We start from the raw sequence: 115,343 nt of genomic DNA on the forward strand, positions 1-115,343 counted from the left end.
AGCTCGGTATCTACCTAAAATCACAGCTAAAGACCGGATAGAGACCGGACCGACGACGCCGTCGCGATAGTTACAGAAACTACATCATGCAGGAAGTCAGGCAGGATAAGCCTTAGAGAGAGATTACAGGGTCAGTCTAGTGTGACCGACCCAGCGATCTAGGATTTTAGATTGAGTGGGGCTCTTGAGAGTCACACTCGGATGAATCATTAGATTTTTGGCTGTATTGTGAATACTTCTGGGCAAGCTTATGCTTATTTGCACTTGCATTCCTTGTTTTTGTTATCACAGCGCTAGTTTCTCGAGTTTCCCGTTCATATATAGAGGAAACATTTTCTTGATAGTTACTGTTTTTTTTCGCATTATCCTTTGCTACTCGAGCACTAGAACCAGTGGCGTAAACACCATTATAGTATGCGACGGCAACTTTCTTTTTTTTCTTTTTTTCGTCTTTGCTATCAATCATTCTCCAACTCCTCCATAGATTGAGATAAGCGGACTATTCTCTGTAGCATAGATGACATTGGGTACATCTGCCTCTGTATTTACTTTACCAACAGAGATCCATTCTGAATCATCCTTCATGCGGTAATAGGTTAACGTTGGGTCATTTGAATACTCATCAAATACAAGTCCGAGTGGTACATAACGTTCAGTGCTCAAAAATCGAGAAAAGGCGCGGTTAGCAGAAATTTTGCGATCTACACTAACAAAAACAAAATGGACCTTGTAGCCTGCTTCAATCAACGCATTTCGCAAGTCCCGTATAGAAGAACAATCATAGCCTATTTTAGGTATTACTATATTGGCGCCTTCTGACACCATGAACTCATGTACAGATTTTTCTTCCTCAAATTCAGGGTTGGTACTTCCAGATGTAAGTAAAGATGATTCAGCATGCACTAAGCTTGCGCCTTGAGGGACACGAAACTCAGGAAACTTTCTTTTTGCATAGTCTGAGTCAATGATTGCCGCCCCCTTTAGTTCTGCAATTCGATTTGATATGGTGGATTTTCCCGATGCAGGTAAACCTGTAACAATTATTGCTTCTTGCTCATACTTCAGCCCGCTTTGAGGCAGGATACCTCCGCACCCTAGTTTAATCTGGTCGTCATCATCAAGTCGCGTGTTGCTAATCAGCTCTGCAAATATCCGACTTCTTAAATCTTCTCTGAGTTCATTTGTGAGATAGGATGTATGCCGACTTTCTTCACTTGTTAACGTCGGCTGATTTACTGTTGCAGATAGTAGCTTCTCCGCTGCGACGAGCTTCTGAATATGATCACCGAGTTCAACAGTGTTTTTCAAGCCTAACACCTTAGTTAAGAAGTCTACTGCCAATTTATTTTGGTCTAATGGCCTTGAATAGTATCTCACTTAATGCCTCCTGCCATGAGATTATCTGGTTACGTTTTACACATCAATATAAAACTTATCACACAACAGTTTCAGCAAAACAGATCTAATTTTCAAACTCGCCTTTATTTCGTTTCAAAATATTTGGAATTGCCGAATCATTCTTAAAGTCAGACTCATATTAAATCTATGATACTGATAATCATGGAGTTAATTATGATTAAGCTAACTAATCTTCAACAAATCACAACCCTACCAATCACCACCACCTTACAAGAACTAGTCAAAGCCATACTCACGGCACCATTTCACGATGAAGCAGAAACCCAACAAACATGGGATGATCTGCAATGTGAGCTCTGGTTCCTCACCTCAATTTCGGACCTAACTGCCGTCGTCGTCGACGATATCGAAATGCTAAAACGAGCACTGACCTATACCGAATTCGAAGATGATCTGGACTACGGAGCAACACTGACACTAAGCATTGTCGAGGACAGTGGCAAGGGTATTTATCTACTGATGCCTAAGACACTACTCACCGAATTACGCCAATACTTCTCCATCGAGAATGACTAAGGAGGCAGCGATGCAATCCCGAAAATTCAAATTCAATAAGCGCCAACTCGACTCACTACCACCGACGCCGACGACGAGCAAAAGTAAGGAAACGGAATATACCGACGAGTTATGCTCTGGGCTTAAGATGATCATCAACCGCCAAGGCAGGAAGCGTTTCTTGTTCAGGTACACATTTCACGGAGCCAAGAAATCCATCCAGCTAGGTGAGTATCCAGCACTAGACATCAACACTGCTCGCCAGATTGCCAATGACCATAAACGGGAAATTGCTCTCGGTAATGACCCCAAGGCTATTCGTGATGAGAAGCGCAACGTCCTTACGTTCCAGGAGTTCTCAGAGCTGCACTACTTACCCTACGCAATGATGAATAAGCTCACCGCTAAAAGTGATGCAGGTAGTCTCAAGCTTCATTTCTATCCGAAATGGGGCAAGAAACCTCTCACCGATATCGGTCAGCAGGACATTCAGAAATTGTTGGACGGGTTACTAGAAGGTAGGAAACCTGCAACGGTGAACCGTCTACGTTCCTTAGTCCTTCGCATGTTCAGACTCGCAATGGAATGGGGCTATGTTGATTCTAATCCAGGTCAGTACATACGGAAGTTGAAGGAAAACAATGTAAGACAGCGGTTCCTCTCACGTGCAGAGGTTTCAGCCTTCATCAAGGCATGTAACGAGGAACCGAATCGTACTCAATCTAACGCATTGAAATTCGCTCTGCTTACCGGGATGCGAATCGGGGAAATTACCAGTTCGAAATGGGAATGCCTTACCGTCGACGACGACGGCAATTGGAGCCTATTTCTACCACACACTAAGTCGGGGCTGTCGAGAACGGTCCTACTCAACCACCTAGCTAAGGAGGTCATCCATGATCAACGACGATTTCAACAACCGAAGAACCCCTATATCTTTGCCGGAGATGCACCCGGTAGACCTATCGCTCATCCGAAGAAGGCTTTTGCTCGAATCAAGAAAGCTGCCGGGATTACAGACAACTTCCGAATTCATGATTTGAGGCACAGCTTCGCGTCAATTCTTATCAACTCAGGTAATGCCACGCTTTATGATGTTCAGCATTTGTTGGGGCATCAGTCACCGCAAACCAGCACTCGATATGCGCATTTGGCTTCGAGTAGGTTGAGAGAGGTGAGTGCAAATGTGGCTGAGTTAGTTGGAGATGTGAGTATGTAAGCACAATAAAGACAAAAGCATTGATAGCTCGCAATCATTGCTTTTGTCTAGGAGTATAATAAGTCTTAATAACTTATATTTTGTAAACGATTAGATAACGGGGAAGATTAATGGGAGACTGGGAAGATATTTTTGGCTCGGAAGGAATGGAGCCTGACTTTGCTCCATGGGATGCTCCAGGATGGGCGGATGACCATGACGATATCAGTAATGAAGAAGAGTATGAAATCGATGTAAAAGAGCGTTATAACACTCTTGTAATATTGAGTAATCTACTAGAAAGAGCGAACACTAATAAAAAGGTTTTTACTAAAATGGAAAGAAAAGCAATTAAATTCGCAATTGCAGTTCTTTCGTCGAAAAACTGTTTGAAGAATTTAAGTGAGCCTAATATAGAAGCCACCACTACAGGCTGGGGACAACCTAAATCTCAAATAGGTTGGGGGCAGCCAAAATCTTCGGATAATGAAACACCGGTAGATACTGACGATGATGACATAGCGTTCTGAGGAACGAGTATTCATTTTTTGCAAGTTCAAGTAGGCTTTTTAATTTTTGGTGAAAAGCCTTTTCCCATTAAGTCTTCTTCAGTTAAGGCTTGGTTTTCAGAAAATCGCCGTGCTAAGTCATAAGTGAATGAATGTAGGTTAATTTTACTCTCGTTGTAGAAGTTCCACGTCATTCTTCCTCCATCAGTTGCTAATTTACCCTTTTCGTCTATGTTGGGGACCCTGATATAGTCATAATATTTAAAACCAATACTTTGTTTTCCAAATAAAATATAGAGAGTATGATCAATATTGCTTAAAATAAAAGCACTTTTCCAAGTTGAAGAACGTGTGATGTGAGCTTCAAAACCCATATTTATTAGTGCGTTGATTAAGTGCTCTCTTGTCATGAATCCATCTGGCTCTAAATCAAATGTAACAGTTTCATTCTTCGATGAAATATCTTCTAGGCCTAAATTCCACTCTTTTTTACTTTGTTCAAACTGTTGGTCGGCTTTTCGTTGTAGTTCAAGCAATCTACTAGAAATCTCTTTCTCTCTAGAGTTTTTGGATAACTGTTCTTGCTCTTGTTTGACAACCCATTCAGAGGTTTTCTTTTCAGCCGCTTCAGAGACCTTTTCTAGGACGACGAGACAGTTAAACAAAAAGCGAAAGATATTTTTGATAATTCTAATCAACAACATAGCATATGGCTCTCGCACATCAGAAATTGCAAAACGAACATATTATATAGTCATTGTACAACCATGCTAAACAAGTTGAATTAAAAGTGACTCACTTTGCCCCCATTCCCCAACTAAAATCCTAGATCGCTGGGTCGGTCACACTAGACTGACCCTGTAATCTCTCTCTAAGGCTTATCCTGCCTGACTTCCTGCATGATGTAGTTTCTGTAACTATCGCGACGGCGTCGTCGGTCCGGTCTCTATCCGGTCTTTAGCTGTGATTTTAGGTAGATACCGAGCTGGACACGAACCCTAATGTAAATTTCCTATTTAGGTTTTCCGTCCAGTTTGCCGACGGCGGCGGCAGTAGATGTATTTCCCCTGTTGTCCTGACAGTTGCGACGGTCATGACAGCCGTGACAGTCCCGAGAGTATCCAGCTAGATTCCCATCCTATTCGACTAACCCTACTCTTCGCCCTAACTCATACCAGATTCGCGCTGTAATCCTGTGTGCCGTTGGTAATTCCGTTCTGAGTATGAATATCAGTCCAGTGATTAGCTGCTGTTTCTGGTGCTGTGGTTGAGTGTCATTGATTGCTGGCCGAAATCACTTAAAAGATAACAGACCGATTACCACTGAGGGTAATCGGTCATCATGATTCAACATTCATCTTGTTCTAATCTTCGGTGCTGAGTCTCCTGCGTAATCTCAGCTAGAACCCCATCCAGGTATCTAAATTATATTTATATTAATAACTGGACCTAATGGAACGGAATGTTGGTTATATTTTTGTTGGTTCCAGCGCGAATTTTTTCTGGGGTTCGGTTCTGGTGTTGAGTGGTATGTATCTGCTCTGATTCGTGCTGTACAGACGAGAGAGAGTTCTGATGGTGGATATCACTCTGGTAGGGGAAGTGTGACTCTGTGGTGACTACGTGGAGTCTTTCGGCGGACCTAATGGACCAGAGCTTACCGGAAGTAATTGCGGACCAGATATAGACCGGACCAGAAAAGACAAAGGCCCGTAGATTTCTCTACGAGCCTTATCGGAATTTGGTGGCCCCTCCCAGACTTGAACTGGGGACCAATCGATTATGAGTCGACTGCTCTAACCACTGAGCTAAGGGGCCAAATTGGAGCAAAGATTATAGGAGAACTCGCGCGGGGTGTCTAGACGTTGCTACGGCTAATTGCGCTTAGTTTTTATTCACTTAGCGAGATAAACAACAAAAAAGGTGAGCTAGAGCTCACCTTTTTGCTTGAGAAGAGTATGCGTTACTCGTCAAGGAAGCTGCGCAGAGTTTCTGATCGGCTTGGATGACGCAGTTTACGCAATGCTTTTGCTTCGATTTGACGAATACGCTCACGTGTTACGTCGAACTGTTTGCCCACTTCTTCTAGAGTGTGGTCGGTGTTCATATCGATACCAAAACGCATGCGCAGTACTTTTGCTTCACGAGGTGTTAGGCCTGCAAGAACATCTTTTGTCGCTGCTTTTAGGCTGGTGGCCGTGGCAGAATCAAGAGGTAGTTCTAGCGTGGTATCCTCGATGAAATCACCCAGATGCGAATCTTCGTCGTCACCGATTGGTGTCTCCATTGAGATTGGCTCTTTAGCAATTTTCAGTACTTTACGGATCTTGTCTTCTGGCATTTGCATGCGCTCTGCCAGCTCTTCCGGTAATGGTTCACGGCCCATCTCTTGTAGCATTTGACGAGAGATACGGTTTAGCTTGTTGATCGTTTCGATCATGTGAACCGGAATACGAATCGTGCGTGCTTGGTCTGCGATTGAACGTGTGATTGCCTGACGGATCCACCACGTTGCATAAGTCGAGAACTTGTAACCACGACGGTATTCGAATTTATCAACCGCTTTCATCAGACCGATGTTACCTTCTTGGATCAGATCCAAGAATTGTAGACCACGGTTGGTGTATTTCTTCGCGATAGAGATTACAAGACGCAAGTTCGCTTCAACCATCTCTTTCTTCGCTCGGCGAGCTTTCGCTTCACCGATAGACATACGGCGGCTGATGTCTTTGATGCTGTTCACAGTCAGCGACGTTTCTTCTTCAATGGCTCTTAGCTTAGAGATTGAACGACGAATGTCTTCTTCGTGCAGTTTGATCTTTTCTGCGTACGGCTTATCAGATGCTAGGATTTTATCTAACCATTCTTCGCTTGACTCGTTGCCAGTGAAGAGAGCAATGAAAGATTTCTTTGGCATCTTGGCGATTTCTACCGCAGATTTCATGATCAAACGTTCTTGTGTACGAACGCGATCCATGGCGGTGCGAAGTTCGTTAACCAAATGGTCAAACTGTTTCGGTGTTAGACGAAACTCTTTAAACACATCGAGCATCAGTTCATGTGCTTGAGCTGCGTGAGCACTCTCTCGGCCATGTTCATTTGCTGCTAGCTGCAGGTTTTGATAGCTGTTGCGAAGCTGAGTGAATTTTTCTAGCGCTACTTCAGGATCGATGCCAGCATCGTCATCGGAGTCGCTGCTTGAATCGCCGTCGCCATCTTCGTCTTCATCTTCGTCGTCGTCGATGTCAGTGCTATCTTCATCTTCCAAATCAGATTCAGCAAGCTCAGAGCCGATATGCGTTGCAGTTGGAGCAATCGTTTCATCTGCGTTTGGATCAACGAAGCCGCTAATCAGATCGGTTAGACGAAGCTCTTCTGCTTGAACCTTATCAAACTGTTCCAGAATATAAGGAATGGTTCCAGGGTATTCAGCAACAGACGACTGTACTTGGTTGATACCATCTTCAATTCGTTTAGCGATGTCGATTTCGCCTTCACGAGTTAGAAGTTCAACGGTACCCATTTCACGCATGTACATGCGTACTGGGTCTGTAGTGCGACCAATTTCGCTTTCTACGCTTGAAAGCGCAGCAGCGGCTGCTTCGGCAGCATCTTCGTCGGTAATGTTTGTTTCATCACTCAGTGCTAGGTCATCGGCATCAGGAGCAGTTTCTACTACTTTGATACCCATGTCGTTAATCATCTGAATGATATCTTCCACCTGTTCTGAATCTACGATTTCAGCAGGTAGGTGGTCATTTACTTCGGCGTAGGTCAGATAGCCTTGCTCTTTGCCACGGATGACAAGTAGTTTTAGCTGTGACTGCGGATTATGATCCATAGACGGTATCCAACTTCGTAATCTGGTGAAGGAATTAGTATGCGAAATGCAAACCACTAACTATAGCAAATAAAATTGTTGCTGACTAATTAAACAGGGTTACGCTTTTAAATCTAGCATGAGTGCCATAAGCTCCCTTCTTTCATCGGCTGATAAGCCGATGCTTCTATCTTTTGCCTGCAGGTTCTCAATTTGCTTTTCAACACACTGAGCAAGAATCTTGTCCAGCGAGTCTAAAAATATGTCTTCTTCATTGTCATCGTCGAGGGGGATTTCCCAACCTGCTAAACGAGACAGAAGTTGTTCATTCTGGCTGCCACGCCAGCTTTCTAGCAATTGGCCTGTGGTTATATTGGGGCGTGCTTGGCATCTTTCAAGCACTTCTATCAATAAACTCAAGCCGGGTATGGTTAAATGTTTGACCGGGGTTAAATCCGGCACCAGTTGCGAGAAACTTGGGCGCTGAATGAGTAGGGCGACCACTTCACGCATGGGTGTTCTTTTTAGCTCACGGTGAGGCTGTGGCTTTTTGTCCGTTTGGCCTTGGCGATTGATCAGTTGTTGCAGCTGTCGTTCATCTACTAAGCCTAAACGGCGGCCAAGTAATTCCCTCAAGTATAGACGCAAAGTGCCGCCAGGCACTTTATCGATCAGAGGAACTGCTAAGGTTGTGAGCTTCGCCATACCTTCTTTGCTGCTCATGTCAACTTGTTGAGCAAGTGAGCTGAACATGAACTCTGTCAGGGGCATGGCATTGGCCACTTGTTGCTCAAACTGCGCTTTACCAAATTGACGAATGTACGAATCGGGATCTTCGCCATCAGGTAAAAACATGAACTTCAATTGTCGGCCATCATTTAAGTAAGGCAATGCGTTTTCCATGGCACGCCAAGCCGCTTCTCTTCCTGCTCGGTCACCATCGTAACAACAGACGACGGTGCTGGTTTGACGGAACAGCACTTGTAGATGATCACCCGTGGTGGACGTTCCCAGCGAGGCGACGGAATAATCTACGCCATATTGGGCTAGCGCGACAACGTCCATATAGCCTTCGACCACTAAAATTTGAGGTGGCTCTCGATATGCCTGTAGGACTTCGTACAAGCCGTAAAGCTCTTTGCCTTTGTGGAAGATTGGGGTCTCGGGTGAGTTAAGATATTTTGGGGTGCCATCCCCAAGCACTCGCCCGCCAAATCCGATAACACGCCCACGGCGATCGCGAATGGGGAACATCACGCGGCCACGGAAGCGATCGTAGCGATTGCCCTTTTCGTTCTCGATCAACATACCACCGGCGACCAGCATCTCTTGTGCTTCAGGATGTTGACCAAAGTTTTTACGCACCAAATCCCATTCATCGGCAATATAACCAATGCCAAATTTCTGTACGATCTCGCCTGAAAGGCCACGATTTTTTAGATAATCGATGGCGATTTTGCCTGAGGAAAGCTTCAGTTGATTGCGATAAAACTGGCTAATGCTGGCCATTAAATCGTAGAGGCTGCGCTTTTGGCTACTGCTGGCTTGAGGAGCTTGGCTGAATTTAGTGTTGGTTGAGTGTTGTTCGCGCGGAACATCAAGACCAAGATAAGAGGCAAGTTCCTCAATGGCTTCCACAAACTCCAATCGTTCAAATTCCATCATAAAATCGATGGCATTGCCGTGTGCACCGCAACCAAAGCAATGGTAGAACTGTTTTTCTTGGCTAACGCTGAAAGAAGGCGTTTTTTCGTTGTGGAATGGGCAGCAAGCCCCGTAGTTCTTGCCTTTTTTCTTAAGTTTCACCCGTGCGTCGATGATGTCGACGATATCAAGTCGAGCAAGGAGGTCATCAATAAAACTGCGTGGGATGTGTCCTGCCATAAAACCTAATAAAAAAGAGAAGGGTAGATACAAACAAGCCGTGCGTTCCAGAGGATAGCACGGCTTGCTGCAAACAGGTGCGGGAATTAAGCCAGTTTAGCGCGAACTAAACCACTTACTTTACCCATATCTGCACGGCCTTGAATTTGCGGTTTCAGTACAGCCATTACTTTACCCATGTCTTGCATGCCTGCTGCTTCAGACTCAGCAATCGCACTGTCGATCAGCGCGGCTACTTCGTCTTCATTCAGCGGTTGAGGCATGAATTCTTCAAGTACTGTAATTTCTGTTTTTTCCGCATCAGCTAAGTCTTGACGACCTGCTGCTTCAAATTGCGTAACAGAGTCGCGACGTTGTTTAACCATTTTTGTCAGCACAGCAAGAATGTCATCATCGTTCAGAGTGATCTGTTCGTCGACTTCACGTTGCTTGATAGCTGACAGGGCTAAACGAATAGTGCCAAGGCGCTGTTTGTCCTTGGCTTTCATCGCTAGTTTTTGCTCTTCTTTGAGTTGTTCAATAAGAGCCATAACTAAATTCCTTAACCAGGAGCTCAGTTATTAGTACAGGCGAACGCGACGAGCGTTTTCGCGAGCTAGCTTCTTAGCGTGACGCTTTTGAGCTGCTGCTTTAGCGCGTTTGCGAACTGTAGTTGGTTTTTCGTAGTGCTCACGACGACGCACTTCAGAAAGGATACCTGCTTTTTCGCAAGAGCGCTTGAAACGACGTAGAGCAACGTCGAACGGTTCGTTTTCACGTACTTTAACTACTGGCATATGCCTTTCACCTCAGGGGTTATTCGTTAGCGCTGGTAAAAAATAGACAAATCACTAGCGATTGGTCTCTAACCAGCTTGATCAAAAATGGTGCGGAATTTTAATCCGATCCCTGCGCCTTTGTAAAGCCTTTTGTCGATTATTGTCTGTACAAAATTTGTTTGTCTGGGCTGCGCGAGGTAATATGTCGGCAAATTTTCTATTAGCACTGAGCATACAGAGAAAACTATGCGCATTCTCGGCATTGAAACCTCCTGTGATGAAACAGGAATCGCCATTTATGACGATGAAAAAGGCCTACTGGCCCATAAATTATATAGCCAAATTAAACTGCATGCCGATTACGGCGGTGTCGTGCCTGAGCTCGCTTCTCGTGACCACGTGAAGAAAACCATTCCTCTTATTAAAGAGGCGTTGAAAGAAGCCAATTTAACAGCAAAAGATATTGATGGTGTTGCTTACACGGCAGGGCCAGGGTTGGTTGGTGCACTTTTGGTGGGAGCAACGATTGGTCGAAGCCTCGCTTACGCTTGGGGAGTGCCAGCTGTTCCGGTTCATCATATGGAAGGTCACTTGCTCGCACCTATGCTTGAAGACAACCCACCGCCGTTTCCATTTGTGGCGGTATTGGTCTCGGGTGGTCACTCAATGATGGTGGAAGTGAAAGGCATTGGTGAGTACAAAATCCTAGGCGAATCCATTGATGATGCGGCGGGTGAAGCATTCGATAAGACGGCGAAGCTCATGGGCCTAGATTATCCAGGTGGTCCATTGCTGTCTAAATTGGCCGAAAAAGGGACGCCGGGTCGCTTTAAGTTTCCGCGTCCGATGACCAATGTCCCCGGTTTGGACATGAGCTTTTCTGGTTTGAAAACCTTTACCGCGAATACCATTGCGGCGAATGGTGATGATGAACAAACACGTGCCGATATTGCGTACGCATTTGAAGAGGCCGTCTGTGCCACATTGGCGATCAAATGTAAGCGCGCGCTAGAGCAAACGGGCATGAAACGTATTGTGATTGCGGGTGGGGTGAGTGCCAACCGTCGTCTTCGTGCTGAGCTAGAAAAACTGGCGCATAAAGTGGGCGGGGATGTCTATTATCCACGTACCGAGTTTTGTACGGATAATGGTGCAATGATCGCGTATGCGGGTATGCAGCGTTTGAAGAACAATGAAGTGTCAGATCTTTCGGTAGAGGCCCGACCTCGCTGGCCAATTGATCAATTGACGCCAGTGATGAAATAAACTCAGTATAATTACGGTCGCTTAGGCGGCCGTTTTTTTTAATTTGCTGCTTTGTATTCAACATGGAACTGGATGGCATCTTGTGTTGCCTGCGTAGGTTCTGCTGATTTTTGGAAAAATAATGAAAACATTCATCATCGATGGCAAAAGCATGGCTTATCAAGATGTGGGTCAAGGTCCGGTCTTGTTATTTGGTCATAGCTATTTGTGGGATAGCCAGATGTGGGCGCCACAAATTGAATTTTTAAGTCAGTCTTATCGTTGTATTGTGCCGGATTTATGGGCGCATGGGGAATCTGAGTCTGCACCAACTCGCTGCAACTCATTGGTGGATTACGCTCAACACCTGCTCGCGTTGATGGATCATCTACACATTGAAACGTTTTCTATTGTCGGTTTATCCGTTGGTGGGATGTGGGGAGCAGAACTGGTTTCACAAGCACCAGCACGAGTGACTTCTTTAGTCATGATGGACACCTTCATTGGTCTAGAGCCGGAAGTGACCCATCAGAAATACTTCGCCATGTTGGATGCCATCGCGCAAAGCCAAATGGTGCCAGCACCGATTGTGGAAGCGGTGGTGCCGCTGTTTTTTGCCAACGATGCGACAGAGCAAAACCCGCAATTGGTTTCGGATTTCGAACAACGCTTAGCGTCACTTTCCGGTGAACGTGCGGTGGAAGTGGCAAGAATTGGACGTATGGTGTTTGGTCGTCGCGATGTGATTGAGGATGCGGAAACATTTGCTTTGCCAACCTTGATCGCCGTTGGTCAGCAGGACAAGCCTCGCCCAGTGTTTGAATCTTACTTGATGCACGATGTGATCACCGGCAGTCAATTGGTGGAAATTCCTAACGCTGGCCACATCAGTAACTTAGAGCAGGTTGAGTTCGTTAACCAAATGCTTGAGACGTTTCTCGCGGTAGTTTACGCCAAGTAAGCGAACGATAATGGCCTCATGAGAGGCCATTTTCTATTCCTTTGACGTTTATCGTCGTCTCGTATTTCGCTTGTCGTCTCTTATTTTGCTTACTGTGACTTGGGCATTTGCAGTTTTTTCTCACCGATCTTGGGTTCTTCACCAGTAAATAAACGGCGGATATTTTGGTGATGTCTTAACACAATCAAGCAGCAGAGCATGCCTACGGGCAAGGTGTACTGGGGCTTGATCATCCAAGTGTACATCGGGGCAAGTAAAACGGTGACCAAAGCGGCCAATGAAGAGTAGCGGAAGAGTATCGCGACCAACAGCCATGTCACCATGATCATCCCTGTCAAATCCAAACCGATAGGGGCTATGGCTCCCAGCGCTGTTGCCACCCCTTTACCCCCTTGGAAATGAAAGAACAGTGGGTACATATGACCAAGGCAGGCTGCAATGGCGATCACGCCAAGCAGTACGGGTTCAATGCCGAGGTAGTAACCACTCCAAACCGGAATGGTCCCTTTGAGCATATCGCACAGCAGTACTGCCGCGGCGGCACCTTTGCCACCGATGCGCAACACGTTGGTGGCACCAGGGTTATTTGAACCCACACCTCGAGGATCGGGCAATCTCAGCACACGACAAATCAGCACCGCACTGGAAATTGATCCCAGCAGGTAGGCGATGATGGTCATTGTCACTGCCATTGCGTCCATGTGAGTCCCTAAATGATTGGAAAGTAATGCTCATTTTTCGCGTAGTTGCTATCATAGCGCGATTGCAAAAATAATACGATGAATTTACCCCATTCGGGTATCCGACCTCTATAAGGACAAATTATGGCGCTGGATAAAGTGTTTATTGAACAGTTGGAAGTGATTACCACCATTGGTGTCTACGACTGGGAACAGCAAATTAAGCAAAAATTGGTGTTGGATATCGAAATGGCGCACGACAATCGTCCTGCAGGCAAAAGTGATGATGTGGCCGATGCGTTGGATTATGCGCAAGTGAGCGAGGCGGTATTGAATCACATTGAAAGCGGTCGTTTCTTGCTGGTGGAACGCGTCGCGGAAGAAGTGGCTGAGCTCATCATGACTCAATTTTCAGTGCCTTGGATTCGCATTCGCTTGGCTAAGCCGGGAGCAGTTCCACAAGCTCGCGCTGTGGGTGTGGTGATTGAGCGAGGCCAAGCATGAACACCGTCTATATCGGCGTAGGCAGTAATATTGAGCGAGAAAAGCACGTACGAGCCGCTTGGCAAGAGCTCACTTTGCTTGGCGAAGCCTTACAAGCCTCACCGATATATGAATGTGCCGCTGTTGGTTTCGACAGCCATGCCTTTTTCAATTTTGTCATTCGTCTCAATACGTCTATGACGTTAGAGGAATTGGCTTCTCAGCTCCGCCAAATCGAACTGCGATGGGGCCGAGAAGAAAATGCAGCGAAGTATCAGGATCGAACACTGGATCTTGATATTGTGCTGTTCGGCGAATGCATTTCGCGCCAAAAGCCTGAACTGCCTCGCAGTGATATCTTTAAATATCCCTTTGTCATACAACCGCTTTATGATTTGCAGCCGGATCTGGTGATTCCAGGAGATGGCCGTACCGTGGAAGAGATTTGGCAAACTGCACGCGATCTCGACACATTGAAAACGGTTGATTTTTCATTATAAAAAACTGAGTAAACCATGAGTTATTTTGAAGCGTTTGTGTTGGCTTTGATTCAAGGCCTGACCGAGTTTTTGCCGATTTCCAGTTCGGCGCATTTGATCCTGCCTTCCGCCATTCTTGGTTGGGAAGATCAAGGGTTAGCTTTTGATGTGGCGGTGCATGTCGGTACCTTAGCCGCCGTGGTGATCTATTTCCGTAAAGAAGTGATTACGCTCTTCGCTGCTTTGTTCGCGTCGATTTTTAAAGGCGAACGAAGTAAAGAAGCCAAGTTGGCGTGGATGATTGTGATTGCGACGATCCCAGCCTGTATCTTTGGCTTGGTGATGAAAGATGTCATCGAAGTTTATCTGCGTAGTGCCTATGTGATTGCCACAACGACCATTATTTTTGGTCTGTTGCTTTGGTGGGTCGATAAGAATGCCTCTTTGCTGGATGATGAATACCAAGCGGGTTGGAAGAAAGCCTTGTTTATTGGTATTGCGCAAGCATTGGCGATGATTCCCGGCACTTCTCGCTCTGGGGCGACCATTACCGCTGCGCTTTACTTGGGCTTTACTCGTGAAGCGGCTGCGCGCTTTTCTTTCCTGATGTCGATTCCCATCATTACGCTGGCGGGATCTTATCTTGGCTTGAAATTAGTGACCAGTGGCGAGCCCGTTCATGTCGGCTTTTTGCTAACCGGTATTGTCACTTCCTTTATTAGTGCCTATCTGTGTATTCACCTGTTCTTGAAGATGATTTCACGTATGGGCATGACGCCGTTTGTGATCTATCGATTGATCTTAGGTGTCGGCTTATTTGCTTACCTGTTAATGGCTTAATCTCGAGCTGCTTGATCGCACAATCACTATAGCGCCCACAGGAAACTGTGGGCGTTATGTTTTTTAAGCGTTGAGCAGCGCCGTTTTTACCGCTTCAGTGCGCCTTCTTTCCTGTTCATCACGAATGGCTGGCCCTTTGAACCCATCTTGAATGATCGATTGCACCTCGACAGAGAGCGCGGCTTGATACGCTAACTGGATCCGTTCTGCTTGAGGGTAAGGGTGATCTTGCAGACCTTGGCGACCCGCATGATCGGCTTGGCAACAAAGGAGGATATCGTTTAACCGCTCCGCTTTGCGCCACACATCCAGTTTGTTGAAGATTTTGACCATGGTTTGCGGCTTGAGCTCGGCTGCGCGATGGATGTTGGAGTGCTGCTCACACACCATTAAAGCCAGATCGCGAAACTCATTCGGTACGCGCACGCGTTCACACAACTGTTTAATCAACTTAAGACCGGTGTGGCAATGCATTTTGTGGCTTGGCCATTCGCTTGGCGGTGTCACGCCTTTGCCTAAGTCGTGCACTTGGGCTGCAAAGCGCACCACTGCAGACGAGCTCAGCTTCGCCGCTTGTTCTGCGACCAACAAGGTGTGTATGCCTGTGTCGATCTCTGGGTGCCATTTTTCAGGCTGAGGGACACCAAACAAAGCATCGATTTCGGGAAGTACCACGGCCAAAGCACCACACTGACGCAAGACAGCAAGAAACTGCTGTGGCGCAGGCGTGAGTAGCGATTTGTGCCATTCTTGCCAAACTCGCTCGGCGGTCAGTGCAGACAGCTCGCCAGAAGCGACAATGGATTGCATCAACTGCAAGGTTTCATCGGCCACGCGAAACCCGAGTGGTGCCAGTTTGGCCGCAAAGCGAGCCACTCGCAACACGCGCAGAGGATCTTCGACAAAGGCTTCTGACACATGGCGCAAAATACGATCCTGCAGATCTTGCTGTCCACCATACGGGTCATAAAGCGCGCCCTGGCTATCCATGGCAATGGCGTTGATGGTCAGGTCGCGTCTGAGGAGATCCTCTTCTAAAGTCACATCTGGGGAGAAAAAGCACTCAAAGCCTTTGTAGCCTTGGCCTGTTTTTCGCTCGGTGCGAGCCAGCGCGTACTCTTGTTTGGTTTTGGGGTGCAAGAAAACTGGAAAATCTTTCCCGACAGGAGAGTACCCAGCATTGAGCATTTGTTCCGCGGTTGCACCGACGACAACCCAATCTTGATCGTAGACGGGAATGCCCAATAACTTGTCTCTTACCGCTCCACCCACTAAGTAAACTTCCACGCGTGTGACCTCGAATATTTGCTTATCTGACTGGACATTGTAGCAAGCAATGGTACTTTGCTCTCTATTCAATTGACGTATTTGCATTTGGTCTGTGTATGTATAAGGATTTTTTTGGTTTCTCTGAGCTGCCTTTCTCGATAGTGCCCAATTCCCGCTATCTCTATTTAAGTCAGCGCCATCGTGAAGCCATCACACATTTACAGGCTGGCCTCGGGGATGGGGGCGGTTTTGCCATGCTGACTGGGGAAGTGGGGACGGGGAAAACCACAGTCGCAAAATCAATGTTGGCCAACCTTGACGGCCAAACCTGTGCCGCTTTGCTGCTCAACCCAACCTTTTCCAGTGTCGAACTGCTTGAAGCCATTTGTGATGAGTTTGGCTTGAGCTACGCGGCCAACGCTTCTCTTAAACAGCTCAACCAACGCATTTATCAGTTTTTGTTGGAAAATCATCAGCAAAATATCCAAACCTTGTTGGTGATTGATGAAGCACAACATTTGGCGGCGGATGTATTGGAGCAGTTGCGTTTATTGACCAATCTGGAAACGGAAACACGCAAGCTGTTAAAAGTGTTGTTGGTGGGGCAACCTGAACTGCAACAATTACTGCAGACCACACAATTGCGGCAACTTGCTCAGCGCATTACAGGCCGTTATCACTTATTGCCACTGAATCCTCAAGAAACCGCTGACTACATTGCGTTTCGTATTCATACCGCTGGGGGAAATCGTACCCTGTTTGATCACGCCAGCGCCAAAGTGATTGCTCAGTACAGTCACGGTATTCCCCGTCTGATTAACTTGATTTGCGATAAAGCGTTGCAATTGAGTTATCACCAAGGCGACAAAAAAATCACGAAAGCGACGGTCGAGCGAGCTTGCCAAAATGTGATGGCATTTCAGGCTGAGATTTATCAGCAAGCCTCAAACCGTTCGTCTTTCCCTTGGGGAAAAGTCTCTGTAGCCGCGGCTTGCGTTGCCGGAGTGTTGGCCATTGCCAGCTATTGGCCTTTGATCACAGCTGGCAATGTCGCTTCCACTGCGCCTCAGATCGAGCTAGACAGGCCTGCAACCGAGTTGCCTATACCGCCTTCAGTGCCAGACATCTTGGTGAATGATGCAGAGTGGCTCGGTGAGCCTGCTGTCGCGCGTATGACCACTCGAGCGCAAGGATTAGAAGCGCTTTACAAACTATGGGGATATCGAGCAACGCGCATCGATACCTTGTGTGAACAGCCATCCACCTCGATTTTCCAGTGCCAAGTCCGACAACTTAACTGGCAAGAGTTGCAGCAAACGCCACACCCTTTGTTGTTGACGCTGCAGCATGAAGGGCAACTGGCTTACGTTGTCTTGCTGGAAGTCAACTCAGAGCGCGTCGTTCTGCTTACGGGCGAGCAACGTCTCACATTCACGGTTCCACAATTGATGTCGTTATGGCGGGGCGAAGTCACCGATCTATGGCCTATGCCTCTGAGAGAGACATTGCGCCTGGGTATGCACGGCGAGGCTATTGCAGTCTTGGACCAATTGCTCGCCAAAGCACTCAATGATGAACCGTTAAAGACGACGCAGTTTAATGCTGAGCTGATGCAGCGAGTGGAATGGTTTCAACGTTGGCAAGCGATGACCGAGGATGGTATCGCCGGTCAGCGTACTTTGGCGCGTTTGCAGCACATGGTCTCATTGTCCGAGCCGTGGCGAGAGTTCTCCAAGGCTGAGAAGCAAGGCGAAGAGCAGGCGATGCGCTATCCTGAGTTTCCCTCGCTCGCACCGCTTCCCAGAACATACCCATTGGCGGAAACTGGCGACGCTATCGACGTGGCCGATCAAACAAGCCCCACTTTGGTCGCGAGCCCATCAATACCGAGTGAAGAAAAGAAAACAGCGGACGAGCGACTGTTTGAAAACCTCGACCTGTCAGGCTTATCGCCAGAACTGGCGCAAAAAGTCGAAAATGCCTTGCTGGTGGAGACACAAACCGATAACTCCCCGCAAGCGGAGTCAACGGTTTCAAGGCTCGAGCTGAGTGGAGAAAAATGGCATGGGCGTTTGCCGCCACTCAATTTGCAGACACACATGTATTCGAGCGATCCGAAACGTCGCTGGTTGAAGATTAATGGTGCGGAGTTCCATCAAGGTGAGTGGATTGATAACCAGATTCAACTGGTGGAGATTTCAGCGCAGTCGGTGATTATCGAGTTCCAAGGAGAGCAAATCGAAATTCCAGCGCTCTATGAATGGAAAGGCTAAAGACAGCAATAAAGGATCATCAGCCTAAGAGTGAGAGAAAACGGGCCGCGAATGTGGCCCGTTTTGATGTTTATGCCCAGCCTGAGTTTGACTTCTTACGGCGTGGGATCATGTAAGGCAGAATTAAGCCGAACAGAAGGCCAATACCAGCCACACCACCACCGTACATGAAGTATTTCAACAGTAGGTCGTCTTTTTGTGTGTCGAGTTTTGCACGCAGTTGGCGATTTTCCGTTTGTACAGAAGCAAGTTGATCACTGATTTCGCTGTATTTCTTCTCTAGATCTGAAATTTGTTGGTTGCGAGTGTCAAGGGAGTCCACCAAGCCGGCCTTTTCGGTATCGGCATTTTGGCGCGCATTCGCCAATTGAGATTTCACCTCTTTCAGTTCTTTCTCAAGTCGAGGAAGGCGCACAGCCATACTTTCTTGGCGTGTGATGAATTTTGCTTGAACCCAGCCCTTGCGGCCTCGCTCATCGACCACTTCGCTATAGCCAGTTTCGCTGTTGGTTTGAAGGAGTTTTACTTTTGTACCCGCGTCAACGCTACCAATAATACGAAACGTGTTATTTGGGCCTGAGTGCATGTAGGTAAACAGTTCATCTGCGATGTAGCGGTCTTGGGCGAAAACGGATGGTACAGCCAGAATAGTCAGTAACACCGTGACGATGAGTTTTTTCACAATAAATCCCTTAACGATTTAATCAGAGTCGGCGATAAAAATTCGGATTAACGAATAGTAAAAACTTTCCCTGACGCATGCAACAAAGAAGGGAGGCAAAGCCTCCCTTAATGTGCGTTTGAGTCAAATATGACAAGGCGCTTACACAATCGCGGCGCGCCTTACATTCTCATGACGAGAAAATCAACCGAAGATCGCTTGCATTGCGTAGTAGAACACCACGGCAAGTAGTGCACCTGCAGGCAGGGTGACAACCCAAGAAGCAACGATATTACGAACCACGCCTAGGTTGAGTGCTGCGATACCGCGTGCAAAACCAACACCCAATACTGCACCCACAAGTGTTTGTGTGGTCGAAATCGGTAGACCAGTACCAGAAGCTAGTACAACGGTTGATGCAGTAGCAAGCTGAGCAGCAAAACCACGACTTGGAGTCAGTTCAGTGATACCTGTACCCACCGTCGCCATTACTTTGTGGCCCATGGTCGCAAGACCCACAACAATACCAAAACCACCAAGAGGAAGAATCCACCAAGCGATGGTGCTTTTCGCGGTCACTTCGCCCATGTGCTCAACGGTAGATACAACGGCAGACAGTGGACCGATCGCGTTTGCTACGTCGTTTGAGCCGTGTGCGAATGCCATTGCACAAGCGGTGATGACCATGAGCACGCTGAAGATGCTTTCCACGCCGGCGAAACCATGATCGTCTTCGCGGTTAGCGAATTTCTTCTGGATGTAGATGTAACCGCCTAGCATGATCAGGCCAGAGACACCGGCAGACCATAGCCAAGCTTCCGTATTACTTAGGTGTAGACCTACGTGCTTTAACCCTTTTTTGATGGTCACCAGTGCGATTACCATGGTGGTAATAAACATATACACAGGGACGAAACGCTTGGCGTTCATCAATGGTTTTTCTGTATCAAAAATCAGTCGTTGTGCGCTGACGAAGATGACGTAAGCGAAGAAACCAGAGATCAGTGGTGTAATGATCCAACTGCCCACGATGCCTTTTACGCTGCCCCAATCTACCGCTTCAGTACCCACAGAAACGCAAGCGAAACCGATGATCGCACCGATGATAGAGTGCGTAGTTGATACCGGCCAACCCATGTAAGAAGCCAATAGTAGCCATGTACCCGCTGCTAGGAGCGCAGACATCATACCGAAGACAAGAACATCAGGCTGGTCAGCGAAGAGCGATGTTTCGATAACACCTTTACGGATAGTGTCAGTTACTTCACCACCTGCAAGATATGCACCCGCAAATTCGAAGATCATCGCAATGATGATCGCTTGTTTTACGGTTAGTGCTTTTGAGCCTACCGATGTGCCCATCGCATTAGCAACGTCATTCGCGCCAATACCAATTGCCATCATAAAACCAAAAGCTGCTGCAACAATAATCAGGACAGTGCCGTAGTTTGCAAGGATATCCATCGTAATACCTAGTTGATTTATAACAAGCGGAGCAATATCGCACAGGCGTTATCCTGTCTTAGCCGGAGAACTGTGTTATTGGCCAAAACAGGATGCGTAGATAATGCTCTTCGTTATTTTTTGTTGACTTAAAAATTTAAGATCGAGATAGCATCACTTCCAGACGCGCACCGACGCGCTGTGCCTGGTCTGCAATGCCGCCTACCCATTCAAGAATCTTGTACAAGAACATGACATCGATAGGGTTCATCTCTGACTCAATGGCCATTAGCTGCTGACGCAGACCGATTTGCATAGTATCGGTATCATCCTCGATCACATCCAATTGATGGATCATTTCTGCGACCAGCGTGACTTCACGCCCTTTGAATCCAGTTTCAAGAAGCTCATCAAGCTCATTGATCACGTTTTGCGCTTGGTTAGCCGCATCAAGACAACGTTGAACATAAGCAATGAAATTTGGTTGGAGTGCAACAGGAATCATCAGCTTACGACCGTAAACACGGCCTGCAATGTCCTTTGCTAAGTTGGCGAGTTTGTCTTGCTGAGTCAGTAGCTCAAGCATGTCAGTGCGATCGACTGGCAGGAACAAACCGCGAGGAAGTTTCAGACGAATTTCACGTTTTAGAACATCCGCTTCTTTCTCAAGATGAGAGATTTGAGCGCGGATTTCTGCTGCTTTTTCCCAATCACCCTCTGAACAAACTTCAAAGAACTTGATTAGGTGTCCGCAACATTCGTTGACACAAACTACGTGACGCTGCAAAGGCTTGATAGGGGACTTTGCAAATAACCCCATAATTGTATTCATTGGCATGGTCATTCAACCTAATAAATATAACCTTAAAAGAACATACACCATTTCATGGTGAAATGTTGAGCGATGGCTATAAAGGCGCGCATGTTAACGCATTAAATCCATCATTAAAACTGTTTTAGATCATCATTAGTGCGATATTTCTTTCTTGCCCCTCGAGAATTTAGGCAATATCCTGTCCCTGTCTGCTTGATAAGGTATAACTATGGAAACCGAGATAGAACTGAAGTTTTTTGTTTCTCCTGAATTTTCAGAAACTTTGCGCGAAAAAATCGCCGAAACCAAAGTACTTCAGCACAGTTGTCGCGATTTAGGAAACACCTATTTTGATACGCCAGACAACTGGCTTCGCCAACACGATACAGGCTTACGGATACGCCGCTTTGATGATGTTTTCGTGCAAACAGTCAAAACGGCAGGACGCGTGGTTGCTGGTTTACATCAACGGCCTGAATATAACGCTGAACATACCTGCAATACACCGAATCTTCATTTACATCCTGGTGATATTTGGCCACAAGGTAAAGATATCGACACCTTGCAATCGGAATTGATGGCGCTGTTTTCCACCAACTTTACACGAGAACAATGGCTGATTGGTATGCCCGATGGTAGCCAAGTCGAAGTGGCGTTCGACCAAGGAATGGTGAGCGCAGAGGATAAGCAAGATCCCATCTGTGAGGTGGAGTTAGAACTGAAATCAGGCCAAACTGATGCTTTATTTACCCTTGCTCGTCATTTATGTGAGTCTGGCGGCATGCGTTTAGGCAATTTAAGTAAAGCTGCGAAAGGTTATCGCTTGGCTTTAGGTTACCAAGGCGACGAAGTGAAACCATTGAGCCTAGTGGATACGGGCAAAATGGATAATGCCGAATATTGTCTTATTAACTCGCTCGAGCATGCCCTTTCCCATTGGCACTATCACGAGCAAATTTATGTGGAACGCGAATCGGTGGAAGCGTTGCACGAAATCAGTCACGCCATCGGTTTTATTCGCCAAACCTTAGCCATTTATGGTGGCGTGGTGCCACGACGTGCCAGTGCCATTCTGCGTCAAGAGCTTAAATGGCTAGAAGAAGAACTTGCGTGGTTGTCAGAGCACGCGCACTTAACGGAGTTGTTAGACGACAAAGGTAACGTGCTGCGTAAGTTGGATGCGCGCAAGTTCTTAGTGGCGGAACTTACGCAACAGTTTGAGCAGTTGCCGAATCGTGAAGAAGTGTTGTCGTTATTTACCGGGGCTCGTTATACCGGATTGCTGCTCGATCTGAGTCGTTGGATCTTAACTCGCGGGTGGCAGCCATTTTTGGACGATAAAGCGCGAGAGAAAATGGCCAGTGCGATTCGAGACTTCTCTGTGCAGCAGTTGGATCGTACATGGGCAGAACTCATGGAATCCTTTCCGTCTGAGCGAAAGATGTCTGCGCAAGAGTACATTGATCAGCGCTACCGTTTGATGCGCAATCTCTATACAGGAGTAGGTTTTGCCAGCTTGTATGATGCGGAAGAGCGCAATAGCTTTCGCATGCCTTGGGCGGATTTGATCCATGGTATTGACGATCTCTTAATGCTGCGTCATTTACTCCCGCTAGTGGATAAGCTCGAAGGTGAAGAAAAAGATCAACTGGAGCGCTGGTTGGTTCGTCAGGAGCGCTCGATGTTGCATGCGATGGATCAAACACGCGCTATTGGCGTGGAAGCCGATCCATACTGGCGTCATTAATGATGAATTGAGATAAGAATAGGGCGATACGCCCTATTTTTTTTGATCCTCTTCGAGCCGTTTCAGCCGCTCTAAAATTTCATGCTGTTGCTCAAGGAGGGTTTCCAACATCTTCTCTTTATTAATGGAGCGATTAGTTTGCTGCTGGCTCGGTGTGGTCAGAATCGAGGTGATCAAACCGGAAATCATACCAAAAAGGCCAACACCGCTCATGATGATCACCACCGCCAGTAACTTCCCCCCCTCTGTCACAGGATAATGATCGCCGTAACCCACGGTCGAAATTGTCACAAATGCCCACCAAAGGGCGTCTGTTCCGGTTTGAATATTTGACGCTGGGTTTTTCCCTTCAATAAACAGCATCATGCCAGAGCCGACGGTCACCAAGACCACAAGTAATAGTAAAATCGTTGCAATGGTGGTCTCTTTTCGGTTTTCCTTGAGCTGATGAAGAACAAAGCGCGAAGAGCGCAAAACCAGAATTACGCGTAAAATATGAAATAAACGAGCAAAACGAAGTGGCTCAATCATAGGTAAACTGGCGAGAATATCGATCCAATGTGTTTTGAGGTATTGACGCTTATCTGCGGTGCGGATCAAATCTACGCTGAGCTGAATGAGAAAAATACTACAGATTATGAAATCAAGACCGATAAGAACTTGTCGGGTTTCTGCGTCTAACGGAAAAAACAGTAAGCCAGAGATCACAAATAGCGCCATAAAAGACAAGATTAGTGATAACAGACTCATCGGTTTGGTGTTCTCTTTGATATCATTACTATTCATACGGGGCTCGAAATAAATGGCTAGGTTGAGCGTTTAAAGCAACAACGCATCATAGCAAGGTGCCCAAAGGCGACATCTTCCTGATACGACTATAAAAGAACTGGTGGAGAAACAACAATGGAAAAGCTGGCTTTTAAGCCCTGGGAAAGGGCGATCTCTGACATTCGCCTCGTTCCTAAAATGATTTTGCTGATGGTGTTTAGTACTGTTTTGATTGTTGGTAAACAACTTTGGGACGCGAGCACCTTCTACCAAGCTTTGTTGGCAGCAACGCAAAACGAGCAACTCGCGCAACAGCATTACGATGAGTACTTGGTGCAAGTGGCATGGCAAACGGGTTTGCTGATCATTGTGTTTGTGGTGCTGCTCATGGCCGCCGCAAGCGTGATGCTACGTCAAACTCGCTATTTAAATGACGCGATCAAATTGATGGCGCAAAGAAATCTTTCGGTGCCTTTTGGTATGGCTTGTAAAGACGAATACGGTGATGTGGCGCGTGAGCTAGAAAAAACGCGCCAGCAGTTACACGATATGATTCAGATGCAGATCAGCGCCTCTGATGAACTGTCGGGCCTAACCGAGGTGATGACGCTGAGCATGTCGGAAACCAAAGAGTCCGCGCAAGAAGAGTTCAATGAGATTGATCAACTGGCGACGGCGATGAGCGAAATGACCTCGACGGTGCAAACTGTGGCCGATCATGCCAACAATGCGTCGAGTTTGACTGAGCAAGCTTCACAGCAAGCGAAAAAAGGTCAACAGCTCTTGCAAGGTACCGTATCAAAAATGAGTCAGCTTTCATCAGACATCTCCTCTTCCGCACAAGCGGTCAACCAAGTGGAAGAACGAGTTGGTGCGATTGGTAGTGTGGTTGGTACCATTCAAGGTATCTCAGAGCAAACCAACTTGCTGGCGCTCAACGCCGCGATTGAAGCCGCGCGTGCCGGTGAGGCGGGCCGTGGTTTTGCGGTGGTTGCGGATGAAGTGCGTAATTTGGCTCAGCGCACCCAGACGGCAACGGTAGAGATTCAAGACATGATCTCTCAATTGCAAACCAGTGCCAGCAGTGCTGTTGACCTCATGGAAAAGAGTGTGGTGCAAGCGGCGGAAGGCGTTGAGCTAGTGTCCAACGCGGGTAACGAGTTAGATGGCATTGTCAGTCAGGTAACCAGCATCAATGAGATGAACTTCCAAATCGCCACCGCGGCTGGCCAGCAGAGCAGTGTTGCCGCGGAAATGGATCAGAATCTCTCTAACGTACGCGAACTGGTTGAAGCTTCCGTGGTAGTGGTCAGTGAGCTGCTGGAAACCTCGGAAATGATGCAAAGCAATGCAGAAGCGTTGGATAAGAAAATCAAATCCTTCAAAGTCTAAGGCTTTAGTCACAATGAAACGCCCACATTACTCATGTGGGCGTTTTTTATTGCAGCAAGTCTGATATAAATAGGAACAACCGCTCAACAAGAACAAGGAAGAAAAATGTCGCTGCCATCCCCTTTGATCCCCGTCGCTGAACTGGCAATGCAAAATGCCCAGCAGTCTGGTTATCTTGAACACTGGCCGCAAGCACGAGTCGAGCAATTTAAACGAATTGCAGGCCTCAGTAGGTTTATCGTTGAGGCGCTACAACGTGATGCGCAATTCGCGGAGCAACTGCCAGAGATGCTAGCGCATCCGAGTCGACAAGAGCACTACCGTACGCAGCTTGCGGAGCGACTTGCCCAATGCACGGATGAACAAGCAGGGCATCGCATTTTACGTCAGTTCCGCAATCGAGAGATGGTTTACATCGCGTGGCAAGATTTCACTCAAGCGTGGAGCCTTGAAGAATCCTTAAGCCATCTTTCTGAGTTGGCAGAAGCGATGATCTTTGAAACCTATCAGTGGCAATATCAGTTGTGCTGCAAGGAATGGGGTACCCCGATGAATGCGCAAGGGGAAGCACAACCGATGTTAATCATTGGGATGGGGAAACTGGGAGGTGGCGAACTTAATTTCTCCTCCGACATCGATTTGATTTTTACCTACCCAGAGAATGGTGAGACACAAGGTGCACGACGCAGCATCGCCAATGCACAATTTTTTACTCGTCTTGGACAGCGTATTATCAAAGCTCTTGATCAACAAACTTTCGATGGTTTCTGTTATCGCGTCGATATGCGCTTACGCCCGTTTGGCGAAAGTGGACCATTAGTGATGAGTTATGCGGCGTTGGAAGATTACTACCAAGAGCAGGGGCGTGATTGGGAGCGCTACGCGATGATCAAAGCGCGGGTGATGGGGCGCGAAATGTACCCCGAATACCAAGAGCTGAGGCAGATGCTCAGACCGTTTGTTTTTCGCCGCTATATCGACTTCAGTGCCATTCAATCTCTGCGTCGGATGAAATCGATGATCAGCAGTGAAGTACGTCGTCGTGGTTTAAGCAACAACATCAAACTGGGGGCGGGGGGCATTCGTGAAATCGAATTCATCGCTCAAGTCTTTCAGTTGATTCGTGGAGGACGTGAACCTTCTTTGCGTAAACGGGGGTTACTGGTCACACTCGAAGCCGTCAGACAATTGCAGCTTCTTGAATCCGAGCAAGTCACCCAACTCGTGGATGCATACAAATACTTAAGGAAACTTGAGAACCTGCTGCAAGCGATGGCAGACAAGCAAACCCAAACCCTACCCGATGCAGAGCTGGAACAGCTCGCTTTAGCGGTAGCGATGGGCTATTCGCAGTGGCAAACCTTGTTGGCGGATGTTCAGCGGCACATGAGCAATGTTCATGCGGTATTTGCCACCTTAATTGGTGATGAAGAAGACGAAGTGAGTCCAGTAGCGCGTCACTTCAATGAGCTTTGGGATATGTCACATAATCCAGAAGTGATTGAGCAGATTCTTCAGAACGATTTAGCATGCGAAAATGTCACGATCATGTCAGCACAGATTATTCAGTTTAAAGCTGATTTGGCGAAGAAAACCTTAGGGCCTCGTGGGCGAGAAGTACTCAATCGACTGATGCCGAAGCTTTTCTCAGCTATCTTTGCTGATGTCGATGCGCAATTTGGCCTACCGCGAGTTTTGCATTTGCTGTACAGCATTGCCACTCGAACCACGTATCTAGAACTGCTTGATGAGCATCCTGCCGCATTAACCCAGCTTGTGCGTTTGTGTACGGCAAGCCCGATGATTTCTGAGCAGCTTGCGCGTTATCCTATTTTGTTGGATGAACTGATTGACCCACAGCAGTTGTACAACCCGATTGCACTTGATGCCTATCGCACCGAATTACGTGATTTTCTGGCGCGGATCCCTGAAGACGACGTTGAGCAGCAGATGGACGCGCTGCGTCAGTTCAAACAGATTTGTAGCTTACGCATTGCCGCGGCAGACATCGCGGGTGTCTTGCCCGTCATGAAAGTGAGTGATCACTTAACCTACTTGGCAGAAGCGATTGTTGAAGCCGTTGTGCATCAATCTTGGCAACAGGTGGCTGAAAAATATGGCGAACCAACGCACCTTAAAGATCGCGAGGGTAAAGGCTTTGCGGTGGTCGGCTATGGCAAAGTGGGCGGTTGGGAGCTGGGATACAATTCCGATTTGGATGTGGTGTTCCTGCATGATTGCCCTGCGAATGTCTATACCGATGGTAAGAAAGAGATCGATGGGCGTCAGTTTTACCTGCGCTTGGCGCAGCGCATTATCCACCTGTTCTCAACGCGAACGGCGTCGGGCATTTTGTATGAAGTCGATACACGCTTACGCCCTTCTGGTGCTTCTGGGTTGTTGGTTTGCCCCGTTGATGCTTTTGAAGAATATCAGCATAACGATGCCTGGACGTGGGAGCATCAAGCGTTAGTGCGGGCTCGCATGATTTATGGCGATGAGCGTCTTGCCAGCGAGTTTCACCGAGTGCGCCACCAAGTACTGGCCAAACCTCGCGAGCAAGCTAGATTGCAAAAAGAGGTGGTAGAGATGCGTGCCAAAATGCGTGAGCACCTTGGCGGGAAAAAATCTGATCGCTTTATGCTTAAGCAAGATAAAGGTGGCATTACGGATATTGAATTTTTGGCTCAGTACTTAGTGTTGAATTACAGTGCAGAAAAGCCCAAGCTGACTAAGTGGAGTGATAACGTCCGTATTTTCGAAACCTTGATCGCTCAAGGGGTAATGGAAGAAGCACAAGCCATGCTTCTGGTACAAGCCTACACTACCATGCGTGATGAAATACATCATCGTAATCTGCTCAATTTGGACGCGGATGTGGCGTTGGATAAGTTTATGCCATTGCGTCAAGCGGTCAGCAAAGCTTGGCAAGAGTGGCTTGAATCCTCAACTATTTAGACCCGATTAAGGCTGTGTTACACTCAGCGCAGAAAAAATATTGGAGACTTAGAATGAAACCAATCCTACCTGATTACAGCAATGCAGGTGTTCTCATCATTGGCGATGTGATGCTCGATCGATACTGGTATGGGCCAACAAGCAGAATCTCACCAGAGGCACCGGTCGCGGTTGTAAAAGTCGAGAACAATGAAGAGCGTCCAGGTGGAGCGGCAAACGTAGCAATGAACATTGCGTCATTGGGTGGCCATGCACATATTGTGGGTTTGACAGGGGCTGACGAACAAGCGAAAGTGCTGGCGGAAACACTGAGTTCGTTGCAGGTGAGTTGTGATTTTGTGGCGCTCCCTGAATACCCAACCATCACTAAGCTGCGTGTGATGAGTCGCGGTCAACAATTGATTCGCTTAGACTTTGAAGACAAATTTGAAGGCACCGATCCTGAGTTAATTTTAACTCGTATGGAGCGCGCTTTACCCAATGTGCAAGCGGTGATTCTGTCGGATTATGCTAAAGGTGCATTGGAGCATGTTGAGCTGCTTATCGAGAAAGCACGTTCGGCTAACGTTCCAGTCTTTATTGATCCTAAAGGCACCAATTTTGAACCTTATCGTGGTGCCACCTTGCTCACACCAAACATGTCTGAGTTTGAGGCGGTAGTTGGTAAAGTGACATCCGACGATGATTTAGTCGAGAAGGCATTAGGCTTGATTGAAAAATACGAACTGGGCGCACTGCTGGTGACGCGCAGTGAGCATGGCATGACATTGGTTCGTCCAGGCCAGAAGCCATTCCACCTGCCAACATTGGCGAAAGAGGTGTATGACGTCACAGGGGCTGGTGATACGGTAATTTCTGTCTTGGCGGCTTCGGTTGCAGCCGGTAAACCGCTTGATGAAGCATGTGCGTTGGCTAATGCGGCGGCGGGCGTCGTAGTCGGTAAGCTAGGTACTTCAACATTATCGACCATCGAGTTAGCAGAAGCCATTCATGGCAGCCGTGATACCGATTTTGGTGTGACGACAGAATCGGCACTGATTGATGCGGTGAAAGCAGCGCAAGCCAAAGGCGAGAAAGTGGTCATGACCAATGGTTGCTTCGACATCCTTCATGCTGGCCATGTTTCTTACTTAAATAACGCAGCGAAGTTGGGTGACCGCCTGATTGTCGCCGTGAACACCGATGAGTCGGTGAAGCGCCTTAAAGGTCCTGGCCGCCCTGTGAATCCAACCGATCGTCGTATGGCCGTGCTCGCGGGCTTAGGCGCTGTGGATTGGGTGGTGCCGTTTAGTGAAGACACGCCACAACGTCTAATTTCAGAAGTGCTTCCGGATCTGTTGGTTAAAGGCGGCGATTACAAGCCAGAAGATATCGCTGGTGGCAAAGAAGTGATTGCCGCGGGTGGTGAAGTCAAAGTACTGAACTTTGAAGATGGCTGTTCCACGACAGAGATCATTGATGCAATTAAAGGTGGACGCGGTTAATCACATCGCTTTTCAATGAGCGGTTCACATCATCAAATGAGACAAAAAAGGGTGACATTGCTGTCACCCTTTTCTTTATGCGTGTGTCTCTTTATGCGTTTGTGGCTTCGATTACTTTTTCGCAATCAAACCGGCATCAACATCGAGTACATCTTGCTCGCTCAGTGTACCCACCGCCTGACGAAGTTGCAGTACACTCAAGATGTAGTTGTAGCGTGCATTCGATAGGTTTTTGTTGGCATCGTAAAGACGACGAGTGGCATCAAGGACATCCACGATAGTACGAGTGCCGACATCAAAGCCCGCTTCGGTTGCTTCTAATGCTGAACGCGCAGAAACGACAGATTGCTCATACGCACGCAGTGCACCAATCGATGCATTGATGTTGTTGTTTTGCGCGCGAACTTCTTTCACGACACTACGGTAAGTGGCTTCAAGATCTTGACTGGCCGCGACGTAGTTAAACTCTGCTTGTTTGGTTTGTGAGCTAGTATTACCACCGGTGTAGAGTGGTACGACTAAGTTTACACCAACATTGAAGTTGTTAGTCGTTCCGTCATTTGTGCTGCTGCTCACGTCTGCGTAGTTGTAGCCACCGTCCAAGGTTAATGACGGTAGGTGGCCAGAGCTAGCCAAGGAAATCGTGTCTTTGGCAATGTCTTTGTTAATACGTGCCGATAGAAGGCTCAAGTTTTTCTCTTGCGCTTCTTCAATCAGTGCTTCAGCGGACGCGTTTGAACGGCTTGCTGAGAAACGTTTGGTGTCTAATACGTTCAGGTTTTTATGCTCTTGACCTGTGATTTCACGCAGAGTCTCGTAACTGTTGGTTAGGCTGTTTTCGGCCAGAACTTCGTCTGCCAATACGCCATCGTATTGCGCTTGGGCGTCATGCACGTCAGTAATGGCCGACAGGCCCACTTCAAAGCGTTGTTTGGTTTGTTCTAGCTGACGAGCAACCGCCGCTTTTTCTGCACGGACAAATTCCAAGTTGTCTTGTGCTTTTAGCACTTCAAAGTACGCTTGCGCGGTTCTTAAGATCAACCCCTGTTGCGTCGCTGCGTATGAAGCATCCGCTTGACGAGCCGTTTTCTCCGCGTTGTCTAGCGTGATCCAAGACGAACGTTGGTACAGTTCCTGAGAAAAGTTAATCCCCGCAGTTAACGCATTTTGGTCGTTATCGATCGTTGCTCCAGCATCAAGATCCGTATCACCGCGTCTTAAGTTGTACCCAGCGGTTAAGTTGATTTGCGGTAGCAAAGTACTACGGCTAGAAGTGACCGCTTCAAATGCGGCGTCACGTTTAGCTTGGACGCTCAATAACTGTGGATCGTTTTGCTTTGCCAGATCGTAGATCTCTGCCAAGGAATCAGCCCACACAGATGAACTCAGGCTACCTAGCGCTGCACCAATAAGTAGTGGAAGCAGTTTTTTCATTTTCCATTCTCGCCATGTATAGTTTGATTAATTCTCAAGAGTTTAACTCAAGTTGCTGGATATTTGCCCTAAATTCTGCACTTTTTATTTTTAGCTGTCCAGTTGTGCAATAAATAAAAAATTAAAGCCAAAAAATATTAGAACAATTATATAAAAAGTTGAGCAATGTCCTTTGAGTCATGTTTAAACAGTGAGTAAACTACAAGATTCACTCAGTGAGGTGCGAAATGCAACAGGATGACAAACAACACGCTGTTTTTACTCCAGAAGATGTAGAGGTTCTCTCAAAAGAGCCACTCTTTCAGGGATTCTTCAAGATGATCAAGTACCGCTTCCGTCATAAGTTATTTGCCGGTGGGTGGAGCAATGTGATCGAACGTGAAATGTTTGAACGTGGTCATGCTGCTGCAATGCTTCCTTATGATCCTATTCGTGATCTAGTGGTGATGATTGAGCAGATTCGAGTTGGGGCACTGGAGCACAAGCAACCGTGGCAGCTTGAAATTGTCGCAGGCATGATCGACCGTGATGAATCGGCTGAAGCGGTTGTGCGTCGAGAATCAATCGAAGAAGCTGGGTTAGACGTTGGCCAGATTGAATCGGTAGTCTCATATTACCCATCGGCTGGTGGTTGCTCTGAAAAGTTGGATGTCTTCGTGGGTGAAGTGGATGCCTCTAAAGCGCATGGCATTCATGGTTTAGACTATGAAGATGAAGATATCCGTGTGCATGTGATGACACGTGAGCAAGCCTACGATTTGGTCAAACAAGGCAAAATCGAGAATGGTGCCTCAATTATCGCCTTACAATGGTTAGAGTTAAATCACTTGCAGTTAAAGTCACAGTGGTTGGAGATTGAGTGATGGGTTTAGCAGCAGCAAAACAACCTTATTATGTTGATTTGGCAGGGTTAATGAGAACCTATGAAACCAATTATGCCAAATTAAACGCTTTGCTGCCGTTCAACGCCGAAGTGGGTGATGTTCGCTGTTATCAAGTTGTAAACATGATCTACCAAATGACAGTGAAAGAGGTCACAAAATACACCACCATAGTGGAGATATGTCAGAGTGATGACATACCGTTATTTCCTTTACCTACGATGTCTGTCAGGCTTTATCACGATGCCAGAGTCGCGGAAGTGCTCTCGAGTGGTGAGCATGTTCGATTCAAAGCGAAATACGACTACCCAAATGAAAAGTTGATGCAGAAAGATGAAAAGCATCAATTGAATGCGTTTCTTGGCGAGTGGCTGACCTTTTGTTTAAAAAGCGGTATTAGCCGAACCCCAATAACATTTAAAGAAGAATAACAGAGTCAGGTTTTCATTTTGCAACATACATCCAGTGATACGCTCAGCGAGAACAGTATTAAGCTGTTACAGATTACGGATACTCATCTCTTTGCATCAGATGAGGGCAGTTTGCTGAGTGTTAAAACACTCCAAAGTTTTCAGGCCGTTGTCGAGCAAGTGATGGCGCGCCATGTTGAGTTTGACTATCTATTAGCAACCGGTGACATTTCTCAAGACCATAGTGCGGCCTCCTACCAGCGTTTTGCTGACGGAATTGCGCCACTAGAGAAAGCCTGTTTTTGGTTGCCAGGTAACCACGACTATAAACCCAATATGTCGAGTGTTTTACCTTCCCCCCAAATTACTACGCCGGAGCAGGTGGCGCTTAATCCTCATTGGCAACTGATTTTGCTGGATTCCCAAGTCGTCGGTGTGCCACATGGTCGCCTCAGTGATCAACAGTTGTCGATGCTGGAGCATTATTTACAGGCGTCGCCAGAGAAAAACACCTTAATTTTACTTCACCACCATCCACTGCTGGTCGGCAGTGCTTGGTTAGATCAGCATACCTTGAAAGATGCAGAGGCGTTTTGGCAAATTGTTGAACGTTTTCCGATGGTGAAAGGTATTGTGTGTGGTCATGTTCATCAGGATATGAATGTGATGCATAAAGGCATCCGTGTGATGGCAACCCCATCGACATGTGTTCAGTTCAAACCGCAATCTGACGATTTTGCGCTCGACACGGTTTCGCCCGGTTGGCGCGAATTAACACTGCATGCCAATGGTGAGATCACCACTCAAGTGCAACGCCTAGCTTCAGGCAGTTTTTTACCTGATTTTACCTCAAGTGGTTACTGATATGAGCCATCCTAAGCCTTCACTGCTGCTGTACATTCATGGTTTTAACAGCTCGCCATTGTCAATGAAAGCCAATCTGATGCGTGAATATTGCGAGCAACACCGACCCGACATCAAGGTTGTGGTGCCACAGTTACCGAGTTTTCCGCAAGCGGCTGCAGAGTGTTTGCTAGAGATCGTTCAACAACATAAAACCACTCATCGTATTGGTTTGGTGGGGAGCTCGCTCGGTGGTTATTTGTCAACTTGGCTCAATGCCGAGTTTGGCTTTCGCGCCGTGGTTGTCAATCCGGCGGTGAAGCCATATGAGCTGCTGGCTGACTATCTAGGGCCACAAACTAACCCATATACGCATGAAAGCTATACACTCGAAGCGCGTCATATTGACGAATTGAAAGCGCTTGAGGTAAAAGAGGTCGCGAATCCAGAATCTTTCTGGCTATTGCAGCAAACCGAAGATGAAGTGCTGGACTTCCGTCAGGCAGTGGAAAAGTACGCAGGTTCTGCACAAACGGTAGAAGAGGGAGGCGATCATAGTTTTGTTGGCTTTGAACGCTATCCAGAGCGAATCATTCACTTTCTTGGTTTATAACGCTACCACTCAGAGACAGGATTAGGAGGGGCTCATAATTTTACCTCTGATATCCAACCGTTTCTTGACATAGTCGCACTGCTTTCCGACTATGTTTCTCCGAATACAGCTACCGTGAAACGCACAGAGTCACGCTCTGTGAGTAACAGGGTAGCTTTTTCGTTGTCGCCAGTTGGTGCAAAAGTGCGACCAACTAGGCTCAGACAACAGGTAAACATTGAGAACGATTCCGTATTATGACTGAACAATATAATGCTGGTGCCATTGAAGTACTGAATGGTTTAGAGCCAGTACGTCGCCGACCAGGGATGTATACGGATACAGCGCGCCCGAACCATTTGGGCCAAGAAGTCATCGATAACAGTGTCGATGAAGCGCTGGCCGGACATGCCTCCAAAGTACAAGTCATCCTACATGCAGACCAATCACTGGAAGTGATCGATGATGGTCGAGGCATGCCCGTAGATATTCACCCAGAAGAGAAAGTCTCGGGCGTTGAGCTGATCTTATGTAAGCTGCACGCCGGTGGTAAATTCTCCAACAAAAATTATCAGTTTTCTGGTGGTTTGCACGGGGTAGGTATTTCGGTGGTGAACGCCCTGTCTAAAAGGGTTGAAGTGACAGTACGTCGAGATGGTCAGGTTTACGAAATCGCTTTTGAACATGGTGACAAAGTGTCGGATCTCACCGTGACGGGAACGTGTGGTCGTCGCAATCGCGGTACCAGCGTGCACTTCTGGCCAGACACCAAATACTTTGATTCGCCAAATTTCTCGGTCACACGTTTAGTGAATAACTTGCGCGCGAAGGCGGTTCTTTGTCCAGGTTTGGAAATTACTTTCAGTGACCGTGTGAATGGTAAAGAGCATCAGTGGCTCTACCAAGATGGCTTGAAAGACTATTTGATTGAAGGGGTGAAGGGCTACACCTTACTACCTGAAGAGCCATTTACAGGCCAATTCTCGGCAGAAACAGAAGCTGCGGACTGGGCGGTGATCTGGCAGCCTGAAGGCGGTGAGATGATCACCGAAAGCTACGTTAACCTGATCCCAACCGCACAAGGCGGTACGCATGTGAACGGTTTGCGCCAAGGCTTGTTGGATGCTATGCGAGAGTTCTGTGAATTCCGCAACTTACTGCCGCGTGGCGTGAAGTTAACGGGCGAAGACGTTTTTGACCGCTGTTCTTATGTGTTGTCGGTGAAGATGCAAGATCCGCAGTTTGCCGGCCAGACCAAAGAGCGCCTTTCTTCTCGTCAAACCGCGGCGTTTGTCTCTGGGGTAGTAAAAGACACTTTTAGCTTGTGGTTAAATGAAAAGCCACAACTTGCTGAGCAACTCGCGGAAGTGTGTATTGCGAACGCCCATCGTCGTATGCGTGCGAGCAAGAAGGTCGTGCGTAAAAAGATTGCATCAGGCCCTGCTTTGCCAGGTAAGTTGACCGATTGTTCCGTGCAAGACTTAGCTCGTACTGAAATCTTCTTCGTGGAAGGGGATTCGGCAGGCGGCAGTGCCAAGCAAGCGCGTGATCGTGAATTCCAAGCAGTGATGCCGCTGCGTGGTAAAATCCTGAATACTTGGGAAGTTTCTGCCGATCAAGTATTGGCGTCTCAAGAAGTACACGATATTTCTGTTGCGCTAGGGATTGATCCAGATAGCGACAATCTTGAAGGGCTGCGTTACGGCAAAATCTGTATCCTCGCCGATGCGGACTCGGATGGTCTGCACATTGCGACACTCTTGTGTGCGCTATTCACACGTCATTTCCGCGCGCTAGTTGAAGCGGGTCATATCTACGTAGCAATGCCACCACTGTATCGTATCGACTGTGGCAAAGAGGTGTTCTATGCGCTGGATGATGCAGAAAAAGATGGCGTATTAGAGCGCCTAAGCCAGAAGCGCGCCAAAATCAACGTGCAACGATTCAAAGGTCTGGGTGAGATGAACCCGCTGCAGTTGCGTGAAACCACGATGGATCCCAACACGCGGCGTCTGGTGCAACTGACCATTGATGACTCCGATGCGACCATGGAAATGATGGACATGCTGCTGGGTAAGAAACGCGCAGATGACCGTCGTAGCTGGTTACAAAACAACGGCGATATGGCAGAGGTTTAATAGATGTCTACAGAAATTACTTATGATGGCGTCGAACAATTGCCAATGCGCAAGTTCACCGAAGATGCTTATCTAAACTATTCGATGTACGTCATTATGGATCGTGCGTTGCCTTATATTGGTGACGGTCTGAAACCGGTTCAACGACGTATTATCTACGCCATGTCGGAGCTTGGGCTTTCGGCGGCGGCAAAATACAAAAAATCAGCGCGTACCGTGGGTGACGTGTTGGGTAAGTACCATCCGCATGGCGACTCTGCTTGTTATGAAGCGATGGTTTTGATGGCACAGCCATTCTCATACCGCTATCCGTTGGTGGACGGTCAAGGTAACTGGGGTGCGCCGGATGATCCGAAATCCTTCGCCGCGATGCGTTATACCGAAGCCAAATTGTCGAAATTTGCCGATGTGCTTCTGGGAGAGCTTGGTCAAGGTACGGTCGAGTGGCAGCCTAACTTTGATGGCACGATGAAAGAGCCAAAAATGCTGCCAGCGCGTTTGCCTCACATTCTACTCAATGGCGTGACAGGCATTGCGGTGGGTATGGCGACGGATATTCCCCCTCATAACGTACGTGAAGTCGCGGATGCCACCATTCATTTGATTGATAATCCAGCTGCACCGCTGATGGATTTAATGCAGTACGTTAAAGGGCCTGATTTCCCAACAGAAGCAGAGATCATTACCCCAAGCAGCGATCTGGAAAAAATGTACCGCAGTGGCCGTGGCAGCGTGAAAATGCGCGCGGTTTGGTGCAAAGAGGGCAGTGACATCGTTATCACAGCGCTCCCGCATCAAGTCTCAGGGGCCAAGCTGCTTGAGCAAATTGCGGCGCAAATGCGCGCGAAAAAATTGCCAATGGTGGAAGACTTGCGTGATGAGTCTGACCATGAAAACCCAACTCGTATTGTGATTGTACCGCGCTCAAATCGCGTTGATTGCGACCAGTTGATGAACCACTTGTTTGCGTCCACTGATTTGGAGAAGAGCTATCGTGTTAACTTAAACATGATTGGTCTCGACAACCGCCCACAAGTGAAAGGCTTGGTGCAGATTTTGACGGAATGGATCACTTTCCGTCGCGAAACGGTACGTTCACGCTTGCAATACCGTCTTGATAAAGTGCTGGCTCGCTTGCACATCTTGGAAGGTTTGTTGATCGCGTATCTCAACATCGATGAGGTGATTGAGATCATTCGTACTGAAGACGATCCTAAAGCGGTATTGATGGCCAGATTTGGCATTACCGATATTCAAGCCGATGCGATTCTGGATACCAAACTTCGTCACTTAGCCAAATTGGAAGAGATGAAGATCCGCGGTGAACAAGATGAGCTGGAAAAAGAACGTAAGAAACTGGAAGAGTTACTGGGTTCTGAGCGTCGTCTGAATACCTTGCTGAAAAAAGAGATCCGTGCCGATGCCGAGAAATTTGGTGATGATCGCCGTTCTCCGCTAGTGGTTCGTGAAGAAGCGAAAGCACTGACTGAACGTGACCTGATGCCGAATGAAGCGATCACGGTTGTCTTGTCAGAGAAAGGTTGGATTCGTCACGCCAAAGGTCATGAAGTGGATTGTCAGGGGCTGAGCTACAAAGCGGGTGACAGCTATCTGGCGCATGCGTGTGGTAAGAGTAACCAGCAAGCGGTACTGCTTGGTTCAGATGGCCGCAGTTACTCATTAGAATCGCACACACTGCCTTCGGCTCGCGGTCAAGGTGAGCCGATTACTGGCCGCCTCAACATCACGCCAGGAAGCAGTATTCGTCAAGTGATCATGGGTGAAGAAGAACAGCTGTGGCTGATTGGCTCTGATGCGGGTTACGGCTTCGTGTGTAAAGGCAGTGATTTGTTGTCGAAAAATCGCAGTGGTAAAGCGCTGGTGTCGTTGCCTGAAAACGCAGAAGTGATGACCCCATCGGCGGTATTGGATCTGGACAATGACGATATTCTTGCCATTACCAACCAAGGCCGTATGTTGATGTTCCCAATTAAAGACTTGCCACAACTGGGTAAGGGTAAAGGGAATAAGATCATCAATATTCCAGCGGCGAAAGCCAAAGCGAAAGAAGAGATCCTGTCGCATTTGATTGCTTTGCCAAAAGGCGCTTCACTGACGCTGTACGCAGGCAAACGTAAGTTGGGCTTGAAGCCCGCCGATTTGGATAACTTCCGTGGAGAGCGAGGCCGTCGAGGTGGTTTATTGCCACGTGGCTTGCAGCGAGTCACTCGTATTGAGCTCGAGCAAAGTGACTCATCGGATGGCTCAGAAACTGCTACTGACGCGTAATAGAAGTAGAAAAAGAACCCCAAGCCTAGGCTTGGGGTTCTTTTTATCACTCGGATTAGATTGTTTGAATTGAGATTAGATTTCTCGGTTATCTTCCGCAATCGTCACTTTGAGAGTCATCTCTTGTCCTTTGCGGATGATACCGACATCGACGGTTGTCCCCGGACGTAGATCGGTCACAATATCCATCACACTCTGACGACCTTGGATCTTCTTGTCATCAATACTTAAGATGATGTCTTGCGCTTCAAATCCTGCGTTTGCTGCCGGGCCGTTGGGATCGACACCCAATACGACGATACCACCAATATGTTCATTGCCGAGCAAACGTGCCGTCACCGCATTAATGTCTTGCCCATCAATACCAATATAACCTCGGATCACTCGGCCATCGGCAATGATCTTTTCCATGATTTTATTTGCCAGAGTGAAGGGGATGGCGAAAGAAATACCGTACGTTTCCAGATCGGTGGCTTGCTGAAAAGAAGCGGTGTTGATACCAACCAGCTCGCCTTTGGTATTGACCAGAGCCCCTCCCGAGTTACCTTCGTTAATGGCGGCATCGGTCTGAATAAAAGCTTGTCTGCCATCGGCGCTGATGGAAGAGCGACCAGTGGCCGAAATAATGCCAAAGGTGGTGGTTTGCCCGAGGTTATAGGGATTACCTATCGCCAACACCACATCACCAACTTTGGCTTTGTAGTTTGAATTTAATGGAATGACAGGTAAGTTGCTGCCTTCGATGCGCAAAATGGCGATGTCAGTGCGACGATCTTTGCCCACCAATTGCGCGGCGGCGACTCGGCCATCTTGCAACGCCACAACGATTTGATCGGCTTGGGCGACCACATGGTAGTTGGTGATGATATAGCCTTTTTCACTGACGATGACGCCAGAACCTAGTCCTTGTGTGGAGAGCTTACTGCGGTCATTTTCAACGTATTTTCGGCTATAAATATTGACCACCGCAGGCGCAGCATTTCTCACCGCTTGATTAAATGAGATCTGCAAAGAGGCGGCATCTTGTGGAGAAGTGTCAAGCGTGGTTGGAATCACGTTACTACGAAGGGAAGGAACGGCAATCAAGACAACCAAGGCTGTCGCTAATCCTAAAGCTACGGAACGCGTAAGAAAGTTGAGCATGCCCTCTCCACTGTGCTACAAAATGGGAACAGAAAGCTGAAGAATAGCATTACCTGATTGAATAATAAAAGGGCAGCCGAACTTGAGGCTGCCCTTTGTATTATCGATCATGTGGTTGCATCAACTTTCGTTAGCGAATGACTAAATAGATGGTGCGTTCGCCACGTTGGATATTGAGCGCGAGCACGCCAGTTTGTTTCTCTACAATGGCACGGAAATCGGCCAGATTCTTCACTCGCTGACGGTTAACACCGATAATGATGTCGTCTTTTTGCAGTTGATATTGTGCTGCTGGCGAGTTATCTGCCACGTTGATCACTTTAACGCCAGCAATGCGATCGTCTGATGTAGTATTGGCCAACTCAGCACCGGCAAGGCCTTCGTGCATCTTATCGGCTTTCGCTTTGGTCTGCTGTGATTCCCCCAAAGTGACATCAAAGCGTTTATCTTTGCCATCACGCACCACGCCAAGCTCAACCTCTTTGCCTGCTCCGAGTGTTGCAATCTTAGCTCTTAGCTCAGAGAAGGTATCGATTTTCTTACCATTGAGAGACACAATGATGTCGCCCGCCTTGATGCCGGCTTTATCTGCTGCGGAGTCAGGAACCACTTGGCTGACAAAAGCGCCTTTGCTCGAGTTATAGCCCAGCGCCTCAGCCAGTTCAGAGGTGATTTCACCACCTTGAACGCCTAACATGCCACGTTTGACTTCACCAAATTCCAAAATTTGGTCAGTTAAGTTCTTCATCATATTCGATGGAATGGCGAAGCCAATACCGACGTTGCCGCCATTAGGGCCGAGAATCGCCGTATTGATGCCGATGAGCTCACCATTGAGGTTGACGAGCGCACCACCGGAGTTGCCGCTGTTAATTGCCGCGTCGGTTTGAATAAAGTTTTCGAAGTTTTCAATGTTTAAACCACTGCGACCTAAGGCTGAAACAATGCCGGACGTCACCGTTTGTCCCAGGCCAAATGGATTGCCGATAGCCACGCTAAAATCACCCACACGCAGTTTGTCTGAATCGGCGAGTTTGATTTCGGTTAAATCTTTAGCGCCATCGACTTTGAGCAGAGCGACATCGGACATCTCATCGCCACCAATTAACTCGGCATCGTATTCACGACCATCGTGAAGCTGAATTCGTATTTCATCAGCGCCTTTGATGACGTGGTAGTTCGTCACGATATAGCCTTTATTGGCATTAATGATGACACCAGAACCTAAACCACGGAATGGACGTTCACGAACTTGTTCTGTTGGGAAATCAGGCCCAAAAAAGAACTGAAATTGATCGGGAATACGCGAGCGTTCTACCTGTTTACCTTCAACCGCGATACTGACGACCGCTGGGGTAACACGTTCGAGCATTGGCGCTAAGCTCGGCAACTCCTGTCCACTGACGCTAAAAGGCAGTGCGGCGGTTGCTGGAAGAGGGGCAAGGGCTGAGCTTAAGCTCAAAGACAATGCAGTCAAAACAAGCAAAGGTTTTTTCATCCAATAACTCCTATAAATACCAGTCTATTGCAAAGGACAGAGACTCAAACAAAATAGGTTTACTTCCTATCAATATTGTCGTCTTAAACAGTTTTCAATAGACAGTGATGTGAGTTAGGACTCAAAAACCTTTGAAAAGTTCATCAATGAGAAAAATTAGGATGCTTTTGCAGTGATGACTTCTGGTGCATCCAGGATGACTTTTTTCTGATCATTGAATAGCCCAGTTGCGCCGTTAGCGTAATCTTTTGGCTGTTCAGTGACTTCATCCGTTACATTTTCTTCAGTGTTATCTTCTTTAGCCAACAGTGCCACTTTATCAAATGGGTTGTCTTGTGTTGGTAGGTTCGGTAGAAGCTCGGCAGAAGTTTTCGCCATATGTTGATATAGCTTGCTGTAATCTTTACCGAGCGTATCGAGTAGCTCAGCGGTTTGTGAGAAGTGATCAATCAGCTCTTGGCGTTGTTGCTCTAGTTCATACTTTGCTACATCAAGCTCTTTTTTGATGTTCTTCTGTTTTTTGTATTCTGGTGTGGTAAGTCGTGACACGACAACACCAACAATTGCTCCGACAAGCAAGCCCACAATGGCATACATCCAAGGCATAACAGCTCCTTATAATGGTTTTAACATGTTATTTACTGCTTAGTTACACGTATTGCGTCACCATGTTACTATGGGAGCAGTAGTCAATAAAGCAAAATAGCAACGACACAATCTCAAGTTTGATAACGGGATTTTATGCCCTGTTTTGGTATGAGAACAATGAGCCCATTAGAAAAATACGAACACGACCTCGCGCATAACGGATTTCAGAAAGACGCTGCTCAGTACAATGCGGTGCGAGCACTAGATAGGCTTTTTCATCAATATCTCGATTATTGCGCCCAGCCTCAACCGCAACAAACGCGTTGGCAAAAATTATTAGGTAAACAGCCGCCAGCTAAATTGCCACCTCAAGGACTCTATTTTTGGGGTGGTGTTGGGCGTGGAAAAACGTATCTGATGGATACTTTTTTTGAGGCTTTGCCAACTCAACGCAAAATGCGAGTCCATTTTCATCGCTTTATGTATCGAGTTCACGACGAGCTGAAACGGTTAGGCGATGTAGAAAATCCACTGGAAAAAGTGGCTGACGTGTTTAAGGAAGAGGCGGATATTGTCTGCTTTGATGAATTTTTTGTTTCGGATATTACCGATGCAATGATTCTCGGCACGCTGATGCAAGCGATGTTTAGGCGTCAAATGATACTGGTGGCGACGTCGAACATTGTACCGCAAGAGCTATATCGCAATGGATTACAGAGAGCCCGCTTTCTGCCAGCTATCGCTTTGATTGAACAACATTGTGAAGTGCTCAATGTGGATAGTGGCATTGACTATCGCCTACGAACGTTAGAACAAGCAGAGATCTATCATTATCCATTGGATGAGCAGGCAAACCTCAATCTAAATCTCTACTATCAGCAGTTAGTTGGAGAGGGCAAAGTCAAATTACACAGTGTTGACATCAATCATCGCCAAATAGCCGTTATAGAGGCCAGTGATGGGGTGCTGCATGCTACGTTCGCCCAGCTGTGCCAAACCGCACGCAGTCAAAATGACTATATTGAGTTGTCCAAAATCTATCACACGGTATTGTTGGCGGATGTACCACAAATGGACAATAAGATCGATGATGCTGCGCGACGATTTATCGCCCTCGTGGATGAATTCTACGAACGACACGTTAAATTGATTATTTCCGCGGAAGTCGCACTAGAGCAGCTCTATCTGCAAGGGCAATTGGGGTTTGAGTTTAAACGCTGTCAATCTCGTTTAGTGGAAATGCAAAGTCATGAGTACTTAGCGAGAGAGCATCTTGCTTAGATTCTTAGTCGATGTGACCTAGCGAGGAGAAAAAATTAGTGATTGAGTGCAAAAAAAGGTGATTTTTTCTTCGCCCTTCTCTATAATCCTGCGACCCACCGTTACTGCAGACCTAATTTATCGAAGTTATTCGAGATATAAGGTCGAGAGTGCCAACCGCTCGAAGGGGTGATGACTGGGCTCTTAGACAGTGTGGGAGCACAGCGGTGTGTTCCTTTAAAGTTTAAATTTGAATTAACGGGTTATTATTAGCATGAAAACTTTCGTTGCTAAACCAGAAACTGTAAAACGCGACTGGTACGTTGTAGACGCTGAAGGTAAAACTCTTGGCCGTCTAGCAAGTGAAATTGCATCTCGCCTACGTGGCAAACACAAAGCTGAGTACACTCCACACGTTGACACTGGTGATTACATCATCGTTATCAACGCGGAGAAAGTTACTGTAACTGGTAACAAAGCTGCAGCAAAAACTTACTACCGTCACACTGAATTCCCTGGTGGTATTAAGTCAATCACTTTTGACAAGCTGATTGTTCGTAAGCCAGAAATGGTCATTGAGCTAGCGGTTAAAGGTATGCTACCACGTGGTCCTCTAGGCCGTGCTATGTACCGTAAGCTAAAAGTTTACGCTGGCGCTGAGCACAACCATGTTGCTCAACAACCAAAAGTACTAGACATCTAATTGGGGATATCGGAAATGGCAGAGAATCAATACTACGGCACTGGCCGTCGCAAAAGCTCAGCTGCTCGTGTTTTCATCAAACCAGGCAGCGGCAACATCGTAATCAACAAGCGTGCGCTTGAAGAGTACTTCGGTCGTCCAACTTCTTGCATGGTTGTTAAACAACCTCTTGAATTGGTAGACATGGTTGAGAAGCTAGACCTATACATCACTGTTAAAGGTGGTGGTATTTCTGGTCAAGCTGGCGCAATCCGTCACGGCATCACTCGTGCTCTTATGGAATACGATGAATCTCTACGTCCTGCTCTACGTGCAGCTGGCTACGTTACTCGCGACGCTCGTTGCGTTGAGCGTAAGAAAGTTGGTCTACGTAAAGCACGTCGTCGTCCACAATTCTCTAAGCGTTAATTTTTCGATTTCGGAAAATTTTCGTTCCAGAATTATTTCTGGGCGTTGTGGTTCAAAGCTCGGCTATATGCCGAGCTTTTTGTTTATTTATAGCTACTTATTTCCTTTCTTTGTTACATCTCACATCAAACATTTAGAATTTTGCCGCTTTTGTGACGCCGTGAGCGATTCGCCTCACAAATGTTACAAAAAGGTAGCTTTATCTTGTCAAAAAGTAGGGTTTTATTTATCATTTCTCGTCAATAAATAGAACTAGATTCATATTTTGTTAGCCATGCTCTATAAGCGGAATAATCACGATCCAAAAGGAGCAAATGGGAGAATGTTTGGATGAGCAACGCGCCTTTAAATAACGGTCGCAGGCGTTTTCTAACCGCCACAACAGCAGTTGTTGGTGGATTAGGGGCAGCTGCCGTCGCCGTTCCTTTTATCAAATCATGGAATCCGAGTGCCAAAGCGAAAGCGGCTGGTGCGCCGGTGGAAGTGGATGTTAGTAAAATTGAAGCCGGACAGATGATTCGTGTGGAATGGCAAGGTAAGCCTGTATGGGTTGTCCGCCGTACCCAAGAAGTTATCGACAACCTCAAAACGATTGGTGATCAGTTACGCGATCCACAATCTGAGATGGAACAACAGCCAACTTATGCTCAAAATGAGTTCCGCTCAATTAAAACTGAGTTTTTTGTTGCGGTCGGTTTCTGTACACACTTAGGTTGTTCGCCAACCTATCTACCTGATTCTTTTGCTGAACAAGTTCAGGGCGTGAAGTCGGGCTTTTTCTGCCCATGTCACGGTTCTAAGTTCGATATGGCCGGTCGCGTATTCCAAGGCGTTCCTGCTCCACTGAACTTAGTGGTACCTAAACATATGTATTTAAGCGATACCAAGATCCTTATCGGTGTTGACGAGGGGGATGCCTAATGCAAGCACTATTAGACTGGGTTGAAAAACGTATCCCTGCGATGAATGCTTACAAAAAGCATTTGTCCGAATACCCAATGCCAAAGAACTTCAACTTTTGGTACCTTTTTGGTTCTTTAGCAATGCTCGTACTGGTTAACCAAATCCTAACGGGTATTTGGTTAACGATGAACTATGTTCCTTCTGGTGAAGGTGCATTTGCTTCTATCGAATACATCATGCGTGATGTGGAATACGGCTGGTTGTTGCGTTACATGCACTCTACAGGCGCTTCTGCATTCTTCGTGGTGGTTTATTTGCATATGTTCCGTGGTTTAATCTACGGTTCGTACCAGAAGCCTCGTGAGCTACTGTGGATCTTCGGTATGTTGATCTTCTTAGTGCTGATGGCGGAAGCGTTCATGGGTTATCTACTACCTTGGGGACAAATGTCTTACTGGGGTGCACAGGTAATCATTTCCTTGTTTGGTGCGATTCCGGTCATCGGTGATGATTTAACCTTGTGGATCCGTGGTGACTACATCATCTCGGGTGCAACGCTGAACCGTTTCTTTGCTCTGCACGTCATTGCTTTACCTATCGTGTTGCTGCTGTTGATTGTGTTGCACATTCTGGCGTTGCATGAAGTGGGTTCTAACAACCCAGACGGTATTGAAACTAAGTTGCCGAAAGGTTCAATGGGATCAGATTACAAGTCGCAGTTTAAGTTCCACGAGTACTACTCAAACAAATACGACATCATTGATTCGATTCCTTTCCACCCTTATGGAACGGTAAAAGATATGGTGGGTGTAGCGGGCTTCCTGTTCTTGTTCTGCTATGTCTTGTTCTTTAACCCAGAGATGGGTGGGTACTTCCTAGAGCCGCCTAACTTTGAAGCTGCAAACCCGCTGAAAACACCTGAGCACATTGCACCAGTTTGGTACTTTACGCCTTTCTATGCGATTTTGCGTGCCGTTCCAGATAAGCTGTTGGGTGTTGTAGCGATGGGACTATCGATTGTGTTCCTATTCTTACTGCCATGGTTTGATCGTTGTAAAGTACGTTCTTACCGTTACCGTAGCAAAATTCATTTGATTAACATTATCCAGTTTACGATCAGCTTTATTGCATTGGGTATTCTTGGTGCGCTTCCAGCAACACCAACTTACACGCTACTAGCTCAGATCTTTAGCTTGGGTTATTTCATGTTCTTTATTCTTCTGTACGTATACAGCAAGAATGAAGCAACGAAGCCACTACCAGAGAGGGTGACATTCAAATGAAGAAATGGATTGTAATTCTATTTGCTATGTTGCCATCACTGGCGATGGCAGCTGGAGCGGGTGTTCCGTTGGACAAAGCAAACGTTGATTTGTCAGACAAAGCCTCGCTACAAAATGGTGCCAAGTTGTTCATGAACTACTGTTTTGCTTGTCACTCGACGCAGTATCAACGTTACGAGCGTGTGGCGGATGATCTTGGTATCCCAGCCGATCTCATGAAAGAAAATCTGATGTTTAACCCAGAGAGCAAAATTGGCGATCTGATGGTGAACGCTATGCCACCAAAACAAGCTGCGGCTTGGTTTGGTGCTCCGCCACCAGATTTGACTCTGGTAGCTCGTGTTCGTGGTGCCGATTGGTTGTACACTTACTTGCGTACTTTCTATGTTGACCCATCACGTCCATTTGGTGTGAACAACTTAGTTTTCCCGAGCGTTGGTATGCCACATGTCTTGGAAGAACTTCAAGGTATTCCTAACCCAGTTTACGGCACGAAAGTGGTCGATGGTAAGGAGCTCCAAGTCGTTGTTGGTGTGGAAAGCGATGGTTCGGGTGAACTGAGCAAAGGTGAATACGACAAAGCGGTTTTAGACTTGGTCAGTTTCCTAGTTTACTCCGGTGATCCAGTCAAACTTGAACGTCACGCATTGGGTTGGTGGGTTATGGCTTTCTTGGTGTTGTTCACTATTGTGGTGGTACTACTTAAGAAAGAGTATTGGCGTGATGTGCATTAATTGTGCTATCATACCGCGCTAATTCCCAATTTTTTTGAATAAACAATGGAGGCTTAGCCTCCATTGTTTTTATTATTGTAAGTGTACTGGAGGGCCCATGGCTTTAGCTGCCAATAAACGTTCTGTAATGACTCTATTCTCAAGTGCATCAGACTTGTACAGCCATCAAGTGCGTATCGTTCTCGCAGAGAAGGGTGTAAGTGTTGAGGTTGAGTTGGTCGATGAAACCAACTTACCAGCAGAGCTGATCGAGCTAAATCCTTATAAATCAGTACCAACACTGGTGGACCGTGAGCTGGCACTCTATGATTCTAAGATCATTATGGAGTACCTTGACGAGCGTTTTCCTCATCCACCGTTGATGCCTGTTTATCCGGTAGCCCGTGGTAATAGTCGTCTGATGATGTATCGCGTTGAACGTAACTGGTACTCACTGGCCGAGAAAATTGTTAAAGGCAACGCAGAAGAGTCAGAAAAAGCGCGCAATAAACTGCGTAATGATCTTCTGACGCTATCACCAATCTTTGCTGAGTTTGAATACTTCATGAGCGAAGAATTTAGTTTGGTGGACTGCTATTTGGCTCCTTTATTATGGCGCTTGCCTTTACTGGGCATTGATCTTGTTGGTCCTGGTTCTAAAGAGATCAAAGCGTACATGAACAAAGTGTTTGAGCGTGATTCATTCCTAGCTTCTTTGACCGAGTCTGAGCGCGAGATGCGTTTGGTTCGTTAAGATGGAAATTGCTCAAATGACCGCTCGCCGACCGTATATGCTTCGAGCATTTTACGATTGGCTGGTGGATAATGATTTAACACCTCACCTTGTTGTACAAGCGACATTAGCTGGTGTTCGTGTTCCTCAAGAGTTTATTCAAGATGGGCAGATCATTCTGAACATTGCACCACGTGCAGTAGGTAATCTTGAGTTAGGCAATGAAACGATCAGTTTCAATGCTCGATTTGGTGGTCGCCCACACTCGGTGATTGTGCCTCTCTATGCTGTGCTGGCGATTTATGCGAGAGAGAATGGCGCAGGTACTATGTTTGAACCCGAAGAAGCTTATACAGGCATTCATGGTGTAGAACAGGAAGACGATGGCATTTGGATGGAGGAAGAACTTTCTTCATCGCAGGAGCACGATTCTGCTCTTGATGAAGAGCCTGAGCCACCAAGACCAAAAGGTCGACCAAGCTTAAGAGTGGTTAAATAACGATAAACGTTAAATAATAAAAAAGCAGCGAAAGCTGCTTTTTTTGTGCCTGATAGTGAGCCATGTCGATATTGATTATTGACTGACACTATTCGCTGGTGTTGAGCTTTCACCATACTGGAATGCTCGAACAACCTGCTTAACCCCGGAAATATTGCGTGCAATCTCGGTCGCTTTCTCTGCTTGTTGACTATTTACATAGCCAAATAGGAACACATCGGCATCTTCAGTAATGACTTTGATCTTCACGCTGTTTAAAGATTCATCGGTAAGCAAGGCTGATTTCACCTTAGTCGTGATCCAACTGTCATTACTGATTTGTGATACGTTGAGCGGTGCTTTTACTTTGACCTGATTGTGAAGCACTTGAACACCTTTAATGCTACGAGCTTGCTGTTCAAATCCCGATCGTTCCTCCACTGTGGAGGCTTGTCCCATCAGCACCACCGTACCATTGTAAGAGCTTGCGACGATTCGCACTTTGCCACGATAAGGCGCTTTATTGCCAATGGCCGCAATTTCAAACTCGATGTTGTTATCTAACCAAATCTCTTTGGTTGTTCGGGTGTCAGTCACAATAGTCGCTGTTGTCGCTGCCCCTGCAATAAAGAGCCCTGCACAACCTGAAAGACCCACAGTTGCCAATATAATAAGAACGTAGCGTAGCATTTCTACTCCTCGTGAGCTGGGAAAAGCACCTGGTCAATTAAGTCACATAAACAGTGTAATGTGACCATATGAACTTCGTGAATACGCGCCGTGCGGTGGGAAGGAATGCGGATTTCAACGTCATTCTCACCCAGTAATCCAGCCATTTCCCCACCATCTTTGCCTGTAAGAGCGATAATCGTCATATCACGAGTAACCGCTGCTTCCATCGCTTTAATGATGTTTTTGCTATTGCCACTAGTTGATATTGCCAGCAAGATGTCACCCGGCTGGCCGAAAGCACGAACTTGCTTAGAAAAGATTTCTTGATAGTGGTAATCGTTGGCTACAGCAGTCAAGGTGGTGTTGTCGGCCGTTAGCGCCATCGCTGGCAGGCTAGGACGCTCCGTCTCAAAACGGTTGAGTAGGCATGAAACAAACTGTTGGACGTTCGCTGCCGAGCCGCCATTGCCACAACACAGAATCTTGTGACCATTAAGCAAGGTTGCCACCATCGCTTGTGCGGCGTGGGTGATGGCATCAGGCAGGGCCTCTGCGGCGGCGATTTGAATCTGAATACTTTCGGTAAAGCTGTCTTTAATGCTGTCGAGCATTGATTATCCTTGAGTGATTGCATTGGCGATCCAGTTGATGTCCTTTCCATGTTCATGGATTGCCACAACATCAAACCGCACCGCAGTGTTACAGGCATTATATCCGTGTTTGGCTAGCCAGAGATAAGCCGTTTTGATCATTTTATTGGCTTTCGCTCGGCTCACCATCTCCGCCGCATTGCCATAAAAGCTATTTTTTCGATATTTAACTTCAACAAACACAATGGTTTGTGCTTCTTTGAATATCAGATCTATTTCGCCAACCTTGGTTGAAAAGTTAGCTTCAATAAATCTTAGCCCTTGGCGTTGTAAGTACTCTTTTGCCAAGGACTCGTATTGGTTGCCGATGGCGCGTCGGCTAAAGAGCCCCATGCTCTTTCCAGCTGATTTCACGATGAACGACGCATTGATCGTCAATCGTCAGTATGCCGGTTTGCCCATTGACGGCATGATTTGGGACCACTTTCATTTGAGGGAGCTCTGCCATCAGTTTATAAGCGTCCATCCCCAGTGCTTGCAGGCGCTTTTGGAAGTTTGATTGTTCTGGCCACAGCTGTTCCATCTGATTTTCTAGCGATGGATTGGCATCTAATAGCATAGGAATATCACTGTAGATAATGCCAGTTAGGTCTTCATACTGTTTTTCACCACTGTTGCTCATGGAGTTGGAGAAGAGCTTCGGTGGTTTTGCATCTGGGTTTACCGCCACTTCAATAAATGGCTTGATGAGGGTGAGCTCAGAGCTGCGAGCGGCGATGTAAACGGAGTCAATGTCACGACGACTGCGGGGCTGCGTTTCCATTGGCAACTTCATTAGCCCTTCCATTTGCGCGATGCGTTGCTGACTCTCTTGTAGGCCAAACACGGAGTTTACGTCTCGTTGAAGTTGGCGTTTGTCGCCAAAATAACTGACCGCAACTTTGTTGGTGCTATACTTCTTCCATTCGGCTTCAAAGGCGCTGACCACTCGTTGCCCTAAGTTACCTTGCGGCGCAAAAATTAGCGGGTACTTATAGCCATTGGCAAATAGATGCTTAGCTGCTTGAGCGACTTCTTGTTCTGGTGATAGGGCAAGATAGCAAACACCACTACCGTTTTGCAGAGCATCTGGAATATTGAGTGCTAACGATGGAATCGTCACCTGACCATTCTCATCACTCAATTCGCTTTGTAGCACTTCGATGACGTCTTTGCGTAAAGGACCGACAATGAAGTCGATTTGCTCATTAAGCAGTTGCTGCTTGAGTTGGTGCGGTTGATATAAATTGGTATCGATGACTTTCAATGTCGCTTCTGGATCGCGATCTTTGTCATTCATCATGGCAAAAATGAAACCATCGCGAATTAATTGTGCCTGTTTAGCAAACTTACCACTTAACGGAAGCAGTAGCGCAGTGTGAACAGGTTGGATGATTTCCAAATCCAGAATGCTCTGTATTTCCTCGGGAGTATATAGCGCCGCGGGATGAGTCGGATTTTCCGCAAACCAATGTTCTAACGTGTTTTTCAATTGAGGGACATTAGCAGGCATGGTTTTCATGTAGATCGACAATTGCAACCAGCCGTCCAACACTTCTTCGTTAGTCTCTGGATGCAGTTTCGTGATTTCATACTGTGAGAAGCCACTAAAATTTGCCCAGACTTGCTGAGCAATCTCGGCTTGTTGAGATTCGTCAACATATTGCGCCAAGCTAACGAGTTGGCGGTTTGCCTCAAAAAATTGCTCCATCGCAGCGTAAGCAGACGCTCTTAGGCTGTAATAATCTTTCCACTGCTCGTTGGGCAGTTTCCACCAAGTTTTGAAGTTGAGTAACTCAATGACGTTTTCTGGTTGGTCCAACTTCAAATGATAGCCAGCACGGGTCAGTTGCCATTCCGCCTGCTGAACTTCGGATAGCGGCATTCTTGCTAATCGTTTGATCAACAGATCAGATTGAGCCAGTTCGTCATTTTGCAGTGCAGCTTTTGCGGCCATAATTAACCAATCTGCCTGTAAGCTGCCTTCGCTACTGTCTGCGTTGATCATGTAGTTTTGAACTGACAGGGTGGGCTCAAGTGTAATATCAACACTGGTTGGCGCTTTAGGGGCTGAAGAACAGGCCGCTAGTGTAATTGCCAGTGCAACAGGAGTGAGTAAGCGTGGTACACTGAGTCTCTTAGGGTTCATCATTGCCGTGAGTTCTCTTAAAGTCCGTACAAAATTGTCTCTATATTAATCGTTGAAGTGATGCTAAACAAATGACAGATAAAAATAACTTGCCTGCAGAGGGAGCTACTCTCTATATCGTGCCGACACCGATTGGCAACTTAGGGGATATAACCCAACGTGCTATCGAAATATTATCCTCTGTGGACATGATTGCCGCAGAAGATACGCGTCATACAGGTAAGCTTTTATCTCACTTCAATATTTCGACCAAAACTTTTGCCTTGCATGATCACAATGAACAGCAAAAAGCGCAAGTTTTAGTGGATAAGTTGCTTTCTGGGCAAAACATCGCATTAGTGTCTGATGCGGGCACGCCACTTATCAGTGACCCAGGGTATCACTTGGTCACTCAGTGTCGTCAGGCGGGCGTTAAAGTTGTGCCACTTCCCGGTGCATGTGCGGTGATCACTGCATTAAGTGCGTCAGGTTTACCTTCTGATCGCTTTAGTTTTGAAGGTTTCTTACCGCCCAAAAGCAAAGGCCGTAAGGATAAGTTCCTCGAAATTGCAAAGGTAGAGCGTACCTGTATTTTTTATGAGTCTCCACATCGAATTGTTGATTCTTTGCACGATATGCTTGAAATCCTCGGTCCAGATCGCGAAGTTGTGTTGGCGCGTGAGCTCACCAAGACCTTTGAAACGATTCAGGGCATGCGTTTGTCGGCGTTGGTTGAGTGGGTTCAGTCGGACGACAATCAGCAAAAAGGTGAGATGGTGCTGCTGATCCACGGTTACCGTGATTCTGCGGAGGAGTCGCTACCGGAAGAGGCATTACGGAGTTTGGCCATTCTGACCAAAGAGTTACCATTGAAAAAAGCCGCTGCGTTAGCTGCGGAAATCTACAATTTGAAGAAAAATGCGCTCTACAAGTGGGGCCTAGAGAACCTCGAATAACGGTTCTCCGGTTTGGTTGGTTTGCAAAATCGTCCCTATTTGCGCCAATAATGTGATCTCACTAGACACTCAGTGGAGAAGTCTATACAATCCGCCCTCGGAGTTGACTGGGTAGTCGCTGCTTTGTTGATGTCCTTCGGGAGACTGACGTTGAAGTCCTTTGGGAGACTGACGTTGACGTCCTTCGGGAGACTGACAAAGGGGAGGAAAGTCCGGGCTCCATAGAGCAGGGTGCCAGGTAACGCCTGGGGGGCGCAAGCCTACGACAAGTGCAACAGAGAGAAGACCGCCGATGGCCTTGATTCGCAAGATGAGAGGATCAGGTAAGGGTGAAAGGGTGCGGTAAGAGCGCACCGGACGACTGGCAACAGTTCGTAGCAGGGTAAACTCCACCCGGAGCAAGACCAAATAGGCCTCCACATAGCGTTGCTCGCGTTAGGAGGCGGGTAGGTTGCTTGAGCCAGTGAGCGATTGCTGGCCTAGAGGAATGGCTACCGCCGCGCAAGCGGAACAGAACCCGGCTTATATGTCGGCTCCACCCTTTTAAGCCCATCATTACCTAGTAATGATGGGTTTTTTGCATTTTACTGACGCAATGATTATGTGAACCAATAAACTTGGCGCTATATCACGCCTGAACTTTGTCAAATAGTGGCACTGAACAAGGAAATCAGTACACTAATGATTCGCCGTACAGGCTTTGAATATTCAACGAGAAAACCATGACCAACACATTCCAGCACATTTCCGTATTACTTCATGAATCTATTGATGGTCTCGCCATCAAACCGGATGGTATTTACATTGATGGAACATTTGGTCGTGGTGGTCACAGCCGTACGATTCTCTCCAAACTGGGTGAGAATGGTCGTCTTTATAGCATCGACCGTGATCCGCAAGCCATCGCAGAAGCGGGCAAAATTGATGATCCACGTTTTACTATCATTCATGGTCCTTTTTCAGGAATGGCGGGTTACGCTGAGCAATATGATTTAGTCGGTAAAGTGGATGGTGTGTTGTTGGATCTCGGCGTCTCCTCGCCACAACTCGATGACGCTGAGCGTGGCTTTAGCTTTATGAAAGACGGCCCGTTGGACATGCGTATGGACCCAACCTCGGGTATTCCAGTTTCTCAGTGGCTGATGGAAGCGGATTTAGACGACATTACTTGGGTGATTCGTGAGTTCGGTGAAGACAAACATGCCCGCCGCATTGCCAAAGCGATTGTTGCGCATCGCGAAGATGCAACCAAAGAGCCACTGACTCGCACGAGTCAACTGGCAAAACTGATTTCGGAAGCGGCGCCAAAAAGCTTCAAAGAGAAAAAACACCCTGCGACTCGTGCGTTTCAAGCATTTCGTATCTACATCAACAGTGAGCTTGAAGAGATCGATACCGCACTGAAAGGAGCGGCGAGGATTCTGGCACCAGAAGGGCGCTTATCGGTGATCAGCTTCCACTCTTTGGAAGACCGTATGGTGAAGCGCTTTATGCGCAAAGAAAGTAAGGGGCCTGAAGTGCCTCACGGCATTCCTCTGACCGAAGCGCAAATTAAGGCTATGGGCAGTGCCAATATGAAAACGGTGGGTAAAGCGATCATGCCAACAGCGCAAGAAATTGAATTGAATCCTCGTTCACGCAGTTCTGTGTTGAGAATTGCTGAAAAGCTGTAATTAAAATTTATGCGTCAAGCCAAGCCGAATCTCGCCAAAGAAATTTTCTTCGACCTACTGACAGTGGGTCGAGTTCCACTCATATTGCTTGTCTGTATTTTTGCTTCGGCTATGTCTGTCGTCTTTGCTACTCACCATACCCGTCAAGCGATAACCCAAAAAGATGAAGCACTACAAGAGCGTGAGCATTTGGATAATGAGTGGCGCAACTTGATGCTGGAAGAGACTGCTTTGGCTGAACATAGCCGTGTGCAAGAAATGGCGAAAAAAGAGCTGGAAATGAAGCGCCCTGATGGCGACAAAGAAGTGGTGATTAATCTGAAATGATGGGCAAAAAGAATAAGATCACCGTTAAAGCAAAATCCAGTGAGCAAGAGCCTTCCTTGCTGATTCGTTGGCGTTTCCATTTGGTTCTTGGCTTTGTTTTTCTCGCTTTTGCTGCGTTAGTGACGCGGCTTGCTTTCATTCAGGTGATTGAGCCTGACAACTTGATACGTGAAGGCGATTTGCGCTCCATACGTGTCAAGGCCCTTCCTTCTGCACGTGGTATCATTTCTGATCGCAATGGTGAACCTTTAGCGGTCAGTGTTCCGGTTGAAGCTGTCTGGGCCGATCCGGTGACGATTTTTAAAGAAAAGGCGCTGGATAATAAACAGCGTTGGTATGCGTTAGCCGATGTGTTGGGGCTGCAGCGTGAAGAGTTGATTGAACGTATCGAGCGCAATGAAAACCGCCGCTTCATCTACTTGCAGCGCCAAGTGAGCCCCGCGATGGCGAACTACATACGCGAGCTTAAAATTCCAGGCGTGGGGCTGAAATCAGAATCGCGCCGCTACTATCCCGCTGGTGAAGTGAGTGCCCATCTTGTCGGCGTCACAGGGATAGACGGCCATGGCTTGGAAGGCGTTGAGCGTAGTTATGACAACTGGCTAACCGGTGAGGCGGGCAAGCAAACCATTCGTAAGGACCGTTTCGGTCGAGTCGTTGAGAACATCTCTTATGAAGACAGACAAGAAGGTAAGCCACTTAATTTGACTGTGGACCAACGTTTACAAGCGATTGCCTATCGCGCTATCAAACAAGCGGTTGCCGATCACCGTGCTACTTCTGGCTCGGCAGTGATGTTGGATGTGAAAACAGGCGCCGTGTTGGCGATGGTCAACGCACCTTCTTATAACCCAAACAATCGCAGTGATTGGCAAAGCTACAAAATGCGCAATCGCATCATCACCGATTCATTGGAGCCCGGCTCCACGGTTAAGCCATTTGTGATTCTCGCCGCGTTAGAAAATGGTGTTGCCACCAAAGACACGGTGATCGACACGGGCAACGGTATTTTGCAAGTGGGTGGAAGTCGAGTGCGAGATACGAGTAAGGTCGGTAAAGCGGATCTGACCGAAATCCTCAAAAAATCGAGTAATATCGGCGTGACAAAACTGTCGATGGAAATGCCCGTGGAAGCGATTCTCGGCATGTACAACTCTGTCGGTTTGGGAGAGCCTTCTGGCTTAAATTTGGTAGGCGAAGTGACCGGTATTTTCCCCACGCGTTCTCGCTGGTCTCCGATTGAGAGAGCGACGCTGTCATTTGGTTATGGCTTATCAATCACTCCGATTCAATTGGCTCATGCCTACGCCACCTTGGGAAACTTAGGTAAGTACGAGCCCATTCATATTATTCAAAGTCATGATCGAGATAACGCTAAACAAGTGGTGTCCAAACAACACGCTCGTGAAGTGCTCAATATGCTGGAAACCGTGACGCAAAAAGGCGGCTCAGCCAGACGAGCGGCAGTTCCGGGTTACCGGGTTGGGGCGAAAACGGGGACATCACGTAAAGCAACAGCCGGTGGGTATAGCGATGAATACATCACCTACACGGCGGGGGTGGCGCCAGTTAGCGATCCGAGAATTGCTTTGGTCGTGGTGGTCAATGAACCACAAGGGGATGATTACTATGGCGGTTCCGTCGCTTCCCCTGTTTTTTCAGAAATAATGAAAGGTGCCTTGCAAATCTTGAACGTGGCGCCGGATGAGAATGCATTCCAAAACTGATTTTTTGCTGAGCAGAGCTCGGAGAACAACAATGTTAAATAACGTTAGTCTGACAACCTTATTGTCACCTTGGTTTGATTGTCCACAATTGGCGGATATTGATGTTCGCGCATTGGAGTTAGACAGTCGTCAGATAAAACAAGGGGATACTTTTGTTGCCATCATTGGTCACGTGGTGGATGGCCGCCAGTATATTGAGAAAGCAATAGAACAGGGCGCAAATGCCGTCATTGCTCAATCTTGTCAGCAATACCCTTCCGGCTTGGTGCGCTATCAGCAAAACGTGGTGATTGTCTATCTTGAGAAGCTGGACGAAAAACTGTCGCAATTAGCGGGACGCCTGTACCAACATCCTGAGATGTCATTAATTGGTGTGACAGGAACCAATGGCAAAACCACCATCACTCAATTGATTGCGCAATGGCTAGAGTTAGCCGGGCAAAAAGCCGCGGTGATGGGGACCACTGGCAACGGTTTTCTCAACGCCCTACAGCCAGCGGCCAATACCACGGGCAATGCGGTTGAGATTCAAAAAACGTTGGCAGACTTACAGCAGCAAGGGGCAAAAGCAACGGCGTTGGAAGTCTCTTCTCATGGCTTAGTTCAGGGGCGCGTCAAGGCGCTACAGTTTGCCGCTGGTGTGTTTACCAATCTGAGTCGCGATCATTTGGATTATCACGGCACGATGGAAGCCTATGCCAAAGCCAAAATGACGCTGTTTACTGAGCACCAGTGTCAGCATGCGATCATCAATTTGGATGACGAAGTGGGTGCGCAGTGGTTTCAAGAGCTACAGCAAGGGGTCGGCGTTTCATTGTTTCCACAAGATGCAAGTGTAAAAGCACTGTGGGCCAGCTCGGTAGCTTACGCAGAAAGCGGTATTACGATTGAGTTTGATGGCTGCTTTGGCCAAGGGCGTCTGCACGCGCCATTGATTGGTGAATTTAATGCCACCAACTTACTGCTTGCGTTGGCAACACTGTTAGCCTTAGGCGTTGATAAGCAAGCTTTATTGGATTCGGCCGCAAGCCTGCGCCCAGTACTTGGACGTATGGAGCTGTTTCAAGTGAACAGTAAAGCCAAAGTGGTGGTCGATTATGCACATACCCCAGATGCGCTGGAGAAAGCGCTGCAAGCACTGCGTGTTCACTGTACCGGTCATTTGTGGGCTATTTTCGGCTGTGGTGGTGATCGCGATAAAGGCAAGCGACCCATGATGGCTGAGATTGCAGAGCGTCTGGCCGATCACGTCGTGCTTACCGACGACAACCCACGCAGTGAAGATCCCGCCATGATTGTGCAAGATATGCTGGCGGGCTTAACCCGTGTGGACAGTGCAGTGGTTGAGCACGATCGCTTCAGTGCGCTTCAATACGCGCTCGATAATGCACAAGCGGATGACATCATTTTGTTGGCAGGCAAAGGCCATGAAGATTATCAAGTATTAAAACAGGAAACCGTTCACTATTCAGATCGTGAATCGGCTCAACAACTGTTAGGAATTGCATCATGATTGAAACCTCACTGAGTCATTTAGCACAGCTTACGCAAGGGCAATTGCTTGGCGAAGATATTGTCTTTTCCGCGGTCTCAACCGATACACGTCATATTCCTGAGCAAGCGTTGTTTATTGCGCTGGTGGGCGAACGTTTTGATGCGCATGATTTTTGTCATCAAGCGGTGGACGCAGGTGCTGTCGCATTGCTGGTGGAGCGAGCGCTGGATCTTCCCATCGCACAAGTGGTGGTCAAAGATACAAAAATTGCACTCGGTCAGCTCGGAGCGGATGTACATCAGCGCAGTCAAACCCCCACCGTGGCGATCACGGGCAGTTGCGGCAAAACCACGGTGAAAGAGATGGTGGCCAGTATTCTGCAGCAAAAAGGAAAAGTGCTGTTCACTGCGGGTAACTTCAACAATGATATTGGTGCACCGCTAACCTTGTTACGATCGGAGCCAGAAGACGATTTCGCGGTGATTGAACTTGGTGCCAATCACATTGGTGAAATTGCTTATACCACTCAGCTTGTTCAGCCCGATGTGGCGTTGGTGAACAATGTGGCTGCCGCGCATCTTGAAGGGTTTGGCTCGATAGATGGTGTGAAACAAGCGAAAGGGGAGATCTACCAAGGTTTACCAACGGGTGGGATTGCCATTGTCAATCTAGACAGTAACGGTGGTGACCACTGGACACAGGTCCTAGCAGATAAACAAGTGGTGACGTTTTCAGCCACTTCCGAACAGGCTGATTTCTATGCAACAGATATCGTCCTCAATCGTGAAGGCAAGGCGTCATTCATAATGCAGATGCCAACTGAAAGCGTACCTGTATCTCTGGGCATCATTGGCAAACACAACGTCGCCAATGCGATTGCCGCCAGTATTATCGCATTGCAGTTTGGTGCCAGTTTAGCGCAAATTCAATCAGGATTGCTCAATCTCATGCCCGTTAAAGGGCGAGTTGATGTTCAACAATTAGCCGACAACATCAAACTGATTGATGACAGTTATAATGCCAGTGTGCCTGCAATGAAGGCGGCGGTGGACCTCTTAGGTAGTTTTACCGGACAGCGTTGGTTAGTTTTAGGTTATATGGCGGAATTGGGTGATGAAAGTCTTGCACTTCATCGTCAAGTCGGTGAACATGCTGCCCCATTAAATTTTGAACACGTCCTTACCTATGGTGAGGATACAAGGATCATTAGCCAGTTGTGTGGTGGAAAACACTTTTCAGACCATGGTGAAATGATTGCATACATCAAGCAGAATTTGGCCAACGAAAACGGAGCCTGTCATACCGTTCTGGTCAAAGGCGCAAACTCTGCTGGCATGAGTAAAGTTGCTGCTGCTTTGAAGGAGAACTATCAATGATCATTTGGCTTGCCGAGCTGCTACAGCCATATTTTTCCTTTTTCCGACTGTTTGAATACTTGTCGTTTCGCGCGATTCTAAGTGTTTTAACGGCGCTTGGTTTATCTTTATGGATGGGACCAAGACTCATTAAACGCTTACAGTTGTTGCAAATTGGACAGGTTGTTCGTAACGAAGGTCCAGAATCTCACTTCAGTAAACGTGGCACACCAACCATGGGTGGTGTGATGATTCTGGCTGCGATCTCTATCACCATTTTGTTGTGGGCTAACCTTTCAAACCCTTACGTTTGGGCGGTGCTAGCGGTGTTGATTGGCTACGGTGCGATCGGGTTTGTTGATGATTATCGTAAAGTGGTGCGTAAAAATACCGATGGTTTGATTGCCCGTTGGAAGTACTTCTGGCAGTCAACCATTGCACTGGTAGTGGCTTTCGCTCTATACGCATATGGAAAAGATACCGCAGCGACTCAGTTGGTTGTGCCTTTCTTCAAAGATGTGATGCCTCAGCTAGGGCTGATGTACATCGTTTTGACCTATTTTGTGATAGTCGGTACCAGCAACGCAGTGAACTTAACTGATGGTCTAGATGGTTTGGCGATCATGCCTACGGTTTTGGTGGCTGCAGGGTTTGCCGTGATTGCTTGGGCAACTGGCAACGTCAATTTTTCTCAGTATCTTCACATTCCGTATCTGCCTCACGCCTCTGAACTGGTGGTGGTATGTACTGCCATCGTCGGTGCCGGTTTGGGCTTCTTATGGTTTAACACTTACCCAGCACAAGTTTTTATGGGCGACGTTGGCTCGCTGGCGCTTGGTGGCGCGTTGGGAACAATCGCAGTGCTGGTTCGCCAAGAGCTGGTGTTAGTGATCATGGGCGGCGTATTTGTCATGGAAACCCTATCTGTTATTTTGCAGGTTGGTTCATACAAGCTACGTGGCCAACGTATTTTCCGCATGGCACCTATTCACCATCATTACGAGCTAAAAGGTTGGCCAGAGCCACGTGTTATTGTGCGCTTTTGGATCATTTCTATGGTTCTGGTGCTGATTGGTTTAGCGACTCTGAAAGTGCGTTAAGTGGTTATTCACTCTTTTTAACGGTGTAGATAGATATGGATCGTTGGCAAGACATCAGACAGGTTGTGGTTGTAGGGCTCGGTATTACCGGGCTCTCCGTCGTTAGACATTTACAAAAAACACAACCTCACGTCGAAATAAAAGTCATGGATACGCGTCAAACTCCTCCTGGAGCGGATAAGTTGCCTGAAGCATTACCACTTCATGTTGGAGGTTGGAACGAGGCCTGGCTCGCTGAAGCAGATTTGGTCGTTACTAACCCTGGCATCGCTTTAGCAACACCGCAAATTCAAACGGTGTTAGCGCGCGGCATACCAGTGGTTGGTGATATTGAGTTGTTTGCTTGGGCGGCAAATAAACCCGTCATCGCGATTACTGGCTCAAATGGCAAAAGCACCGTCACGGATTTAACCGGAGTGATGGCGAATGCCTGTGGGGTGAAATGCGCCATTGGCGGCAATATCGGTGTCCCTGCATTGGATCTGCTTGATCAAGATGTTGATTTGTATGTGCTTGAACTGTCGAGTTTTCAGTTGGAGACTACATCAAGTCTTGCTCTTGTTGCAGCCGCTTTTTTGAATCTTTCTGAAGATCATATGGATCGCTACCAAGGCATGGATGACTATCGCCAAGCTAAACTGCGTATTTTCCATCACGCACAAACTGGCGTAGTGAACCGTGATGATAAGCAAACCTATCCAGATTCGCTTCTGGCTTCGCTTCCTCTTGTCTCCTTTGGCTTCGATGAGCAAGAATTTGGCCTTATTCAATATCAAGGTGAATCATGGTTGGCTGAAAATCAGCAACCCATTATCCCTTGCCATGCATTGAAGTTGGTTGGACAACACAATGTTGCCAACGTCCTCGTTGTGCTGGCTTTACTCTCTTGCGCGGGCATTGACTACCGTAAGGGTTTGAGCGCGCTGAAGTCTTACACCGGGTTGACACACCGATGCCAAGTTGTCGCAGATAATCGTGGTGTCAAATGGGTTAATGATTCAAAAGCCACCAATTTAGCCAGCACTCAAGCAGCACTGTCAGGGTTGAACTGCACTGGCAAACTCTATCTGCTGGTCGGGGGTGATGGTAAAGGTGCAGATTTCTCACCGTTGCAGCCGATTCTCGAGCAGTTGAATCTGCAACTATGTTGTTTTGGTGCTGATGGTGATGAGTTTATGCCGCTTCATCCTTCCGCTATGCGTTTTATCTGTATGGAAGATGTGATTGAACATATATCTCCACGTTTGCAATCGGGAGATATGGTGATGCTTTCTCCTGCATGTGCTAGTTTTGACCAATTCAGTAACTTTATGGCTCGAGGCGATCGATTCGCACAGTTGGCGCGTCAATATGCTTAAGCGCTCGTTCTGCGTTTATTTTCGCACGGCATGATTTGGGGTGATGTGATTTTTGGTGATGGTAGGTACAAGCAAAAAAAATATGCTCGGTTGGTTTCGCCACTCACCGCCAGAGGCCTTATTTGATAGGCAGCTGGTTTGGATTGCGCTCGGGCTGATGCTGACGGGGCTCGTAATGGTCACCTCTGCTTCCTTTCCTATCAGTTCGCGTCTGACCGACCAGCCATTTCACTTTATGTTTCGCCATGCCATGTTTTTATGCTTGGCGTTAGGCACGTCAGCGGTGGTACTGCAAGTCCCGCTGGATAAGTGGCAACGCTATAGTCACTATTTACTCGGCCTCGCGTTTGCGTTGTTGGTGGTGGTTTTGCTGGCTGGTAAATCGGTCAATGGCGCCTCACGTTGGATCCCTCTAGGGCTTTTTAACCTACAGCCTGCAGAAGTGGCCAAGCTTGCACTGTTTATCTTTATGTCCGGCTACCTCGTTCGCAAGCAAGACGAAGTTCGAGCGACCTTCTTCGGTGGCTTTATGAAACCGATTATGGTGTTTGGTGCGTTGGCATTGTTACTCTTAGGCCAGCCAGATCTTGGTACTGTAGTGGTTATGCTGGTAACGCTCTTTGGTATGCTTTTTATCGCAGGAGCGAAGCTAAGCCAGTTCTTAGCGCTAATGGTGGCGGGGATTAGTGCGGTCGTGGGGCTGATTTTAATCGAGCCTTATCGTGTTCGGCGGGTAACGTCGTTCTTAGACCCTTGGGAAGACCCGTTCGGCAGCGGTTATCAGTTGACTCAATCATTAATGGCGTTTGGTCGCGGTGAATGGTTTGGTCAAGGCCTTGGTAACTCGATTCAAAAGCTGGAATACCTGCCTGAAGCGCATACCGACTTTGTGTTTGCTGTCATGGCGGAGGAGCTGGGTTTTGTTGGTGTCGTTTTGATCCTCGCACTGATTTTTAGTTTGGTGGTGAAGGCCGTCTTTATTGGTAAGAAAGCCTTTGAACACCAACTGCAATTTGGTGGTTATCTCGCCTTTGGTATCGGTATTTGGTTTGCGTTTCAGACCTTGGTTAACGTTGGTGCTGCTGCGGGTATGGTTCCGACAAAAGGATTAACGTTACCTCTCATTAGTTACGGTGGTTCAAGTTTAATTATCATGTCTATCGCCGTCTCGATATTACTCAGAATTGATCACGAATGCCGATTGCTCTCGGCAGAGAACAAAGCAGATTTACAGACAGATGAAAAAGAATAAAAGATTAATGGTCATGGCTGGAGGCACGGGTGGACACGTTTTTCCTGGCTTGGCGGTGGCGAAAAAATTACAGCAACAAGGTTGGGAAATCCGTTGGCTCGGAACCGCGGATCGTATGGAAGCCGAGTTGGTGCCTAAACACGGTATTGACATCGATTTCATTCAAGTAAAAGGGCTGCGTGGCCAAGGAGTTAAGCGATTACTGCTTGCCCCATTCCAAATCATTAACGCCATCTTTCAAGCGAAAGCGCACATCAAACGCTGGCAGCCAGATGCCGTGTTAGGGATGGGCGGCTACGTAAGTGGTCCTGGTGGTATTGCTGCTTGGCTATCTGGCATTCCAGTGGTTTTGCATGAACAAAATGCCGTTGCAGGTTTAACTAATCAGTGGCTTGCGAAGATCGCGAGAAAAGTGTTTCAGGCTTTTCCTGGGGCGTTTCAAAATGCTCAGGTGGTTGGCAATCCAGTGCGAGACGATGTGGCCGCCCTGCCCGAGCCGATGCAACGTATGCAAGATAGACAGGGACCGATTCGTATCCTTGTGATGGGTGGCAGCCAAGGAGCTCGTATACTGAACCAAACCATGCCAGAGGTAATGGCACAGTTAGGTACTGGATTTGAAGTGCGTCATCAAGCGGGTAAAGGTAACGCAGATGAGGTTCGTCAAGCGTATCATCAACGTGCAGTTGAGCATGTTGATGTCATGGAATTTATCGATGATGTTGCTGCGCAGTATGCATGGGCGGATTTGTTAGTGTGCCGCTCTGGCGCTCTAACGGTGTCGGAAATTTCCGCGGCAGGCGTGGGCGCTATTTTCATTCCTTTCATGCACAAAGATCGTCAACAAGCGTTGAATGCAGATCATCTCGTGGCGTGCGGAGCCGCACTGATGATTGAGCAGCCGCAGCTGACATCGGACAAGCTGGCGGGAGATATACAAAAATTAGGTCGAGATCAATTGCTCTTCATGGCTTTACAAGCAAGAGCCGCAGCGCAGAGTAATGCCGACCAAGTTGTGGCTGATGCCATCATCGCCCTAACTGAACAGAAATAAGAGAACAGGTTAATGACTATTCAACACAAGCAAGATCTTGCACAGATTCGCGCCATGGTTCCAGAGATGCGCCGAGTAAAATCCATCCACTTTATTGGTATTGGTGGCGCTGGCATGAGCGGCATTGCCGAAGTATTGCTCAATGAGGGGTATCAAATCACCGGTTCTGATATTGCGGAAAATGCTGTTACGCAGCGTCTGGCGGAAAAAGGTGCCAAAGTCTATATCGGTCATCAAGCGAGTAATGTTACAGAAGCCAGTGTTGTGGTCGTTTCCACCGCGATTAATGAGGCTAACCCAGAAGTCAAAGCGGCGCGTGAAGCTCGCATTCCGGTTGTTCGCCGTGCAGAAATGCTGGCGGAACTGATGCGTTTTCGTCATGGTATCGCCGTCGCTGGTACGCATGGTAAAACCACCACGACAGCATTGGTGACGCAAATTTATTCAGAAGCGGGACTGGATCCAACGTTCGTGAATGGTGGTCTGGTAAAAAGTGCAGGCACCAATGCGCGTTTAGGTTCTAGCCGCATTTTGATTGCTGAAGCCGATGAAAGTGATGCGTCATTTTTACATTTGCAACCGATGGTGTGTATTGTCACCAACATTGAAGCTGACCATATGGATACCTATGGCGGTGACTTCGAAACACTGAAGCAAACCTTCATCGACTTCTTACACAATTTGCCATTTTATGGTCAGGCGATAGTTTGCATTGATGATCCGGTGATTCGCGAGCTGATCCCACGCATCAGTCGTCAAGTGATTACTTACGGTTTTTCAGAAGACGCCGATGTTCGCATTGAAAACTACCGCCAAGAAGGTCAGCAAGGTAAGTTCACCGTGGTACGCAAAGGTTGTGAAGCCTTGCATATCACCTTGAATATCCCTGGCCGCCACAATGCACTCAATGCCGCTGCGGCGATTGCTGTTGCCACAGAAGATGAAATTGGCGATGACGCGATCCTTGCTGCTATGATTGGTACCCAAGGCACTGGTCGCCGTTTTGAACATCTAGGTGAGTTCGAAACAGGTAATGGTAACGTAATGCTGGTTGATGATTATGGCCATCACCCAACCGAAGTGGATGTGACCATCCATGCTGCACGCAACGGTTGGCAAGATAAGCGTTTAGTGATGATTTTCCAACCACATCGCTACAGTCGTACTCGAGATCTCTATGATGATTTTGCGAATGTGCTGGAACAAGTGGATGTGCTGATCATGTTGGATGTTTACGCGGCGGGAGAGAAAGCCATTGCTGGAGCCGACAGCCGATCATTGTGCCGAACCATTCGTGGAAGAGGTAAAATTGACCCGATTTTTGTTGCTGATACTCAACAGTTACCAGAGATACTGGCGAACATCTTGCAGGAGGGCGATTTGCTGTTAGCGCAAGGTGCCGGTGATATAGGAAAAGTCGCTCGTCAACTGGCCGCACTTGAGCTAAATATCAGTAAAATGAAAGCAAACTAATCATTTGAGACGGACATTAGCCTGTTAGTAACGCAGATCTCGTATTTGCGATAACTTCGTTGCGATTTCTCTCTATCAGTGTTTGATAGTTTAGAAGAGCTCAGTATAATCCCGAAGCTAAAGTCATTACTTTTCGCTCGCGATTACCCGCTTGCAACAAGAGCAATTGAATAAAGTCAGGAAGCGTTAACGTTGATAGAAATCGCAGTTGATGAAGCTGATGTACTTCCAAATCCATGGAAGAAACAAAAGCACCAAATTATTGGCGCTGCTTTTTTTATGTTAGTTGTTGTTTTAATAGGCTCCATTTTGTACTCGACATTAAGTTGGATGTGGGATGATCAACGACTGCCTTTATCAAAAATTATTCTTGAGGGAGAGTTACAGTACGTCACCGCGAATGATGTGCAGCATGCCTTTGGGAATATTGCTCACATAGGTACTTTTATGTCTCAGGACGTTTCGGTACTGCAAGAACGCGTGGAAGCCTTGCCTTGGGTTGCGCATGCCTCCATTCGCAAGCAATGGCCTGACACAGTAAAAGTCTTTATTACTGAGCACAAAGCCGCAGCAATTTGGAATGGAAATGCGTTACTTAATCAAGATGGAATGGTTTTTGACGGTGACGTCGCTCAGTTAAATGAAGAACGAGTAAAACTCTATGGTCCCGTTGCTACCGGAACGGAAGTACTGAAAAAGTACCAAGAAATGAATCCAGAATTTAGCCAACTGGGATTATCCATTTCGTCATTAGTCTTAAATGACCGACGGGCTTGGCAAATAATTTTGGACAATGGCATTCGCCTAGAGTTAGGCAAAGAGTCATTGGATGAGCGTGTAGCGAGATTTTTTTCGCTCTATCGCCAATTAGGCAGCAAAGCTGATAAAGTCAGCTATGTCGACCTCAGGTATGATACGGGAGCTGCCGTTGGTTGGTTCCCAGAGCAAGAGTCAGAAGAAGAGAGTACAGATGACTAAGACCGCCGATGACAACATTATTGTTGGTCTTGATATAGGCACTGCAACCGTATCCGCTCTGGTAGGTGAAATTCTGCCTGATGGTCAAATTAATATCATTGGTGCAGGCAGTAGCCCATCGCGTGGTATGGACAAAGGCGGCGTAAACGATCTTGAATCAGTAGTCAAATCCGTACAGAGAGCGATCGATCAAGCTGAAATGATGGCTGAGTGCCAAATCAGCAACGTATTTATTTCTTTGTCAGGAAAGCATATCGCCAGCCGAATCGAAAAGGGTATGGGTACCATTTCCGATGAAGAAGTCTCACAAGAAGATATGGATCGTGCTATACATACGGCTAAATCCATTAAAATCGGTGATGAACAACGAATCCTTCATGTGATTCCGCAAGAGTTCACCATCGATTATCAAGAAGGGATTAAAAATCCTCTTGGTTTATCTGGTGTGAGAATGGAAGTTAGCGTACATCTAATTTCCTGTCACAACGATATGGCGCGTAATATTATTAAAGCCGTTGAACGTTGTGGCTTAAAAGTGGAACAAATAGTTTTTTCTGGATTGGCAGCAAGTAACGCCGTCATTACGGAAGATGAACGAGAGCTAGGTGTGTGCGTGGTTGATATTGGCGCAGGCACAATGGACGTTGCAATCTGGACGGGTGGTGCACTTCGACATACCGAAGTGTTCTCTTATGCCGGTAATGCTGTCACTAGCGACATCGCTTTTGCCTTTGGTACACCCGTGAGTGATGCCGAAGAGATCAAAGTGAAATATGGCTGTGCTCTGAGTGAGCTAGTCAGCAAGGATGATACGGTTAACGTCCCAAGCGTTGGTGGGCGTCCTTCTCGTAGTTTGCAGCGTCAAACTTTGTCGGAAGTGATTGAACCGCGCTATTCAGAATTAATGGGATTAGTTAACCAAACTATTGAATCTGTTCAGATGAAGTTGCGAGAAGATGGTATTAAACATCATCTTGCAGCGGGTGTTGTCCTCACGGGAGGTGCAGCGCAAATTGAAGGTTTAGTAGAATGTGCGGAGCGAGTGTTCCGTAATCAAGTTCGCGTTGGTAAACCGCTTGAAGTGAGTGGTTTAACCGATTATGTAAAAGAGCCGTATCATTCCACGGCAGTTGGATTACTTCATTACGCACGCGATATGCGTTCGAGTGATGACAGTGACTACAACGAGCCCAAACGTTCGGCAGTCACTGGCTTGTTTGGCAAGCTGCGTAATTGGATACAAAAAGAGTTTTAACCTGAGAGTTGCAGGAAAAACGGAGATAACACATGTTTGAACCGATGATGGAAATGTCTGACGATGCTGTAATTAAAGTCGTTGGAGTGGGTGGCGGCGGCGGTAATGCTGTAGAACACATGGTGCGTGAATCCATCGAAGGCGTGGAGTTCATTAGCGTCAATACGGATGCACAAGCACTTCGTAAGACCAGTGTGGGCAACGTTATTCAGATTGGTGGCAATATCACTAAAGGCTTGGGTGCTGGTGCAAACCCACAAGTTGGTCGTGACGCAGCTCTTGAAGATAAAGAAAGAATTAAAGAATTGCTGATTGGTGCCGATATGGTATTTATCGCAGCTGGTATGGGCGGTGGTACTGGTACTGGTGCTGCACCCGTTATTGCAGAAGTTGCGAAAGAGCTAGGCATACTAACGGTTGCAGTAGTAACCAAGCCATTCAGTTTTGAAGGAAAGAAGCGTTTAGCGTTTGCTGAGCAGGGTATCGATGAGCTTTCTAAGCACGTTGATTCATTGATCACCATTCCCAACGAAAAGCTGCTGAAAGTGCTTGGTCGCGGCATCACTTTGTTGGAAGCCTTTGCTAGCGCGAATGATGTACTAAAAAATGCAGTGCAAGGTATCGCCGAGCTAATTACTCGCCCTGGCATGATCAACGTGGACTTTGCGGACGTTCGTACAGTGATGTCTGAGATGGGTCACGCGATGATGGGTAGCGGTGTGGCAAAAGGCGAAGATCGTGCAGAAGAAGCGGCGGAAATGGCTATTTCTAGCCCACTTCTCGAAGATATCGACCTTGCAGGGGCTCGTGGTGTGCTGGTTAACATTACCGCCGGTCTAGACATGCGTCTAGATGAGTTTGAAACGGTGGGTAATACGGTTAAAGCGTTTGCTTCGGATAACGCAACTGTCGTCATCGGTACTTCACTTGATCCAGATATGGCGGACGAAATTCGAGTGACGGTGGTTGCGACAGGTATCGGTAACGATAAGAAGCCAGATATCACTTTAGTTTCTGGTGGTAAGGCCAAAGTGGCTCAACCTGCAACAGCGCCACAACCTGTTGTGGCTGCGAAAGTAGAGGAAAAACCGGCACAAACTTTGCAGGAAAGACCTCAGGTTACTCCGCAGTCATCGGCGTCAGTTTCCTCTTCTTCTGCGTCAGGCAGCCAGAATACGGCACCTAAGCCAGAAAAAGAGAGTGGCTACTTGGATATTCCAGCGTTTTTACGTCGTCAGGCTGATTAATAGACAGGCACAAATTTGACACTGTTCAAAATTGTGGTAGCATTCACGGTCGGCGTTGTAGACGACCGTGATTTGTAGCACTTCTGAGAGGCAAGCAGATGATCAGACAACGAACTCTGAAAGAAATTGTGAAAACAACTGGTGTGGGTCTCCACTCTGGTCGTAAAGTCACATTAACTCTTCGCCCAGCAGCTGCAAATACTGGCATCATTTATCGCCGTACCGACTTAACTCCAGCGGTTGATTTTCCTGCTGATCCCGCGTCTGTTCGTGACACTATGCTGTGTACAGCGTTAGTAAATGATGCAGGTGTTCGTATCTCGACGGTTGAACATTTGAATGCAGCACTCGCAGGTATGGGTATCGATAACATCATCATTGAAGTTGATGCGCCTGAAATTCCAATTATGGATGGCAGCGCAAGTCCATTTGTTTACTTGCTTCAGCAAGCAGGCATTGAGACACAAAATGCAGCGAAGCGTTTTATCCGTATTAAGAAACCAGTTCGTTTTGAAGACGGTGACAAGTGGGCTGAATTTGTACCATTTAATGGTTTCCGTATGGATTTTGAAATCGAGTTTAACCACCCTGCAATCGATTCTGATGAGCAGCGTCTGTTGTTCGATTTCTCAACGCAAGGTTTTGTTCGTGAAATCTCTCGTGCACGTACCTTTGGCTTTATGCGTGACATTGAATACCTGCAATCACAAAATCTCGTTCTAGGTGGTAGTTTTGACAACGCGATTGTGTTGGATGATTACCGTATTCTTAACGAAGAGGGCCTTCGTTTTGAAAATGAGTTTGTGACTCACAAGGTATTGGATGCGATTGGTGATCTCTACATGTGTGGTCATGCAATCATTGGTGAGTTCCGCGCATACAAATCTGGCCATGGTTTGAATAATCAGTTGCTACGTGCCGTTTTAGCCGATCAAGAAGCTTGGGAATGGACAACGTTCGAAGAAGAAGTTGGTTCTCCAGTTGCCTTTGCCGAACCAAACATGGTTCTCGCTTAAAAATGAATACAAGAAAAAGCCAGACGAGAGTCTGGCTTTTTTGTATCTGCTGCTGTTGGCTCGATAATACCAAACCGCTATGGTTTCTTTTTCTCTGCCATGGCGGCGATACGCTCCAAGCGTGCTTTCACTTTTGGAGGAGCGATGTCGGCAATCATTGTTAGCGCTTTAGCGGCATTTTCCGAGATCGGAGGTCGTTTCTTGTGATCTTTGGGATCTTTATCGCGATAAAGCCCTGGATTGATTCGAACTTCAATACCCATCAGTTTTGCAAAACCTTTTGCGCGTAACGCATTTAAGATCGTCAATCGTTCATAATCAATCTTCATTTTAATCGCCGCGCTGGCGACATCGAGGATCAAACATCCCTGACGTAAATTTGCCGCACGGCAATGTTGCGCCGTCCCTTTTGGTAACAACTCCGCCAACATTTTGTTCAAAGCAAGGATCTCACTCGCGTGATGTTGAATTTTTTGCAGTGAGCTATTGTCGATAAGCTCTTGCGTTGAAGTGGGACGATGATCGCGCATATGAACAACTCAAAAAACATCTGTATATGCATTCTAAGTTACCACGTAAGTCCGCTTCAAGTTGCTTTGGAGTTATTTCACTGGTGAATCCATCGCCAATAACAATAAAAACTTCAAAGCGCTTCAAACAAATGGGGTTTGTGATGGTTGTCTTAAAGAAAAATCCTTACACTAGGCGACATTATTTGCCACCTTAGCCTTGAAAAAATAGCTCGTCAGTACAATATCTGAGTTACATGATTTATCTCAGTATCCTTAGTTTAAAACTGGTAGAGACTGAAGGCATTTATCGTAGGCCGAAAATGGTCTAACAAAGAGAGATTCATAAAAATGATAACTAAGCTACTGACAAAGGTGATTGGTAGTCGCAACGATCGCACACTGCGCCGCCTTAGAAAGATTGTTAAAGAGATTAACAACTACGAGCCGACCTTTGAGGCTCTCTCAGATGAACAATTAAAAGCAAAAACCGTTGAGTTCCGTCAACGCCTAGAGCAGGGCGAAACGCTTGACCAACTATTACCTGAAGCATTTGCTACTGTTCGTGAAGCGTCAAAGCGTGTTTACGGTATGCGTCATTTCGACGTTCAGTTGATTGGTGGTATGGTTCTCAATGCAGGCCAAATCGCTGAAATGCGTACGGGTGAAGGTAAAACTTTAACCGCAACTCTTCCTGCTTACCTTAATGCATTAGCAGGCAAAGGTGTTCACATTGTTACCGTCAATGATTACCTAGCGAAGCGCGATGCAGAGACCAACCGCCCTCTATTTGAGTTTCTTGGAATGACCGTAGGCATTAACGTGCCAAACATGCCACATCCAGCGAAAAAAGAAGCGTACCAAGCGGATATTCTATACGGGACCAACAACGAGTTTGGTTTTGATTACCTACGCGACAACATGGCTTTTCGTAATGAAGATCGTGTACAGCGTGAGCGTTTCTTTGCCGTCGTCGATGAGGTGGACTCGATCCTGATCGATGAAGCGCGTACACCACTTATCATTTCTGGCCCTGCTGAAGACAGCTCTGAGCTTTACACGCGTATCAATGCGCTGATTCCTTTATTGCAGAAGCAAGATAAAGAAGATTCTGAAGAGTATCGTGGTGACGGCCACTACACTGTCGATGAAAAATCGAAGCAAGTGCATCTAACGGAAACAGGCCAAGAGTTTGTGGAAGAATTGATGGTGAAAAATGGCCTAATGGAAGAGGGAGATACATTGTACTCTCCAACCAACATCAGCCTTCTGCATCACGTTAACGCGGCATTACGTGCGCATGTCCTGTTTGAGAAGAACGTAGACTACATCGTAAACGAAGACGGTGAAGTGGTGATCGTTGACGAACACACTGGCCGTACTATGCCGGGTCGTCGTTGGTCTGAAGGTCTTCACCAAGCGGTTGAAGCGAAAGAAGGCGTTAAGATTCAAAACGAAAACCAGACCTTGGCTTCGATTACATTCCAGAACTACTTCCGTTTGTATGAAAAACTGTCTGGTATGACGGGTACAGCGGACACCGAAGCGTTCGAATTCCAATCGATTTACGGTCTTGAGACAGTGGTTATCCCAACCAACAAACCAATGATCCGTAACGACATGCCAGATGTTGTTTATCGTACTGAAGCAGAAAAATTTGCTGCCATTATTGAAGACATCAAAGCGCGTGTAGAAAAAGGTCAACCTGTACTTGTGGGTACGGTTTCTATCGAAAAATCCGAGCTGCTTTCGAATGCACTGAAGAAAGCGAAAATTAAACACAATGTTCTAAATGCCAAGTTCCACGAAAAAGAAGCGGAAATTGTTGCAGAAGCCGGTAAACCGGGTGCGGTGACCATTGCAACCAACATGGCTGGTCGTGGTACGGACATCGTGCTAGGTGGTAGTTGGCAAGCGAAAGTTGAATCGATGGCTAACCCAACGCAAGAACAGATTGATGAAATCAAAGCGGAGTGGAAGCTGGTTCACGATCAAGTGCTTGAGTCGGGCGGTCTACACATTATTGGTACTGAGCGTCACGAATCTCGCCGTATCGATAACCAGCTGCGCGGTCGTTCAGGTCGTCAGGGTGATGCCGGTTCGTCTCGTTTCTACCTTTCTATGGAAGATTCACTACTGCGTATCTTTACTTCGGATCGTATGGCGGCATTGATTCAAAGTGGTATGGAAGAAGGGGAAGCGATCGAATCTAAGATGCTTTCTCGCTCTATCGAAAAAGCGCAACGCAAAGTGGAAGGACGTAACTTCGATATTCGTAAGCAGCTACTTGAGTACGATGACGTGGCGAACGATCAGCGTAAAGTAGTTTACGAGCTGCGTGATGAGCTGATGAGTGTTGATGACATCAGCGATATGATCGAACACAATCGCGTTGATGTGCTTCAAGGTGTCATCGATGAATACATTCCACCTCAATCACTGGAAGACATGTGGGATCTTGAAGGGCTGCAAGAGCGTCTGAAGAACGATTTCGATATCCATGCTCCAGTGAAGCAGTGGTTGGAAGAAGACGACAAGCTTTACGAAGAAGCGTTACGTGAAAAAGTCATTGATACTGCGGTTGAAGTTTACAAAGCGAAAGAAGAAGTGGTTGGTGCACAAGTGCTGCGTAACTTCGAAAAATCCGTGATGTTACAAACGTTGGATACATTGTGGAAAGAGCACTTGGCGGCGATGGATCACTTGCGTCAAGGTATCCATTTGCGTGGTTATGCACAAAAGAACCCGAAACAGGAATACAAGCGTGAGTCGTTTGAACTGTTTGAAGGCTTGCTTGAAACATTGAAATCTGATGTTGTGATGATCTTGTCAAAAGTTCGTGTGCAGCAGCAAGAAGAAGTCGAGCGTATGGAAGCTCAACGTCGTGCTCAAGCAGAAGAGGCTGCTCGCCGCGCTCAAGCTCAACATGCTTCAGCTCAAAGCCAACTTGCCGATGACTCTGCTGAAGGGCATCATCAACCTATGGTTCGTGAAGAGCGAAAAGTGGGTCGTAATGAGCCTTGTCCGTGTGGTAGCGGTAAAAAGTATAAACAGTGCCACGGTCAAATTAACTAACACGCTGTATTTAAAGTACAAAATGATTCGAGAGTCGCTTAGGCGACTCTTTTTTTAAGGAAAAGGCGATGAAGCGCATTCATATCGTAGCGGCGATTATTTTTAATCGTGATAAGTCAGAGATCTTCATTACGAAAAGACCTGAAGATAAGCACAAAGGTGGCTTTTGGGAGTTTCCTGGAGGCAAAGTCGAAGAGGGGGAAAGCATAGAGCAAGCCATGGTACGTGAACTCGAAGAAGAAATTGGTATTACGGCGACTCAACAACAGCTGTTTGAGCATTTAGAGTACGATTACCCAGATAAATCGCTCAAGTTTGACTTTATCACAGTGACGGATTTTAACGGTCAGCCTTATGGAAGAGAAGGACAACAGGGAGAGTGGGTGGCGATTGCGGAACTGAGCCGTTACCCGTTTCCAGAAGCAAACGTACCAATTCTCGAAAGAGTGCTAAAAGAGTTTGCTTGAGATCTGGTCTCGCTTTGCAATAGTTGATAGTTTAAGAACCTATTTGATCGATTTGCCCGTTTGGCAGATCCAGAAACACGGAGAAAAATGCAATGGTAAGAATTGCAGTGGCAGGAGCGGCGGGTCGTATGGGTCGCAATTTGGTTAAAGCAGCACATCACAATCCCGCAGCCAAGGTTGCTGCTGGCTCAGAGCGTCCAGAATCATCACTGGTTGGTGTTGATCTTGGTGAACTATGCGGTGAAGGTAAATTTGACGTTGTGGTTTGCGATGATTTAGCCAAACAGATTGATCAATTTGACGTAATTATTGACTTTACCGCTCCAGCAAGCACCTTGAACAATTTGGCGCTTTGCCAACAATATGGCAAGAGTATTGTTATTGGTACTACTGGCTTTACCGAAGAGCAACGTGAGCAGATCGATCTGGTCGCGCAACAGGTACCTGTGGTCATGGCGCCAAATTACTCTGTGGGCGTGAATCTTGTTTTCAAGCTGCTTGAAAAAGCGGCTAAAGTGATGGGCGACTACTGTGACATCGAAATTGTGGAAGCGCATCACCGCCACAAAGTGGATGCTCCATCGGGTACAGCTATTGGTATGGGCGAAGCGATTGCAGGTGCCATGGGTAATAAACTCAGTGATGTTGCCGTCTATGCTCGTGAAGGGATCACTGGAGAGCGAACCAAGGACGAAATTGGTTTCGCGACCATTCGAGCGGGGGATATTGTTGGCGAGCATACCGCGATGTTTGCTGATATTGGTGAGCGTGTAGAAATTACCCACAAAGCAACAGACCGTATGACTTTTGCTAATGGTGCCGTCAAAGCCGCAGTGTGGCTGCACGAAAAACCTGCCGGGTTTTATACCATGACAGATGTCCTTGGTCTTAACGACCTGTAAATAAATAATTATGCGCCAGCCAATGCTGGCGCTTCTTTTATCTGCTCTACTTTTCCTTAAAGTTTGCTCAAAGTTCTTCTCTTCTTAGCGTTAAGTTAATGTGTTATTTCTTGTTGTTTAGTCTTGTTTTGTGCTGAAGTGCTAGAAAGTAAGTGTAATGGAAACTTGCGCAACGTTTGCTTTTTGGTGTAAATGAAAAATGTGATCTATGTTTGCTTGGTTTTTGCTCGTTTCATAAAGTTTTCATGAATTGGGTGGTTGAAGCTGAATAAAGTTATACTTTTGGGGCTGTTTTGCTGTTTTTTACCCTAGATGCTCTAAAGTGCTATTTTGTTAAAAGCGAAATGTTGACATGTATCAAGAGTGTCTTTAGAATACCGCCAATTTGTCTGAATTCCCCAAAATCACACTTTTCTGGTGATAGATAGGGCAGATTTGCAGTTTAATTTATTTTTTATGCATTTTTATTCTGGAGGTTGTCTTGAGTAAATCAGCACTGTTAGTCCTGGAAGATGGGACAGTGTTCCGCGGAGTGTCCATTGGCGCAGATGGTATTTCCGTTGGAGAAGTCGTTTTCAATACCTCGATGACGGGGTATCAAGAAATCCTCACTGATCCTTCTTATTCCCAGCAAATCGTTACTCTTACTTATCCTCACATTGGCAATACCGGAACCACTTCCGAAGACGAAGAATCCTCTTCCATTCATGCTCAAGGCCTTGTGATTCGCGATCTCCCTCTTATCGCTTCTAACTTCCGTAGTGAACAATCTCTTTCTGATTACCTCAAATCGCAAAACATTGTCGGCATTGCTGATATTGATACGCGTAAGCTCACTCGTATTCTGCGTGAGAAAGGTGCACAAAACGGTTGTATCGTTGCAGGTAACAACCTAGATGAAGCTTTGGCACTGGCGAAAGCAAAAGAATTCCCAGGTTTAAAAGGAATGGATCTTGCGAAAGAGGTTACAACAAAAGAAGCGTATCAATGGAAACAAGGTTCGTGGACGCTTGAGGGTGGACTTCCAGAAGCGAAAGATGACAGCGAATTGCCATATCACGTTGTTGCCTACGATTTCGGCGCAAAACGCAACATCTTACGAATGTTGGTTGACCGCGGCTGCCGCTTAACGGTCGTGCCAGCAGAAACGTCGGCAGAAGAGGTTCTAGCGCTAAACCCAGATGGTGTTTTCCTGTCAAACGGCCCTGGTGACCCAGCACCTTGTACTTATGCGATTGAAGCAACCAAAGTGTTCCTAGAAAAAGGCCTGCCAGTATTTGGTATTTGTCTTGGCCACCAAATTCTCGCGTTGGCGTCTGGTGCGAAAACGGTGAAGATGAAGTTTGGTCACCATGGTGCAAACCATCCTGTAAAAGATTTAGACCGCAATGTGGTGATGATTACTTCGCAAAACCACGGTTTTGCCGCTGATGAAGCAACTCTACCAGATAACCTACGTGCTACTCACGTATCGCTCTTTGATGGCTCTTTGCAGGGAATTCACCGCACAGACAAGCCAGCATTCAGCTTCCAAGGTCACCCAGAAGCGAGCCCAGGTCCACACGACGCAGCTCCGCTATTTGACCATTTCATCGAACTGATTAAACAACACAGCGCTTAATTTGGAGTAGTAGACAATGCCAAAACGTACTGACATTCAAAGCATTCTTATCCTAGGTGCTGGTCCAATTGTTATCGGTCAGGCTTGTGAGTTTGACTACTCAGGCGCACAAGCATGTAAAGCGCTACGTGAAGAAGGTTACCGAGTTATCCTAGTAAACTCGAACCCAGCGACCATCATGACAGACCCAGATATGGCGGATGCGACCTACATCGAGCCAATTCAATGGGAAGTGGTACGCAAGATTATTGAAAAAGAGCGTCCAGATGCGGTTCTACCAACCATGGGTGGTCAGACAGCTCTAAACTGTGCGCTTGCGCTTGAAAAGCACGGTGTACTAGCGGAATTTGGCGTAGAAATGATCGGTGCAACTGCTGATGCCATCGATAAAGCGGAAGATCGTTCGCGTTTCGACAAAGCGATGAAATCTATCGGCCTAGAGTGTCCTCGTGCTGATACGGCAAAGACCATGGAAGAAGCGTACAAAGTGCTCGATATGGTTGGCTTCCCATGTATCATTCGCCCGTCATTCACTATGGGTGGTACGGGTGGTGGTATCGCGTACAACAAAGAAGAGTTCGAAGAAATCTGTCGCCGTGGTCTTGACCTGTCGCCAACCAATGAACTGCTTATCGATGAATCTTTGATCGGTTGGAAAGAGTACGAAATGGAAGTGGTTCGCGACAAAGCGGACAACTGTATCATCGTATGTTCAATCGAAAACTTCGACCCAATGGGCATCCACACCGGTGACTCTATCACCGTGGCACCGGCTCAAACGCTGACAGATAAAGAATACCAACTGATGCGTAATGCGTCGCTAGCGGTACTTCGTGAAATCGGTGTAGAGACCGGTGGTTCAAACGTGCAGTTTGGTATCAACCCGAAAGATGGCCGTATGGTTATCATCGAGATGAACCCACGTGTATCTCGCTCGTCTGCTCTAGCGTCAAAAGCAACGGGTTTCCCTATTGCGAAGATTGCAGCGAAACTAGCCGTTGGCTTCACGCTTGATGAGCTACAAAACGACATCACTGGTGGTGCGACGCCAGCATCATTTGAACCGACCATCGATTACGTAGTGACTAAGATTCCTCGTTTCAACTTCGAGAAATTTGCCGGTGCTAACGACCGTCTGACGACGCAAATGAAGTCAGTTGGTGAAGTGATGGCCATTGGCCGTAACCAACAAGAATCACTGCACAAAGCGCTGCGCGGTCTAGAAGTGGGCGCAACAGGCTTTGATGAGATGGTTGATCTTGATTCACCAGATGCACTGACCAAAATTCGCCACGAGCTGAAAGAAGCGGGCGCTGAGCGTATTTGGTACATTGCAGATGCATTCCGTGCGGGTATGTCAGTTGATGGTGTGTTTAATCTAACTAACGTTGATCGCTGGTTCTTGGTTCAAATCGAAGAGATTGTGAAGCTAGAAGAGCAAGTGAAAGCGGGTGGTTTTGCTGGTTTGACTCAAGATGTGCTTCGTCAAATGAAGCGCAAAGGTTTCTCAGACGCTCGCCTATCAAAACTACTCGGTGTGGCTGAAAGTGAAATCCGTCGTCTACGTGACCAGTACGACATCCACCCAGTATACAAGCGCGTTGATACCTGTGCGGCAGAGTTCTCGTCGGATACGGCTTACATGTACTCATCTTATGATGACGAGTGTGAAGCGAACCCAACCGATAAAGAAAAGATCATGGTTCTGGGCGGTGGTCCAAACCGTATCGGTCAAGGTATTGAGTTTGACTACTGCTGTGTACACGCTTCGCTAGCGCTACGTGAAGATGGTTACGAGACCATCATGGTGAACTGTAACCCAGAAACTGTATCAACCGACTACGACACGTCAGACCGTCTCTACTTCGAACCGGTTACTCTAGAAGATGTGTTGGCGATTGCTCGTGTTGAAAAGCCAAAAGGCGTGATCGTGCAGTACGGTGGTCAAACGCCACTGAAATTGGCGCGTGCGCTAGAAGCGGCGGGTGTGCCAATTATCGGTACTAGCCCAGATGCCATCGACCGTGCGGAAGACCGTGAGCGTTTCCAACAAGCGGTTGACCGTTTAGGCCTGTTACAGCCAGAGAACGCAACTGTGACCACCATGGAGCAAGCGGTTGAGAAATCACGTGAAATTGGCTTCCCATTGGTCGTTCGTCCATCTTACGTACTGGGTGGCCGCGCGATGGAAATCGTTTATGACGAGCAAGACCTACGCCGCTACTTCAACGAAGCGGTTAGCGTGTCGAACGAATCACCTGTTCTACTGGATCGCTTCCTAGACGATGCAATTGAAGTCGATATCGACGCTATCTGTGACGGTGAGCGCGTGGTGATTGGCGGTATCATGGAGCACATCGAGCAAGCGGGTGTTCACTCAGGTGACTCTGCATGTTCACTGCCTGCTTACACGTTAAGCCAAGAAATCCAAGACAAGATGCGTGAGCAAGTCGAAAAGCTGGCATTTGAGTTGGGTGTTCGTGGTCTGATGAACACGCAGTTTGCTGTAAAAGATAACGAAGTGTACCTCATCGAAGTGAACCCTCGTGCTGCACGTACCGTTCCATTCGTATCGAAAGCGACCGGTGCACCATTGGCTAAAATCGCTGCACGTGTTATGGCTGGTCAGTCTCTGGAATCGCAAGGTTTCACCAAAGAGATTATTCCTCCTTACTACTCGGTAAAAGAAGTGGTTCTGCCATTTAACAAGTTCCCTGGCGTTGACCCACTATTGGGCCCTGAAATGCGCTCAACGGGTGAAGTGATGGGTGTAGGTGCAACTTTTGCTGAAGCGTATGCGAAAGCAGAACTGGGTTGTGGCAATGTGTATCCTGAAGGTGGTCGTGCGCTGCTTTCGGTACGCGAAGGCGACAAGCAACGTGTGGTTGACCTAGCGTCTAAACTACTGAAACTAGGCTACAAGCTGGATGCGACACACGGCACGGCAGTGATCTTAGGTGAAGCGGGCATCAACCCACGCCTAGTAAACAAAGTGCACGAAGGTCGTCCTCACATTCTTGACCGCATTAAGAACAACGAATACACCTACATCGTGAACACGGCGGCTGGTCGTCAAGCGATTGAAGATTCGAAAGTTCTACGCCGTGGCGCACTTGCAGAGAAAGTGAACTACACCACGACACTTAACGCGGCATTTGCAACCTGTATGTCTCATACGGCGGACGCGAAAGCAAGCGTGACGTCGGTTCAGGAACTACACGCGCAAGTGCAAGCGAGTTTGAAAGCGTAATAATCAGTAAGCCCTGAGTTCATAACTATAACGGCTTATATGACAACCTCATTGCCCGCTCATTTGAGCGGGCTTTTTTCTATAAGGACATCGCCAAATACGCTTGGCTTGGATTCTCTTAGTCAATGACTTGATGGCGTTGAGTGAAATCCTAGTACTCTTTCCTTGCTTGTTCAAGGTTATCCCGCGTCTTGCGAATTTCCTCTGGTGTTGAAGCTTGTTCCCTTTCCAGTTCTGCGATTCTTAGGCTCTGTTTCAGTAACGTTCCCTTGATGTAGTTTGTCCTGTTGGGAAGTCCGATGTTCTGCATCTCCCAACTTGTGTCGTCCACGTTCTCCTTCATATTTGAAGCATCCCAAATAAACTATGTTTCTAACAAAATACAATTGATGAATTTTAGGAATGGATTGCTGTCTTGGGTTTCCTTTTTACCTCGCTAGTTTTGATGCTAACGTCTTGTTCTTTACTCTTCCTCTTTGAAAAGGATGCTTGAATTGGACATAACGATTGAGATGTTGGCAGCACTGTTCTTTGTTGCTTCTGTGGCTGGTTTTATTGATGCCATGGCAGGTGGTGGTGGACTGCTCACTCTTCCTGCGTTGTTGGCTTCAGGGTTGAGCCCAACACAAGCATTGGCGACCAATAAGTTGCAAAGCTCATTCGGTAGTTTCTCAGCCAGCTTATATTTTGTCCGTAATGGCATCGTCAGTTTAAAAGAGATGAAAGTCGCCATCGCATGTACCTTTATTGGGGCGGCCATCGGGGCAGAGCTTGTTCAAGTGATTGATGCCAGCGTGCTAACCAGCTTGATTCCCGTACTGCTAATAGCGATTTCTCTCTATTTTTTACTCGCGCCACCCACCCGCAATACGGGGGGACAGCCAAAGTTATCCGAGGCGATGTTTGCACTGTCGGTCGGCGGTGGTGTTGGTTTCTATGATGGTTTTTTTGGCCCGGGAACGGGATCGATCTTTACCGTTTGTTTTGTTGTGCTTGGACAGTTTTCCCTCGTTGAAGCCACTGCGCGAACCAAAGTGCTCAATTTTACCTCTAACATCGCGGCATTACTGTTTTTTGTGCTGGCGGGATTGCCAGTCTGGAAAGTGGGCTTAGTGATGGCTGTGGGGGGCTTTATTGGTGCGCGCTTGGGAGCAAAAGTGGTGGTGACCAAAGGACACAAATGGATCCGTCCTCTGGTCATTGTGATGTCGATGGCAATGGCCTCTAAACTACTTTGGCAACAGCATCAGCAATGGTTGTTATCACTGTTTTAACTCGGCTGTTTTGATGGCTTTTGGCTCGACAACATATCGTCACCGGACGAGTGAGATGACTAAGCTCGTCAAAGTGATAGCAATACTGTGGCTCTATTCGTAATGCGTTAATCACGGATTTCGGCACTAGGGCGGGTGCCATTCCACCCACGGCGAGCTGGGCTGACGCGGTGTAAGAGTCCATTTGCATCAAGGGCGTCACACCCACCGCTGACAATGCAGCCAGTTGATAGGTATTGGCGGGATTGTTGAGGTCATTGGTTATGATTGCTTTTGGTAGCTCAGTTAGTGGGTACTTACTAATGATGCTAAAAGATTCATCAAAGAGGTGAAAGGTCATTAGCCCATGATTTGGCGGTAAATAGCCGGCGCAAAATCCGAGTGTGGCTTTGCCTGACTGAACGTGTTCCACAATCCTAGGTGTGTGGTTGGTGGTCAAGGAAAGGTGACGATCCTGCTGATACAGTGCTTCCATCGCATTGTTCAAATAACCCGCCAGTAGCGTTTCTGAACAATCGATTTTAATCAATGCATTATCTTCGATAAGTTGCTGATCGTAGATCTGCCCGCGCAGCTCATTAAAACTTGGTTCAATGCTCTTTATTAAGGCTTGAGCTTCAGCGGTTAAACGAATATGACGTCCATCAGGTTCAATCAGTTTCTTCCCAAGCTTTTTCTCAAGATTCGCAATGCGTTTACTGACAGCAGATTGACTAATATAGAGCTGACTGCCGGTGCGACTCATGGTCTTTTCTTTATGCAGAACCAATAAGGTCTCAATGCCTTCGAGTAACATAATGATTGATGACGAGTGGGAATAGGTAATTCACTTTAGCGAGTAAAGACTCGGTTGCCAAGGCGAAAGAAAGTGAGGCGTGACGTTGGCCGATAAAGTCGGCCAACAACCACTACTTATTGAGGGCAAAGGTTGGAAGAGACAAATGCCAGCGAATGGCGCCCAAGCGGATGATCAAGGTCGAAAACACTCCTGCCAATAAGGCTGTAGAGTGATCATAGCCAAGGCTTAGGGCTGATGTGTGGAATATCCCACCAACAAGACAGGCAGTCGCATACACTTCACTTCGCAGCACCATTGGAATCTCACGCGCCAACACATCGCGAATGATCCCGCCACCACAGCCGGTAATGACGCCCATGATCACCGCGACCATCGCTGAATCTTGATAGGCGAGGGCTTTCTCGACGCCGATCCCAACAAATACCGCCAAGCCAATGGCATCGCAGACGGGTAATATCCACCACGCCAAGCGCTTAGGTCGTCGCACAACGAGCATTGTCAACAGACAGGTAACGATGATAACCCAAAGATAGGTGGTGTCCTTGATCCAAAAGACGGGGGTTGCGCCCAAGGCCATATCGCGAATAGTGCCACCACCAATAGCGGTCACGCTGCCTAATACAACCACACCAAAAGGATCCATCTTTAACCGTCCAGCCAAGAGAACGCCGGAAACAGCAAAAACAGCGGTGCCAAATAAATCGATAAAATACAGCAGCATGGAGTCCATGTTACTTAATGCCTTAAAATGTGAGGGAACAGAAAATGGGGGCAAATTGTACGAAATTTTCCAGCCAAACGTTAGCGTTTTTGCTCGATGCTGGCAAAGTGCTCACAGACTTGTTCAATCGCCAGTAAGGTGCGAGGGGTTGGTCGGTTTAACCAATCTGAATTGAGCTGCCAAAAATGCGCATTTTTTAATGCAGGAATCTCCTCAACCCAAGGACTCCACATGCCGTTATTTTGAATCGCGTGAGGAGAAACAAACATGGCTTGGGGTCTTTTTAGAATCACCTGCTCAATACTGACTTGAGGATAAGGCGCTGATGCGCCATCAAACACATTCTCACCGCCACAAAAACGAAAGACCTCTGTCGGCCAGTTTTGGCCAGCAACGGTGATGATCGGCGTGTCGCTGAGTTGGTAGAAGTAACGGGTTTTAGGGAGATTTTGGTACTTTGCTCTTAGCGCTTCGAGATGAGTTCGGTAATCTTGAGCATTGTTTAGGCCGATTTGCGGATCGTCACTGTATTGACTGAGTTGTTCAATGTTATCGCCAATATCTTTAAGTGATTTGGTTTGTGAGTAATAGATCTTAAAGCCAAACTGCTCGAGTTTTTCTAGCTCTTTTGCAGGGTTACCCGCCGGCCATGCGATGATCAAATCCGGTTTTAAGGTGATGATTTTCTCTAAGTTAATCCCCTTGTAGTTGGAGACTTTCTCTAACGTTTTGGCTGCCTCTGGATAGTCGCTCATCTCACTAACGGCAATCAGTTTATCCCCAAGCCCTGCTGCGTACGCGATCTCGGTGGCGTGTGGTGCCAAGCTGATGACGCGTTCAATGGGGGCTGCTTGTAAACCGACCGAAAACAGTAGAAGAAGTGAAGAGAGAGTTTTCATCATATCCCTTGATAAATAAGCCCCATAAATAGGCTCTGAAGCAAAATCCAAACTAGGATCCTACGTGCTAATAAATGTTGTAGCTGATCAATATGCAAAGCGGAAGGCGCAATGCGTCCACCAATTTTGGCTCTTTCGGCTCTTTTACCTTGATAAATCGCTGGCCCACCCAAAGAGAGTTGCAGCTTGTTGCCTACGGCACACAGTAACCAAGCCGGACCAGGCAATGGCCAAGAAGCGGCTTGTTGACGCATGCCTTGCCATGTTTGACCTGCGTGTTGACCAAGCAGGATCATAACGGCAAATAAACGCAGAGGAATAAAATCCAGTACCGCGGCAAGTCGTACGGCTGCCATGCCAAATGGCGCATAGTTAGCACGACTTGGCGACCAAGCTCTTGCCAGTTCAACTGTGAGGCGATACATCAACGCTCCGATGCCGCCTGAAAGTGCGAACCAAAAGAGAACGCCAACCACATTTCTCCCATACCCCATAATCAAGGTTTCAGCGGCGGCTTTGCCGATCCCAAGCTGGGAGAGTGCGTTGGTTTCTCGATTGAGGTAGGAGGCCAATAGGCTTCTTGCAGCAGGTTTATCTTCATTGGCCATGGCACGAATCAACGCTTTGGCGAGGCTCTCGTTACTGCGCCAATCTAGCGCCAACAACAGCAACGCAAGTTCAAATAGCTGCGGTTGCCAAACCAAGGGTTTTAAAGCAAACAGGACCGCTAAACAAGGAAACAGCATCAACAATAACGCTAAATTGCCTGAGATGAGGCTTTGTTGATAGCTTTGTTGGGTATTGACTTTATCTGCCAACAGCTCGGCAAATTTGTGCCAGAGTGTGACGGGATGAGAGGAGCGTGGAATCGGGATAATGAGATGGAACAGTAACGCTCCCCATAGAATGAGGAGCGCGCCGTTGGCATAGAGTTGATCAAACAGCTCTGTCATAGATAGGGCGATTACTTCAGCAGTTCCAACATTTTGAAGACCATTTCTGACGAGCTCTTGGCTGCCAAAGGTAAGAACTCTTCAAAGCTCATTGGTGATTCTTTGTCTGCCACATCTGAAATTGCACGCACGACAACAAACGGCACTTTGAACTGGTGACAAGTTTGTGCAATTGCAGACGCTTCCATTTCAACCGCAATCACGGATGGGAAGTGTTGACGGATAAAGGCTTGACGCTCAGCGGTACAAACGAATGCATCACCAGTACAGATGAGACCACGAACCGCGTGCTGTCCGTCCATTTGTTCTAACGCTTTTTCAGCCAAGTTCATCAATTTTTCATCAGCGAGGAAAGCGGCTGGTTGACCTGCCATTTGGCCCATTTCATAACCAAATGCCGTCACGTCAGCATCGTGATGACGGACTTCAGTCGAAATGACCACATCACCAAGATTTAAGCTGGAATCAAAACCACCGGCAGAACCGGTGTTGAGGACCATATCAGGTTGATATTCATCGAGAAGGATAGTGGTGCCAATCGCGGCAGCAACTTTACCAATGCCGGATTGCAGTAGCACAACCTCAACACCATTGATTTGACCTGAATAGAAGGTGCAACCGGCTTTATTTACGGTTTGTGCGTTGGTCATTGCTTCTTTAAGGATGGCCACTTCTTGTTGCATGGCACCGATAATACCGACTTTCATATCAATCTCTTCATTTTTAAACAAACATAGAATTGGCGAGAGTATAGCAAAGCTCTGTCACAATAAGTACTTTCGCTTGTTGTTTACCCTTTGCCTTTACTTAATGAAACCCGCCTCAGTCAGCAAGCTTCTTAATTGCTCAGCACGCTTGCGATTGACGCCAAGATCGGAGTAACCAACGCGTGACTCTGAACGGACGAGCAATTGGCCATCGACGATTTTGAGTTCAAGATCATCAACAAAGCGAAACAGTCGCGAAGTGCATTCTACTCTTAAGTAGTGTTCCGTTTTATCTGCCACTTTTGCCCCCGGGAGCTCAAGGGCAACTTGCTCTATTTGATCTAAGGTGGCGTTGGCCGTGAGCTTAAAAGGTTCGAGTTGGAAACTCGCGCGCTCATCTTGTGTGGAAACACAGTTGGGTTTATTGCCACAAGGGTGAGAAGTTCGATCGGTCATTGTGTAAGCTCCATTGCTGCAAGCGGTCAGGGCTAAGGTGGCGCAAATCGTTAAAAAGAGTTTTTTCATCCTGTACACCTACTGTTCCCAAAAGGGCGTTATCCGCAGATCCTAAACATTAAGTCTAAAAGAAAAAAGGTTGGTGATCGCTCACCAACCTCTCATAACACACCGATAGATATTAGAGTTCGAGATAATCTAATATGCCTTCCGCAGCTTTACGGCCTTCATCAATCGCCGTCACCACCAAATCGGAACCACGCACCGCATCACCACCGGCAAAAATCTTCTCATTGCTGGTTTGGAATTGGTAAGTCTGTTTCGCAGCAGCTTTGATGCGACCCCATTGGTCGAGCTCAACTCCATAAGGCTCCAACCAACTCATTTGATGGGGTTGGAAGCCAAAGGCCATGATCACCACATCGGCAGGTAACACATGCTCACTGCCTGCCACAGGCTCGGGACGGCGGCGGCCTGCCTCATCGGGCTCACCTAACGCAGTCTGCACCACTTTCACGCCCGTCACTTGTCCGCGAGTGTCCACTTCAATCGACAGAGGTTGCAGGTTAAACATAAAGTTCACCCCTTCCTCTTTGGCGTTTTTCACTTCACGACGTGAACCTGGCATGTTCTCTTCATCGCGACGATAGGCGCAAACGACATTGGCAGCGCCTTGGCGGATAGAAGTGCGAACACAGTCCATCGCGGTATCACCACCACCAAGCACGACAACATTTTTGCCCGCCATATCGATGAAAGGCTGGTCGTGTTCAAGGCCCATCACTTTGTAGGTGTTGGAAATCAAAAAGGGCAGGGCGTCATAAACGCCGGAGGCATCCTCATTCTCCAAACCAGCACGCATGTATTTGTAGGTGCCGACGCCAAGGAACACGGCATCATACTCTTCCAGCAATTCTTGCATCTGCACATCTTTACCGACTTCGACGTTCATGCGGAACTCAACCCCCATTTCGCTGAAAATGCGGCGGCGGTTTTCCATCACCCCTTTTTCCAGTTTGAAAGAAGGAATACCAAACGTCAGTAGCCCGCCGATCTCTGGGTAGCGGTCGAAGACAACGGGTTTGACCCCATTGCGCACCAAAATATCGGCAGCCGCGAGACCTGCAGGGCCCGCGCCAATGATGGCCACTTTCTTATCTGTCCATTCGACTTTGGACATGTCTGGCTTCCAGCCCATCTCAAAGGCTTTGTCGGTGATGTATTTTTCAATATTACCGATGGTGACGGCACCAAAGTCGTCATTTAATGTGCAAGAGCCTTCACACAGTCGGTCTTGAGGGCAAACTCGGCCACACACTTCCGGCAAGCTGTTGGTCTGATGTGAAAGCTCGACCGCTTCCAAAATTCGTCCTTCATTGGCCAGTTTTAGCCACTGAGGGATGTAGTTGTGTACCGGGCACTTCCATTCACAATAAGGGTTACCACAATCTAAGCAGCGATCCGCTTGAGCGGTCGCTTGCTGTTTGGTAAAGGGTTCGTAGATTTCGACGAACTCGATCTTGCGAATCTGCAGCGGCTTCTTAGCAGGATCGACACGTTGAACATCGATAAACTGGTATACATTCTGGCTCATGTTCATATCCTCCTTGAATTACTGGGCCTGCACGCGAAGTTCTGCCGCACTGCGGCTTTGGTGGCCAAGCAGGGTGTTAAGATCCGCTGCTTTCGGTTTCACCAAGTAGAACTTCGGTATCCATGCGTCAAAGTTGGCCAGAATATCTTCGGCGTGAACGGAGCCGGTCTCTTCAAGATGTTCGGCGATCAAACCGCGAAGATGTTCTTGGTGGATATAAAGATCAGAAAGCGAAATCGCTTCAACCGATTCACTGTTAACACGGCCTTGGAAATCTTCATTCTCATCCAGAACGTAAGCAAAGCCCCCCGTCATCCCCGCGCCGAAGTTAACCCCAGTCGCACCAAGAATGGCCACGATGCCGCCGGTCATGTATTCACAAGCGTTGTCGCCCGCGCCTTCAATCACGGTGATGGTGCCAGAGTTACGTACACCAAAGCGTTCACCCGCTTTACCAGCAGCGAACAGTTTGCCGCCTGTGGCGCCATAGAGACAGGTGTTGCCGATAATGGTCGCATCGTTACAACGGAAGGTGGTGCCTAAGTGCGGTTTGATGACAACCTTACCGCCCGCCATGCCTTTTCCTACGTAGTCATTCGCATCACCAGTGAGATAAAGCTCGACGCCGCCTGCGTTCCACACACCAAAAGATTGACCAGCGGTACCATCGAGATAGAGTTTAATGGGCGATGCTGCCATACCTTGGTTGCCATAACGCTTGGCGATTTCACCGGAAAGGCGTGCGCCAATCGAACGATCGGTATTGATCACGTTGTAGAAGAAGCTGGCAGATTGACGGTTCTCAACCGCATCAAGCGCGTCTTCAATGATCTTCTGATTCAGCACCGCTTTATCAAACGGTGCATTTGGCTCTGTCCAGAACAGAGGTAGATTCTGTGGCGACACAGGTGCTTCAAGAATGCCTGACAGATCAAGCTTGGACTGCTTAGCGGTCATGCCTTGCACCACTTCGAGCAGATCGGTACGGCCAATCAAGTCGGTGAGTTTTTCAACGCCCAGTTCAGCGAGCAAGCCTCGTACTTCATCAGCCAAGCCGATAAAGTAGTTCATCACCATTTCTGGCAAGCCTTTGAAGTACTCTTTACGCAGAGTTTCGTCTTGCGTTGCTACACCGGTCGCGCAGTTGTTGAGGTGACAGATACGCAGGAACTTACAACCCATTGCCACCATTGGCGCCGTACCGAAACCAAAGCTCTCGGCACCTAGAATCGCCCCTTTCACCACATCCAAGCCCGTTTTCAAACCACCATCCACTTGAAGGCGGATCTTGTGACGCAGGCCATTGGCTACTAAGGCTTGTTGCGTTTCTGCTAGGCCCAGTTCCCATGGACTGCCTGCGTATTTTACTGATGTAAGCGGGCTGGCAGCAGTACCGCCATCATAGCCAGAGATGGTGATGAGATCGGCATAGGCTTTGGCAACGCCGGTGGCGATGGTGCCGACGCCTGGCTCAGACACCAGTTTGACGGAAACCAACGCTTTCGGGTTGACCTGTTTCAAGTCAAAAATCAATTGCGCTAAGTCTTCAATCGAATAGATGTCGTGATGCGGTGGTGGCGAGATCAGTGTCACGCCTTGCACGGAATAACGCAGCTTAGCAATCTCGGCAGTGACTTTGTGGCCAGGTAACTGACCGCCTTCGCCTGGTTTTGCACCTTGAGCGACCTTGATTTGCAGTACATCAGCGTTGGTGAGGTAGTGCGGCGTGACGCCAAAACGGCCAGAGGCAACTTGCTTAATACGAGAGTTGCGCTCGGTGCCAAAGCGACGTGGATCTTCGCCCCCTTCGCCTGAGTTGGAGTAACCGCCCAAACGGTTCATGGCGGTTGCCAACGCTTCATGAGCTTCCGGGCTTAATGCACCAATCGACATCGCCGCAGAATCAAAGCGCTTAAACAGTTCGGTACTGGGTTCAATTTTTTCTAACGCAAGTGGCTGGTCCGCTTTTTTCAGTTGCATTAAATCGCGCAGCATGGCGACTGGGCGTTGATTCACTTGTTGAGCGAACTGCTGATAATCACCGCTTTCTCCTGACTTCACCGCTTTTTGCAATGTGCCAACAACATCAGGGTTGTAGGCGTGGTACTCACCACCATGCACGTATTTGAGTAAGCCGCCGTGTTCGATCGACTTACGTTTTGCCCATGCCTTGCGAGAGAGGTTAAAGAGATCTTGTTGGAAGTCCGCAAACCCGGCACCTTCAATGCGGGTTGTCACGCCTTTAAAGCACAACTCCACTACATCACGGCTCAAACCAACCGCTTCAAAAAGTTGAGAACAGCGGTAAGAAGCAACGGTGGAGATGCCCATCTTCGACATGATCTTATACAGACCTTTATTGATGCCGTATTGATAGTTTTGCATCACCTCGCGATAGCTTTTTTCGAGTGCGCCATCGTCGATCAATTTCCCTAGCACTTCATAGGCAAGGTAGGGGTAGACTGCGGTTGCACCAAAGCCGAGTAATACGGCAAATTGATGAGGGTCACGCGCGGTCGCCGTTTCCACCACGATGTTGGCATCACAACGCAAGTTGGCGTTGACGAGACGAGTTTGTACCGCACCCACCGCCATGGCTGCTGGGATTGGCAGTTTACCTGCCACTAAAGGGCGGTCAGAAAGCACAATCAAAACCGTGCCATCACGGACAACTTGCTCTGCTTGATCGCAGAGATCCAATATCGCTTGCTTGAGATCTTTCTCACTTGGATCGTAGTTGATGTCCAAAATGGTGTTGCGATAGTGGTCATCGCTCAGCTCAAGTAGTTGCTGCATATCGGAATAGAGCAGCACCGGAGAACCGAATGTCACTCGGTGAGCGTGCCCGTCTGTTTCGCAAAAGACGTTCATCTCTTGGCCGATGCTGGTGGCCAATGACATGACGTGCTGTTCGCGCAATGGATCAATCGGTGGGTTGGTGACCTGAGCAAATTTCTGACGGAAATAGTCCGTCACGAGTCGCTCTTTTGAAGACAAGACGGCCATTGGGGTGTCATCGCCCATAGAGCCGACGGCTTCTTGCGCCATATCACCCAATACGCGCAGTACTTGATCGACTTCTTCATTGCTCATCGCAAACTGCTTTTGATAGGTTTTTAGTGTGTCACTATCAAAGCTGCGTTCACCCACTTGATCTTCAGGTAGTTCAGAAAATGGTGTAAGGCGGCGAACGTTGTTGTCCATCCATTCGCGGTAAGGGTGACGGCTCTTGAGATCGTTGTCGATCTCACTCGATTGCCATAACTTGCCTTTACGGGTATCTATCACCAACAGCTCGCCGGGACCAACGCGACCTTTCTCCGCCACTTCATCCGGTGCGTAATCCCAAATGCCCACTTCTGAGGCTAGGGTGATCAATTTGTCTTTGGTGATCACATAGCGAGCTGGGCGTAGGCCGTTGCGGTCGAGGTTACAGGCGGCGTAGCGCCCATCAGAAAGTACGATGCCAGCAGGGCCATCCCAAGGTTCCATGTGTTTGGAGTTGAAATCGTAGAAGGCACGTAGATCAGGATCCATATCTGGGTGGTTTTGCCACGCAGGCGGCACCAACATGCGCATGGCACGGAAGATATCCATACCGCCAGCAAGGAAGAGATCCAGCATATTGTCTAAGCTGGAGGAGTCCGAGCCCGTTTCGTTAACAAATGGCGCAGCGCTTTGCAGATCAGGCAGAAGTGGTGATGCAAATTTATAGCCACGAGCGCGAGCCCATTGGCGGTTGCCTTCGATGGTATTTATTTCACCATTGTGTGCTAAGTAGCGGAACGGTTGAGCGAGCGGCCAACGTGGTTGAGTGTTGGTTGAGAAACGTTGATGGAACAAACAGATAGCCGATTCCATCCGCAGATCCGCGAGATCCAAATAGAAACGCGGCAGATCCGCTGGCATACACAAGCCTTTATAGACAATCACTTGTGTTGATAAGCTACAAACGTAGAAATCTCTATCGTCAGTGATCTGTTTTTCAATACGGCGGCGAGCAATATACAAGCGTCGTTCGATATCTCGCTCACGCCAGCCCGCGGGAGCAGAAATGAACACTTGTTGAATATCGGGTAAAGAATCCGCGGCAATGGGACCAAGTACCGCTGGATTGGTTGGCACTTTGCGCCAACCTGCGACCGTGAGTGTCTCTTTGGCGAGTTCTTTGTTGATGATATCGCGAGCGGTTTGCGCCTTAACGGGATCTTGACTGAAGAAGATCATACCGATGGCGTATTGTTTCGCTAAATTGAAGCCTTTTTCTTTGGCTATCAAGCGTAGATATGAGTCGGGTTTTTGAAGTAATAGCCCACAACCGTCGCCGGTTTTTCCATCGGCAGCGATACCGCCGCGGTGGGTCATGCGATCGAGTGCTGAAATCGCGGTACGGACCAGTTTATGGCTTGGCTCACCTTCCATGTGTGCGATAAGACCGAAACCACAGTTGTCCTTCTCTAAACTTGGATCATAAAGAGCCATTGCAATTCTCCCTTTGCTTCTCTGCCTTCCAGACAGAAATACCAACACAATTTATGTTGGTATGTATGACTAACTATGCGTTCTAATTATTTGTATTCGTATGTTTATGCAATAAAAACGTTCTAAATTCTTAACAATAAATGAGGCTTTATGTTGCACTGACTTCACAACGTATAGGTTATTATGAAAAAGGTCAAGTTGTTAGTGAATAATCACGCCAATATGCGATTTACCACGTAATGGTCTAAATAAGAGTATTAAATTCAAGTGGATAGATTTCTTGTTGTTACAAGTTTGCAACATGCTGAGGGTGTTTAGTAAAAAAAAGACCAGCATAAAATGCTGGTCAAAAGAAAAAGTTTGGAAGGATTGGATTATCTTTTCTCACTCGAACAGATGGGAGACCTGTCCGAGTGAGATATTGGCAACTAAGCCGAAAGCATGAGTGAATCGGCTTTTGCTTCCAGATTGGTATTGCCCATTAGGTATTGGTCGATAGCACGTGCACATTCACGGCCTTCGTTGATGCAGCGCACCACCAAAGATTGACCAGTACGCATATCACCTGCGGCAAATACGCCTTGTTGATTGGTCTGGAAATCTTGAGTTGCCACGTTACCGCGCTCATCCAGCGCGACATTCAACTGCGCAAGTACACCATGTGGTTCTGGGTGAAGGAAACCCATCGCCAAGAAAGCCATATCACATGGAATCACGCGCTCGCTACCTTCGACTTCTTTGAAGCTTGGGCGTTCGCCTGGTTGTGCATCTTGCCAAACAATATCCGCTAGACGCAGACCTGTGACTTCACCTTTGTCGTTGCCGATGAATTCTTTGGTCAGAATATTCCAATGGCGATCAACCCCTTCTTCATGCGAAGTTGAGGTGCGAAGAATCATTGGGTATTGCGGCCAAGGCATATTAGCAGGGCGCTTTTCTGGGGGCACAGGCATGATTTCTACTTGAGTTACACTCGCAGCACCATGACGGTTAGAAGTGCCCACACAGTCTGAACCAGTATCACCACCACCGATCACGACAACATGTTTCCCCGCAGCGTGAATTTCTTCACCTTTGAGGTCCATATTGTTTGCACGACGGTTGTTTTGTGCGAGGAACTGCATCGCAAAGTAAACGCCTTTCAGCTCGCGGCCAGGGACAGGAAGATCGCGTGGTACGGTCGAGCCGCCAGTAAGCAGTACAACATCGTATTCTTGGCGAATTTGCTGTGCGTTCACATCCACACCAACATGTTGATTGACTTTAAACTCAACTCCAGCTTCTGCCATGAGATTGATCTTACGGTCAATGACGTCCATGCCCAGTTTGAAATCTGGGATACCGAAACGCAGTAGACCACCGACTTTCTCATCGCGCTCGAAAACCGTCACCGAATGGCCTGCACTATTGAGCTGCTCAGCTGCCGCCAATCCTGCCGGACCGGAACCGATGATCGCCACTTTCTTACCTGTGCGCGAACGTGGAGTTTTGGGTTTGGCGTACCCTTCACGATACGCCGTTTCCACAATGGTTTTCTCAATGTTACAGATGGTGATTGGGTCTTGGTTGATGCCCAAGACACAAGCACTTTCACATGGCGCAGGGCAAACTCGTCCGGTGAACTCTGGGAAGTTGTTGGTTGAACTTAGAATGTTCCACGCTTCTTCCCAACTGTCGCGATAAACCGCATCGTTGAATTCCGGAATGATGTTGCCAATTGGGCAGCCGTTGTGACAAAACGGCACGCCACAGTCCATACAGCGAGACGCTTGGGTATTGATTTTCTTACCAAACTCCGCGTTGAGTACGAACTCTTTGTTGTTTTTGATTCGCTCTGCTGGTGCAAGCTTCTGTGGAAGCTCGCGTCCAAACTCTAAAAATCCAGTCGGCTTACCCATTACACTGCCTCCGCTTCACGTTGCTCTGCTTCTGCCTTGCGTTTTTGTAGTACCGCTTTGTAATCACGTGGCATGACTTTCACCAAGGATTTCAAGCTGGTTTCAAAATTAGCAAGGAAAGCTTGAGCTACTTCACTTCCTGTGAACTGAACATGTTTGTTCAACATATCCAGCAGTAGATCTTTGTCTTCTTGTTCGATTGGATCGAGGTCAACCAGTTCAGGGTTCAGTTTCGACTGGAAGTCACCTGATTTGTCCCAAACGTAGGCCACGCCGCCACTCATACCGGCGGCAAAGTTGCGACCTGTTGAACCGAGGATAATTGCTACACCACCGGTCATGTATTCACAGCCGTGGTCACCCACGCCTTCAACGACTACTTTGGCTCCGGAGTTACGAACACAGAAGCGCTCGCCAGCTAGGCCACGAATGTAAGATTCACCGGATGTTGCACCGTAGAAACAAACGTTACCCACGACGATGTTGTCTTCTGGCACCAATGTTGAGTTGCTGTCTGGGTAGAGCACCAGCGTACCGCCAGAGAGACCTTTGCCCCAGTAGTCGTTCGCATCGCCTTCCACTTCAAACTTCACGCCTTTCGCGAGGAAAGCACCAAAGGATTGGCCAGCAGAACCTTTGAACTTGACGTTCATTGGTTGTGGTAAACCTTGGTCTTTGTACACTTTCGAAATTTCGTTCGACAGCATGGTACCCACAGAGCGATCGGTGTTGATGATTGGGAATTCCGCGGTTACCGCCAAACCGTCTTCCAGTGCTGGTGTCGCCACTTGAATCAATTGACGATCAAGTACCGCTTCTAGCTGGTGGTTTTGTTTGGTTTGACAGTAAATACCATCTTGCTCGCGAGGCTGCTCTAGGAAGAGAACTGGAGAAAGATCCAAATTCTTGTATTTCCAATGAGAAACGTTGTCGCGTACTTTGAGTTTTTGCGCCTGACCCACCATCTCATCCACAGTACGGAAGCCAAGTTCCGCCATGATTTCACGCACGCCTTGTGCCATGTAGAGGAAGAAGGTCACCACGTCTTCTACGCGGCCATCAAAGCGCTCACGTAGCGTTTTGTTCTGAGTTGCAATACCAACAGGGCAAGTGTTTTTATGACACTTACGCATCATGATACAGCCTTCAACCACGAGGGCAGCGGTCGCGACACCCCATTCCTCAGCACCCAATAGCGTTGCGATTGCGATGTCTCGAGGGGTTTTCATCTGGCCATCGGCTTGAACTACGATACGGTTACGTAAGCCGTTCTTCAGCAGCGTTTGGTGTGTTTCTGCAAGACCGAGTTCCCAAGGTAGACCGGTGTGACGAATCGACGAAATTGGTGAAGCACCAGTACCGCCATCGTGACCGGCAATCAGTACTACGTCCGCTTTCGCTTTCGCCACGCCAGAAGCAATTGTCCCCACGCCAGCTTCCGAAACCAGCTTAACGTTGACACGGCCTTTACGGTTGGCGTTTTTCAAGTCGTAGATCAACTGAGCCAAATCTTCGATCGAGTAGATGTCATGGTGTGGCGGTGGCGAAATCAAACCAACCCCAGGAGTGGAGTGACGTGTTGCACCAATCCAATCGTCGACTTTGTCGCCCGGTAGCTGACCACCTTCGCCCGGTTTTGCCCCTTGTGCCATCTTGATCTGAATTTCGTCAGAGTTGGTGAGGTAGTAAGAGGTCACACCAAAACGGCCTGAAGCAACCTGTTTGATCGCAGAGCGCTCTGAATCGCCATTCTCATTCGGAGAGAAGCGAATTGGATCTTCACCGCCTTCACCGGAGTTTGATTTCGCACCGAGACGGTTCATCGCGACTGCTAGAGTCGAGTGTGCCTCGTAAGAGATAGAGCCAAATGACATTGCGCCAGTGGCGAAACGTTTGACGATGCTCTCTACGGGTTCCACTTCATCGATTGGGATTGAACCCGCTGGATTTTTCACGAAATCAAGTTGGCTACGTAGGGTAACGGCGTTGTCACCTTGGCGATCCACTTCCGCTGCGTACTTCTTGAACTCTGCGTAGTCTTTGTTACGAGTAGAGTGTTGCAGCAGGTGAATGGTTTCAGGGTTAAACAGGTGTTTTTCACCACGTTGTTTCCACTGATAAACACCACCCACATCGAGCATTTGAATTGGGATTTCACGAGTTGGGTAGCCTACGCGATGACGCACTAAGACTTCTTTAGCGATGTCATCTAAGGTCAAACCTTGAATACGTGTAACGGTACCGGTGAAGTATTTGTCGACCACCGCTTTGCTGATACCAAGGGCTTCAAAAATTTGCGCACCGTGGTAGGACTGCAGCGTCGAAATCCCCATTTTCGAGAAGATCTTTAATAGGCCGCCGTTGACCCCTTTACGGTAGTTGTTGAAGTACTCTTCAACCGACACGTTGGCATCCAGCTTTTTACGACGTTGTAGATCAACGATCGTTTCAATGACCAGATAAGGGTTCACTGCATTGGCGCCATAGCCTACGAGCGTGGCGAAATGGTGTGTTTCACGCGCATCACCCGTTTCCACTACGATGCCACATTTGGCGCGTAGCCCTTTACGAATCAGGTGATGGTGAACCGCACCCACTGCTAACATCGCTGGAATCGCTGCGTGGTTAGAGTTTACGGCACGGTCAGTCAATAGAATGATGGAGTAACCGTCGATCACGGCATCTTCCGCGTACTGACAAATACGTTTGAGTGCGCGTTCCAGTTTGCCAGCGTCTTCGTTGGCTTGGAATACGATATCTAACGTTTTTGCTTGCAAGTGTTCGTTGTCGATAGCACGCAGTTTTTCGAGCTCAGCGTTTGAGATCACTGGAGACTCAAGTTCTACTTTGCGGCAATGAACTGGCGATTCTGCCAGCAGGTTCTGATCTTTACCGATGTAGGTATTGAGTGACATCACCATACGTTCACGGATCGGGTCGATCGGCGGGTTAGTCACCTGAGCAAACAGCTGCTTGAAGTAGTTTGAAAGATGTTGCGATTGGTGTGACAAAATCGCGACTGGCCAGTCCGCACCCATCGAGCCAAGTGGTTCATAGCCGGTTTGTGCCAACGGCAGAATGATCTCATTCACTTCTTCTGCGCTGATGCCAAACGCTTGCTGGCGATGCAGTAGACGCTCTGGAGAAGGTTGGCTGTGTACGTTATCGGCATCTGGCAGCGATTTTAGGCTGAGCAGATTGTCCGTTACCCACTGCTCATACGGCTGAGCGTTGGCAATCGAATCTTTCACTTCTTCATCGGAAATGATGCGGCCTTGTTCGAGATCGGCGACGAAGATACGTCCTGGCTGCAAACGGCCACGGTATTCAACGTTTTCTGGTGGGATTTCCACGACGCCAGATTCGGATGCCATGATTAGCATGTTGTCTTTTGTCACGGTATATCGTGACGGGCGCAGACCGTTACGGTCTAGTGTTGCACCGACTTGTACACCATCGGTAAAGCAGACAGACGCAGGGCCATCCCACGGTTCCATGATGTTGGCATGGTATTGATAGAAGGCACGGCGTTTTGGATCCATGGTTTTGTTTTCTTGCCACGCTTCAGGAATCATCATCATCAGCGCGTGCGGCAGACTGCGGCCTGAAAGCACCAGCAGTTCCAACACCATGTCAAAGTTGGCAGAGTCAGAAGCACCTTCCTGACAGATCGGCAATAGCATGTCGATCTCTGCTTGTGTGAAGAGCTTAGATTCTAAGATCGCTTCGCGTGCTTTCATCCAGTTAAGGTTGCCGCGAACCGTGTTGATTTCACCGTTGTGCGCAATGTAACGGAAAGGCTGAGCCAAGCGCCATTTCGGGAAAGTATTGGTAGAGAAACGAGAGTGCACAAGAGCCAGTGCGGTGACCATGGTCGGGTTTTGTAGGTCTTGGAAATACTGAGGCACTTGCTCAGTGGTTAGCTGACCTTTATAGACCAAGGTTTTGTAAGACATCGAGTTGATGTAGAAGTCATCCCCGATATTCGAAACGCTCTCAAGGCAAACGCGTACGGTGTAGTTACGCAGCACATACAGCTTGCGCTCAAGTTCTTCCGGTGAGGTACCTGGGCCGCCAGAAATAAACACATGCTCAAATTGAGGCTCTGTGCTTAGCGGATCGGCGCCAATCATCGAATTGTCGGTTGGCAGAACACGATAGCCAATGATATCCAAATCAAGGCGTTTCGCATTGCGTTCTAGGATGTCACGGCATTGTTCGCGTTTGTATTCATCTTTCGGGAACAAAACGACACCGACACCGTATTTCTCAAAAGAAGGTAGCTTGATACCAAGCTTGACCGCTTCTTCTAACAAAAATTCGTGAGGCTTTTGCAGCAAAATACCCGCACCGTCGCCACTGCAGGGATCGCAGCCTTGACCACCACGGTGTTCCATGCGAGCTAGCATATCTAGAGCTTGGGTCACAACCTGATGGGATTTGCGGTTTTTGAGATGAGCGACAAAACCGATACCACAGGCATCATGCTCTAGCTCAGGAGTATAAAGCCCTTGCGAACTTTGCTCTCTATCTACCATAGATACTTCCTTCCAGTTCTAGAAGGCGCAGCAACACCAATACGATGAGATCGCATTCTCGGGTTGAGCACCTTGTCCTTTATAGTTTTGAATCGCAATCAACCAGAGGGGGTTGATTTTGAGTCCTTTCCGTATCCCACAGGAAAAATTTTGTGGGAAAAACAATCCTTGGTGATAAGCCTGTTTTATTGATCACTTTTTAGTGATTTATATAGGTTGGAGTGGCTTATCGCAGACATATTCCGCATTTGATTTTGTAATAAAGCTCACAAAAATGACGGTTATGTGTAAGTATCCTACAATTTTGTGACTAAGGAATGCAACGAAAAGTAACCATGGTTAGGCAAAATTCTTGTTTAAAAATGCACCTTTTGTTTAACAAGTATGCAACATTGGCTTGTTTTACTTTGATTTGTGCATGTTTATTGATTTTTGCCATGAAAAGCTTCGTTTGAATTCACTAAAATTTTGTGTTTTTTCTTGCAGGTATGTAATTAATTTACATAAACCGTAGTGAGATTGATTGCGGTTTACAATTGGTGGTTTTCAATGCAATTACATGAGCTAGTGAATACGATTGGTCAGGATCTTCAGCGCCGATATGGAGAAAAAGTGCATAAATTGACGCTTCATGGAGGGTTTAGCTGTCCAAATCGTGATGGCACGATCGGCCGTGGTGGTTGTACTTTCTGTAATGTGGCATCGTTCGCTGATGAGCAAGCTCAAATCAAAAGTATTCGAGAGCAATTGACTGAGCGAGCGGGAGAAGTGCATCGCGCGAAGAAGTACTTAGCCTATTTTCAAGCTTACACCAGTACCTATGCGGAAGTGCAGGTGCTGAAAAACATGTATGAAGAGGCGTTGAAAGCCGCGGATATTGTCGGTCTTTGTGTCGGGACTCGCCCAGATTGTGTGCCAGATGCGGTGTTAGACTTGCTCTCGGATTACGTGCAGCAAGGTTATGAAATTTGGTTGGAGTTGGGGCTGCAAACGGCCAGCAATGACACCTTAAAGCGGATCAATCGTGGACACGATTTTGAGTGCTACGCAGAGATCACCCAGCGAGCCCGTGCGTTGGGTATCAAAGTATGTACGCATTTGATCGTTGGGTTACCCAAAGAGTCTCCAGACGATAACTTCGCCACCTTAGAAAAAGTGATTGAGGTCGGTACGGATGGCATCAAGTTACATGGTTTGCATATTGTCGAAGGCAGCACCATGGCCAAAGCTTGGCGTGCGGGTAAGTTGGATGCACCAGAGTTGGAGCAATATGTCGAGATTGCCTGTGAAATGATCCGCCGAACACCGCCAGAGGTGATTTTCCACCGAGTCTCTTCAGCCGCTCGTCGTCCGACATTGCTATCGCCTTTATGGTGTGAAAATCGCTGGTTAGCCATGACTGAAATCGGTCAATACCTTGCTCAGCATGGCGGACAGGGCAGTGCGCTTGGCCATTCTTTTGTCTATACTAAACCGCAATTAAAAAGCGGAATTCGCCCTCAATAGTTGGTATAGTCGCCACACAAACAATTCATCTAAGAGTGAGAATGGACAAGCAGTTTGCATGGATAGCACACCTCGCAGAGCATTACGGCGCGATTATTTTAATGGCGGTGTTCGGATATGTTGTGGTTCGGCTACTGCATCTTCGCTATCAACGAGAGCTTGATAGTTTGATTTTGGATGTGATGTCCCCCGTAATAGTGGTAGACATTAATGGTCAAGATATTTTACTCGCAAACTCAGCTGCCATTCAGCAACTTGGCGTTCGCCGTCTTCATCGTACCTATCTCTTTCCTGCTGCATTTGCGGGCAGAAGTTTAGCGCATGCTTTGCAATCTCTATCGGGCAGGCAGTTTAGCCATGTCGCACTCCTTTGGCAGGCTTCGGAACACGACCATTTAGAATTGGAAGTGAGTGGCCGAAAAATCCGTTACCGTGGTCATCCTTCGTGGTTGCTTCAATTGCATTTGGCTCCCCATCGACCAAGAAATATGGTTGGCCTTGATGCTTACTCTGTCGCGAAAGCCGCTTTAGACTCACTCAGCGAGCTTATTTGTTTAAAAGACAGCGATGGTCGAACGGTGGCAACCAATCGAGCGTTTGAGCAGTTTTGGCAAGGGCGCCGTGATGAAGCCATCGTACCAGAAAGCCACTTAATGAAAGGACGGCAAAGCGAACGACGTTGGACAACGGATCCTCACGGACGCAGTTGTTTACTGGAAGTGAACCAAAGTTTACTGATGTCAAAGACGGGCCAAACCATCGGCACACTGAGTATCAGCCATGATGTGACTGATTGGCATGCTATGCAGCAAAAATTACGTGATGAAATGGAGCGGCGTAAAGACACTGAGGTGGCCTTGGCTCAGCGGGATACCATTTTACAAAACATTCTAGAAGCCAGTCCTGATCCGATAGGTATTTTCAACGAAAACTTAGTGTATCAGGCATGCAATAAGCCTTTCGTTCGTTCTCTCGGTATTGCAGAGGTCACCGATTTGATTGGTAAGAGATTGCAAGATGTTGTGCCTCAAGAGATGTATCAGCGTTTTTCCAACAGTGATAGTGAAGTCTTGCATGAGGGGAGGTCGTTGCGATATATCGATAAAGTGCTAGACAGCAATGGTGAGTACGCTTGGTATGATGTGGTGAAATCTCCATTTCGCGACCCAGTCTCAAACACCAATGGTGTGTTGATCATGGCGCGTGATATTTCGGAGCGTTATCTTGCCGAGCAGAAATTGGAAGCCGCCAACCTAGAGCTGGAAAAACTGAGCTTTATGGACAGTTTAACGCAGGTGTCTAACCGCCGTCGTTTTGACGAACAACTCAGCACTTTGTGGTATCACCACGCAAGAGAAAAGTTACCGTTAGCGATCATGCTGTGCGATATCGACTTCTTCAAAGAGTTCAATGATAAATATGGTCATCAAGCGGGTGATGAAACCTTGCTCAAAGTGGCCCAAGTCTTCAGTAAAGTGGTCAGTCGCTCATCTGACTGTGTTGCTCGCTATGGTGGCGAAGAGTTCGCTTTTCTTCTTCCCAATACCACCTCGGAAGGCGCATTGAAAGTCGCTGAAAAGATTCATACTTTTATTGCAGAAATTGCGATTGCACATACTGGATCCAAAATTGCAGAATGTGTCACCATTAGCATTGGTCTTGTTTCTTACATTCCTTCTTCTGAAGATTTACCTGAAATGGGCGTTGCACTAGCGGACAGTGCGTTGTATCAAGCCAAATCGGACGGGCGAAATAGAACTTGCGTCCATCCGATATCTTTACGAGTGAGTGACTTGTCAAGCCGTTACGCTACTGAGATCACATCACAGCCCGATTGATCTCCTCACTATTGTGCTTGTTGTGATTTCAACGGGTTACCCCTACCGCCTAAACAGGCTACACTAAGTCTATCGCCTGAACCTACCTCATTTCAGCTCATCTCAGGCCACCCAATCATCCTTTGGAGCATTACATGAAACCGATGAAAAATCTTGCCCAGTACTATGTGGATTTGCTGGTTAAGCTGGGTATTGTTCGTTTTTCGATGTTACTCGCTTTAGCACTGGTCGCTTTGGCTGTTGTGGTTCAAGTTGGTATCACCCTTGTTCTGCAAGGCAATGTTGATGATATCGATATTGTCCGCTCGGTGTTTTTTGGCCTATTGATCACTCCTTGGGCAGTGTATTTCTTATCGGTGGTGGTGGATCAATTGGAAGAATCTCGCCAGCGACTTTCGAAGTTAGTATCCAAACTCAAAGATATGAGATCTCGAGACCAAGAGTTACATTTTCAGCTCCAGCAGAACATCGAACAGTTAAATCAAGAAATTGAAGAGCGTATTCGTGCGGAAGAAGCCCGCGAAGAAGCGATGAAGGATTTGGAAAATGAGGTGTTTCAACGGGAAAGGACCCAAGTGGAACTTGCGGAGCGTACAGCGTTATTGCGCTCGTTTATTGATGCCTCTCCGGATTTGATTTACTACCGTAACGCCGAGGGGGTGTTTTCTGGTTGTAACCGAGCAATGGAAGAGTTGACCGGCAAGAAAGAGCATCAATTGGTCGGCTTAAGCCCTTGGGATGTTTACAGTAAAGAAGTTGCTCAGCAAATAGTCGATACCGATCAGCAGGTGTTTGTTAATAATCGAGCGTTAACTTATGAGCAGTGGCTGGAATATCCAGATGGAAGAAAACACTACTTTGAGCTGCGAAAAGTGCCATTTTATAGCAAAGATGGTCGTCATCTAGGGTTGGTGGGTTTCGGTCGTGATATTACGGAGCGTAAACGCCATGAAGAGTCGCTCGAAAAAGCTAGCCGAGATAAAACCACGTTCATTTCAACCATCAGTCACGAGCTGAGAACACCACTTAACGGCATTGTTGGTTTAAGCCGTATGTTGCTTGATACGCGTTTGACCGATGAGCAGCGCAAGTACATGCAAACCATCAATGTCAGCGCGATCACCTTAGGTAACATTTTCAATGACATCATAGATATGGACAAGTTTGATCGTCGCAAACTCGAGCTATTGCCCGCGCCGCTTAACTTCGAAGATTTTGTCGCAGAAATTGAAAGTATTTCAGCGTTGATGGCGGAGCAGAAAGGATTGCGATTTGACTTGGAGCGTCTGAGTGAACTGCCAAAAGCAATTGAAGTCGACGGTACGCGTTTACGCCAAGTGATTTGGAACTTAATCAGCAATGCGATGAAGTTTACCAAAGAAGGTGGCGTAGTGATGACGGTCAGTGCAGAAGTTGAAGACGATTTTGCCACCATCATTATTGAAGTGGAGGACACCGGAATCGGGATTCCGGAAGCAGAACTGGATAAGATTTTTGCCATGTATTACCAAGTCAAATCCGGTAAAGACAACCTTCATGCCGTTGGAACCGGGATTGGTTTGGCGGTTTCAAGGCAGTTGATCAACATGATGGATGGTGACATTACCGTAAGTAGTGAAGAAGGTTTTGGTAGCACTTTCACGATCTCCATTCACGTTCCTGTGATAGAGTCTGCGCCTTCGCAAAACGACACGCCAAAAGCGCAAGTAAATTTGAGCATTTTCATGGTGGAAGATATTGCACTGAATGTCACTGTTGCCCGTTCTTTGCTCGAAAGCCTTGGCCACAAAGTGACGGTTGCCATGACGGGAGACGAAGCAATTCGCTCTTTTGACCCTAGTCGTTACGATTTAGTACTACTGGACATTCAACTTCCCGATATGACGGGTTTTGATGTCGCAGCTTACTACCGTAAGCACTACAAAAAGTTGCCCCCTTTAGTCGCACTAACCGCTAACGTATTGAAAGACAAGCGTGAATACTTTGATAATGGTATGGACGAGGCGATTAGCAAACCACTTTCGGTGCACGCCATTCAAGATGTCATTGAAAAATTGATACTTGTGGGCGAAAAAACGATGTCAGAGTCAGAAACACAGGTAACTGTGGAGAGTTTATCCGCCGCAGGTGTGTTGGAAAATCAAATCTTAGACCTGGTGATGTTGGAGTCGTATGTTGATATTGTCGGCGCGAAACCTGTGTTGGACAGCATCCGCATGTTTGAAGAGATGATGCCTGCATACATAGAAATTCTTGACTCTAATATGATGGCAAAAGATCAACCAAGCATTGTTTCTGAGGCCCATAAAATAAAAGGGGCTGCAGGTTCGATAGGATTGAAGCGAATTCAAAGTGTTGCACAAAAAGCTCAGTCGCCAGATCTGCCTGCTTGGTGGGAAAACATTGCTGATTGGGTAGAGGAAATCAAGAATGAGTATCACAATGATATTCAAGTACTGAAGAGTTGGTTAGAGCAGAGGTGAGGACATGAAAAAACGATTAATCGCACTACTACCGTTAATCTTGTTAGCTGGATGTGCTACTGAGCCGCCTGCTAATTGGCAGCAGGATAATCAAATCACCATTGCAGACACGCGTATACAACTGGCAAGCAACCTGTGGATCAATCAAATGCCAACCTTGGGTGAGTCACAGCAAGATAACTTGCATGGAGCACTTTACCTCTCGTCTGAAAATGATCTGCCAGCCAGTTTGATCGTGACTGAGTTGACGATTAAGCAGGGCGATCGGGAGTGGAAAATTGATGGTGAGGTGTTGGAGCTAAGAACACACAGTGAAAATAAGTGGGAAATTGCTTTTGTGTGGCAGGTAAATTTTGATACGGATAAACACGTCGATCTATTGGTCGAGTTTGAATATGCAGGAAAGCGACAATGGTTGGTAGAGAGAGATGTTGCCATTGACAAGATTTATTAATCTTTACAAACGAACACCTAACAGCGGAAAAAAGGTTGGCTAATTGCCAACCTTTTCTTTTAGATGACTTACGCGTCTAAATCACCACAGAAACGGTAACCTTCACCGTGAATGGTCGCGATGATTTCTGGCGTGCCAGATACCGATTCAAAGTGTTTGCGAATACGACGAATGGTCACGTCAACTGTACGATCGTGTGGCTTAAGTTCGCGACCGGTCATTTTCTTCAGCAGATCAGCACGAGTTTGAATTTTGCCTGGATTCTCGCAGAAGTGCAGAAGGGCACGAAACTCAGATCGTGGTAGTTTATAACCGTCGCCTGATGGGCTGATGAGTGAGCGGCTATTAATATCCAGTACCCAACCATTAAATTCGTATTTCTCTACAGAACGCTTTTCTTCAGGAATGCCACTGCTGCTCATTGAGCGGCTCAGAAGATTACGTGCGCGAATAGTCAATTCACGTGGATTGAATGGCTTAGTGATGTAGTCATCAGCACCAATTTCCAAACCAAGAATTTTGTCGACTTCGTTGTCGCGACCCGTGAGGAACATCAGGGCTACATCTGCTTGTTCACGTAATTCACGAGCCAAAAGAAGCCCGTTCTTACCAGGCAGGTTGATATCCATGATCACTAGATTAATACTATTATCGGACAGCATGTGATGCATTTCATCACCATTGCTGGCTTCAAATACAGCATATCCCTCTGCTTCAAAAATACTCTTAAGAGTGTTACGAGTTACTTGCTCATCTTCAACGATAAGAATCTGCGGGGTTTGCATTGGCGGTACCTAAATTTGTGACAAAATTGTACGAATAGAATAAATTCTAGGCAAAAACATAACATACAGGTAATGATTTTTTGATAATAAAACAAAGTGATCAAAAAAACACATCTTTCAGTTATCTGCCTTCCGTGGGTTCTCGCCAAATGTATACAGCATCCAACTGCTACTGGATTATTCTACTGGGCTGTTTACCTTTCAAGATGACTAGTTCAATGTTGAAAGGTAAACATCCCAAGGCTTTTGAGCGGATTCTATAATGTTAACAGCATGCTAACAATGCTCAAATGTTAATTCCATTCACTTTGTTGATTTATATCAATTGATGAAATGTAACAAATATTAATTAATGGAATCTTATGATAAATAATGGTGAACCAACTGTAGATGCGGCATTATGGCATGCTTATTCAACCTCTTTTTTCCATTTTAGTGATAAATGGGAGGTTGAATCTTTCGCCATAATAACTGCTTGTAATCCCGCGAGTGTTTTGAGGTCAAAAGCAGAAAATTGCATAAGTAATCAACGCATGAAAGCTAGAATAGATGGGCTTCATTTCTGTTCTGTAATAGTTGCAGATCAAGCCTGCTCTTGGAGTGAAGAAAGTTTCGCAGTCGAGACAAATTTGAACAACGCACTAAACTTAGCAAGAGAGTTTGAACAAAATGCGATTTATTTTGTTGAACGTGGGGAGCTTTTTTTAGTGTCTTGTTTGAGTGATCAAAGGAAAGAGTCAATTGGATCGTTTGATCTGCGAGTTAAAGGTGGTTTTTGATTTGAGGCTACCCATGAGGCGTAGCACAGTTTTTCTCAAGGAGGATCTATGAAGGACATAACCCCAGATATCTGTGATAAGTACGAGAGTAAGGTGACATTACTCAATCTGCCATTACAGAACTATGGGCAGAAAACCGCGTTTTGTGGTGAGATTGTTACTGTTCGTTGCTATCACGACAATTCCAAAGTGCGAGATGTTCTGAGTGAAAATGGCAAAGGCAAAGTACTTGTTGTTGATGGACATGGCTCTTGTCAAAAAGCGTTGCTCGGCGATCAACTGGCGATTCTTGCTATTGAAAATGATTGGGAAGGGGTTATTGTTTTTGGTGCAATCCGAGACGTGGCTCAAATGTCGCAAATGGAACTGGGTATTCAAGCATTAGGTACCTCGCCGTTCAAGACAGAAAAGCGCGGCTCTGGCGAGGTCAATGTGACGTTAACCATGCATAATCAGATGGTTCAACCCAGAGACTATATTTACGCGGATTGGAATGGCGTTTTGATATCTAAAGAAGCGCTTCCAGTTTAAAAACGAAAGCCAAGACCAAACTCTATACCCTGTTGCCACTCTTGGAAATCGAGAGTGGCATGTAGATCTATTTGTTCATTGATTTTCACTCGGCTGGTGACTTCCGCCGCAAAATTGCTATTTTGATCGGACTTGTTTTCCACCGTATTTTTAAATGAACGAATGGTACTTTTTACCATCACTCTATCGGTCACTTGATAACTGATCCCGCTTAGAAAGCCATTTTGACTGGTGTTTTGAGAATTATTGACACGAGCTCCCACATAGAGATCAAACGAGTCAAACAACTGATAGGCGTAGCCACCATCGATATTCCAAACATCAAAGCTATCTTCTGCTTGGCTTTCACTGGTGAGGAAGAGTTTGTGTGGCGAACTTTTTGTTGGATTGAGTGCTGGCAGATTATTGGCAGATGCCTGAAAAAACACAAAGAAAAGCAGCAAGATAGGCCATGTTTTCATACCACTACTCCTTGTGATTATTATGAGGATTTTTTTATTGTACTCTCAAGTTAAGCACAAAATTCCTCCCATGTTGGGAAAAATTTTTCCGTCGAAGATCTAGGTTAGCGAGTTTTCTACAGCCATTTTGCTGAGAAGATCAAAATGCTGAGATTTAAGATCCTGAAAATGAGAACACGATCCTAAAATGTGCGCATATGCATAACCCTCGCGATAAAAAAAACGTAACTTTTTGTTGACGAACTGCTTAGAACTACGGTAAACGTAGATACAAGCAAACAGACAACAGCAAACAGACAACATTTATGACCCTTAACAGCCAACTAGTAATGACCACAACCATTATTATTACCGACATCACATATGTTGGGGCGGGCTGCTGAGCGAAAAACAAATTTCAAAAAAAGGCCTGTATCCAACAAGATGCAGGCCTTTTTTTATACAGGTTAAAAATAGTCCGGGAGGAAGGGATGCGAGTATTAAAGTTTGGTGGCTCATCGTTAGCCGATGCAGATCGCTTTTTAAGAGCGGCAGATATCGTTGCCAATAATGCAAAACAGGAAGAGGTTTCTGTAGTGTTGTCGGCGCCAGGGAAAACAACCAATAAACTGGTCGCGGTGATTGAATCCGCGCTTAAGAATGGCGAAGCAGAAAGACAGGTAGAAGAGCTCAATGAGGCTTTTCTCCAGTTGTTCAACGATATCAAGGTGCAACTCCCGAGCCTTAATGGCGAGGCGTATTTAAAACAAGTGACAGACTCGCTTTCGCAGTTGCGCCAATTTGTCCATGGCATTGGTCTGCTTGGCATGTGCCCTGACAACGTCAATGCTCGCATCATCAGTAAAGGTGAACGAGTTTCTATTCAATTGATGAAAGCGGTGTTGGAAGCGAAAGGGCACTTGGTCAATCTGATTGATCCTGTTGAGTATTTGCTAGCCCATGGTGATCATCTTGAAGGTATGGTGGATGTTGATGTCTCAACGCAAAATTTCCGTAATCGCCCGCTTCCTGCAGGTCATGTCCATATTATGCCTGGTTTTACCGCTGGGAATAAAAAAGGAGAGCTAGTGACGCTAGGCCGCAATGGTTCGGATTATTCTGCCGCGGTGTTGGCTGCGTGTTTGCGCGCCGATTGTTGTGAGATCTGGACGGATGTGGATGGGGTGTACAACTGTGATCCGCGTTTGGTTGAAGATGCACGACTGCTGAAGTCTCTGAGTTATCAAGAAGCGATGGAGCTCTCTTATTTTGGTGCATCGGTCTTACATCCAAAAACCATTGCACCCATTGCACAGTTTCACATCCCATGCTTGATTAAAAACAGTTTCAACCCTCAAGGGGCTGGTACCTTAATTGGTCAGGACACTGGTGAAGATAAGTTGGCGATAAAAGGTATTACCACGCTAAACAATCTCACCATGGTTAACGTTTCTGGTCCAGGTATGAAAGGCATGGTGGGCATGGCTAGCCGTGTATTTGGTGCGATGTCTGCTTCGGGTGTATCGATTGTTTTGATTACTCAGTCTTCTTCTGAGTACAGCATCAGCTTCTGTATTGAAGCAGCCGACAGACCTTTAGCTGAACAGGCGCTCTCAGATGCTTTTGAACTAGAACTCAAAGATGGCCTACTTGAACCGGTAGAATTCTTAACTAACGTTTCCATCATTACGTTGGTGGGTGACGGCATGCGTACCTCTAAAGGCGTTGCATCACAGTTCTTCGCGTCACTGGCGGAAGTCAGTGTGAACGTCATTGCGATCGCACAGGGCTCTTCAGAGCGTGCTATCTCTGCGGTGATTCCAGAAGATAAAATCTCGCAAGCGATCAAAGCGTGTCACGAGAACTTGTTTAACTCAAAACACTATCTTGATGTGTTCGTAGTTGGCGTCGGTGGCGTTGGTGGTGAGCTGGTGGATCAGATTCACCGTCAACAAGCTAAGTTGGCAGACAAAGGCATTGTGATTCGTGTGTGTGGGTTAGCCAACAGCAAAGGTTTACTGCTCGACAGCAATGGTCTACCGCTTGAACATTGGCGTGATCGTATGGCCAATGCATCTGAAGCGTTTAGTCTAGCGAGTTTGATTGCGACAGTTCAGCGTAATCACATCATCAACCCCGTGTTGGTGGATTGTACGTCCAGTGACGTCATTGCCAATCAGTATACAGAGTTCCTATCGGCAGGTTTCCACGTCGTTACACCAAACAAAAAAGCCAACACAGCCAGCATGGCTTACTACCATCAATTGCGTGAAGTCGCGCGTAGCTCTCGTCGTAAGTTGATGTATGAGACCACGGTTGGTGCAGGCTTGCCTGTGATCGAGAACTTGCAAAACCTGATTTCTGCCGGAGACGAGTTGGAGCGATTCAGCGGCATTCTCTCTGGTTCACTTTCTTTCATCTTTGGTAAATTAGATGAGGGAATGACCTTGAGTGAAGCGACAAATATCGCCAAACAAAATGGGTTTACAGAGCCGGATCCTCGTGATGATCTGTCCGGAATGGATGTGGCGCGTAAACTGTTGATCTTGGCGCGTGAAGCGGGCATGGCATTAGAGCTGGAAGATGTCGAAGTGGATCAAGCCTTGCCCCCAAGTTTTGATGATTCAGGCAGTGTCGATGAATTTATGGCTCGACTACCGGAAGCCGATGCGTACTTCAAGCAACTTTCTGCGCAAGCGGCCGAAGAAGGCAAGGTACTGCGTTATGTCGGTGAAATCATCGATGGTAAGTGCAAAGTCTCGATCGCTGCGGTAGATGAAAATGATCCGATGTTCAAAATTAAAGATGGTGAAAATGCGTTAGCATTTTACAGCCGTTACTATCAGCCGATCCCGTTAGTATTGAGAGGTTACGGTGCCGGTACTCAAGTGACTGCGGCAGGCGTGTTCTCAGATGTGATGCGTACTTTAGGCTGGAAATTAGGGGTTTAATCGATGAGTTCAAGCGATATGGCGGTTGTAGTGTACGCTCCCGCTTCTATTGGTAATGTCAGTGTTGGTTTTGATGTATTAGGGGCGGCAGTGTCGCCCATTGATGGCACTTTGCTTGGCGATAGAGTCATGGTGAAAGCGGGGAATGAGCCGTTTTCGTTAAAGACGGCGGGTAGTTTTGTCGCAAAGCTGCCAAGCGATCCGAAAGAAAACATTGTTTATGATTGCTGGCGAGTATTCGCTCGCGAACTCGATAAAAAAGGGGTTGAGCTCAAGCCGCTTGAAATGACATTAGAAAAGAACATGCCGATTGGATCTGGACTTGGCTCTAGTGCTTGCTCTATTGTTGCCGCGTTAGATGCCCTCAATCAGTTCCATGCCAGCCCTCTGGATGAAATGGAATTGCTCGCACTGATGGGCGAAATGGAAGGTCAAATCTCCGGTGGAGTGCACTATGACAACGTGGCACCATGCTATTTAGGTGGTTTGCAATTGATGCTCGAAGAGCTCGGTATTATTAGCCAAGAAGTTCCGTGCTTCGATGATTGGTATTGGGTGATGGCCTACCCTGGCATTAAGGTATCGACGGCAGAAGCACGTGCGATCTTACCTTCTCAATACCGACGTCAAGATGTGATCGCACATGGCCGCCATTTGGCCGGCTTTATTCACGCTTGTCATTCAGGGCAGCCTGAGCTTGCCGCGAAGATGATCAAAGACGTGATCGCAGAGCCTTATCGTGAGAAACTGCTTCCCGGTTTTGCCGATGCGCGTAAATATGCCGCTTCTGCGGGCGCATTGGCAACGGGCATTTCTGGCAGTGGGCCGACACTGTTTAGTATTTGCAAAGACCAAGATGTTGCACAACGTGTAGCACGCTGGTTAGAACAAAATTACGTACAAAATGAAGAAGGATTCGTCCACATTTGTCGTTTAGACAAAAAGGGCTCAATTGTGACAGGAAGTGAGCTATGAAGCTTTACAACATAAAAGAAAATGACGAACAAGTTTCCTTTGGCCAAGCCGTGCGCCAAGGGTTAGGCCGTAATCAGGGGCTATTTTTCCCAGCAGAATTACCGAAATTTGACGATATCGATGCATTGCTTGCGCAAGATTTTATCTCGCGCAGCACTGCGATTCTTTCTGCGTTGATTGGTGATGAGCTAGCAGAAGACAAAGTTAACTCAATGGTGGATGCTGCATTCCAATTCCCAGCACCGATTAAACAAGTGAAAGAGGGAGTCTACGCGCTTGAACTGTTCCATGGACCGACACTCGCCTTCAAAGACTTCGGTGGCCGTTTTATGGCTCAGTCGTTGGCTGCGGTTTCTGATGGTGGGAAAATCACTATTCTAACGGCGACATCGGGTGATACAGGAGCCGCGGTTGCACACGCTTTTTACGGTATGGAAGACATCAATGTGGTCATTCTTTATCCGAAAGGCAAAATCAGCCCATTGCAAGAAAAGCTGTTCTGCACATTAGGCAAAAATATTCACACGGTAGCGATCAATGGTGACTTTGATGCGTGTCAGGCGCTGGTGAAGCAAGCATTTGATGATGCAGAACTGCGTGAACAGATTGGTCTCAACTCCGCAAACTCCATCAACATTAGCCGTTTGATGGCGCAAATCTGCTACTATTTTGAAGCAGCTGCGCAGATGAGTAAGCAAGAGCGAGAGAATCTGGTGGTGTCGGTACCAAGCGGTAACTTTGGTAACCTTACTGCGGGTTTGCTTGCGAAATCTCTGGGTTTACCGATTAAGCGCTTTATCGCTGCAACGAATGCTAATGATACTGTGCCTCGTTACCTAGAAACTGGTAAATGGGATCCAAAACCGACTGTCGCGACGACCTCAAATGCCATGGACGTGAGTCAGCCTAATAACTGGCCACGAATTGAAGAGTTGTGCCGTGTGAAAGAGTGGGGTTTGGAAACTTTGGGCAAAGGTGCTGTGTCTGATGAGCAAAGTGCGCAATCGGTGAAAGATCTCTATTCACTTGGTTACCTGTGTGAACCACATGGTGCGATTGCCTATCGTGTGCTGGATCAGCAGCTACAAGAAGGTGAAACTGGCTTGTTCCTCTGTACCGCACATCCGGCGAAGTTTAAGGAAGTGGTCGATGACATTCTTGGCAGTGACATCGATTTGCCAGCACCACTAGCAAAACATGCCGTGATGGAACTGCTTTCGGAAGATCTAGATGCCGATTTTGACGCATTAAAAGTGGTGCTTCGTCGCGTCCAAGCAGTAGCTTAATGGTTGTTATCTGAAAGAAAAGCTACAGCACACGCTGTAGCTTTTTTATCGAGCGAGCCTTTTACCGATTTTTGAGTATCAAAGGTTGAGAGAGCGAGTCAGTAGAATGGCGATGGTAAACATCATCGCAGCCACCGCAATGTCTATCCCCTTTTTCACTTTAGGCTTTGATAATGTAGGCCCTAGTTTTGCGGCACCCATGGAGAGTGCGTAGAACCAAGTGAATGATGCTAGCGTTGTTCCAATCGCAAAGGCAATGCGATCGTTCCCTTCGAATTGCCCACCAATGGATCCCAAAATTACCACCGTATCCAAATACAGGTGTGGATTTAATACTGTCACAGCCAAAGCACCCAAAATGACGGTTCTGCGTCCGCGGGCAACCACTTCATGATTTTTTTCTGCTTGTTCTGCGGGCTTGAAGGCGCTTTTTAATGACATTAGTCCGTATACGGTCAGAAATGCAATGCCACCCAGTGTGACAGCGGTAAGCAGCATTTCATTTTGTGAGAGAATGGCACCACCACCGAAAATCCCCAATGAAATAAAAATCATATCTAAAACGCTACAGATCGCGGCGGTTGTTAAATGGTGGTTACGTTTGATGCCCTGATTGAGAACGAAGGCATTTTGTGCCCCAATGGGAATAATCATGGTGGCACCTAAACCAAAGCCTTGTAGTAACACCCAAAAATTCACGATAAACCTCGGTAACAATGATCTAATGATAAAGAGAATGTGAGCAAGGTATCGTTATAATTGGTATAAGTATAATTAATGATTTTAATCCTATATAAGCAAGACTGATTTGTTTGAGGGAAGTGCAATGCGTGGTTTAGATTACAAATGGATAGAGGCATTAGATGCCGTCGTTGCGCAAGGTGGTTTTGAGCGAGCCGCGGAAGAGTTGTACATCTCTCAATCGGCGGTGTCGCAGAGAATTAAACAATTAGAGCGATTTTTGGCGCAACCAGTGCTAATACGTGAACAACCACCCAAACCGACACCAGTGGGAAAGAAGTTGTTAGGCTTGTATCGACGCGTGCGCATCCTTGAGCATGAGCTGATACCAGAGCTCATGAACGATGATGTGACGCGTCCTATTCAACTTGCTTTGGCAACCAATGCCGATAGTTTGGCGACTTGGTTGTTACCCGCACTAAAGGAAGTCATGACGCAAAGGCAGGTCGAACTGAATCTGACTATTTATGGGGAATCACGTTCAATCGACAAGCTAAAAAGTGGTGAAGTAGCAGGTGCGATCAGTTTAGAAGATCAGCCAATTGCTGGTTGTAAGGCTGATTATCTTGGCCGTATGGATTACGTCTGTGTGGCAAGTCCGGAGTTTTATCAACGTTACTTCTCACAAGGCGTGAATTATCAATCACTGCGTAAAGCACCAGCGGTGTCGTACGATCAATATGATGATCTACACAATCGTTTTTTGCACGACCATTTCAACATTTCTCGCGATTCCATCATCAATCATAATGTCGGAAGCTCAGAAGCGTTTGTTCGTTTGGCGCTTTCTGGTATCGCTTATTGTTTAATTCCTAAATTACAAATTGAGAAAGAACTTGCATCGGGAGTGTTGATGGATATTACGCCAGGCTTTTTACTTTCATATCGAATTTATTGGCATCATTGGCAACTTGAGACTGGTGTATTGAAAGAAATTTCTCAAGCGATTGTGAGCTACGCGCAGGCCAACTTACCGCAGTAGTTACCTTTTTATGACAGAGTCAAAGTTGTGTAAGAAATGGCCACAAGATATTGGTTAATTCTGCAAACCTTCTATTATCAAAACAGTTTCTCTAGAGAAAGGTCTATTGCATGAAGTGTTTTCGTACGAGTTTATTGCTTTCAGCTAGTTTAGTGTCGGGTTACGCATTAGCTCAAGCGCCAGATTTTGCCCATCTTTCAACGACTGGCTATGGTGAGGTCGTGGCTAAGCCTGATATGGCCGTATTTAGCGTGCAAGTGGTTGATTCAACCATGACGGCGGAATCTGCCAAGCAGTCGGTAGATGCAACCGTCGATACGTTTTTGGTCGCGCTGGCAAAAGCGGGCGTCGAGAAGCAAAGTATTACCAGCTCTAATCTTTATTTAGCGCCGCAATACCATTACCCGAAAAACGAGAAGCCTGATTTAGTGGGTTATCGTGCCTCACGCAGCGTGACTGTCAAAGTAGCGAATTTGGCGAACCTTAATGCTTATCTCGATCTTGCTTTAAATTCAGGGATCAATCAGGTCGACAATATTCAATTGCTGGTTAGTAATGAAGCGGAATATCAGCAACAAGCGCGTCTAGAAGCGATAAAAGATGCGCAGCAGAAGGCCAGTTTCCTAGCGCAAGGATTTGGTAAATCGCTGGGCGAGGTTTGGCAGATCAACTACAACCAGCCGAATGTTCAGCCTGTGTTGATGCGAACGATGATGATGGACGCTAAATCGGAAAGCAACAGCTATCAAGATTCGAGCTTAATCATTCGTGATCAGGTGGATGTGACCTACAAACTCGATTAGAAAAAATGTGAGTCCATAGCAAAGGGCAGGATAACCTGCCCTTTATTGTCTGTGTGATTTAGTGAAGGATACGAGAGCGGATGGTGCCTTCGATGCCTTTCAATTTCACTAATGCTTCTTCAGAACGCTCAGTTTCGACGTCAATCACCACGTAACCAATATCAGCGGATGTTTGTAGGTACTGACCAGCAATGTTGATCCCTTCTTCAGCAAAAATGGTGTTGATTTGCGTCAGAATGCCCGGGCGGTTTTGGTGAATGTGCAGCAAGCGTGAACAGCTGCGATGTTCTGGCAGTGACACTTCAGGGAAGTTAACGCTAGACAGCGTTGAGCCGTTGTCTGAATACTTCGCTAATTTGCCTGCGACTTCAACACCAATGTTCTCTTGTGCTTCTTGAGTTGACCCTCCAACGTGTGGAGTAAGAATCACGTTGTCGAATTTTTGCAATGGCGACTCGAAAGGATCTGCGTTGGTTGCAGGTTCTACCGGGAACACATCGATTGCTGCACCAGCAATATGACCTGATTCGAGTGAATGGCAAAGCGCTTCGATATCCACAACTGTGCCACGTGCCGCGTTAATGAAGATAGATCCTGGCTTCATGCGCGCAAACTCTTCTGCGCTCATCATGTTTTTTGTGTCTGGAGTCTCAGGTACGTGTAAAGAAATTACGTCACATTTGTTGAGTAGCTCACTCATTGTGTGCACTTGCGTTGCGTTGCCTAATGACAGTTTGTTTTCAATGTCGTAGAAGTAGACACGCATACCCAAGTTTTCAGCAATAATACCGAGCTGAGTACCGATATGGCCGTAACCAATAATACCAAGACGCTTACCACGCGCTTCGTAGGAATTGTCGGCACTCTTTTTCCAAATACCACGATGTGCCAAGGCATTTTTTTCCGGAATACCACGAAGTAGCAGAAGGATTTGACCCAACACTAGTTCCGCTACGCTACGCGTGTTAGAGAATGGGGCATTAAACACGGGAATACCACGTTTTGCCGCCGCATTCAGATCCACTTGGTTGGTGCCAATACAGAAGCAGCCAATCGCAACCAGTTTTTGCGC

The 115,343-nt window shown here is 47.2% G+C and carries 95 protein-coding genes, 1 tRNA gene, 1 other RNA gene and 1 other annotated feature (1 of these 98 running past the window's edge); of the genes, 60 read left to right on the forward strand and 37 right to left on the reverse strand.

Annotation, left to right across the window (positions count from 1 at the left end; translation table 11 throughout):
- Nucleotides 1-166: 166 nt before the first annotated feature.
- The gene (locus FC652_RS09630) at nucleotides 167-466 is read right to left on the reverse strand and encodes a hypothetical protein (RefSeq protein WP_176298396.1); all 300 of its coding nucleotides are present in this window, start codon (nucleotides 464-466) and stop codon (nucleotides 167-169) included.
- Nucleotides 463-1,377, reverse strand: a complete 915-nt coding sequence (locus FC652_RS09635) for a zeta toxin family protein (RefSeq protein ID WP_176298397.1) — start codon at nucleotides 1,375-1,377, stop codon at nucleotides 463-465. Before FC652_RS09635 ends, FC652_RS09630 begins: the two co-directional genes overlap by 4 nt.
- 195 nt (nucleotides 1,378-1,572) lie before the next feature.
- Between FC652_RS09635 and FC652_RS09640 the strand changes: the two genes are divergently transcribed.
- The 3 genes from FC652_RS09640 (at nucleotide 1,573) to FC652_RS09650 (ending at nucleotide 3,642) form a co-directional block, all read left to right on the forward strand.
- Nucleotides 1,573-1,935: a hypothetical protein gene (locus FC652_RS09640; RefSeq protein WP_176298398.1), complete on the forward strand. Its 363-nt coding sequence runs from the start codon at nucleotides 1,573-1,575 to the stop codon at nucleotides 1,933-1,935.
- 10 nt (nucleotides 1,936-1,945) lie between these two features.
- Nucleotides 1,946-3,133 (forward strand): site-specific integrase, encoded by a 1,188-nt coding sequence (locus FC652_RS09645; RefSeq protein ID WP_176298399.1) that lies wholly within the window; start codon nucleotides 1,946-1,948, stop codon nucleotides 3,131-3,133.
- 110 nt (nucleotides 3,134-3,243) lie between these two features.
- Nucleotides 3,244-3,642, forward strand: coding sequence for a hypothetical protein (locus tag FC652_RS09650; protein ID WP_176298400.1), 399 nt, complete (start codon nucleotides 3,244-3,246; stop codon nucleotides 3,640-3,642).
- Between the two features lie 26 nt (nucleotides 3,643-3,668).
- Here the strand turns inward: FC652_RS09650 and FC652_RS09655 are convergent, their stop codons facing one another.
- The 6 genes from FC652_RS09655 to rpsU all read right to left on the reverse strand — a co-directional run bounded on the left by FC652_RS09655 (nucleotide 3,669) and on the right by rpsU (nucleotide 10,101).
- A complete protein-coding gene (locus tag FC652_RS09655; RefSeq protein WP_176298401.1) occupies nucleotides 3,669-4,325 on the reverse strand; it encodes a hypothetical protein in 657 nt (218 codons plus the stop codon).
- Between the two features lie 1,038 nt (nucleotides 4,326-5,363).
- Nucleotides 5,364-5,439 (reverse strand) — tRNA-Ile (locus FC652_RS09660).
- Nucleotides 5,440-5,584: 145 nt separating this feature from the next.
- Nucleotides 5,585-7,462 (reverse strand): RNA polymerase sigma factor RpoD, encoded by a 1,878-nt coding sequence (gene rpoD / locus FC652_RS09665; protein WP_176298402.1) that lies wholly within the window; start codon nucleotides 7,460-7,462, stop codon nucleotides 5,585-5,587.
- 99 nt (nucleotides 7,463-7,561) lie between these two features.
- Nucleotides 7,562-9,325, reverse strand: a complete 1,764-nt coding sequence (gene dnaG / locus FC652_RS09670; protein ID WP_176298403.1) for a DNA primase — start codon at nucleotides 9,323-9,325, stop codon at nucleotides 7,562-7,564.
- Between the two features lie 86 nt (nucleotides 9,326-9,411).
- Nucleotides 9,412-9,855: a GatB/YqeY domain-containing protein gene (locus tag FC652_RS09675; protein ID WP_176298404.1), complete on the reverse strand. Its 444-nt coding sequence runs from the start codon at nucleotides 9,853-9,855 to the stop codon at nucleotides 9,412-9,414.
- A gap of 30 nt (nucleotides 9,856-9,885) precedes the next feature.
- On the reverse strand, nucleotides 9,886-10,101 hold the full coding sequence (gene rpsU, locus FC652_RS09680; RefSeq protein WP_001145625.1) for a 30S ribosomal protein S21: 216 nt from the start codon (nucleotides 10,099-10,101) through the stop codon (nucleotides 9,886-9,888).
- Between the two features lie 228 nt (nucleotides 10,102-10,329).
- Between rpsU and tsaD the strand changes: the two genes are divergently transcribed.
- Both tsaD and FC652_RS09690 read left to right on the forward strand, forming a co-directional pair.
- Nucleotides 10,330-11,349: a tRNA (adenosine(37)-N6)-threonylcarbamoyltransferase complex transferase subunit TsaD gene (tsaD, locus tag FC652_RS09685; RefSeq protein ID WP_176298405.1), complete on the forward strand. Its 1,020-nt coding sequence runs from the start codon at nucleotides 10,330-10,332 to the stop codon at nucleotides 11,347-11,349.
- A 121-nt stretch (nucleotides 11,350-11,470) separates the two neighbouring features.
- Entirely contained in the window at nucleotides 11,471-12,289 is an 819-nt protein-coding gene (locus FC652_RS09690) for an alpha/beta fold hydrolase (protein WP_176298406.1), read from the forward strand.
- An 89-nt stretch (nucleotides 12,290-12,378) separates the two neighbouring features.
- Here the strand turns inward: FC652_RS09690 and plsY are convergent, their stop codons facing one another.
- Nucleotides 12,379-12,990: a glycerol-3-phosphate 1-O-acyltransferase PlsY gene (plsY, locus tag FC652_RS09695; RefSeq protein ID WP_017421270.1), complete on the reverse strand. Its 612-nt coding sequence runs from the start codon at nucleotides 12,988-12,990 to the stop codon at nucleotides 12,379-12,381.
- Nucleotides 12,991-13,113: 123 nt separating this feature from the next.
- Between plsY and folB the strand changes: the two genes are divergently transcribed.
- Genes folB through FC652_RS09710 form a run of 3 tightly spaced genes read left to right on the forward strand, consistent with a single transcriptional unit; the run spans nucleotide 13,114 to nucleotide 14,771 of the window.
- On the forward strand, nucleotides 13,114-13,473 hold the full coding sequence (folB, locus tag FC652_RS09700; RefSeq protein WP_017421271.1) for a bifunctional dihydroneopterin aldolase/7,8-dihydroneopterin epimerase: 360 nt from the start codon (nucleotides 13,114-13,116) through the stop codon (nucleotides 13,471-13,473).
- Nucleotides 13,470-13,952: a 2-amino-4-hydroxy-6-hydroxymethyldihydropteridine diphosphokinase gene (gene folK / locus FC652_RS09705; RefSeq protein ID WP_176298407.1), complete on the forward strand. Its 483-nt coding sequence runs from the start codon at nucleotides 13,470-13,472 to the stop codon at nucleotides 13,950-13,952. Before folB ends, folK begins: the two co-directional genes overlap by 4 nt.
- Nucleotides 13,953-13,967: 15 nt before the next feature.
- A complete protein-coding gene (locus FC652_RS09710) occupies nucleotides 13,968-14,771 on the forward strand; it encodes an undecaprenyl-diphosphate phosphatase (protein WP_011078706.1) in 804 nt (267 codons plus the stop codon).
- A gap of 63 nt (nucleotides 14,772-14,834) precedes the next feature.
- Here the strand turns inward: FC652_RS09710 and FC652_RS09715 are convergent, their stop codons facing one another.
- A complete protein-coding gene (locus tag FC652_RS09715; protein WP_176298495.1) occupies nucleotides 14,835-16,058 on the reverse strand; it encodes a multifunctional CCA addition/repair protein in 1,224 nt (407 codons plus the stop codon).
- Between the two features lie 98 nt (nucleotides 16,059-16,156).
- Between FC652_RS09715 and FC652_RS09720 the strand changes: the two genes are divergently transcribed.
- Entirely contained in the window at nucleotides 16,157-18,313 is a 2,157-nt protein-coding gene (locus FC652_RS09720) for an AAA family ATPase (RefSeq protein ID WP_176298408.1), read from the forward strand.
- 70 nt (nucleotides 18,314-18,383) lie between these two features.
- Here FC652_RS09720 and FC652_RS09725 read toward each other — a convergent pair whose 3' ends face one another.
- From FC652_RS09725 to FC652_RS09735, 3 genes are all read right to left on the reverse strand, one after another.
- Nucleotides 18,384-18,995 carry a TIGR04211 family SH3 domain-containing protein gene (locus tag FC652_RS09725; RefSeq protein ID WP_176298409.1) on the reverse strand — a complete coding sequence of 204 codons (612 nt, stop codon included), beginning with the start codon at nucleotides 18,993-18,995 and terminating at the stop codon, nucleotides 18,384-18,386.
- Nucleotides 18,996-19,178: 183 nt separating this feature from the next.
- A complete protein-coding gene (locus FC652_RS09730) occupies nucleotides 19,179-20,438 on the reverse strand; it encodes an inorganic phosphate transporter (RefSeq protein ID WP_176298410.1) in 1,260 nt (419 codons plus the stop codon).
- Between the two features lie 136 nt (nucleotides 20,439-20,574).
- Nucleotides 20,575-21,255 (reverse strand): TIGR00153 family protein, encoded by a 681-nt coding sequence (locus tag FC652_RS09735; RefSeq protein ID WP_176298411.1) that lies wholly within the window; start codon nucleotides 21,253-21,255, stop codon nucleotides 20,575-20,577.
- 205 nt (nucleotides 21,256-21,460) lie between these two features.
- On the opposite strand from FC652_RS09735, the gene FC652_RS09740 reads away from it, so the two are divergent.
- Nucleotides 21,461-22,978 carry an inorganic triphosphatase gene (locus tag FC652_RS09740; RefSeq protein WP_176298412.1) on the forward strand — a complete coding sequence of 506 codons (1,518 nt, stop codon included), beginning with the start codon at nucleotides 21,461-21,463 and terminating at the stop codon, nucleotides 22,976-22,978.
- Between the two features lie 33 nt (nucleotides 22,979-23,011).
- Here the strand turns inward: FC652_RS09740 and FC652_RS09745 are convergent, their stop codons facing one another.
- Entirely contained in the window at nucleotides 23,012-23,764 is a 753-nt protein-coding gene (locus FC652_RS09745) for a potassium channel family protein (protein WP_176298413.1), read from the reverse strand.
- Between the two features lie 117 nt (nucleotides 23,765-23,881).
- On the opposite strand from FC652_RS09745, the gene FC652_RS09750 reads away from it, so the two are divergent.
- The 3 genes from FC652_RS09750 to hldE all read left to right on the forward strand — a co-directional run bounded on the left by FC652_RS09750 (nucleotide 23,882) and on the right by hldE (nucleotide 29,580).
- A complete protein-coding gene (locus tag FC652_RS09750; RefSeq protein WP_176298414.1) occupies nucleotides 23,882-25,138 on the forward strand; it encodes a methyl-accepting chemotaxis protein in 1,257 nt (418 codons plus the stop codon).
- A 105-nt stretch (nucleotides 25,139-25,243) separates the two neighbouring features.
- On the forward strand, nucleotides 25,244-28,096 hold the full coding sequence (gene glnE / locus FC652_RS09755; RefSeq protein ID WP_176298415.1) for a bifunctional [glutamate--ammonia ligase]-adenylyl-L-tyrosine phosphorylase/[glutamate--ammonia-ligase] adenylyltransferase: 2,853 nt from the start codon (nucleotides 25,244-25,246) through the stop codon (nucleotides 28,094-28,096).
- Between the two features lie 53 nt (nucleotides 28,097-28,149).
- Nucleotides 28,150-29,580 carry a bifunctional D-glycero-beta-D-manno-heptose-7-phosphate kinase/D-glycero-beta-D-manno-heptose 1-phosphate adenylyltransferase HldE gene (gene hldE / locus FC652_RS09760; protein ID WP_176298416.1) on the forward strand — a complete coding sequence of 477 codons (1,431 nt, stop codon included), beginning with the start codon at nucleotides 28,150-28,152 and terminating at the stop codon, nucleotides 29,578-29,580.
- A gap of 111 nt (nucleotides 29,581-29,691) precedes the next feature.
- On the opposite strand, the gene tolC is transcribed toward hldE, so the two are convergent.
- Nucleotides 29,692-31,014, reverse strand: coding sequence for an outer membrane channel protein TolC (gene tolC / locus FC652_RS09765; protein WP_176298417.1), 1,323 nt, complete (start codon nucleotides 31,012-31,014; stop codon nucleotides 29,692-29,694).
- Between the two features lie 227 nt (nucleotides 31,015-31,241).
- On the opposite strand from tolC, the gene nudF reads away from it, so the two are divergent.
- The 6 genes from nudF (at nucleotide 31,242) to parC (ending at nucleotide 38,167) form a co-directional block, all read left to right on the forward strand.
- Nucleotides 31,242-31,877, forward strand: coding sequence for an ADP-ribose diphosphatase (nudF, locus tag FC652_RS09770; protein ID WP_176298418.1), 636 nt, complete (start codon nucleotides 31,242-31,244; stop codon nucleotides 31,875-31,877).
- Nucleotides 31,877-32,326 carry a DUF1249 family protein gene (locus tag FC652_RS09775; protein ID WP_011078693.1) on the forward strand — a complete coding sequence of 150 codons (450 nt, stop codon included), beginning with the start codon at nucleotides 31,877-31,879 and terminating at the stop codon, nucleotides 32,324-32,326. Before nudF ends, FC652_RS09775 begins: the two co-directional genes overlap by 1 nt.
- 18 nt (nucleotides 32,327-32,344) lie before the next feature.
- The gene (cpdA, locus tag FC652_RS09780; RefSeq protein ID WP_176298419.1) at nucleotides 32,345-33,169 is read left to right on the forward strand and encodes a 3',5'-cyclic-AMP phosphodiesterase; all 825 of its coding nucleotides are present in this window, start codon (nucleotides 32,345-32,347) and stop codon (nucleotides 33,167-33,169) included.
- Between the two features lies 1 nt (nucleotide 33,170).
- On the forward strand, nucleotides 33,171-33,761 hold the full coding sequence (gene yqiA, locus FC652_RS09785) for an esterase YqiA (RefSeq protein WP_176298420.1): 591 nt from the start codon (nucleotides 33,171-33,173) through the stop codon (nucleotides 33,759-33,761).
- A gap of 236 nt (nucleotides 33,762-33,997) precedes the next feature.
- Nucleotides 33,998-35,878: a DNA topoisomerase IV subunit B gene (gene parE, locus FC652_RS09790; RefSeq protein ID WP_011078690.1), complete on the forward strand. Its 1,881-nt coding sequence runs from the start codon at nucleotides 33,998-34,000 to the stop codon at nucleotides 35,876-35,878.
- A 3-nt stretch (nucleotides 35,879-35,881) separates the two neighbouring features.
- Nucleotides 35,882-38,167 (forward strand): DNA topoisomerase IV subunit A, encoded by a 2,286-nt coding sequence (gene parC / locus FC652_RS09795; protein WP_011078689.1) that lies wholly within the window; start codon nucleotides 35,882-35,884, stop codon nucleotides 38,165-38,167.
- Nucleotides 38,168-38,242: 75 nt separating this feature from the next.
- Here the strand turns inward: parC and degS are convergent, their stop codons facing one another.
- The 3 genes from degS to zapG form a co-directional block, all read right to left on the reverse strand.
- Nucleotides 38,243-39,310 carry an outer membrane-stress sensor serine endopeptidase DegS gene (gene degS, locus FC652_RS09800; RefSeq protein ID WP_176298421.1) on the reverse strand — a complete coding sequence of 356 codons (1,068 nt, stop codon included), beginning with the start codon at nucleotides 39,308-39,310 and terminating at the stop codon, nucleotides 38,243-38,245.
- A 130-nt stretch (nucleotides 39,311-39,440) separates the two neighbouring features.
- Nucleotides 39,441-40,808, reverse strand: a complete 1,368-nt coding sequence (locus tag FC652_RS09805) for a DegQ family serine endoprotease (RefSeq protein ID WP_176298422.1) — start codon at nucleotides 40,806-40,808, stop codon at nucleotides 39,441-39,443.
- 156 nt (nucleotides 40,809-40,964) lie between these two features.
- Nucleotides 40,965-41,414, reverse strand: a complete 450-nt coding sequence (gene zapG, locus FC652_RS09810; protein ID WP_176298423.1) for a Z-ring associated protein ZapG — start codon at nucleotides 41,412-41,414, stop codon at nucleotides 40,965-40,967.
- A gap of 159 nt (nucleotides 41,415-41,573) precedes the next feature.
- Here zapG and zapE point away from each other — a divergent pair, with 159 nt between their 5' ends.
- From zapE to sspB, 8 genes are all read left to right on the forward strand, one after another.
- A complete protein-coding gene (gene zapE / locus FC652_RS09815) occupies nucleotides 41,574-42,677 on the forward strand; it encodes a cell division protein ZapE (protein WP_176298424.1) in 1,104 nt (367 codons plus the stop codon).
- Between the two features lie 253 nt (nucleotides 42,678-42,930).
- Complete coding sequence (gene rplM / locus FC652_RS09820; protein WP_011078684.1) at nucleotides 42,931-43,359, forward strand: 50S ribosomal protein L13; 429 nt, start codon at nucleotides 42,931-42,933, stop codon at nucleotides 43,357-43,359.
- A 15-nt stretch (nucleotides 43,360-43,374) separates the two neighbouring features.
- On the forward strand, nucleotides 43,375-43,767 hold the full coding sequence (rpsI, locus tag FC652_RS09825; RefSeq protein WP_011078683.1) for a 30S ribosomal protein S9: 393 nt from the start codon (nucleotides 43,375-43,377) through the stop codon (nucleotides 43,765-43,767).
- A gap of 330 nt (nucleotides 43,768-44,097) precedes the next feature.
- Nucleotides 44,098-44,688, forward strand: a complete 591-nt coding sequence (gene petA, locus FC652_RS09830; protein WP_176298425.1) for a ubiquinol-cytochrome c reductase iron-sulfur subunit — start codon at nucleotides 44,098-44,100, stop codon at nucleotides 44,686-44,688.
- A complete protein-coding gene (locus FC652_RS09835; protein WP_176298426.1) occupies nucleotides 44,688-45,953 on the forward strand; it encodes a cytochrome bc complex cytochrome b subunit in 1,266 nt (421 codons plus the stop codon). Before petA ends, FC652_RS09835 begins: the two co-directional genes overlap by 1 nt.
- The gene (locus FC652_RS09840) at nucleotides 45,950-46,687 is read left to right on the forward strand and encodes a cytochrome c1 (RefSeq protein ID WP_176298427.1); all 738 of its coding nucleotides are present in this window, start codon (nucleotides 45,950-45,952) and stop codon (nucleotides 46,685-46,687) included. Before FC652_RS09835 ends, FC652_RS09840 begins: the two co-directional genes overlap by 4 nt.
- 97 nt (nucleotides 46,688-46,784) lie before the next feature.
- Nucleotides 46,785-47,420, forward strand: a complete 636-nt coding sequence (sspA, locus tag FC652_RS09845; RefSeq protein ID WP_176298428.1) for a stringent starvation protein SspA — start codon at nucleotides 46,785-46,787, stop codon at nucleotides 47,418-47,420.
- Nucleotide 47,421: 1 nt separating this feature from the next.
- Nucleotides 47,422-47,898, forward strand: a complete 477-nt coding sequence (gene sspB / locus FC652_RS09850; protein WP_176298429.1) for a ClpXP protease specificity-enhancing factor — start codon at nucleotides 47,422-47,424, stop codon at nucleotides 47,896-47,898.
- 75 nt (nucleotides 47,899-47,973) lie between these two features.
- On the opposite strand, the gene FC652_RS09855 is transcribed toward sspB, so the two are convergent.
- Genes FC652_RS09855 through FC652_RS09870 form a run of 4 tightly spaced genes read right to left on the reverse strand, consistent with a single transcriptional unit; the run spans nucleotide 47,974 to nucleotide 51,330 of the window.
- On the reverse strand, nucleotides 47,974-48,567 hold the full coding sequence (locus FC652_RS09855; protein WP_176298430.1) for a BON domain-containing protein: 594 nt from the start codon (nucleotides 48,565-48,567) through the stop codon (nucleotides 47,974-47,976).
- Between the two features lie 2 nt (nucleotides 48,568-48,569).
- A complete protein-coding gene (locus FC652_RS09860; RefSeq protein WP_011078676.1) occupies nucleotides 48,570-49,160 on the reverse strand; it encodes a phosphoheptose isomerase in 591 nt (196 codons plus the stop codon).
- Between the two features lie 3 nt (nucleotides 49,161-49,163).
- Complete coding sequence (locus FC652_RS09865) at nucleotides 49,164-49,532, reverse strand: YraN family protein (protein WP_176298431.1); 369 nt, start codon at nucleotides 49,530-49,532, stop codon at nucleotides 49,164-49,166.
- Nucleotides 49,519-51,330 (reverse strand): penicillin-binding protein activator, encoded by a 1,812-nt coding sequence (locus FC652_RS09870; RefSeq protein WP_176298432.1) that lies wholly within the window; start codon nucleotides 51,328-51,330, stop codon nucleotides 49,519-49,521. The genes FC652_RS09865 and FC652_RS09870 overlap by 14 nt, the downstream gene beginning before the upstream one ends.
- A gap of 68 nt (nucleotides 51,331-51,398) precedes the next feature.
- Here FC652_RS09870 and rsmI point away from each other — a divergent pair, with 68 nt between their 5' ends.
- From rsmI to lpxC, 16 genes are all read left to right on the forward strand, one after another.
- Entirely contained in the window at nucleotides 51,399-52,262 is an 864-nt protein-coding gene (gene rsmI / locus FC652_RS09875) for a 16S rRNA (cytidine(1402)-2'-O)-methyltransferase (RefSeq protein ID WP_176298433.1), read from the forward strand.
- A gap of 99 nt (nucleotides 52,263-52,361) precedes the next feature.
- An RNA gene (gene rnpB, locus FC652_RS09880) (RNase P RNA component class A) lies at nucleotides 52,362-52,803 on the forward strand.
- 181 nt (nucleotides 52,804-52,984) lie between these two features.
- Complete coding sequence (gene rsmH / locus FC652_RS09885) at nucleotides 52,985-53,935, forward strand: 16S rRNA (cytosine(1402)-N(4))-methyltransferase RsmH (RefSeq protein WP_176298434.1); 951 nt, start codon at nucleotides 52,985-52,987, stop codon at nucleotides 53,933-53,935.
- Nucleotides 53,936-53,944: 9 nt separating this feature from the next.
- Nucleotides 53,945-54,262 carry a cell division protein FtsL gene (ftsL, locus tag FC652_RS09890; RefSeq protein ID WP_176298435.1) on the forward strand — a complete coding sequence of 106 codons (318 nt, stop codon included), beginning with the start codon at nucleotides 53,945-53,947 and terminating at the stop codon, nucleotides 54,260-54,262.
- Nucleotides 54,259-55,989, forward strand: coding sequence for a penicillin-binding transpeptidase domain-containing protein (locus FC652_RS09895; protein ID WP_176298436.1), 1,731 nt, complete (start codon nucleotides 54,259-54,261; stop codon nucleotides 55,987-55,989). The genes ftsL and FC652_RS09895 overlap by 4 nt, the downstream gene beginning before the upstream one ends.
- 31 nt (nucleotides 55,990-56,020) lie before the next feature.
- On the forward strand, nucleotides 56,021-57,502 hold the full coding sequence (gene murE, locus FC652_RS09900) for a UDP-N-acetylmuramoyl-L-alanyl-D-glutamate--2,6-diaminopimelate ligase (RefSeq protein ID WP_176298437.1): 1,482 nt from the start codon (nucleotides 56,021-56,023) through the stop codon (nucleotides 57,500-57,502).
- Complete coding sequence (gene murF / locus FC652_RS09905; protein WP_176298438.1) at nucleotides 57,499-58,860, forward strand: UDP-N-acetylmuramoyl-tripeptide--D-alanyl-D-alanine ligase; 1,362 nt, start codon at nucleotides 57,499-57,501, stop codon at nucleotides 58,858-58,860. The genes murE and murF overlap by 4 nt, the downstream gene beginning before the upstream one ends.
- Nucleotides 58,857-59,939 (forward strand): phospho-N-acetylmuramoyl-pentapeptide-transferase, encoded by a 1,083-nt coding sequence (mraY, locus tag FC652_RS09910; RefSeq protein WP_176298439.1) that lies wholly within the window; start codon nucleotides 58,857-58,859, stop codon nucleotides 59,937-59,939. The genes murF and mraY overlap by 4 nt, the downstream gene beginning before the upstream one ends.
- Before the next feature lie 35 nt (nucleotides 59,940-59,974).
- Complete coding sequence (gene murD / locus FC652_RS09915; RefSeq protein WP_176298440.1) at nucleotides 59,975-61,297, forward strand: UDP-N-acetylmuramoyl-L-alanine--D-glutamate ligase; 1,323 nt, start codon at nucleotides 59,975-59,977, stop codon at nucleotides 61,295-61,297.
- A 58-nt stretch (nucleotides 61,298-61,355) separates the two neighbouring features.
- Complete coding sequence (gene ftsW / locus FC652_RS09920; protein WP_176298496.1) at nucleotides 61,356-62,549, forward strand: cell division protein FtsW; 1,194 nt, start codon at nucleotides 61,356-61,358, stop codon at nucleotides 62,547-62,549.
- Nucleotides 62,536-63,603, forward strand: coding sequence for an undecaprenyldiphospho-muramoylpentapeptide beta-N-acetylglucosaminyltransferase (murG, locus tag FC652_RS09925; RefSeq protein WP_176298441.1), 1,068 nt, complete (start codon nucleotides 62,536-62,538; stop codon nucleotides 63,601-63,603). Before ftsW ends, murG begins: the two co-directional genes overlap by 14 nt.
- 12 nt (nucleotides 63,604-63,615) lie before the next feature.
- Entirely contained in the window at nucleotides 63,616-65,076 is a 1,461-nt protein-coding gene (gene murC / locus FC652_RS09930; RefSeq protein WP_176298442.1) for a UDP-N-acetylmuramate--L-alanine ligase, read from the forward strand.
- 192 nt (nucleotides 65,077-65,268) lie between these two features.
- Complete coding sequence (locus FC652_RS09935; RefSeq protein WP_176298443.1) at nucleotides 65,269-66,054, forward strand: cell division protein FtsQ/DivIB; 786 nt, start codon at nucleotides 65,269-65,271, stop codon at nucleotides 66,052-66,054.
- Entirely contained in the window at nucleotides 66,047-67,309 is a 1,263-nt protein-coding gene (gene ftsA, locus FC652_RS09940) for a cell division protein FtsA (RefSeq protein WP_011078660.1), read from the forward strand. Before FC652_RS09935 ends, ftsA begins: the two co-directional genes overlap by 8 nt.
- A gap of 32 nt (nucleotides 67,310-67,341) precedes the next feature.
- Entirely contained in the window at nucleotides 67,342-68,556 is a 1,215-nt protein-coding gene (ftsZ, locus tag FC652_RS09945; RefSeq protein ID WP_176298444.1) for a cell division protein FtsZ, read from the forward strand.
- Nucleotides 68,557-68,654: 98 nt separating this feature from the next.
- Nucleotides 68,655-69,572 (forward strand): UDP-3-O-acyl-N-acetylglucosamine deacetylase, encoded by a 918-nt coding sequence (gene lpxC, locus FC652_RS09950; RefSeq protein WP_017421303.1) that lies wholly within the window; start codon nucleotides 68,655-68,657, stop codon nucleotides 69,570-69,572.
- Between the two features lie 77 nt (nucleotides 69,573-69,649).
- Here the strand turns inward: lpxC and FC652_RS09955 are convergent, their stop codons facing one another.
- Nucleotides 69,650-70,102, reverse strand: coding sequence for a DUF721 domain-containing protein (locus tag FC652_RS09955; protein ID WP_176298445.1), 453 nt, complete (start codon nucleotides 70,100-70,102; stop codon nucleotides 69,650-69,652).
- A 330-nt stretch (nucleotides 70,103-70,432) separates the two neighbouring features.
- Between FC652_RS09955 and secA the strand changes: the two genes are divergently transcribed.
- The 6 genes from secA (at nucleotide 70,433) to FC652_RS09985 (ending at nucleotide 80,670) form a co-directional block, all read left to right on the forward strand.
- Nucleotides 70,433-73,156: a preprotein translocase subunit SecA gene (secA, locus tag FC652_RS09960; protein ID WP_176298446.1), complete on the forward strand. Its 2,724-nt coding sequence runs from the start codon at nucleotides 70,433-70,435 to the stop codon at nucleotides 73,154-73,156.
- Nucleotides 73,157-73,224: 68 nt separating this feature from the next.
- Entirely contained in the window at nucleotides 73,225-73,623 is a 399-nt protein-coding gene (gene mutT, locus FC652_RS09965; protein WP_176298447.1) for an 8-oxo-dGTP diphosphatase MutT, read from the forward strand.
- 92 nt (nucleotides 73,624-73,715) lie between these two features.
- A complete protein-coding gene (dapB, locus tag FC652_RS09970; RefSeq protein ID WP_013572424.1) occupies nucleotides 73,716-74,525 on the forward strand; it encodes a 4-hydroxy-tetrahydrodipicolinate reductase in 810 nt (269 codons plus the stop codon).
- A gap of 481 nt (nucleotides 74,526-75,006) precedes the next feature.
- Nucleotides 75,007-76,146: a glutamine-hydrolyzing carbamoyl-phosphate synthase small subunit gene (carA, locus tag FC652_RS09975; RefSeq protein WP_039552679.1), complete on the forward strand. Its 1,140-nt coding sequence runs from the start codon at nucleotides 75,007-75,009 to the stop codon at nucleotides 76,144-76,146.
- A gap of 16 nt (nucleotides 76,147-76,162) precedes the next feature.
- Nucleotides 76,163-79,396, forward strand: a complete 3,234-nt coding sequence (gene carB / locus FC652_RS09980; protein ID WP_017421310.1) for a carbamoyl-phosphate synthase large subunit — start codon at nucleotides 76,163-76,165, stop codon at nucleotides 79,394-79,396.
- A gap of 494 nt (nucleotides 79,397-79,890) precedes the next feature.
- Nucleotides 79,891-80,670: a TSUP family transporter gene (locus tag FC652_RS09985; RefSeq protein WP_013572421.1), complete on the forward strand. Its 780-nt coding sequence runs from the start codon at nucleotides 79,891-79,893 to the stop codon at nucleotides 80,668-80,670.
- Here FC652_RS09985 and FC652_RS09990 read toward each other — a convergent pair.
- From FC652_RS09990 to gltB (FC652_RS10035), 10 genes are all read right to left on the reverse strand, one after another.
- A complete protein-coding gene (locus FC652_RS09990) occupies nucleotides 80,621-81,466 on the reverse strand; it encodes a LysR family transcriptional regulator (protein WP_176298448.1) in 846 nt (281 codons plus the stop codon). The genes FC652_RS09985 and FC652_RS09990 overlap by 50 nt on opposite strands.
- A gap of 112 nt (nucleotides 81,467-81,578) precedes the next feature.
- Complete coding sequence (locus tag FC652_RS09995) at nucleotides 81,579-82,199, reverse strand: TRIC cation channel family protein (RefSeq protein ID WP_011078648.1); 621 nt, start codon at nucleotides 82,197-82,199, stop codon at nucleotides 81,579-81,581.
- A gap of 71 nt (nucleotides 82,200-82,270) precedes the next feature.
- A complete protein-coding gene (btuF, locus tag FC652_RS10000) occupies nucleotides 82,271-83,092 on the reverse strand; it encodes a vitamin B12 ABC transporter substrate-binding protein BtuF (protein WP_176298449.1) in 822 nt (273 codons plus the stop codon).
- Nucleotides 83,089-84,042: a cobalamin biosynthesis family protein gene (locus tag FC652_RS10005; protein WP_176298450.1), complete on the reverse strand. Its 954-nt coding sequence runs from the start codon at nucleotides 84,040-84,042 to the stop codon at nucleotides 83,089-83,091. Before FC652_RS10005 ends, btuF begins: the two co-directional genes overlap by 4 nt.
- Nucleotides 84,043-84,053: 11 nt before the next feature.
- On the reverse strand, nucleotides 84,054-84,749 hold the full coding sequence (mtnN, locus tag FC652_RS10010) for a 5'-methylthioadenosine/S-adenosylhomocysteine nucleosidase (RefSeq protein ID WP_011149517.1): 696 nt from the start codon (nucleotides 84,747-84,749) through the stop codon (nucleotides 84,054-84,056).
- A gap of 96 nt (nucleotides 84,750-84,845) precedes the next feature.
- Nucleotides 84,846-85,274: a DUF1499 domain-containing protein gene (locus FC652_RS10015; protein ID WP_080535660.1), complete on the reverse strand. Its 429-nt coding sequence runs from the start codon at nucleotides 85,272-85,274 to the stop codon at nucleotides 84,846-84,848.
- Nucleotides 85,275-85,386: 112 nt separating this feature from the next.
- On the reverse strand, nucleotides 85,387-86,799 hold the full coding sequence (locus tag FC652_RS10020; RefSeq protein ID WP_013572416.1) for an FAD-dependent oxidoreductase: 1,413 nt from the start codon (nucleotides 86,797-86,799) through the stop codon (nucleotides 85,387-85,389).
- An 18-nt stretch (nucleotides 86,800-86,817) separates the two neighbouring features.
- A complete protein-coding gene (gene gltB / locus FC652_RS10025; RefSeq protein WP_176298451.1) occupies nucleotides 86,818-91,281 on the reverse strand; it encodes a glutamate synthase large subunit in 4,464 nt (1,487 codons plus the stop codon).
- Nucleotides 91,282-91,709: 428 nt separating this feature from the next.
- A complete protein-coding gene (locus FC652_RS10030) occupies nucleotides 91,710-93,179 on the reverse strand; it encodes a glutamate synthase subunit beta (RefSeq protein WP_176298452.1) in 1,470 nt (489 codons plus the stop codon).
- Nucleotides 93,179-97,717 (reverse strand): glutamate synthase large subunit, encoded by a 4,539-nt coding sequence (gene gltB / locus FC652_RS10035; protein WP_176298453.1) that lies wholly within the window; start codon nucleotides 97,715-97,717, stop codon nucleotides 93,179-93,181. The genes FC652_RS10030 and gltB (FC652_RS10035) overlap by 1 nt, the downstream gene beginning before the upstream one ends.
- A gap of 549 nt (nucleotides 97,718-98,266) precedes the next feature.
- Here gltB (FC652_RS10035) and FC652_RS10040 point away from each other — a divergent pair.
- From FC652_RS10040 to FC652_RS10055, 4 genes are all read left to right on the forward strand, one after another.
- Nucleotides 98,267-99,223, forward strand: a complete 957-nt coding sequence (locus FC652_RS10040; protein ID WP_176298454.1) for a TIGR01212 family radical SAM protein — start codon at nucleotides 98,267-98,269, stop codon at nucleotides 99,221-99,223.
- A 41-nt stretch (nucleotides 99,224-99,264) separates the two neighbouring features.
- A complete protein-coding gene (locus FC652_RS10045; RefSeq protein WP_176298455.1) occupies nucleotides 99,265-101,061 on the forward strand; it encodes a diguanylate cyclase in 1,797 nt (598 codons plus the stop codon).
- A gap of 134 nt (nucleotides 101,062-101,195) precedes the next feature.
- On the forward strand, nucleotides 101,196-103,544 hold the full coding sequence (arcB, locus tag FC652_RS10050; RefSeq protein ID WP_176298456.1) for an aerobic respiration two-component sensor histidine kinase ArcB: 2,349 nt from the start codon (nucleotides 101,196-101,198) through the stop codon (nucleotides 103,542-103,544).
- Nucleotides 103,545-103,548: 4 nt separating this feature from the next.
- Nucleotides 103,549-103,998 carry a hypothetical protein gene (locus tag FC652_RS10055; protein ID WP_176298457.1) on the forward strand — a complete coding sequence of 150 codons (450 nt, stop codon included), beginning with the start codon at nucleotides 103,549-103,551 and terminating at the stop codon, nucleotides 103,996-103,998.
- Nucleotides 103,999-104,066: 68 nt separating this feature from the next.
- On the opposite strand, the gene arcA is transcribed toward FC652_RS10055, so the two are convergent.
- Nucleotides 104,067-104,783, reverse strand: a complete 717-nt coding sequence (gene arcA / locus FC652_RS10060; protein WP_176298458.1) for a two-component system response regulator ArcA — start codon at nucleotides 104,781-104,783, stop codon at nucleotides 104,067-104,069.
- A gap of 362 nt (nucleotides 104,784-105,145) precedes the next feature.
- Here arcA and FC652_RS10065 point away from each other — a divergent pair, with 362 nt between their 5' ends.
- Entirely contained in the window at nucleotides 105,146-105,562 is a 417-nt protein-coding gene (locus tag FC652_RS10065) for a DUF3293 domain-containing protein (protein ID WP_176298459.1), read from the forward strand.
- 48 nt (nucleotides 105,563-105,610) lie between these two features.
- Complete coding sequence (locus FC652_RS10070; protein WP_176298460.1) at nucleotides 105,611-106,093, forward strand: putative 4-hydroxy-4-methyl-2-oxoglutarate aldolase; 483 nt, start codon at nucleotides 105,611-105,613, stop codon at nucleotides 106,091-106,093.
- On the opposite strand, the gene FC652_RS10075 is transcribed toward FC652_RS10070, so the two are convergent.
- Nucleotides 106,090-106,554: a ribonuclease regulator gene (locus tag FC652_RS10075; protein WP_176298461.1), complete on the reverse strand. Its 465-nt coding sequence runs from the start codon at nucleotides 106,552-106,554 to the stop codon at nucleotides 106,090-106,092. The two genes, FC652_RS10070 and FC652_RS10075, sit on opposite strands and share 4 nt — an antisense overlap.
- Before the next feature lie 318 nt (nucleotides 106,555-106,872).
- Nucleotides 106,873-106,994: a sequence feature (Thr leader region), on the forward strand.
- A gap of 30 nt (nucleotides 106,995-107,024) precedes the next feature.
- On the opposite strand from FC652_RS10075, the gene thrA reads away from it, so the two are divergent.
- Genes thrA through thrC form a run of 3 tightly spaced genes read left to right on the forward strand, consistent with a single transcriptional unit; the run spans nucleotide 107,025 to nucleotide 111,745 of the window.
- Nucleotides 107,025-109,484, forward strand: a complete 2,460-nt coding sequence (gene thrA / locus FC652_RS10080) for a bifunctional aspartate kinase/homoserine dehydrogenase I (protein WP_176298462.1) — start codon at nucleotides 107,025-107,027, stop codon at nucleotides 109,482-109,484.
- 18 nt (nucleotides 109,485-109,502) lie between these two features.
- Nucleotides 109,503-110,459 carry a homoserine kinase gene (gene thrB / locus FC652_RS10085; protein ID WP_176298497.1) on the forward strand — a complete coding sequence of 319 codons (957 nt, stop codon included), beginning with the start codon at nucleotides 109,503-109,505 and terminating at the stop codon, nucleotides 110,457-110,459.
- Complete coding sequence (thrC, locus tag FC652_RS10090) at nucleotides 110,456-111,745, forward strand: threonine synthase (protein WP_176298463.1); 1,290 nt, start codon at nucleotides 110,456-110,458, stop codon at nucleotides 111,743-111,745. Before thrB ends, thrC begins: the two co-directional genes overlap by 4 nt.
- Nucleotides 111,746-111,823: 78 nt before the next feature.
- On the opposite strand, the gene FC652_RS10095 is transcribed toward thrC, so the two are convergent.
- Nucleotides 111,824-112,444, reverse strand: a complete 621-nt coding sequence (locus tag FC652_RS10095) for a LysE/ArgO family amino acid transporter (RefSeq protein ID WP_176298464.1) — start codon at nucleotides 112,442-112,444, stop codon at nucleotides 111,824-111,826.
- A 127-nt stretch (nucleotides 112,445-112,571) separates the two neighbouring features.
- Here FC652_RS10095 and FC652_RS10100 point away from each other — a divergent pair, with 127 nt between their 5' ends.
- Both FC652_RS10100 and FC652_RS10105 read left to right on the forward strand, forming a co-directional pair.
- Entirely contained in the window at nucleotides 112,572-113,468 is an 897-nt protein-coding gene (locus tag FC652_RS10100) for a LysR family transcriptional regulator ArgP (protein WP_176298465.1), read from the forward strand.
- Nucleotides 113,469-113,578: 110 nt separating this feature from the next.
- Nucleotides 113,579-114,271 carry an oxidative stress defense protein gene (locus FC652_RS10105; RefSeq protein WP_176298466.1) on the forward strand — a complete coding sequence of 231 codons (693 nt, stop codon included), beginning with the start codon at nucleotides 113,579-113,581 and terminating at the stop codon, nucleotides 114,269-114,271.
- Nucleotides 114,272-114,329: 58 nt separating this feature from the next.
- Here the strand turns inward: FC652_RS10105 and serA are convergent, their stop codons facing one another.
- On the reverse strand, nucleotides 114,330-115,343 hold the 3' portion of the coding sequence (gene serA, locus FC652_RS10110; protein WP_176298467.1) for a phosphoglycerate dehydrogenase. The gene runs 216 nt beyond the window's last position; the window shows 1,014 of its 1,230 coding nt (coding positions 217-1,230); its start codon lies off the right edge, out of view; it ends in the stop codon at nucleotides 114,330-114,332.

This window comes from Vibrio sp. 05-20-BW147, assembly GCF_013369385.1.
In the GTDB taxonomy this organism is placed as follows: domain Bacteria; phylum Pseudomonadota; class Gammaproteobacteria; order Enterobacterales; family Vibrionaceae; genus Vibrio; species Vibrio floridensis.

What these genes read in the sequence shown, in the direction of transcription:
- degS (WP_176298421.1), bottom strand. Translation starts at nt 39,310, where the DNA reads ATGCTCAACTTTCTTACGCGTTCCGTAGCTTTAGGATTAGCGACAGCC.
- dapB (WP_013572424.1), top strand. Translation starts at nt 73,716, where the DNA reads ATGGTAAGAATTGCAGTGGCAGGAGCGGCGGGTCGTATGGGTCGCAAT.
- FC652_RS09720 (WP_176298408.1), top strand. Translation starts at nt 16,157, where the DNA reads ATGTATAAGGATTTTTTTGGTTTCTCTGAGCTGCCTTTCTCGATAGTG.
- FC652_RS09640 (WP_176298398.1), top strand. Translation starts at nt 1,573, where the DNA reads ATGATTAAGCTAACTAATCTTCAACAAATCACAACCCTACCAATCACC.
- rsmH (WP_176298434.1), top strand. Translation starts at nt 52,985, where the DNA reads ATGACCAACACATTCCAGCACATTTCCGTATTACTTCATGAATCTATT.
- FC652_RS09990 (WP_176298448.1), bottom strand. Translation starts at nt 81,466, where the DNA reads ATGTTACTCGAAGGCATTGAGACCTTATTGGTTCTGCATAAAGAAAAG.
- zapE (WP_176298424.1), top strand. Translation starts at nt 41,574, where the DNA reads ATGAGCCCATTAGAAAAATACGAACACGACCTCGCGCATAACGGATTT.
- FC652_RS09710 (WP_011078706.1), top strand. Translation starts at nt 13,968, where the DNA reads ATGAGTTATTTTGAAGCGTTTGTGTTGGCTTTGATTCAAGGCCTGACC.
- FC652_RS10100 (WP_176298465.1), top strand. Translation starts at nt 112,572, where the DNA reads ATGCGTGGTTTAGATTACAAATGGATAGAGGCATTAGATGCCGTCGTT.
- plsY (WP_017421270.1), bottom strand. Translation starts at nt 12,990, where the DNA reads ATGGACGCAATGGCAGTGACAATGACCATCATCGCCTACCTGCTGGGA.
- FC652_RS09745 (WP_176298413.1), bottom strand. Translation starts at nt 23,764, where the DNA reads ATGAATAGTAATGATATCAAAGAGAACACCAAACCGATGAGTCTGTTA.
- sspB (WP_176298429.1), top strand. Translation starts at nt 47,422, where the DNA reads ATGGAAATTGCTCAAATGACCGCTCGCCGACCGTATATGCTTCGAGCA.
- zapG (WP_176298423.1), bottom strand. Translation starts at nt 41,414, where the DNA reads ATGCCTTGGATGTATGCCATTGTGGGCTTGCTTGTCGGAGCAATTGTT.
- btuF (WP_176298449.1), bottom strand. Translation starts at nt 83,092, where the DNA reads ATGATGAAAACTCTCTCTTCACTTCTTCTACTGTTTTCGGTCGGTTTA.
- ftsL (WP_176298435.1), top strand. Translation starts at nt 53,945, where the DNA reads ATGCGTCAAGCCAAGCCGAATCTCGCCAAAGAAATTTTCTTCGACCTA.
- tolC (WP_176298417.1), bottom strand. Translation starts at nt 31,014, where the DNA reads ATGAAAAAACTGCTTCCACTACTTATTGGTGCAGCGCTAGGTAGCCTG.
- rsmI (WP_176298433.1), top strand. Translation starts at nt 51,399, where the DNA reads ATGACAGATAAAAATAACTTGCCTGCAGAGGGAGCTACTCTCTATATC.
- murG (WP_176298441.1), top strand. Translation starts at nt 62,536, where the DNA reads ATGAAAAAGAATAAAAGATTAATGGTCATGGCTGGAGGCACGGGTGGA.
- FC652_RS09735 (WP_176298411.1), bottom strand. Translation starts at nt 21,255, where the DNA reads ATGCCAATGAATACAATTATGGGGTTATTTGCAAAGTCCCCTATCAAG.
- FC652_RS10055 (WP_176298457.1), top strand. Translation starts at nt 103,549, where the DNA reads ATGAAAAAACGATTAATCGCACTACTACCGTTAATCTTGTTAGCTGGA.
- sspA (WP_176298428.1), top strand. Translation starts at nt 46,785, where the DNA reads ATGGCTTTAGCTGCCAATAAACGTTCTGTAATGACTCTATTCTCAAGT.
- petA (WP_176298425.1), top strand. Translation starts at nt 44,098, where the DNA reads ATGAGCAACGCGCCTTTAAATAACGGTCGCAGGCGTTTTCTAACCGCC.
- FC652_RS10070 (WP_176298460.1), top strand. Translation starts at nt 105,611, where the DNA reads ATGAAGGACATAACCCCAGATATCTGTGATAAGTACGAGAGTAAGGTG.
- FC652_RS10020 (WP_013572416.1), bottom strand. Translation starts at nt 86,799, where the DNA reads ATGAGCCAGAATGTATACCAGTTTATCGATGTTCAACGTGTCGATCCT.
- FC652_RS09865 (WP_176298431.1), bottom strand. Translation starts at nt 49,532, where the DNA reads ATGGGGCTCTTTAGCCGACGCGCCATCGGCAACCAATACGAGTCCTTG.
- FC652_RS09730 (WP_176298410.1), bottom strand. Translation starts at nt 20,438, where the DNA reads ATGGATATCCTTGCAAACTACGGCACTGTCCTGATTATTGTTGCAGCA.
- rplM (WP_011078684.1), top strand. Translation starts at nt 42,931, where the DNA reads ATGAAAACTTTCGTTGCTAAACCAGAAACTGTAAAACGCGACTGGTAC.
- rpoD (WP_176298402.1), bottom strand. Translation starts at nt 7,462, where the DNA reads ATGGATCATAATCCGCAGTCACAGCTAAAACTACTTGTCATCCGTGGC.
- FC652_RS10015 (WP_080535660.1), bottom strand. Translation starts at nt 85,274, where the DNA reads ATGAAAAAACTCTTTTTAACGATTTGCGCCACCTTAGCCCTGACCGCT.
- FC652_RS09860 (WP_011078676.1), bottom strand. Translation starts at nt 49,160, where the DNA reads ATGCTCGACAGCATTAAAGACAGCTTTACCGAAAGTATTCAGATTCAA.
- gltB (WP_176298453.1), bottom strand. Translation starts at nt 97,717, where the DNA reads ATGGTAGATAGAGAGCAAAGTTCGCAAGGGCTTTATACTCCTGAGCTA.
- ftsA (WP_011078660.1), top strand. Translation starts at nt 66,047, where the DNA reads ATGACTAAGACCGCCGATGACAACATTATTGTTGGTCTTGATATAGGC.
- parE (WP_011078690.1), top strand. Translation starts at nt 33,998, where the DNA reads ATGACTGAACAATATAATGCTGGTGCCATTGAAGTACTGAATGGTTTA.
- FC652_RS09775 (WP_011078693.1), top strand. Translation starts at nt 31,877, where the DNA reads ATGGGTTTAGCAGCAGCAAAACAACCTTATTATGTTGATTTGGCAGGG.
- arcB (WP_176298456.1), top strand. Translation starts at nt 101,196, where the DNA reads ATGAAACCGATGAAAAATCTTGCCCAGTACTATGTGGATTTGCTGGTT.
- gltB (WP_176298451.1), bottom strand. Translation starts at nt 91,281, where the DNA reads ATGGCTCTTTATGATCCAAGTTTAGAGAAGGACAACTGTGGTTTCGGT.
- FC652_RS10075 (WP_176298461.1), bottom strand. Translation starts at nt 106,554, where the DNA reads ATGAAAACATGGCCTATCTTGCTGCTTTTCTTTGTGTTTTTTCAGGCA.
- glnE (WP_176298415.1), top strand. Translation starts at nt 25,244, where the DNA reads ATGTCGCTGCCATCCCCTTTGATCCCCGTCGCTGAACTGGCAATGCAA.
- FC652_RS09655 (WP_176298401.1), bottom strand. Translation starts at nt 4,325, where the DNA reads ATGTTGTTGATTAGAATTATCAAAAATATCTTTCGCTTTTTGTTTAAC.
- hldE (WP_176298416.1), top strand. Translation starts at nt 28,150, where the DNA reads ATGAAACCAATCCTACCTGATTACAGCAATGCAGGTGTTCTCATCATT.
- FC652_RS09870 (WP_176298432.1), bottom strand. Translation starts at nt 51,330, where the DNA reads ATGATGAACCCTAAGAGACTCAGTGTACCACGCTTACTCACTCCTGTT.
- folB (WP_017421271.1), top strand. Translation starts at nt 13,114, where the DNA reads ATGGCGCTGGATAAAGTGTTTATTGAACAGTTGGAAGTGATTACCACC.
- FC652_RS10105 (WP_176298466.1), top strand. Translation starts at nt 113,579, where the DNA reads ATGAAGTGTTTTCGTACGAGTTTATTGCTTTCAGCTAGTTTAGTGTCG.
- carB (WP_017421310.1), top strand. Translation starts at nt 76,163, where the DNA reads ATGCCAAAACGTACTGACATTCAAAGCATTCTTATCCTAGGTGCTGGT.
- FC652_RS09895 (WP_176298436.1), top strand. Translation starts at nt 54,259, where the DNA reads ATGATGGGCAAAAAGAATAAGATCACCGTTAAAGCAAAATCCAGTGAG.
- FC652_RS09750 (WP_176298414.1), top strand. Translation starts at nt 23,882, where the DNA reads ATGGAAAAGCTGGCTTTTAAGCCCTGGGAAAGGGCGATCTCTGACATT.
- FC652_RS09995 (WP_011078648.1), bottom strand. Translation starts at nt 82,199, where the DNA reads ATGGACTCCATGCTGCTGTATTTTATCGATTTATTTGGCACCGCTGTT.
- yqiA (WP_176298420.1), top strand. Translation starts at nt 33,171, where the DNA reads ATGAGCCATCCTAAGCCTTCACTGCTGCTGTACATTCATGGTTTTAAC.
- FC652_RS09675 (WP_176298404.1), bottom strand. Translation starts at nt 9,855, where the DNA reads ATGGCTCTTATTGAACAACTCAAAGAAGAGCAAAAACTAGCGATGAAA.
- parC (WP_011078689.1), top strand. Translation starts at nt 35,882, where the DNA reads ATGTCTACAGAAATTACTTATGATGGCGTCGAACAATTGCCAATGCGC.
- mtnN (WP_011149517.1), bottom strand. Translation starts at nt 84,749, where the DNA reads ATGAAAGTCGGTATTATCGGTGCCATGCAACAAGAAGTGGCCATCCTT.
- dnaG (WP_176298403.1), bottom strand. Translation starts at nt 9,325, where the DNA reads ATGGCAGGACACATCCCACGCAGTTTTATTGATGACCTCCTTGCTCGA.
- FC652_RS10040 (WP_176298454.1), top strand. Translation starts at nt 98,267, where the DNA reads ATGCAATTACATGAGCTAGTGAATACGATTGGTCAGGATCTTCAGCGC.
- murE (WP_176298437.1), top strand. Translation starts at nt 56,021, where the DNA reads ATGTTAAATAACGTTAGTCTGACAACCTTATTGTCACCTTGGTTTGAT.
- FC652_RS09630 (WP_176298396.1), bottom strand. Translation starts at nt 466, where the DNA reads ATGATTGATAGCAAAGACGAAAAAAAGAAAAAAAAGAAAGTTGCCGTC.
- FC652_RS10065 (WP_176298459.1), top strand. Translation starts at nt 105,146, where the DNA reads ATGATAAATAATGGTGAACCAACTGTAGATGCGGCATTATGGCATGCT.
- FC652_RS10030 (WP_176298452.1), bottom strand. Translation starts at nt 93,179, where the DNA reads ATGGGTAAGCCGACTGGATTTTTAGAGTTTGGACGCGAGCTTCCACAG.
- thrC (WP_176298463.1), top strand. Translation starts at nt 110,456, where the DNA reads ATGAAGCTTTACAACATAAAAGAAAATGACGAACAAGTTTCCTTTGGC.
- tsaD (WP_176298405.1), top strand. Translation starts at nt 10,330, where the DNA reads ATGCGCATTCTCGGCATTGAAACCTCCTGTGATGAAACAGGAATCGCC.
- ftsZ (WP_176298444.1), top strand. Translation starts at nt 67,342, where the DNA reads ATGTTTGAACCGATGATGGAAATGTCTGACGATGCTGTAATTAAAGTC.
- ftsW (WP_176298496.1), top strand. Translation starts at nt 61,356, where the DNA reads ATGGTAGGTACAAGCAAAAAAAATATGCTCGGTTGGTTTCGCCACTCA.
- FC652_RS09805 (WP_176298422.1), bottom strand. Translation starts at nt 40,808, where the DNA reads ATGAAAAAACCTTTGCTTGTTTTGACTGCATTGTCTTTGAGCTTAAGC.
- mutT (WP_176298447.1), top strand. Translation starts at nt 73,225, where the DNA reads ATGAAGCGCATTCATATCGTAGCGGCGATTATTTTTAATCGTGATAAG.
- FC652_RS09740 (WP_176298412.1), top strand. Translation starts at nt 21,461, where the DNA reads ATGGAAACCGAGATAGAACTGAAGTTTTTTGTTTCTCCTGAATTTTCA.
- thrB (WP_176298497.1), top strand. Translation starts at nt 109,503, where the DNA reads ATGGCGGTTGTAGTGTACGCTCCCGCTTCTATTGGTAATGTCAGTGTT.
- FC652_RS10045 (WP_176298455.1), top strand. Translation starts at nt 99,265, where the DNA reads ATGGACAAGCAGTTTGCATGGATAGCACACCTCGCAGAGCATTACGGC.
- mraY (WP_176298439.1), top strand. Translation starts at nt 58,857, where the DNA reads ATGATCATTTGGCTTGCCGAGCTGCTACAGCCATATTTTTCCTTTTTC.
- FC652_RS09835 (WP_176298426.1), top strand. Translation starts at nt 44,688, where the DNA reads ATGCAAGCACTATTAGACTGGGTTGAAAAACGTATCCCTGCGATGAAT.
- FC652_RS09650 (WP_176298400.1), top strand. Translation starts at nt 3,244, where the DNA reads ATGGGAGACTGGGAAGATATTTTTGGCTCGGAAGGAATGGAGCCTGAC.
- folK (WP_176298407.1), top strand. Translation starts at nt 13,470, where the DNA reads ATGAACACCGTCTATATCGGCGTAGGCAGTAATATTGAGCGAGAAAAG.
- FC652_RS09645 (WP_176298399.1), top strand. Translation starts at nt 1,946, where the DNA reads ATGCAATCCCGAAAATTCAAATTCAATAAGCGCCAACTCGACTCACTA.
- rpsU (WP_001145625.1), bottom strand. Translation starts at nt 10,101, where the DNA reads ATGCCAGTAGTTAAAGTACGTGAAAACGAACCGTTCGACGTTGCTCTA.
- secA (WP_176298446.1), top strand. Translation starts at nt 70,433, where the DNA reads ATGATAACTAAGCTACTGACAAAGGTGATTGGTAGTCGCAACGATCGC.
- FC652_RS09955 (WP_176298445.1), bottom strand. Translation starts at nt 70,102, where the DNA reads ATGCGCGATCATCGTCCCACTTCAACGCAAGAGCTTATCGACAATAGC.
- arcA (WP_176298458.1), bottom strand. Translation starts at nt 104,783, where the DNA reads ATGCAAACCCCGCAGATTCTTATCGTTGAAGATGAGCAAGTAACTCGT.
- murC (WP_176298442.1), top strand. Translation starts at nt 63,616, where the DNA reads ATGACTATTCAACACAAGCAAGATCTTGCACAGATTCGCGCCATGGTT.
- lpxC (WP_017421303.1), top strand. Translation starts at nt 68,655, where the DNA reads ATGATCAGACAACGAACTCTGAAAGAAATTGTGAAAACAACTGGTGTG.
- thrA (WP_176298462.1), top strand. Translation starts at nt 107,025, where the DNA reads ATGCGAGTATTAAAGTTTGGTGGCTCATCGTTAGCCGATGCAGATCGC.
- nudF (WP_176298418.1), top strand. Translation starts at nt 31,242, where the DNA reads ATGCAACAGGATGACAAACAACACGCTGTTTTTACTCCAGAAGATGTA.
- FC652_RS09840 (WP_176298427.1), top strand. Translation starts at nt 45,950, where the DNA reads ATGAAGAAATGGATTGTAATTCTATTTGCTATGTTGCCATCACTGGCG.
- FC652_RS09855 (WP_176298430.1), bottom strand. Translation starts at nt 48,567, where the DNA reads ATGCTACGCTACGTTCTTATTATATTGGCAACTGTGGGTCTTTCAGGT.
- murD (WP_176298440.1), top strand. Translation starts at nt 59,975, where the DNA reads ATGGATCGTTGGCAAGACATCAGACAGGTTGTGGTTGTAGGGCTCGGT.
- rpsI (WP_011078683.1), top strand. Translation starts at nt 43,375, where the DNA reads ATGGCAGAGAATCAATACTACGGCACTGGCCGTCGCAAAAGCTCAGCT.
- FC652_RS10005 (WP_176298450.1), bottom strand. Translation starts at nt 84,042, where the DNA reads ATGACAGAGCTGTTTGATCAACTCTATGCCAACGGCGCGCTCCTCATT.
- murF (WP_176298438.1), top strand. Translation starts at nt 57,499, where the DNA reads ATGATTGAAACCTCACTGAGTCATTTAGCACAGCTTACGCAAGGGCAA.
- FC652_RS09690 (WP_176298406.1), top strand. Translation starts at nt 11,471, where the DNA reads ATGAAAACATTCATCATCGATGGCAAAAGCATGGCTTATCAAGATGTG.